This is a genomic window from Bifidobacterium aemilianum (genome assembly GCF_003315635.1).
Classification (GTDB): Bacteria; Actinomycetota; Actinomycetes; order Actinomycetales; family Bifidobacteriaceae; genus Bifidobacterium; species Bifidobacterium aemilianum.
This window is the reverse complement of sequence record NZ_PDCG01000006.1, coordinates 1-115,343: the sequence shown is the minus strand read 5'-3', so window position 1 is coordinate 115,343 and position 115,343 is coordinate 1. Positions and strand designations below refer to the sequence as shown.

Genomic DNA, 115,343 nt, shown 5'->3' with positions numbered 1-115,343 from the left:
GCCTGGCCTGGTGTAGGAGGCGAAGGAGTAGCGCATGCGCGGGGCGTCATAGGAGGGGTTGCCCCCACCTCCGAAGGAATAGAGATGCTCACCAGCCGAGGTAGGGCATGGCTGCGCATGGTCTGTCACACTATCAGCACTGCCAGCGCCATCCACCCTATCCACCCTGTCGGCACCGTCGGCACTGTTGGCGGCGGCCAATTCGCCTTGGTGGCCGGCATTGCCATCCGCATCCCCATCACCCTCGACCGGCACCAGCTCCTTGAAGGCCCAGGGGCGGCCAGCCGCAAAGTCCCGGGCGGCCTGATCCTTGGTCATCAAAGCCAGATGGGGCAGGCTGTCAGCCCGGTAGGAGAGGGTGACGAAGTGCCGATACATGGCCACCCCCTCGATGGCCAGCCCCCTGGCACCCTGCATGATGGCCGGATTGCGGGGATTCCAATAGGGGGTGTTGACCGGCTTGCCGCTGGCCCCGGCCTCGACCCTGTCTCCCTGCTCGCAGCCATAGGGTGACCCTTGGGCCAGGCACACACCCTCTCCCAGCCGATAGGGAGGCCGATGGTCGCGCAGGTCTATCAGGTCGATCTCGAAGTTGGGATTGCCGGCATTATGGTAGACGATGGCCAGAGGAATGTCCTGCCCGCCCGGCCCAGCCCCCTCGAAGGAGGCGAAGGAGGCGTCGTATTCGATGCCCTGCTGGCGGGGGATGAAGACCTGGAAGTCGCCCTCCGGCTGGTCGACCGGCAGCATGCGCATCTCGCTGGTGGTCTTGGAGCCTGTGGAGATGACCAGGTAGCGCTCGTCGAAGCTCAGCCCCAGACCGACCCAGAAGCGCTCGTCCTCCTCCCGGAAGACCTCACGATCCTGGCTGGTCGGGCTACCCACCCGGTGGCGCCTGACCGCACAAGGCCTCCAGGCATCGTCCAAGACCGTATAGAAGACCCACTGGGCATCAGGCGTCAGGCAGGCTCCGGCTATGCCGTCCAAACGGTCGGGCAGGTCCTGGCCGGTCGTCAGGTCACGCAGCCTGAAGTCATAGCGTTCCCTGCCCTGGCTGTCGCTGCCATAGAGCATCCAGCGGCCATCACGGCTCAGGTCCATGCCGCCCAGCTGGTAAAAGTCATGCCCCTCGGCCTCGGCGTTGGTGTCGAAGATGACCTCCTCCCCGGGGAGGGAACCGGGGGCGGCCTGGGCGTCGACCTGGGGTGGGTCCCAGTCATCGGGCCCGGTGATCGGCAAGCGGCATTGCACCGCGTACTGCTGACCTTCGACAACCCGGACGAAATACCAGTATCCGTCCATGCGGGTGGGGACCGACATGTCGGTCTCCTGGGTCCGCTCCTTGAGCTCCTGGAAGAGTTTGTGCTTGATGTCGTCAAGATGGGAGGTCCGCCGGCGGCAGTACTCGTTCTGCGCCGCCACGAATTGCTGGACCTCCGGCGAATCCTTCTGCCGCATCCACTCGTAAGGGTCGGCGAAGATGTCGCCGTGGACCTGACGCTCCTGGGGCTCGCGCCTGGCCTTGGGGGGCAAGGGCTCCCCCACGGGGTCGACGGAAGCGCTGGTTTGGCTCTGCTTGGCGGATTCCTGCCCTTGAAGCTCCAGATTGACTGATGCGGCTTGCTTGTTCATATCTGACATTCTACGTGCGGGCCGACCAGCGCTGTTCACCTCCGGCTGGAGCTCAGTGGAACTGCCGGAGGTAGGGCAGCATGGTCTTCATCAGGTTGGCGCCGGTCGTGCCGTTGAAGACCGGAACGTCTGTGACCGGCATGGGCTGGGTCGCCGCCAACCCCGACATGCGGCCCAGGGGCGAGGACTCGCGCGGGCTCAACTGGCGGATGCCGATGGCCAGAACCCTCCCCGGGTAACGCCGGGCGATGGTGGCGTAGGTGGTGGGGTCCTTCTGCCCATCGTCGCCGATGAGGATGAACTTCATATGCGGAAAGTCGGCCATGAGCTGCTCGGTGAATTCCAACTTGTGGTGGACCCCGGAGGTGATGGAGCTCTTGGGCCTGGGGTCCATGTCGCGCAGGAGCAGGGGGCCCATGGGGTAACCCTGGTCGCCGATGAACTGGCGGATTGACCCCTCCACGTTCCAGGGCGAGGTGGACAGGTAGACGAAGGGCGCCTGGGGGAACAGATCGGCGATCTTGTTGTAGAGCACGCTCATACCTGGTACGGAGACGCGCTTGCGGGGATTGAGCAGGAGGAGGTTGTAGGCGGCCTTCCAGAGGGTGGGGACCTGGGTGACCAGAATGGTGTCGTCCACATCCGAGATCAGGCCGACTTGGGTGTCAGAGGGGATGGCGAAGAGCTGGGAGCTGACCGGCGCCCTGCCTGCCACCTGGTAGGTGACCTCGTGCGGACCGGGTTCCAAACGACGCTCGACCACCAGGTCCAGATAGCCGGAGGCATCAGTCAAAGCCTCATCGGCCCTGCTCCCCTGGCCAGGGTCGACCTTGTCATAGACTTCCAGCTTTCCCACCTGCAGGGTCGAGACCGGAACGCCATCTATGGCCACGGACACATGAATACCAGGAGCCGGGATGGCCAACATACCGCGAATACCTCGTAGAACCCGCCCGGACTGGCTGTGCCTGGGGGCGTATACCGTCCGGCAGACCAGACGGGAGTATTCGTCATTGCCATAGCCTACATAAGGCTCAACCATGGGCCTCCAGTCAAGCTTGCCGGCCAGGGCCGAGGAGAGCCGGACCCAAACCCCGTAGACCAGCGAGAACAGACTATGGGCCAGGTTGTTCTTGGCTGAACGCTGGCCTAGCCTTCGGCGGCTATCGCGCAGACCGAAGCTGGAGACGACCTTGCGTGCGGGAATGGGGACGGTCTCCATATCATCGGCCTGAACCGGTTCCCGATCCGTCTCTTGAGCCATAACTCCACTTCCACCTGGGTTGTCGCCGCCCCATGCCGAGGCAGGCAGCTCTCAGCTGTTACGAACGACGGCCGCGTACTCTTCGGCAGTCAGCAGTTCAGGCTGATCATCATCAAGGTCTATCTTGAGCATCCAACCCTCACCATAGGGGTCACGGTTGATGATCTCAGGATCGTCGGCAGCGTCTCGGTTGACGTACCTGACAGTTCCGGCCACCGGGCAGACCAGGGGCTGAACCGCCTTGGCCGATTCCAATTCGACTACCTCATCTCCGGCCCGAACATCGGTCTCGACCTCCGGCAGATCCACAAAGACCAAGTCACCGAACTGGTCGGCCGCGTATTCGGTAATGCCTACCAGGGCAGGGCTTACGGTGCGGTCCACCCAAACATGCTCGGTAGAATACTCCAGGTGCTCAGGCACCTCAAGATTCTCGGCAGCCTGTTCGCTTGCGTGCTCATTCATAATCATTAGGGTACAACACATTCGGACCGCAGCTTCACCCAGAGGTGAGAAGTGCGGTCCGATGCGGTGGCTGGCCTTCGCGCCTAGCGCACAGGGCCATCCGGCCGAGTGCCGATCACCTGAACAATGGTGCCCTCAGGGCAGTGATCGTAGATCCACTGGGAATCCTGCTCATACATGTTGATGCAACCATGGGAACCCCGGTGGGTCGGGTCTCCGGTGGCTATGCCCACAGGGTTCCAACTGGCCGTGTGGAAGCTCTCACCGCCATTGTAGTAGCTGACCCACTTGACACCGGGAATCAGGTACTTGGACCCATCATTATTTAAGCCGCGCATATCCTGTATGGCATATTTCAGATAGATGGCGAAGGTGCCGGTGTCGGACTCATAGCTTCCCGCCATGCCGGTGCAGACCGGGAAGCTCTTGACCACATTGCCGTTCTGGTAGACGGTGGCGGTCTGGTTGCTCTTGTCCACCACTATGCGCCATTCGCTCTTCTTCTGCTTGACATCGTGCGGGGTCACATCGGCGTCGGCCTTGATATCCGCAGGCTGGTCGTTCTGGAGGGCCTTGAGGATCTGGTCGGCCACGGTGTTGGTGTTCTTGACATTGACTCCGTCGACACCCTTGGTGGTGGTCAGTAGGACGGTGCCCTTATCGTCGACGACGTCCTCCTGGCTGACCATGGCCTGGTTGAGCTGCTCAGGGATGGACTTCGCCGCGAATTCATCAATGGCCTGCTTCTTGTAGTCGATGCTGATGGTACCGGCCTTCAGGTCTCCCTTGGGCTCTATCCAGCTCGCCCGCTGGTCAGCCGGCAGGTCGATGGACTTGGCATTGCCATTGCCGATGGTCAGGTGGAGGGTCAAGCGTTTGTTGGCCTCGTCGGCAGCCTGCTGGGCCTTGTCGACGGCTATGGGCATGGGGACCTGCTCGTAGCTGACCTTGGCTGACTTGGCCTGGCCGGGGTGGTTGATCAGGTCATCAATCTCTTGGCTCACCGGCTTGCTGACCACGGAACGGCCGCCCTTGCCCTCCTTGGCCACGAAGCTGGAGGAGCCAGGGTCGTAGGCAATGCTCGATGGTAGGGCCCGGTCATCCTCACCCACGAAGCTCTTGACCAGGAAATCGTTCAAGGCCAGCTGGTTCACCGTGGCGTCCAGGCCCACATCCTGCCTGGCAAGGGGATTGACATGCGAGATGACCTTGGACTGCTTGGCCTCCAGGAGCTTGTCGGCGGTGTGGTCCACGTTGACCTTGACACCAAGATCCTCCAAGCTGGCCCTGACTACCTTGCCCTTGGCGTCCTTAAGGGTTATGGTCGAGTCCTTGACGGTCTGCTTGACAGTATTGCGGACCTCTTGGGGTGTCTGCCCAGTCACCTTGGCTGAGCCGAAGGACACCCCTGGTGCCACACGGTCCTTGAAGTACCAGTTGGCGCCAAAGAAGCTGGCGAGAACCAGCAGGATAAGCGCCAGCACGATGCCGATGATCACAGCCATCCTTAGCTTGTGCTGGTGGTTATCGACTCTAGGGTTCAGGGCCGCCATGGTTGCGGTTTCATCAGGATCGAAGCCCGCACCGGACCTTCCTTCTTGCGACACCGCCTCCAGGTCCTGTTCCAGCAAGGAATTGGCACCCATGGACGACGGGGCCTGTGCGGGGCCCGATCCCCGCCCTTCTTCCATGCCAAAGTCCTCAAAAGAACCGGTCATGCTGAAAATCCTTCCTGTGATACTCCGATAAGATTAACCCCAAGATATGACTATGCGAGGGAAGCAGATGAGCTGATCCCTCAGCGGGCGTATAGGCAGAGCCTTGTCCATGGCCGCCCGGCAGTAGCAGGGGCATGAGGGTGGCCTGTGATCAACTAACCCTCTGTACTAGGGCCAATAGGGCCTGGGCCAGCTGGTCCGGATGCTCCACAGCGCTGAAATGACCGCAATCCGCTATGCGGGTGAAGACTGGCTGAGTCCCTATCATGGCCTGGGCCAGGGGCTCCATTACTGAGGGCGGGCTGGAGGGGTCAAGATCACCGGAGACGAGAGCGGCGGGCGCGGTGATCCGGGCTAGCTGGTCCATCAGATCCGGGCGACCGGCAGCCATCCGCTGACGCCAGGCGATACCCTCGGGACTCTGGTCCTTGATCCATGCGGTCATGGTCTCTATGAAGGCAGGGGAGCGTTTGACGGTGGAATCACCGCTCTGGGGCTGGGCAAAATGCATGACCGGCTGGGTGGACTGCCCCTCCAGGGCCTGACTGGCAACCCGCAGACGGTTTGCCCTATGCTCATCGTCATCGGCCTTGGCTGTGGTGTCGCATAAGGCCAGACCCGCCACCGCTTCAGGGAAAAGCCGCTGCATATCCATGACCAGGTAGCCGCCCATGGACAGACCCACCCATATGGCCCGCTCCTGGCCTCCCTCATGCAGGAGATTCAGATAGGCCTTGGCCATGGCGTCCAAGGCCTGGGGGTAAGAGCCATCCGCAGCCACCGGTCCCGTGGCAGCTGAATCGGGGACTGGGCTGTGGCCGGAACCGGGCATGTCGGGAGCCCAGATGGGGAAGGGTGCCATGCCTGCCTCGTCAGTCAAGCGGGAGAGTTCCTGGGCACAGGCATCCCACATCCTATGGTCAACAGGAAAGGCATGGACCAGGACCAGCGGCAGGCCTGAACCTTCCCTATAGATGGTGTTGTGCAGGGTCATATTCGTAGTCATACGCTCAATCCTTTCTTTGCATGAAATGACCTTTGATGCGTCGGCATGTCACCCCTGGGCCGCTCCCCCACCTTGACGCCCAACAGCTTGCACGTGGAGCCAGGGCGGGGGCAGCCGCCTGGACACAGGCGTAGATGGCCAAGCTATCTGGCGCCGGTCCACAGCCGGCTGGCGGCCGTCAGATACCCGCCCAGGCCAGCGCCTTACGGACGATGGCTCCATGGCCATCGACCATCTGCTCGATGAAGGTCTCCATCTGCTCACCATGCGGATCACACCATTGGATGTCCAAAGTCTGGTCCTGGGGCTTGCAATCGCCAGCCAGGGGAACCACGTAGCACAGGGCTATGGCATGCTGCCGGGGGTCATAGTAGTCGCCCAGCCCTGGAGTCGGGAAGAATTCCGCGACGGTGAAGGGGGTCATGGACTGGGGCAGGGTCGGCAGAGCCAGCTCGCCAAAGTCCTTGGCGATGTTGCGGGCTATGGCCTCCCGCAGGTTTTCGTGGAAGAGCACCCGGCCGGCTATGAGCGTGCGTTCCAGGGAGCCATCGGCCCGGACCCGCAGGAGTGAGCCGATCTCGACCAGGCGGCCCAGCTCGTCGGTATGGACCGGGACAATCTCCACATAAGGTATGGGCACGCTGCCACGAATCCGGTCTATCTCCTCAGGACCAAGCCAACCAGGGGGATTGCCCTGGGAGGACCCACGCACAAAGTCCTCGGGCGTGATGGCATCAAACTCGCCGCGCTTGCGGCCGGCATCGAAATCACCCTCGTCGGGCACCTCATCATTCAAAACTGGCATGCCCCCATTATCCCTCTTGCATGGGGGGTGTTCGCAAGCCCCCTACCCTACAAGCGGTTCCGAAGCCTGCCCCTGGTGATAGGCCCCTCAAACCAGGGAGGACTCAAGGCTGGAGCGAGGATTGAGGGGAGCTGTGGGGCTTTGCCTGAGAGCTTAGATTGTTGAGAGCTTCTGGGAGACTGTTCATACGTCATACCGGCGCATCCTACGAAAGGAGCTGATCACATGGCAACCCAAGCTGTCAGTGCACAAGACTTTGAAGAGACCATCAACAAGAACAAGCTGGTCTTCGTGGATTTCTGGGCCACCTGGTGCGGCCCCTGCAAGGCCTTCGGCCCAGTCTACGAGAAGGCCAGCGAGGAGAACCCCGACATCGTCTTCGCCAAGGTCGACATCGACCAGAACCAGGAGCTGGCCACCGCGGCCGAGATCCAGGCCGTCCCCACCCTGATGATCGCCAAGGAAGGCCAGATCATCTTCAAGCAGGCCGGGGCCCTGCGCGCCTCCGACCTGGACGACCTGATCAAGCAGGCCAAGAACATCGACTTGAGCCAGGAACCCGAGACGGCCGACAGCAAGGCCTGATGCCTCTGCTGGCTACCGGGCAATGCCCACAGCTCTTCATGAGTGGGCATTGCCCTTCTATAACGTCTTGCGACTTAGGCAGATACATCCAAAGTGAAGACTTCCACCCTTGGTACTAAAATTGCAATAGCTTTCGTCCAGATATCGACAAGTCAGCCAGGTCAATGTGGTTGAATAGCCGTTGGACCAACGCCAGCTGTAGACGGACGATTGTGGAAGAACCACCATCAAGAAGGAGCACCATGTCCAGACACCGCAAGGAGATGCCCACCCTGAGCTCACTGAGCAAGCGTCAGTGGTTGCGGATCGTAGCGGTTGTCGCCACCATCGTCATGGTGGCCGGTGCCGGGGTTCTTTCCGCCGACTTCTACCAGTCTCATCAGAAAGGCTCTTACCTGACCTCTTACTCGGCAACGAGTAGCAGTGCAACTGAGGTTTCCCGCGGCACCAGCCGAGACGATTTACGGGCTGCCAACAGTGGCACTTCCTATGTGAAGGTCAAGATAAACGGCAAGTCCCGCATGGTCTTCGGCAACAACTTTACTGATGTCAAGTCAGTGCTGGACGCTGGTGACATCACCCTGGAACCTGATGATTCGATTAGTCCCTCTCTGAGCAGCAAGGTTAAGGAATCCACAGTAATCACTATTGAGCGTTCAGCAGCAGACTTAGATACCTCCGAGGCTGCCATCGCTTTCAACACCGTAAAGAAGGAGACCGCCGCCCTGCCGAAGGGTCAGGAGAAGGTCCAAACCGAAGGCCAGGAAGGCATCATGGAGACCACCAGCTTGGTCACCAGGTCTAAGGACAAGGTCACCTCATCCAACGTCTTCGCCTCCTATGTAAAGCAGGCCCCGGTCGACAAGGTCATTCTGGTCGGCACCGGGTCCACCAGCAGTGTCCAAGCTGCCGCTGCCAATATCGGCACCACCGTACCCGCCGGTGAAATGCAGCAGTGGGCACATGATTACATGTTGTCCAACGGCTACACTGAGGCCGATTTCACCGCCACCGTCTACATTATCTCCCATGAGTCAGGCTGGAGGGTCAACGCCCAGAATCCATCCGGAGCATATGGACTCCCCCAGGCTCTACCTGGCAGTAAGATGGCTAGTGCTGGTGCCGATTGGGCCAACAACTATCAGACCCAGCTCAAATGGTTCTGGGGCTACTGCGCCCAGCGCTACGGATCAGTACAAGGTGCCTACAACTACTGGTTAAGTCACCACAACTACTAAGTAATTAGTGACCAAATTCTAGGAACACGCTGCAGCTTGAATTGCTCCCAATCGATTGATTATCATCAATATGACCCAGTCCCCCTCAAGACAGCCACTACCGTCTTGAGTAATATTGCTATATCTCCTGTCAATGACCATTTTTGTATGTACGAAACATCGGCAAATTCGGATTGCTGCTGACTTAAGTCACTGCGGCCGGAAATTTGCCAGATGCCGGTTATACCTGGCTTGACCAGCAGTCTAGACGAATACAAGGTCCCATATTTTATTACTTCTTCAGGTAGAGCTGGGCGAGGTCCGACCAGGCTCATATCGCCCTTCAGAACGTTGAAGAACTGCGGAAACTCATCCAGAGAGAATTTTCGAATCAAGCGACCTATTGTGGTTACACGAGGATCTACCTTCAGCTTGAATAAAAGCCTGTCGCCAACACCATACTCGGCTATAAGCTGCTCTTTAATCTGCTCAGCATCTGTTCGCATGGATCGGAACTTATACATATTAAAAGGACGTCCGTAAAGCCCGATCCGCTTCTGTACAAAGAAAATAGGCCCACCATCTTCATGTTTTACCCGCACAGCCACCCATATCATGATGGGAGATGAGAGGACCAAGGCGCAGAAAGATAGTACAATGTCAATCAGTCGTTTCAACACACGTGTTGTAAGAGAATACTGCGATAGCCTCGCAGTCAGAACAGGCATGGTCGGATCATTACGTAACCTCAGGGAAGATCCTCCCAGATCAGCAACCGATACGGACAAGGCCAGTTCGATGCCCATCGCTTCTATGGCTAGAGACAAGGTTCGTGCCGTTTCAGAGTCCCGTGATATCACATCGGCAATCAGGACGGTTTGTGCCTTGAGATATTTAGCTGTTTCAGGTAAGTGGGAATTGAAAGGTAGGACTTGGAGTTTTGCCTCATCCTCGTCTTGGGGAACAAAAACCGCCGACTCGATCCTTTGCTCACCTTTGCCGGCGAAATCACCATCTGCGCATACGATAGGGCACACGGCAATCGGAGCATACCCAATGCTTTTATTGACACGCAACTGTTTAAGAACGGTATGAATACCCTCAGGTGATCCCGCAACGATAGTCGCATATGTGTATTCGTCATTCCTGCGATGCCGATGCAAACTGCGCCTCATCAACCAGCGTTCAACCAAAGTCAGCAAAGTTGTACATAAGGGAACAAATACAGTCATGCTCCTTGGAATGTCCAGCTTCAGAATGTAACTCGCCGTGCTTAAAATCAGAAAATCATAGAAAAGGGCAGTCAGCACCTTTTCATACATGTCGTACCCTCCCCCCATGCTATGCCGCGCATAGATGTGGGTTGCAGAAAGACTAATAATCCAAGCAGCCGCAATCAGCAATAGAAAAACGAATACGTTGTGATCGAATTTTTCATTGCGTAACAGAAATGTGTATGCTTCAGGCCTAATAAGAAAGATAAACGCGGCAGCCCATAGCGACATAAGAATGTCCAAAGCAACCAGTGTCGCATTGTAAAGGATGCTCCAGGTGGGGACCGCATAGTCGAAGATACGTAACTTGGCCCCTGACCTGTTTTGGTCGGCAAAGCGCTTAGTGGATGCTTGTGATAAATATGTGCCATCGAAGAAAGGAGCCTCGGATGAATCGCTTCCGCTTGATTTATCCGAATCACTGTCCAGGTTTATTTGTGTAGACGGCACCTGCACACACTCCTATCCCGCGATTCGCACTTCCAGCTCTGCTGTCGATTACCTACTACAGTGCAGAACGCCAGCAAAGACCTGACCCCCACAGTGTTTTGGCATGTCGTTCATCACATAAGCGAAGACCAAATCCAATTTAAACCCTGGATTGCATTTTGATGCTCTTGGTACTCCGCAACCACTAGTAATACAATGCCATATAGTACCACCACCCCCTATTGGAGATTGTTCGTGGGGTTCGAGAGAAAGGGGGTAGCTACTACCCTTGTGAATATCGGTTCATTCATGAGAAACGAGGCTTCCAATGGAAATAGGCAACAACAGCCTTCGACAGGTATGACTCTGGTCTTGTCCTGCAGGGTGCGAAGAGACATTGAAGGAAGGAGGCGCAATCAGGTTCAATGTCCGAACTAGTTGTTCATCCAACGTGACACCGCTAGTCAAAGTCCTTCAAGGGAGGCCCACAGAAGGCAATAAAGCACAAGCCTTATTGAAAAGTCGAAATGGACTGCAGCTTATCCTTCCATCTCGTGCGGGCAAGCAAATCCTCAACCCAAGCAGACAGGGGCCCTACAACCATAAGATTAAACACAAAGCTGATAACCATAAACCCTATAAAAAGCCCTATGTTCGCGAGTGATAAGAAAACGAATTTGTTTAAAAGCCCCAACGGCTCAGGCCACATATTAACGCTCCGCCACAAGATACCCCACACATTATGATTGCAATGAATCAGATAGACTCCCAAGACCGATGGAGAAAATGTCAACACAATTCTTGATATCAAAGTCTTCCTATGAGTCTCAGCCTTCTGTTTTGGAATATTTACGACCCAGAGGAATATAGTCAGGGCAATGATCAGTGAAGGCGTTGGGGCGCTATTCGCCATTTTAAGATTCCAAGTAAGCAGATTACCGGGATAGCCCATGTATTTAACGATACGTCCTCCGGCGGTGAGCCAGCGCGTGCCGAGAACACACAGAAGGAAGACGACACCCGAGACCATCATTACCATGGCAAAATTAGGTTTTGGTAAATGGTTATTATAACGGGCGATCAGATTGCCGAACAGGTACACGGCAAGAAGATAGCTCACTTCGTTGAAGTATCGAAGGTTCTGGTTGAGGAAAAACCAGAAGAATAACACCCAGACCACTATGCCAGCGAGTATCCATGCCTGACGCTCAGTGATATTATCAAGGAGAACATTGATGAAAGGCCCTATTGCCATAACTACAAAAAAGGCGCTAATAAACCAATAAGCCCGTTGGGTAACGGGGAAAATTGCCTCAAGAGCTGGGTGCCTCACCATTGATCGGGAAATAGGTTCAGGAAGGAGGGAGGCAACCCTACATATCTTCCATAGAATATATAGCGCCAGACTATATAAGAAGACCTGAACCCACAATTTTATCATGCGTGGTATGGGGCTGCTCTTGCTCCTAGCCAAGAAGTAAGCAGAGATGAGCACAAAAAGACAGACTCCTATCTGCCCCGTATTAGTCATAGTATCGAAGATGATGCGTGGCCATGTGTGGTAGGACGACGGACTTCGTTTGACTCGCCAATCCGATGTATTAAGAAAATGCGAAACGAGAATAAGGAACATTGCAAAGATTCGCAAAGCCTCAAAATGCCAATCCCGCGACTTGGCAGTCATGGTTACCTTTCTATACGGATTCACTTATCGCATCGAAAATATACACCAACTTCCCATGATAGTTTCAGATGCTTGATAGATTCTAGAAGTCCCCCCTCCCCCGGCCTCCAGCCGCAAGAGAGACGATGTCGGTGAGAGGGAGACATGCTTGTCTTTCATGAAACTATCTAGACGACAGCACAATATTGTTCCGCCTTATAATCAAGCGTCTACTAAACAGTATCCGATGCTATTATGAATATCGTTTTGATTCGTCTCACTTGTCCTAACGGATGTTCTTAAGGAAACAATCATGCCCACAGAAGCCGCTAGAGTTCGGACACGTAACAGTTCTTTCGAGCTGTTACGCATCATAGCCATGATCATGATCGTGTTCATGCACGACATTGCCAACGGAAACTTCTATACAGGCCGCAGCTTCCCTGTTGATGCGATTATCAGGATAATAAAAAACTTCGGTTCCGTGGGCGACTGTCTATTCTTCGGAATCACTGGCTGGTTCCTATGCATGGCACCTATGCCCAAATTCAAGAAATCGGCCCGCAAGGCCTGGTTGTTGGAACGGCAACTGCTTTTCTACACCTACCTGATTTACTTTGTCTTCCTGTGCTTCCAGCTGACTGGGTTCTACAGGCAGGACTCAGAACAGTTTTTCAGATATGGGGTTAAAACCATAATTCCAACGATATCGGCCATGTGGTGGTACCCTACCAGTTATATCCTTTTTCTTCTTCTCTACCCTTGGATTAATCGAGGCCTACGTGCTCTGGGACGAACATCCCACGGTAGATTGGCCTTGCTGGTATTCATTATCTGGGGTCTGATTCCATATTTTCATCTCAACCTTGGCGGATCGGTTTGGCTATTCCTCTATCTATATGTGCTCATTTCCTACTTACGTTGGTACCATGATGACCTGCTTTTATCAGCAGAACTCAGTCACTGGCTCTTTGGGATTGGCATGTCACTCATGGTAATCGGCAACATCATCGGCGCCAAATGGTTCCCCGGCAGACTGACCACCACTATGCTGGGTTCCGCACGTTTCTTTCCAACTCTCTTTGTCAGCCTAGCCATGTTGATGTGGGCATACCGCACCAGTCAAGACACGCCTAAGAGACGATCAGAATCCACAGACAGGTTCATCAATCTCGTAGCTTCATGCACCCTGGCACCATATCTGCTACTGGTCCATCCATGGATGGTACATTTCATCGAAAAGAAACTACATTTCGTTTTGGTCGGCAATCCGTGGAAAGTATTAGCCTTCCAATTCATTCTTCCCCCCATCTTCTTTACCATCGGAGTCTTCATTGACTTCGCCAGGCAGCTACTCTTCAAGCTCACGGTTGACAGACGCCCTGGACGCCTCTTTGACCGTTTATGGGCTGCTGTGCAAAGCAGCAAATACACATCAATCGTCCGGCAATTCCTCGATGGAGGCAAAGCACCTGTAAGTCGAGAGAAGCCTCCCCACACGGCTTCACAGACCGACGGTCTCTGCAATGTCAAGGAGCAAGGCTGAAACTAGCATTCCGGGCCCGCGCCTTTTTGGAAACTGTGTAGATATACGCAATTCGGAAATGGAATCTGAATGTTGGTGGAATGATGAACAGTTGGATTACTGAGGCTGTGACTACAGGATGGAGTCTTAAATGCGAACAACTAGGGCGTTGCATCAGCGAGAGTCACATGTGAAGAACCATAGCTCTTGGATATGGGCCATCGTGGGAATTCTAGGTCTGGCTACAATACTAGTAGGGATATACGCTTGGACTATGTATTCCCAAGCAAAAGTGGTCCGTAGCCATATGACTAAAGCTGCCAACAGCCTATCATCGGTGGCCTCCAGCAAAGACCTATCCTCTCTGAACAAGGCATCGCCCAAACTGTCATCTGCCCAACAAGAAGTCAACGAAGCCAAGGAAATCACAGATGGTGGTCTATGGAAATTCAGCACCCATCTACCCGCCATCGGCAACGACATTAAGACCTTATGCTCCATGGTCGATACAGTCGATTATCTCATTACCGATCCAATTCCAGCCCTCTTCGACAGTGTCAACACCATCAAGACGGCCCAGATCAGTCAGGGTAACGGGCAGCTCAACCTCACCCCAATTCTCAATGCCCAGAAATCCCTACAAGGTATCAATGACAAAGTCAAAACCACAGTCGCCGAGTACCAGGAATTCCCGCAGCCACGCTTTAGCGTGGTGAACAAGGCCTACCAACAAGGAAAAGAACAACTTACCAGAGCCTCCAAGACCATAGACACCGTGTCCAATGCCATGACCTTGCTTCCCGACTTCCTTGGATCTAACCAACCTCACACCTACGCCATTATGGCCATGACACCATCAGAATCCCGTTCCGCTGGCGGGCTGATAGGTTCTGTCGGCATAATGAATACCAATCAGGGGAAAATCAGCATCGGGGATTTCCGGTCCAACACTGAGTACATTCCTTTTGGCGCTGCCAGCACCACTGCGGATGAACAGCGTATCTTCAACGCTTCCGGACCCCTGAAGATGTCCTTCGATATTCGGGACCTGTCCGCCATGCCAGATACGAAGCGAACTGCAGAGAGTATGCAAAGCATCTGGGAGAAGACCCCATGGGGAGCCTCGAAGGCCCTTGATGGCGTTATCTTGACCGACCCCGTCTTCCTGCAGGAGCTCATCAATGCGTACGGCAATGTGACCTTACCAGATGGAAGGATCCTGACGGGGAAGAACACTGCTGAGTTTCTTCTCAATACCATATACGTAGATTACAGCCCTACAGTTCAGGATGAATACTTCGCAATGGTCGCTCAGGAATCACTGAGCCGTGTATTCTCGAACATGGATATCAACAAGCTCAACACCATGCTGAAACTTAGCAAGGAGATGTCCGAGCAGAGGCATCTATCCGCGTATATGTTCGACGACAAGCTGCAGACCGCCTTCACCAATACAGGACTTACCGCCAGTGCTCCTGACGATGAGACAAAGCCAGAGGTCGGAATCTATTTGAATGAGCAGAACTCCTCAAAAATGGACTGGTACGTGCATCGCACAGCCAAGATAAGTCCAACCAATTGCGTTCAGCACGGCGCACATACCTATCATATCGAGTACACCTTGTCCAATACCCTGACTTCCCAACAGACCTGGGAACTTCCTTCCTACATCTTAGGTTCTGTTAATTCAAACCTCCACAGAAGCTATGCCACGGAGAAAATCCTCTTCTTCCCACCGGCAGGTGGAAGTATCAGCAATATCAACACCTCCGGTAGCGTCCAGAAAGTGGACCAAGAGACTCTCAACGGCAAGCCAATTCATGTTGCTATAGCCAGTGTGGCCCCCGGCAAGTCTGTCGGCTTCTCCTTCGATGTGACTACGTCTGACAAGAGCATAGAATCTCTTTCCATCGACCAGACACCAATGGGCTGGACCGGGACTAAACCGACTGCGGACATGAGCTCCTGCCCAGCTGATGACAAATAGTAATCACCGACCGTCTCCATGCATGACGTGCGATTCCCAGCCAGCACTCTGCCCTTGTGCCGGCAGCTGCTGGCCACCAGCATCTGTTAACAAGGTGAATCCTGCTATCAGCGTATAGTGCTGGATACTTCAACTCGTAGGGAATCGTTGAGGCCTACTGTTGCTATGCAGTGAAATGTTGAGGAGCATGTATGAACAAGCGCTTTAGCCATATTTGGTTGGATAATCGAGGACCTTTCATCATGTTTATACTGCTGGCTTTGATACAGGCTGTCTTCTACCTCTTCTCTGTGGGACCGTTGACCATCCCTGACCCTGACTTGCATGCAAACACCTCCTACGCCCTGGCCACAGGGCAAATTCTTAATCTCCCTGAATCCGACCACGACCGTTATGGAAACAAGGTGAAAAACCAGTCTATCTCCGGCGACTCACGCTATCTCATGACCCAGGGGAGGAACAATGACTTCGTCTATAAGATCATTGGCAATGCCTTCACCCACGATAATCATAAGAACGATCAGAAAAGAAACGATAGGAGTTCAGGTGAATATGTCACAATACCCAATATAAAAGTCAAATCCAACCGTTCCAATCAGTACTTTCCCGTCCTCTACGTTCCCCAGGCCATAGGACTATGGTTAGCCATCCATCTGAACACCAGCCCTTACCACGCCTGGCAAGCTGCAAGAATCAGCAATTTTACTTTTTTCCTCGTCATGTTTTGTCTGTCTATAGCGCTTACCCCTAGGGACAAGTATTTTTTTGTTATCATCGGCACTTTGCCTGCCACGATCTTCTTGGCATCCAGCCTCATGTCTGACTCCTTCTTCTTAGCCGTTAGCGCCTGTTTCCTGTCCCTGGTCTTGTTTCTCGCCCAGAATGGAAAGCCTGTAGGCAAGAAAGCCTTTATCGGGTTGGTCACCCTCACAGCCCTCCTTTTCTTCTCTAAAATCGTCTATGTCGCCATGGCCATACTGGTGCTGGCCTTGCCCAACGCCATACTCAATTGGAAACGAAAGACCGCATATGTTGGGATTGCTGCAGCCTGTACCCTCCCCGTATATACCCTGTGGAGCCACTTATACGGCACTACCTGGGCGATAGCCTGCGTTGATAGCAATGCCCAAGCCCTGCTGCACAACCCAATAAAGGCCACGATCATGATCGTGTGGAACATCTTCTTCCTCTTCCAGAAAGGGCTTGGAATACCCGGTGCACTAACTATGGAGATGACCCTCCTACTTATCTTGGCCTTGCTGGTTCTATTGGCAGGCAAGCAACTACGCAGTCCCCATGGCATGACGTGGCACCAAGCAATCAGCACCAACCGCTATGCAATTCTGGCCTTCATTTCAGCACTCTTGGCCATCGGTGCCACATACGGATATGAGCTACTCATATGGAATCAACTTCCCTATATGGTGCTCACTTCCGAGATTCAAGGATTCCAGGGCAGGTATCTGCTCCCCTTGCTTCCCTTGCTCGCCTGCCTGCCACTTCAGGTCCAAAGAGAAGAAATCATGCCCCTCGCTAGACTCAAGGAAACAGGCACAGTTTCAACCCCTGCACACGATTAAAAACTTCACCCAAACCAGATAGGCCTACAACTACCTGCGTTTCTCACCCAAAAAGAATCACTTCCAACAATGTCAGTGGAAAGGTATGACATATGAATCTACGCAAACTCATGAGCAACCTTTCCACTGCTTTGATCTCCCAATGCGTCAGCCTTCTGCTCAGCATCACGACTTCGTTATTGGTACCCAAGATTCTGGGAATCGAAGAGTTCGGCTACTGGCAGCTCTTCATGTTCTACACCAGCTATGTCGGTTTCTTTCATCTGGGACTCAACGACGGCGTGTACCTCATCAACGGAGGTAAGAGCAGGTCTCAGATTGATAAGGCCAGCATTAACTCCCAGTTCACCGTAGGTATCCTGTACCAAACAATATTCGCCCTATGCTTGGTCTTATTCTCCATACTTGGCCCTTTTTCGGGGCAACGGCAATTCGTGGTCTGCAGCACATCGGCGTTTCTGCTCCTCAACAATTCAGCCATGTTCATAGGTTACATTTTCCAGGCCATGAACGAGACCAAGCTCTATTCGTATTCCGTCATCCTGGATAAGGCATCGTTCTTCATTCCACTAACCTTACTTCTGACCTTTAAAAACACTGATTTCAGACTCTACGTAGTGGCCTATGGGTGTGCCAAAACCTGTTGTCTGCTCTTCTGCTTGTGGAATTTCAAGGATTTTCTCACCTCCGGCCACAAGTGGCCTGCAGCTGCCCTTGGGGAGACCAGGAAAAGCATCGCAGTCGGAATCCGGCTGATGCTGGCCAATATCACAGGCTTCCTCATTCTTGGTGTCATCAGGTTCCTGGTCGACTTTGAATGGGGCATCAGTGAATTTGGCAAATTATCCTTTGCCATATCTCTAGTCAATTTCATCATGACAGCAGTATCCCAAGTCAGTATGGTCTTCTTTCCGGCCCTACGGCAATCTGACGAACATGAACAAACGTCCTTCTTTCAAACAATGCGTACCGTGCTCGCCCTAACGCTTCCCCTAAGCTATCTTGCCTTCTTCCCTCTGGTGGCTCTCCTGAGCCTTTGGCTACCTCAGTATCAGGCCGGTTTCAGATTCATTGCACTGCTACTACCATTGACCGTTTTCAATGGACGGATGGACCTTATTGGCACCACCTACCTAAAAGTGCTGCGCAAGGAGAACCTACTGCTGGTCATCAATACGGTCACCTTGGCATTCAGCGCTCTGGGAGCCTTGGTCGGTAGCTACTTCCACTCAATTACCTGCATGATCATCGCTTGTGTCGTTATAGTAATAGCTCGAAGTGTTTTCACAGAACATCTAGTAGCATCAAAACTCAACGTGGAGGGATCAGCCGTAGACCTGGGGCAGATTGCTCTCACTGTCATATTCTACGTCGCCATACTCCTCTGTCCATCGCTCCAGGCATTCCTCCTAATGACCTTCGCCTATGGAGGCTACCTATATATTTTCAACGAGGAGTTCAAACCGGCTTGGTCGAAAATACGCGAAGCTTTTCTTCGTTGCAGCACTAGGTCTTAGACAAGTAGCTTTATAGTATTCATAATAGATGTTGAATGAGAAAGATGAGCATGAAGAATACAGCAATAGAGCAAAAGATGGTGGATGACACCCGCTTCTACATTGATGATGCCAATATGCGTTATCTCGCCACTCTTCGCATCAAAGCATACGAACTGGGAACCATACGCTTGGGAGACATTCTCAGAGACTATGCGGATGGATTATACACCCTGGACCATACCGTGGTCTACAGGATTCTGGAAAATCCCGATAATGAAGAACTTCAGTCGGAATACCGACTGTATTGCAGCAAGAAACGCAATCAGCTTGGCACGGACGATAGGAATCTTGAAAGCCTGCTCGCCTTAGAGGCATCTTTATCGCAAATGCCTTATGACATCCATAAAGGAGCAATCGTAGTGGATCAACACCATATTATCCTGGAAGGTCAGCACCGTAGCTGTGTGCTGCTGAAACTGTATGGCCCTGATCACACTATTCCAGTAGTGAAGGTGCATAGATTTATCAGGAATCCCAGAACCCGCTTCCGGCTGCTATCCAGGAAGCCTATTGCGAAAAGCGCAATGGATGGACATGCTGAACATGAGTGAGATTAAGGTCGTATATAAAGAGCACGAAAGGCTACGATCAATCGAACGCCAATTGGGCGAACTCGTCAACAGGAGGACCATTCGAAGGAATTCCAAGGCAAGAATACTAGTCCTGTTGCATCTTTACTATGCAGAGGCATGGCCTGAGATTCGCGAGTACCTCCTCAACCTACGACCATATGATGTTGACCTGGTGGCGACCGTGACTGAGGGAAGAGTCACAGATGAGACGATAGCAGACATTGCAAGCTTTAACGGTCGGACAAACACCGTCATCACAGTTCCAAACAAAGGATTTGATTTGGGACCTTTTTTTGAGGCAGCCAGAGGAATAAACAAAGACTATGACTTGGTCTTCAAACTCCATTCCAAAGGAACCAAACGACCCTTCCAATATATATACAATCAGTGTTTCTTCCGCCGCTCCTGGTTCCTGAACCTATATGATGGCATCCTCTCACCCCGCAGGGTCCACAACATCGTCGAAGCCTTCATGGGGGAAAGACGGATAAGTTTGGCAGCCGCCGATAACCTCATCATCAAGGATCCGCTGGAAAAACAGGCCCTTCACCGCAGTATCGCCAACTCCATGGGCCTCTCGCTCAAGGCCGATTACAAATATGTGGCTGGCACTTGCTTCGCCCTTAGTATGGAACAGTTCACAGCAATCAAAAAACTGGGCTATTCAATCGACGATTTCGAGCCTACCTCGGCAACCTCAGTTGAAGATCTAGCTCATTTCCTGGAGCGCTACATATGCACTGTCAATCCCGGTAACGTTCATATGTTGGGCACCCGTACTGCAACCATTCATCGAGCCCTATGCACTCCTCTCTGCGCCATTCTCAAAGTCACCGCGCCTTTTCTCAAAGGAGTTCGGGCCCAACTCAGAGCAGGACACCGATTAGACCACAGCTCATCGGTCTAATCGGTGTCTCCAAGCCTGGAGACGAGCACTCCCCCGAAAGCGGGCGACCAACAGGTCAAACCAGTGCCCTTTTCGCCGGTCAAAGGTAATTTTGAACAGGACTTGCCGAATCATATCCAAGGCTGCACATGCAAGGAAAACCAACAAGCAGATACCTAGCGAGTAAAGTGGGGCGGCAGTGCTGGCGTAGAAGCGCCTGATATCGGCCAGCTGGGATAGCCACTGCCTCATCAGGGGGTATTCGTGAATCAAATATATACCAAAAGTCGTTGAGGCTAGGGTATTGATATAGGACGAGGTGAACTTCACACGGGCTGAGATGAGTATCATTCCAAAAGCAATCAACATAATCGGAAGCTTAAAAGGACCGTGCATCCACAGAAGATTGGCACGGTAGAAGGGGTCACCTGTCCACTTGTATAACTTGTGCATCACTATGATAGATCCCATAATGATCACCACACCCAGACCAACCGCGGCCCAACCCATTCGCGCTGACGCTTCCTTCATATACCAGCGGCAATAAGAGATCAGCACATACTCATAGATAAAACCAACGAAACTGAAGCCGTTGAAATCAAAAAGCCTGATTGGGGTAATACAAGTAGCAACACCCCATATCAGCAATAAGGACAGCACCAACAAGCCATGGCCCTGGCGACCAAGGCCATGCAACCCAGCACTGATGAGAGGGAAGAAAAGGAGGAAGACCACATAACTTGTAACGTACCACCATAGCCCTGTGGCTGTCGGGAATACGGACTTCCAGACCAAGCGAGAAGTCAGACGGGGGCTGTCATAGCACGCAAAGAACAAGGTAAGAATTAGGCTGTAGAAGAGTACTTCGCGTTCGAGTATCCATATACGTTTCCAAGAGCGCAGAATCCCTCCTCCGAAGTTCGTAGGAATTCCCTGCTTCTCGGAGCACAAGAACCAGCAGGATATGCCGAAGAAGACAGCAACTCCCACTGTTCCGGTCGACTCAAAGCAGAAATATATGAACTGGCGTTTAGAAAAGGGCATTGACGAAACCGGAAAGGTATTGTGCCCAACATGGTGATTGACTAGTATCAGAAACATAGCGATGATACGCAAAAGCTCGAAACTAGAGTTTCTTGCACTCGCTGGAGTGGAGACCGGTACCACCCTTACCAGTTCATTTTTGGGTGTGGAAGGCACCAGCAGCTCCTATCCTCAGTTTACTGAATCCATTTCTAGACTCCTACCAGCATAATATAGCGGACAACATACACGATTCGAGGATTAATCTACGGCTAGGAATTCAGTCCCAAAAGCAAGCAGGTGCTCTCAAACATGCTGCATACAACCCCAGTAGGGCTTGAATGAACTGTATGGGAATAGCCTCAGTATGCGTGCTCCTACAGACCACCTGTTAGCCTTTCTTAAGGGGGGGGGGGGAAACGATTGTTTTGACAGGAGCGAAGGTACAGCTGCATATGAGACATGTTTTCATTATTGGTTGCAAAGGCCTACCGGCTAATTACGGAGGGTTCGAGACTTTTGTTGAACAACTCACAGGGCATCGAGTCTCTCCCGACGTTCAATACCATGTAGCCTGCGCTGTGGAAAGCAAACCAAGTCAGCAGGATTTCATAAACAACAATGCTCATTGTCACCGTATTCAGTGGAGACCCTTGGGTTCCGCGCGAGCCATCTTCTATGATCTTGATGCTCTGTCCTGGGCTATAGGATATGCGCGAGATAACCATGTCAAGCAACCGATCTTCTATGTTCTGGCATGCCGTATAGGCCCTTTTATCCACCATTATCTCAAAAGGATACATAGGCTCGGAGGACTTCTCTTCGTCAATCCTGACGGACATGAGTGGAAGCGTGCCAAGTGGAATGCTCCCACCAGAAAATATTGGAAAATTTCCGAAAGACTCATGGTCAAACACGCAGACTTGCTGGTCTGCGACAGCACAACCATTGAGCAATACATACATCGGGAATACAAAGTCTACAAGCCGAAGACAATATTTATCGCTTATGGAGCTAACCTCCACGATGAAGAAACCGAACAAACACGCAAGACCCTTGAATCCTGGTTTAGCCGTCATCATGTGAGCGACCGGAACTATTACCTCATAGTCGGACGGTTTGTGCCTGAGAATAACTACGAAACCATGATCCGTGAGTTTATGGCCTCCCACACCCATAAGGACCTTGTCATCATCACCAAGGCCGAAGGAGCCTTCTTCGTAAGCCTGCAGAATACTACAGGGTTCAAGGCCGATTCCAGAATCAAGTTTGTAGGTACCGTATACGACCAATCCTTACTCCAATCCATCAGGGACCACGCCTTTGCGTATCTCCACGGTCACGAGGCCGGAGGAACAAATCCCAGTCTCCTCGAGGCCCTCGCTTCAACACAGCTCAATATGCTTCTCAATATCGGTTTCAATCGCGAAGTCGCGCAGGATGCTGCTTTATATTGGGACAAGACTATAGGGAGTCTCTCTCAACTGATTGATGCTGCTGAGTCCTATACAACCAAAGACCTCCAACGATATAATAAGGCGGCGAAAGATCGTATTCGCACAACTTACAGCTGGGATTCTATAGTGGCGAAGTACGAACACCTGTTCTTGGCTGCGGATGGGAAAGAATGCTGATTTTTCTACTGCTCGCAATTGAGGTAGCCTTACTGGTTCTTAGTTATCTCATACTCAAGCGTGATATCTTTCAACCCTTCACGGTCATGATGGCAGTCTTTGTTGTCAGCACAACCATTGCTTGTTTTAACTTCAAAAGCTGGCACATATATTTTGCCCCTAAGACCATAGTCATTATGTCTCTAGGGTTCCTGTGTGCACTGGCCGCCAATATTCTGGTCGTTCGTATTCCTGATATTGTAAGAGAGCCAATCTGCCGTCCAGTACCCAAAATTGAGGTCTCATACGTTGCCATTGCTGTTGTTGTTTGTCTTGAGCTCCTGACCCTCTACTTCTATTATCAAGACATCGTCAGAATCGCTGCCATAGATGGTTATACACCCGGTTCCAACTTGCTCTGGCACTACCGCAATGCCACGTCCTACCATGTCATAGCTTCGTTAAACCCTCTGATTGCCATACTAACCAAAATCGTGGCAGCCATCGGGTACGTTTTCACCTTCATCATCATCTGCAATGTACTCGACCGGCATACGCCAGTCTCCAAGATCTGCACTTTGTGCGTTCCTGTAGCACTATTCGCTATTCAGGTTCTCCTGGGCTCCGGAAGGCAAGAACTTCTGCGTCTTGGAAGTTTCGCCATCGTGGTTATATATATACTCATCAACAGCAGAAACGGGTGGAGAAATCAATATTCTAAGAAGTTCATCGCCGGCATCTTGGCATGCATCCCAATCGCTTTTCTGGGCTTCTACCTTGCCACCAATCTGATTGGCAGAAAGACCAGCCGGTCTTTCTTCGTATACATCTCCACCTATGCAGGGGGTTCCATACAGCATTTCAACGAATACATCATGGATCCGTCCCAAGCCAAACCCACCAGTCACTTTGGCGAGGAGACATTCCCTGGAGTTTATTCCTTGCTCTACAAACTCCATCTCACCGACTTTCACCGTCCGGTTCATCTGGAACTGAGACCTCTGGGCATTACCAAAGGCAACATCTATACTTTCTTCCGTCGCCCTTACCACGACTTCGGACTCTTTGGCATGTGCCTGATGGCCTTCCTCGTTCTGCTCGTTTTCTCATGGCTGTATGCCTCCATCAAGGTCAAAGGCGTGAACAACCATACAAATGTGGCGATCATCCGTTACGCTTACCTCTTCTACTGGATTATCCTTGCATCAATCGACCAATACTCCATTGGAATCTTCTCTGCGGGCACAGTGCTCACCCTCATATTGTTCTCCTGTGTCTACTATATGGTTGTTCAATTCCCGGCGAAACCTGACCTTGAATGGCGCTATTTCTTTGAGGAATTCACCAGTTTCACCCATCGAGTTCAGACCCAACTGAAATCGCCGGGGGAAAGCACTCAAGAGACTTGATCGAAAAGCACTCGGTAACACGACGATTAATCGGCCTTTTGATTACAATAGAGGCACAATGACGCAGTCGTAGCCGCCAGCTGTCCAAAATCACATGATTCAGGCGCATAGCTTCCAATCTATATTTTGACACCGGATGGTGTATGCTGGTCAGGTTGCATGAAGGCAAATCTGGGGAAGACTTCCGGCTGACGGATGGTGCCTTCCCAGCCACAGGCACACCATATCCCGCACAGGGAATCACACCAGCGAAGCAAAGAAAAGAAGTGGATCATGACTGGGCATCAGGTCAAGACTACCGGTAGCTGGCGGAACCTCTCCAAGGTCCTGCCAAGTGAGGAATCCTATGTCAACGGCCATCTGTCACGGCCGGCCTTCATCTCCATCGCCATCCTGACCTTCATCACCTTCGTGGGCAACTTCACCCAGCTGCAGCTGAGCGCCGCCCTACCCACCATTGTTGAGGAATTCCACATCTCGGTGACCACCGGCCAATGGCTCACCTCCATCATTCAGCTGGTCATGGGTGTCATGGTGCCACTCACCGCCTATCTGACACGGCGCTTTTCCACCAGGCAGATCGTCATCAGCTCCATGACCGTCTTCACCATAGGCTCCCTGCTGGCCTGGGTGGGGCCGACCTTCTCCCTGGTCCTGCTGGGCCGCACCCTGGAGGCCATCGGGTCGGGTGTCATGTGGCCGGTCCTGCAGATCACGGTCTTCTCCATCTTCCCCATGTCCCGCAGGGGCATGGCCATGGGCACCGTCGGCGTGGCCATGAGTGTGGCACCAGCTATAGGCCCCACCTTCGGTGGCTGGCAGACCGACGCCAACGGCTGGCGGTCCATCTTCCTCTCCCTGGCCATCGTCGGACTCCTGGCCCTGGTTCTGGCCATCTTCGGACTCCACAATTTCGTGGACAACGACAAGACCGTCAAGGCCGACTTCTTCTCGGTGGCCCTGTCCATCTTCGGGTTCGGCGGCGTGATGTTCGGCTTCACGAACATCCAGTCCTATTCCTTCACCAATCCCCTGGTCTGGCTGCCCTTGGTCATCGGCATCTGCGGCATCACCTGGTTTGTCCTGCGGCAGATAGCCAAGGCCCGCCGCTTCAAAAAAGCCGAGAGCAAACTCTGCCAGGGCATCTCAGCTGGCAAGGACCCCAACTCAGCTGAGGCCAACAAGCTCCGCCAGGTCCAGCCGCCCCTCTTGGATCTGGGTGTGCTGAAGAACCACAGCTTCACCATCGGCACCATCTGCGCCTCCCTGAGCTTCTTCGCCTTCAGTTCCGTAACGGTCATCCTCCCCCTCTTCATCCAGAACGACCGGGGCTTCGACGCCACCATGTCCGGTCTCATCATGCTGCCCGGCGCCCTGGGCCAATGTATCGCCCAGTTCATGGGCGGAAAGATGCTGGACCGCTTCGGTGCCCGCCCGGTGGCCCTGATCGGCTCCATCACCCTTTTCGCAGGGACCGTGGCCATGAGTTCCATCAATATCAACACCTGGATCTGGTGGATCTCCATCTTCCAGTTTGTCCGGCAGATTGGCATGGGCTTCGTCCTCATGCCCATCACCACTTGGTCGCTGAACTGCCTGGAGTCCAAGGCCGTCTCCGCCGGGTCAGCCGTCACCAATACGGCCAGGCAGATCGCCGGCGCCATCGGCTCCCCGGTCCTCATCGTCACCATGGAGATGACGGCAGCCGCACGCTTCCAGGCCATGGGCCCCGGTCACGCTAATGAGATTGCCTCCAACATCTTCGGTGTGCAGATGGCCCTGCATGCCTCCTCATTGATCGCCCTGATCATGGTCCTGCTGGTCATCTTCGGGGTCAAGGGGTCCGGGGCAGGATCCACCCATGACATGACCCACCGGGCCCTGGCCCGTATGCACCGGAGCATGGAGGCCAACAAGCGAATCAACGCCAGCTGGAAGAAGGTTCCCGGCAAGTAAGAACCTGCGGTGACATGCTGAAGGCTATGGGGTCTGTGCCGATTGCTTGGCACAGACCCCATAGTTATCTCCCACAGCTGCCTCCACAGGGATGCGAGCGCACCCGTCAAGTATGGATAACTGCTGGTGGTTCCGCTAGTCTTACGGCCGGCACATGCCATTCGTCGTCAGGCCCACAGGCTCAGACCTGGCCAATCACGATCTTCCAGCTCAGGCCTGGCCGGTCACCGTCAGGTAGACCAGCATGATGTTGAGGGCCACAATCAGCACAGCCACCAGAATGAAGATCAGATGCTTGACCATGCCGTCACGGTACTGGCCCATGAGTCCCTTGTCGCGCGTGTAGCGCATGAGGGGAATGATGGCAAAGGGTATGCCAATGGACAGGACCACCTGTCCCACAATCAGAGCGTAGGTCGGATTGGTGGAGAACCAGAGCACCACCAGTGCGGGCACCAGGGTCACCACCCGGCAGGCCCACATGGGAGCCTTGACATGGAGGAGCCCCCGCATGATCTCGGACCCGGCGTAGGTACCCACCGAGGTCGAGGACAGAGAGGATGCCAGCAGACCGACCGAAAAGATTACCCCCACAGTCGGCCCCAGCACTGTGGCGATAGCATGCTGGGCACCCTCGATGGAATCGGTGCCTTCCATGCCATAGAGGGAGTTGGCGGCCAGAACCAAGAGGGCCAGGTTGACGCTGCCGGCCAGAAGCAGGGCCCAGACCACGTCGATCTTGCTGCCCTTGAGCTGCCGCTTGATGGAGGGTTTGCGCTCCCCCTTGGCATAGTGGTCGTTGACCAGGGTGGAATGCAGGTAGATGGCATGGGGCATGACGGTCGCGCCCAGAATGGAGGTGGCCATCAGGACCGAACCTGTGTCCCTAAAGCGTGGTATCAGCCCCTGGACCACTGCCATACCGTCAGGAGGATCAACGAAAAGACCGGCTATGAAGCCAAAAGTGATGACCAACAGCAGAGCGATCACCACCATCTCGAACATCCTATGGGTCTTGCCCCCCTGGAACCACAGGAGGATGGTAGAGACCAGACCGATGATGCAGCCACCCAGAAAGAGTGGCAGATCGAACAGGAGCTTCAAGGCTATGGCACCGCCAATCACCTCGGCCAGGTCGGTTGCGATGGCGATGACCTCTGCCTGCATGAAGAACATATAGCGCCCCGCATCGCTGAGCCGCTCTCCTAGGATCTGAGGTAGCGATTTGCCGGTCACGATACCGAGTTTGGCACTCTGGTACTGGATGAGCACGCTCATAGCATTGGCAAGGACCAGGACCCAGACCAGCAGGTAGCCGTAGCGGGCACCCGATGTGATGTTGGCTGCGACATTGCCGGGGTCCACATAGGCGACAGCCGCCACGAAAGCCGGTCCTAGGATGGATACCAAGGCGTGGCCACCTGATGGGGACTTCTCCTCCTCCAAACCGTCAGCCAGCCGGCTGCTATCCAGGGTTACAGGCTTGGCCAGCGGTCTGACGGGCTGGCCGGGTTCAGACAATGTACCGGCTGGGGCCGATACACCATGTTCCTGGCTGCCGGCATCGCCCTGCCCCGACAAGTCACCCGTCCCCAGCCCAGCCTCTTCCCTGACCATTCCACCATTCACTTTCCAAGCAATTTGGCTCTTGCTTTCTGTGTCCTTCACAAGGGTATAGGTCTTTTATGTAACGCTTTCATGTACCGACACGCAAGACCACAAGCCTCAATTCACCATAGAAATCGACCATCCAAAGGCACCGCTTTCTCCTCCCCCTTTACGAGGAGGGAAGTTGCTGGGCCGGGCATTGATGAAGAACCTTCTGCATAGCAGCCTTCTCCTGGCTGGTTACAGTGAGCCGATACTTGCTTTTGACGCCAATCTGACGGGCCGCATACTCGCAGCGATAGGTAATGTTAGAGGGCAGCCAGTCTGAAGCTGAGGCAGATCCCTTCTCCTGGTTGGCTTGCCCGTCGACTGCCAGAAGATTGTACATGTCGTTGCCGTACCGGTAGCGTTGTACCTGGTCCCACCTGTTTGCCCCAGACTGCCAGGCATTCTCCAGGGCCACTACATGGTCTATCTGCACAGCAGTGCTAGTGTCTTTGCCGCGCACAAAGTTGATGTTTCTGCCGGTGTAGGGGTCGTGGAGAACCCCCGATGCCACCTTGCAATCGCCAGCCCAACGGTAACTGACATTGGTCAAGTCCCGTGCCAGCACATGCTCACGCACATCACAGTCATCGCCATAATTCCTGACCTGCCGGTATCCGAAGGAATCCCGCTTATACCCATACGTAGAAACCCTATCGTTGACCGTCAAGGCATTCAAAGCATCAGCGACCGGCCCATTCACCAATGATTGACCAGTGACACGGCCCACGGGCTCATTCACCCTCGGCAGAATAAGTCCCAGGCTGATACCTAGCACCATTGCCACGATCAGGAGTATCAGCAGCCGTTCGATAGGTGGGTCACCGGGCAGTAGCCTCGGACGAAAACCAGCACACTTGCGCCCATGGCCTTCTCTAGCCCACCGCCCCCTGAACAGGGCACTCCTATATCTCTTCATGGATCACCCACCCTCATTCCCACAACGCATGTCTTCTACGATAGAGCACATCTTGAAGGCCGAGTTGGACAGGTAGAGCGACAACCGGGTTATAGGCGAGCCAAATCAAGACTATGCAATGTGTATAAGCATGCGGTCAGCAGCAATTCGGCAACGCAGCATTAAAGGAAATTGCCTGCATTCAAGGAGGGATTTCCCTCCTTGAATGCAGGCAACTCTGATACAGGGCAACGCAATCAGACTGTTACTTACCGATGGGATTACTGGTCTCGTCGGAATCTATTTCTGAATTGTCCGATAGGTTAAAGAGCTTCACCACACCACCCACCGAACCGCTATCAGCAGTGACCTGAATCTTGTAGCGGACAACCAGAGTGGACATGGGATCCAACACAAAGTTTGGATCATTGGTGGTGAAACCAGTAGGCGATATATCAAATTTGGAAGTGACATCCCATTGCGGATCATCAGCCGCATTGACCTTATGGCTATTGGAAGTAGAGTATTGGGCCACGAAGGAGTCCTTAACCAAGGTCGCCTTGCTTCCCCACGTGTCTTCCACTCTAATCTTTGGATTCTGGAAGCCTGTCCTATCATTGGTCAGAATCTCGTTATACTCTACGATGTCACCCTTCTTTACCTCGGTGCCTTGGAAGGGATAGGCGTTCTTCACAACCTTTTGGTACTTACCGACATTCTGGATACCAGGCACAAAGACGGCTGGCCAAATCGTAATACCAGACTGGTCCCTCGGGCTACCGGTGTAGTAGATCTTGGGTGATACACAGCCGGGAACGCCATAAGCGCAGACCTCAAACTCCTTGGTTGAGCCATAGCCCCAACCACCCAAGGCCGCACCGCCACCATTCTCGCCCCAACTATAAATGGACCCGTCATCCAGATTAAAGTTTGCGGCATCCTTGTTACCGCCGACTCTGATTGCTTTGCGGTGCTGGGGATCAGTGGTCGGATCCCAGACGATGCCTGGTCTATGTTCACTATTCCAGGGTGTAACACCGTCCGGAGCCAGATTGGGTGTATTGGCACCGCCAATGTTGGCCTCGCCCCATCCATAAACGTAACCATCACCGGTGACGAACTGACCTGAATGGTATGTGGCATTCATATCAATCACGTTCGTGCCTTCAATCCGGCTGCCAGTGTCTGTCTTCGCACTGAAGATATGCGGGGTGGAATCCCAGATGGTGTCTCCACCTTGATTTGCGGCGTCAGGCATACCGACACGATAATTGGCTGAACCCCACACCCAAAGATTGTTTTTACTGTCAAGCAAGCTACCGAAGCCATAACCTTCTGCGAATTTGCTGGCACCATTTTCACGAACCACCTTCGTGAGGGAGGGTACCTGGACAGGCTGATAGCAGTATGCTTCATAATAGGTGGTGTTCAACAGCCAGCAAGGCTTACTCTGATCAGCGGAAGACAGGGCCTGAAGTTCGCTGTTTGACAGCCCCGCATTCCCCTGATAATTCCTACCCCAGTACCACACATTATCGTCAGAATCCACGGCGTGAAAACCCTCATAGGAGTTAAACAACTCTTTAATCTTGGTGCCGGCAGGAAACTTCACCTTGGTGGGAACCTGTGCCACACCAGCCTGCTGGTCAACCGGGTAGCCCGATAAGGATCCAGCTGCCCCCGGAGAAGTCCAGCCCCCGGCCGGGCCAACCTTACCGACACCACGTCTTCCGAATGACGGATCTCCTGTCGTCCATACGGTGCCATCCTCCTTGAGGTAGGCGAAGCCATACTCATTGGAAGAGACGCTGATCACCTTGCTGGTGTTCAAGCCGTCCGGATAGGCCGTAGCCAGGGCTCCCTTTGGCAACGGAGCATCGGGGCCGTCTATAGGTTTCCATGTCTTGGGAGAGGCGTTGGGATTGGCCTGATTCACATCATTGGGTATGCCCTCTGGGGGTGCGGTTCCATCCTTATACAGTCCGAACACGCCACCAGTGGTCACCATGGGTGCCGTGAATCCATTTGCAGGATATGCCGCACTTACTGGAACATTGGTTCCTCTCTGGGTGTTGTCTCCCCACCCGTAGAGGTTCCCCCGCTTGTCCACCGCCATTACGGCATAGGCTGAGGCTGCGATGGACGTGAAACCGTTGACTCCTTTGATGATCTGAGGACGATTGTTCAGCTCCCAGGTCTGGCATGCCGGACCCTCCGGGGTGCTCTTGGGGGTATAGGAGGCACCGTTCTTCGAGTTTGGCGAGCTCGCGCCACCCTGTCCAGCATTATCTATGGAACAGTAATTGTAGTAGCCCCAGATCCAAATATTACCGCCCTTGTCGAGCGCAATCTGGGAATCAAGGGCATAAGTGCCCTTGACGCCAGCACCGTCAGCAAAATCCTCCTCTGGAGAGGCAATCTCCACCTGCTTGTGCTGAATATAGGCCGCATCTGCGTTAGTGGCGGACAACGGCAGCAGCATGGCCACAGCCAGAGCGGCTGACAGTGCCAGCGCACCGTATCCGCGTCGTATAATCTTCATCGGGTCTCTCCCTTCACCAAGATGTTCAGACCAGTGGTGGTCCCGTTGTAAACAAACAGCTCGTCCTTGGACAGAGTCGTGTCGATAAATTGTTTGACAATGAAGGTCTTGGTCTGCCCCTTCTGCAAGGAGACGGGAATCTTGGTCTCCAGCCATCCCGGGGCTGCAGGATTGTTCGCCGCGGGATTGCTGGGATCCTCTGCCCCATCTGTCCCCAACTTCCCAGTCCACAACTGCTGCCCACCGTCATATATGGTGAACCGCATTTGAGTGAATAGATCTGGATAGTACGAATAATTTGGTAAGGTCCCAGCAGCTACGGCCGAGGTCGGTACAAACTTGCCCTTGACCTTCAGGTTGGGGTCTGGATCCATGAACTTGAAAGCAATGCGACCAACCTGGTTTTGGGAGGCCGTTACCTTAATATTCCACTGCTGTTGGCCAGAGGAGAAAGGGTCCACCAGCTGGACCTTCACAGGGTCATCAGCGCTTCCCGTACCAGTCGGTTTGGAATTTGGGCCATTCCCGGTCGCCGCCTCCACCTTGATAACGAAGTCGTTGTCAGTCGCTCCCTCCTCACCGGTGGCCCTGCCAAACGGTGTAACGACCAGCGCCAGCAGCGCCCCTACGAGCACAGCTGCCAATCCGAAGACCAGGTATGTTCGTCTTCCACTAAGCCTTAGCATGGCTTTCCCCCTTAACTTGGCATGATTCGTATGCTGATGAAATTTCACTTGTTGCCCCTCTTGGCGGCGTGCCTTACCGCCCACACTTTCCGGTTGTCGATGATGAACAGACTGACCAATAAGGTCAAGACCAAAAATGCCATGGTTAAGACAGCCACCAGGGTCAGATCCTTTTTGGCATCCTGTGGATAGGGAATGGGCTCTGGCATACGTGCCCTGATCCCGGACACCAGGAGCCGATGAGTATTAACACCGTAAGGGGTGCAGGTCATCAGAGTGACTCTGTCCTCCCCCTTCTGAATCCTGAGACTACTGGTGTCGTCAGGTTCTATAACTTTGATACGATCGACTTCGTACGCATTGGTCTTCCCCATGGATGTGATGTAGAAGGGGTCCCCGACCTTCATCTCATCCAAGCGAGTGAACATGAGTGCGTTCACCAGACCACGATGTCCTGTTATGACTGAATGGGTTGATGGACCGCCCACCGGCAAGGATGTTCCATAGAGATGACCAGCTCCAGATGCCAATGCGGCTTCGGACGTGCCATGGTAGATGGACAGGTTCACGGATATCTTCGGAATACGCACCGAACCCATCTGTCCTTCCCCCTGATCGAGTAACTGCTGGTATTGCTTATCCTTTTCAGATTCTGTCTGACTATGTGTCTTCTCAGAGCCAAAAGGGTCCACGACCTCTCCCATGACAGGCTGCCCTGACTGGGCCAACCTAGCATTGTAGGACTTCGCTGCCTTGATAGACTCCTCAGCCTGCGGATAAGGCCAGGCTTGCACCTTCTTGGTGGATTCATCGGAGAGGCGACTCTGCTCAACACCGGATAGGTACTGCCTGACGAACGGATATGATATGACCAACAAGCCGAGAATCAAGATGAGTAGTGACAGCAGCTTCAGCGAGTTTTCGGACAGCAATCTCCTCTTTTTACCGTGCGCATGGGCAGAAGGACGCTCCCCGTCGCCTTCAACGACGACGGGTTCAACCAATGATTCACCCATTGCTTGTGAGCGTCCTTCCATGATGCAACCTACCTAGTTAATCTCAGAGACTCGCAGGAGCGTCGGCAGCGGAAAGCTGACCCTTCTTACGAGCAACCAGGTAGAGGGAACCACCGGCCAACACCAGAATGGCACCGAGCGAAACCAGGAAGGTAACTCCATAGGCACCAGTGAGGGGCAGTTGCGCCAAGCTGGTGACATGCGCCACCTGGAAGATACCGTTCTGGGCATCGATCAGTGTTGCCAAGCCCGGAAGATCCTGACGCGCCATGGAGTAGTCCAGGGTGTCCAGAGTCTTGTCGGCTTTGTAGGTAGCGGCGATCTTGCCATCGAAGTCCTCGGTAGACAGCAGCTTGTACTTGCTGGTCGGGTTACCGTCGATATCCTTGGTGGGGGCCCCAGTCTCCTTGACGGTGAAGGTGCCTTCGCGAAGACCATCAATATGCATCTCACCATTGGCGGGAGAGACAATCTCGGAGACCTTGGTGACACTGGGATCGGACAGCTCAGCAGGCAGAGGCGTGCGATAGGCGATGACAGCACCAGAGTTGTCCTTGATCTCAACGAAGGACAATTGAGCACCATTCAGGGACTTCACCGTGAACTTGGCGCCTTCCAAGGGCCTGGAGGTGATCTTGTCTACAGCGTTGACCTGCAGCTTGAAGGTGTAGACAGGAGTGCTGCCTTCAGGTGTCTTACCGGTGTTGCCACCGTTGCCGTCGCTAGGATCGTTGGAGAATTCGACATTTGCGTCGTTGTGGACGGAACCGGTGGGAGTCGTGGAACCGTTGGGGTAGATGACGGAGATGGCCTCATCATTCAGAATGGCCTTGTAGGTGATGACGATCTGCTTTCCGGCCAGGCTGAAGTCCTTGCTGGTGATCTTGCCACGCATGAAGTTATCGAAGTTGAAGGTCATGGAGACGGGACCCGCGGTCGGATCCTGGGTCGCGGTGGTGGCGATCGTATAATCGGTACCCAACACGAGATCCGTGCCGTCAATCGACACCTTGGGATCCATCAGCGATTCGCTGTAGCTAAGACCCTTGGACAGCTTATCGTTAACGTGCAGCACGTAGGTAGCCGGGTCGTAATTGGTGTAGGTGGGAACAGTGCTCTTAATGGTGAAGTCAACCAAATCACCAACATTGTAGCTGGGCTGAGAGGTGGTCTTCTCAGGCTTTCCAGGATAGTTGGCCTTGATCTTCACCTCATCAGTGACGAAAGGAGGCTGATTGGCATCAGCCACACCACCAATCTTGGTGCTGACCAGGATGGGGAGGGTCGTCTGGGCATCGGATGCTGCAGGTGCGGCATCCTCAATCAGGTAGATGCCATCATCAAAGGTGAATTTGGGTGTTTGGGTGTTGACATCAGGTACAGAGCTAATGGTGCTGTTTGTTACCTGAGTCTTAATGTCAGCGTTCTTTGACAGTGCAGTGACAAAATCACGCAGCTGGCCCGCATAAGCTTCGGGGTCCTTGGAAGTGTCTCCACTCATGTGCTCAGCCACGTAGGCCATGGGATCATCATTCGTCACGGTTGGTGCCAGCACGGCATCCAGAGTGCTCTTGGCAGCAGTCTGGATCGTGGGGTCGGCAACAGTGGCCACCGACACGGCGAAGGGGGTGCTGGATTCATCAACATCAGTGTAATCTGCAAGCTTCACAGCCTTGTAGGTTCGTCCCTTGGCAGCGTCACCAGTGATGGCGACAGAGACCGCCGGACGGTTGGCTGCACTAGCAGTGATCGCACCACCAGCAGCCATGGCGAGTCCTGCCACCACGGTTGTGAGAGAAGCGAGCAGCTTCATACTCCTCGTATTTTTCATTTGCCCTTGTTCCTTTCAACAATGGCGGTATGACCATCGACAAGTCATACTTCCTTCACTTCCGGTGGCCCACTATGTGAATGGGCCACCGCACCTTCCGGTATCCCGGAAGAAGTCTTAGATTTCCTGCCTGCTACGGCGGATATAGATGGCTATGACCACCAGCCCGAAACCTGTGAGCACGAGCATGACCATGGCCATGAGCCGTCCTCCGGTAAGTGGCAGCGTAGACAGGGGATGGGAGAACTTCACCTCAGTACTCGGATTATCGGTTGTTTGCTTAGAAGTCGCCGAGTTCTTCAGGGAAGCCCCCTTGGGGACGTTCGGATGAGCCGTCACATCATAGCTGATGGTTACCACCTCACCGGGCTTGATGCCCGATCTATCCTCCCATTGCAGATGAGGACTGGTAAACGTTGGCTGCGCTAGAACGTGAGTGGCATCAGAGGATGTGGCATTCAGGTGTTCAGGAACCGATGCGTTGGCGAGCACTTGGGTCAGGTCATCAGAGATCTCGGCCCTGTATACGGTCACGCCAGTGGTATTGGTGTAGACGATTTGGTAATGGACCTGTTGACCATTCCCGACTGAGCCAATGCTCACACCGCTTGCATTCTGTGCCTTCTTATCCAGCGAGACGCCGACCAAGGGGTTTGACACCGTGTTTGAATCGGGACCACGATCACCGGTCATGAAGTTCTCCAGGACCAGGTTCGCCCCAGCTGACTGAGCGTCATGGGTATGGATAGGCAAGTTCAACTTCACCGTGGAATGTGCTGCCAGAGGTCCCGTCCAAGTTAGTATCTTATTCGCTTGGTCGTATGAAGTCACTCCAGCAGCTGCCGGATCAGAGGTGACTGCTGATGAGTCGAAATCGACCTTATCCATCAGCTTGCCGAGGTCGTCGGTCATGGTGACCGAGTCCACATCAGTGTCTGTGTGGTTCGAGATGCTCAGCAGGTAGCTGTAATCCTGATCATAAGCCACCGAATTGGCCGTAGCAACCTCGTCTCCATGAGCGTCAAGCAATGTCTTCTTCATATCGACCTTGCCTAGTTTCTGCTCCGTGGAAGGCTGGTCGGTTGACCGGTCACTACTGAAAACATTCTTAATCGTTCCTTGGTAATACAGGGGATCTTGGCTCTTCTTGACCTTGATCTTGTAGGTGATGCTTGCGGTCTTGCGACCAGGGACATCACCGGTCCAGGTGATCTTCTTACCGGCTTGGTCGAATACTGGCGCGGGCCCTGCGGTGGAAGGATCGACTGCCAGGGATGACACCTGCCCACCCTCGGCATAGTCGAGTACCCCCGAAAGGTCATCACTGACAGTGGTGTGTACGGAACTGCTGACCGGATTAGGATTCTCTATCTTCAAGGTATAGGTGATGTCCTGCCCAGGGAATACCCGAGTGCCCGTAGGGGGATCAGATTCCTTAGCCAGATTCAGGTTCAGTTGGTCCTCGAAGTTGTAGACATAATCCCCACCGGTTACCAAAAGGCGCTGATGGTATTCATCATCGGGGTTGCTCGCACCAGTGTTACTGGTATAGGAGTAAGGAACAATGGCCCCACCGAGCAGACCCATGGATCCGAATCTCGCATCCACACCGTTGAATCGCTTCAAGGTCTGACGCAATTCCGGACCGTTCTTGGTGACTGCATATCCTGCGACGAAACCTTCTGGATTCGCGGGCTGGCTGCCATCCTGTCCCTGATAGGAAACATATAAGGTGTCATTGCCCGCCGCTGACTTGCCGACAGCTACGGAGCCTCCCACATATGAAGCCCCAGCGGGATCAGTGATCTCGATGTCCTTGCCGGCAGCCCCAGAAGTGGTATCAAAGACTAAGACACGCCCGACCTGATTATCTCCATCAGTCCCCCTATCCCAAGACGGGTCGCCTGCGTAGATGGTCTTCCCATCTCCGCTGAAGGCCAGGGACCGGCCCAGTCCGGCACGGCTGCTTCCTTCCGCACGTGGGTATGAACCGACACCCGTATCAACCGTCAGGTCATGGGACAGACTTCCAGCCTGGTCGAACAACTGGACCAGACCGGTTATACGAGGGGTGCCCGCAATTTCGGTGATGTACCCAGGAGCTCCAATAGCATAAGCGGTTTTGCTCACCGCAAGAGCCTGACCTGCCAAGGCTCCTGCCTTGATTGAGGGGTCCTGCTTGGGAGCCAGCAGCGGTTGGGGAAGGGAGGAGGGATCAGAGAGGTCAAGGGAAAACGCCATACCCGCGTCTTCAAGGTCATCGACCTTAGAGTTCGGGGCACCGATCAGCAGTGTGTCGCCATCGGCGGCAATCGACTCGGCAAAATTGCCAATGTGGTACCTGGCTGTATCCACCGGCTTGCTGATGGTACGCAGCAGGCTACCAGTCATGTCGTAGACGAAAATTTGCTGAGACCATTTCGCCGACACGATAAGACGGCCATGGCTCAGGGCTACCCCGTAACCGAACCCAGAGGCATCAGATGGAGCGGGTATGACAATCGTGCCGGGTAGAGTCATCCCCGACCCATCGTATTCGGTATTGCCAGTCCACTTGCCAATATCAATACTTCCTGGCATGTAGGAGCCTTGGAACGTCTCCAAGGCCACTGAACCATCGCCTTGTTGGCCTGAAACACCCTGCTGCTGAACATAGGCCAGGTACTGGCCTTCAGCCGCGGCTCCATAACCCTGCCTGTCGGCATTGGCAACACCGAAACGAGCCGTCTGACCCAAGGTCGGGAAATCCTCACCAGCACGCTTAACGCTGGCCTCACGCGTGAGTTTGCCACCAGACTGTGGCTGTGTCACGCCAAGACCAGCGCTGAACCCGTAGGCCACCAACGAAAGGCACAAGACCACCACCAAAGCGATCAGACCAATCACCGCCGGATGAAGCTTGCTCCGCAATTCTGCGTGTTTTACCATTGCCTACTATTCCCCCAGTACCAACAGATGTGTCGAACAAGGCACATCCGATTACAACTCGGATATGCCAACTTATGTGAGACAGTGGGTAACAATCAGTACCCTGCCAGAGCTTGCGCGAACAGGCATCATAACATTGCCCAAGAGGTCGTCAACGAATGACCAACCCGGAGTGGATACGCGCACGCCTAAGAAAGAGAAGAAAGTTGTATCAAGGATGCGGAATGTGCCATTCTCCTGCCAGTGACCTCAGTGTCGTTGTGGAAATGGCAAGAGTTGGAAATGCGATATGCATCCGTGTATGAAGTGCCGAAAGCACATACGTGCGCGGCTCAAGATTAGTAATCATCGAATGAATCCCCCAATTCATCCACTTTGAGATAGAATGCTATCTCAAAAATTGTTCCTCATGAAGCCCAAAGCTGCACTTCCAAGAAACTCACAGTTTAACTCTCACAATAAGAGCGATTAATATCACTATAACATATTCTGTGACTTTTGTTAAATTGGCGTGTTTCACTGAGTCAGAAGTCTCTAGGTTCCTGCTCAGGCATAGGAAAAACTAAGCGGATCATGCCCGGCTCGGGTATCTGAATCCAGTGCCGTAAGGGCCTGATGCTCGTCAGGACTCAAGGAGAAGCAGAAGAGATCCAGATTCTCTGCCTGCCGACTGGCATGGACTGATTTGGGGATGATGATGGTCCCGTTCTCAACATGCCAGCGAAGAATCACCTGGGCTGGGGAGACTCCGTGCCGCCGGGCCAGCTTCTCGATGAGCCCTCCCCCTGCCTCGAGATCGGCTCCGCGCGCCATGGGGGAGTACGCCTCCACCGCGATGCCCACCCCCTTGCAGAAGTCCACCAGCTCTCGCTGCTGCCAACTGGGGTGCAATTCTATCTGGTTGACCGCCGGCCATTCACCAGTCTCAGCATGCAGACGCTCCAGATGCTCAGGCAAAAAGTTACAGACGCCCAGGGACCGCACCCGACCCTCAGCACGGAGCTGGTCGAAGGCCTTCCATACCTGGTTGGCCCGCCAGTTGAAGGGCGTGGGCCAATGAATCATATACATGTCCACATAGTCAAGCCCAAGCAAGGACTGCTGCCTGTCAAAAGCCCTCAGAGCACTCTCGTAGCCTTGCTCCGAGTCCCTCAGCTTGGTGGTTACCCACAGATCACGCCGCTTGTACCCCCGGTCATAGCCAGTGGAGGCTAGGGCCCTGCCCAGGCCACCCTCGTTCTGGTATCCGGCAGCGCCGTCCAGATGCCTGTAGCCCAATTCCAAGGCGCTGGTGACCACCTGGCTGGTGTCCTCGTCATCAATCCGCAGGAGGCCAAGGCCCACCTGGGGAATACGATTGCCATCGTTGAGCCGAACGGTCGGCATCGACGTGCAGGGGCTGCCTGAATGGTTCGTCTTGGGGGCATCGCCCTGGTCGATAGCGGTCATGAGCCAATTCCTTCCGTACGGCGCTCCCGCTCAGTGTAGCAAGCTCAGAGGGTCAGGACCTGGTCAGCGATCCGCATGGCGGAGGGCCGGTGGGAGACCATGACGATATCGGTGTTGCCACCGTCAGCCAGCCGCTTGATGGATTGGAGGATCACCGCCTCGTTGAGGGCATCCAGGCGACTGGTCGGCTCGTCAAAGAGGACCAGCTGGGCTTCGCGCAGGAAGATTCTGGCCAGGCCGATTCGCTGGCGTTCCCCCTCGGACATACGGCCACCCAACTCTCCCACATTGGTCTGGAGACCATGGGGCAGGGAATCAATGAGGTCAAGGACCGAGGCTTGGCCCAGGGCCCGACGTAGGTCCTGGTCGCCGGCGCCCGGGCTGGCCAACAGCAGGTTGTCGCGGATGCTGCCGTCAAAGAGATAGGTCTCCTGGCTCATCAGGGTCTGGACCTTGCGGCGGTAATGAGCATCAATCTGCGGCAGGGGCTGGTTGGAGAAGCTGACCCTTCCCTGCTGGGGGTCCCAGTAGCGCATGAGCAGCTTGAGGACCGTCGACTTGCCTCGGCCCGATGGACCCTGAATGCCCAGGATCGCCTGGCGGGGCACGGTCAGATCGAAGTGGTCCAAGACCTGATGGCCGGAAGAGGGCATGGTGGAGTCTGTGGAATTGGCGGGCCTGGCGGAATCATAGGAGAAGCTGACCGCCTCCAGTGCCATGCCGGTGTATGCCGGCTTGCCGCTGCCACGCTCCTCAACAGCGGGCACCTCATCCAGGAGGGCGAACATGCGCCGGGCGGAGGCGAAGGTCTGCGTCAGGCTGGCCGGCAGGGCGCTCAGGGCGCTGGTGGGGCCGAAGGAGCTGGCTATGAGGACTATGGCGACCAGACTGCCGGCAGCAGAAAGACCCTCCTGCCCAATGAGGACAAGCCCCAGCCAGGCTGCGGCCACGGTGGAGACCATGACAACCAGGGCGGAGATACCCTCGAAGTTGCCGTTCTTTCGGCTGAGTCTGGCCCGTCGGGCCCAGAGCACACGAGTCCTATCCAGAACCTGGGAGAGACGGTTCTTGCCCTGGCCAAAGCGGATGATCTCACCCAGACCCCGCATATCGTCGAGGACGCGGGCATCCAAAGCCGCGGAAACACGGCGAATCTGCTTGCCGATACCCTGGAGGTTGCTAGCGAATAGACGGGGAACCACCAGGCCCATGACCAGGTGGGCCAGCACGAGCAACGGCACGTACCAGGGACTGATGAAGGCCAGGGCCAGGACACAGAGGACCGTGGTCAGCAGGGCGATCAGCACCGGGGAGATGGTGTGGGCGAAGAAGATCTCCAGCAGCTCGACATCCGTGGTGATCAGGGCGACCAGGTCACCCTTGCCCGCCCCGGAGAGCTTGGCCGGGGCCAGGCGACGCAGGGCCGTGAAGGCCTTCTGGCGGAAGAGGGCCAGCAGGCGGAAGGCCATGTTGTGGTTCATGTACTGCTCACCGTAACGCATGAGCCCACGGACCAGGGCGCAGGCGGCCAGGGCAAGGAGGGCACTACCTGTGCCCATGCCCCAGACAGGTCGCCCCAGTTGGGCCAGGAAGGCGAAGAGCCCGAAGACCGGCAGGAAGATGGCCGACATGTGCCCGATGACACCGAAGATGCAGGCGGCCAGCATGATGGGGGTCAGGCTACCAACCTCCTTGAGGAGCCTCTTGACCAAGGCCAAGTTGCCCAGGTCAGCCGCCGGGGACTGCCCGGCAGGCCCGGATTGATCCAGTGACTCGGGATCACCAGCATCCTCCGGCTGCCCTGCCTCCTCGTCCCGGCCATCCATAGCCTCGGCCTTCTGACTGAGTGGCTGCGGGGCCTGCCGTCCTTCGCCCAGGTCCTCTACGGCCTCCTGGGCCCTGTAGAGCTCCCAGTAGCGGCCATTGGCCGCCATGAGTTCCTGGTGACTGCCGGCCTCGATGGCCCTGCCCTGGTCGAAGACAACGATTCGGTCGGCATCGACCGCGTTGGCCAGGCGGTGGGTGATCATGAGCACCGTCTTATGGCGGGCCAGCTCATGGATGGATTCGAGGATCAGGGCCTCGCTGCTGGGGTCAACGCTGCTGGTCGCCTCATCGAAGATGTAGATGGAGCCATCGTGCAGGAGGGCCCGCGCTATGGCTATGCGCTGGCGCTGGCCGCCGGAGAGATTGGAGGCCCCCTCCGCGATGGGCATGTCAAGCCCCGCCTGCTGCCGGTAGACGAAACCGTCGATGTGGGCCAGGGCCAGGGCCTCCCAGAGCTGGGTGTCAGTGGCACTTGGCCTGGCCATGAGCAGGTTCTCCCGCAGGGTCCCGGCAAAGAGGTGGCTGTGGGCGCAGACCAGGGTGACCGTTCTGATCAGGGAGTCCGCCTTGAAGTCACGCAGCTCGCAGGATTTGGCCATGCCCAGTTGGTCGTAGTGGAGGGTCAGGGAACCCGAATAGCCGGTCAGGGTGCCGGCCAGAATGGCCGCTGCGGTGGACTTGCCCGAACCGCTGGAACCGACTAAGGCCGTCAAGTGGCCGGGCTCCATCCTGAAGGAGACTCCCTGCAGGGCCACCGGGGCCTTGCCTGCCGGCGACTGGCCCTGCCGAACTTGCTCGCCCGACTGACCCGTTTGGTCTGACTGCCCGGCCAGGCCCGGTCTCATCTTGCCATCGGCCTTGATTGGCTGCGGGTAGACGTAACCGACCTGGTCAAAGACTACCGAGAGGCTATCATCATCGGCGTCGATCTCCTCCCGGCCCTGTTGGGCCTCCGGCGCGTCCAAGAGGGCGAAGATACGACGGGTGGAGGTCATCCCGTTCATAGCCACATGGAAGTAGGTGCCCAGCTGGCGCAGGGGCAGGAAGAAGGAGGCGGACAGGAGGATGATGACCAGACCGGCGGGCAGTCCGATATGACCGGCGGCGAACTGCCAGAAGGCCACAGCGATGCCCGCCGCGGTACCGCCGTATGCCACCAGGTCCATGGCTGACAGGGATTGGAGTTGAATCTGCAGGACCTTCATGGTCATGACACGGAAGGATTCAGCCTTGTAGTTCATGGTCCTGGCCGCACGTTCGTCCGCGTCGAAGGCCTTGAGGGTCTCCAGGCCCTGCAGGTCGTCGAGGAAGCTGGCCCCCATGTCCGTGTACTTGCCCCAGTAGCGCATGAAGATCTTGGAGGTCCTCTTGCCGATCAGACCCACGATGGCCACAATCAGCGGTGCGCAGACCAGCAGAACCAAAGCGGCGGGCACATTGATGGGCAGCAGGACGACAAAGAGTGTCAACGGAGCCAGGATGGAGAAGAAGAGCTGGGGCAGGAAGCGGTCGAAGAAGCTCTGGATCTGCTCGATCCCCTCCCCCGCCGATTGGACCACGTCGGAGGTACGCACCAATTGGGAGTATGCGGGACCCAAGGCCAACATCTTGCGGTAAAGCCGCTCACGCAGGGCGAACTTGACCCGTTCGGCGGCTTCGGTTCCAAAGTGAGCCGCAGCACGGATGGCCAGGTATTTGATCAGGGCGATGAATAGGAGCAGGATGGTGAGGTAACCGTAATCACTGGGCTGCCACTGCATGGATGCGGGAGGGTCCACCGTCTGACTCGTGCCACGCAGCAGGGTCAGTGGCAGCAACAGCTGGCCCAACAGACCCACCAGGGTGAAGACAAAGGCGATGTCCACCAGGAGCGAGACCCACAGGCAGACGACCTTGGCTGCGACCAGCCGCCCAACGCCCGGTGCCAGTGTGAACAAACGCTTATCTACCATTACTCATCTCCGACCTTTTCACAAAACAGATACCAGCCTAACGGAATATGCCCCAATAGAACAGTGTGTCTTTGACCACCAACGTCATTCTTGACAGGTCCGGCGCAGCGGGCCGGGGTTCGCGGAGGGACTCAACGATCTGTGGAGCTTTGGCCTCAGCTGGGGGCCGGGTACCGGCAGCTATGCAACAGTGCCGACCTGCCTTGCAGCAGATCGGCACCTGCCTGAATCCTTGACCACTATGGCCACAACCTGGGCGACCAGGCGCATCAGTCCACCGGACCTTGCGCCACTAGGTCACTCAGCCACTCGGTGACTCAGTGGCGGTTGTCCAACCTGTGGACCATATCGGAGAGCTCCAGTTCTCGCTCGAACTGGCGGAGCTTGGTGTCCTGGTCGATGACGGCCAGCTCGACCCCAGCCATGCGGGCGAAGTCCTCCCAGGCCTCACGACCCACAGAGGTGGTCATGCAGGTGTGGTGGGCGGCGCCGGAACGCAGCCAGCACTCGGCCGAGACCTTGAGGGAGGGCTGGGGCTTCCAGAGGGCGCGTGCAGTCGGCAGGACCTTCAGGGAGCCGCCGGGCTCGACCACGTCGACCACGTTCATGACCAGGCGGAAGCGCTCACGCATGTCAGCCATGGAGACCACCACGGCGTCCTTGTGGGGGGCCACCGAGAAGACCAGACGGACCGGGTCGGCCTTGCCGCCGATGCCCAGGGGGTGAATCTCCAGCCTGGGCTTGGCCATGGATCCAACGGAGGGCGAGACCTCCAGCATGTGGGAGCCCATGATCTCCTCCTGGCCGGGCACGAAGTTGTAGGAGTAATCCTCCATCAGGGAGGCGCCACCCTCAAGGCCGGCACCCATGACGGCGCCGACGCGCACCAGCATGGAGGTCTTCCAGTCACCCTCTGCCGAGAAGCCGAAGCCGTACTCGGAGGGCAGCCGCTGGGCACCCACGCCGGGAAGCTGGGACAGGGTGCCCAGGTCCTCGAAATTGTCGACGGCGGCGGTGGCACCGTAATCCTGCATCATGTTCACCATGCCGCACTCCTCTTTGGCGGCGGTGTAGAGGGAGTCGTAGCGGGCGTCCAGGAGCTCGGGGGCCACATCATACTTGTCCTTGTAGTCCCCGATCACGGCCTTGACCTGGTCTTCGCTGACCTTGTCCACATAGGAGACCAGCTCGTTGACGGCCCAGGTGTTGACCTGGGTGCCGAAGACACGCTCGGCCTCGGTCTTGTCGCCCTCGGTGACGGCCACATTGCGCATGTTGTCGCCCCAACGCATGACCCGCATGTTCTGTGCGGCGTCCCAGCCGGCACAGGCGCGGGCCCAGGTGGCGACCTTCTCGGCGACCTCCGGATCGGTGTAGTGGCCGACCACTATCTTGCGGGCAATGCCCAGCCGGGTAAGGATGTATCCGAACTCACGGTCGCCGTGGGCGGCCTGGTTGAGGTTCATGAAGTCCATGTCGATGGTGTCCCAGGGGATCTCGAAATGGTGCTGGGTGTTGAGCTGGAGGAGGGGCTTGGTCAGGACCTCCAGGCCCCGAATCCACATCTTGGCCGGAGAGAAGGTGTGCATCCAGGCGATCACCCCGATGCAGGCCTGGTTGGAGGAGGCCTCGGTCATGAAGGCCTTGATGCCGTCCGAGGACTTGAGGGTGGGCTTGAGGACCAGCTTGACCGGGATATTGCCGCTGGCGTTCAGGGCTTCGACGATTTCGGCGGACTGCTGGGCCACCTGCCGGAGGGCCTCCTCACCGTAGAGGTCCTGGGAGCCGACCCCGAACCAGATTTCCTTGCCTTCAAAAGGATGTGCGAATGTCATGATGCTTCCTTTGCTGTCTGCTGTGACTCTTGTTGGATGCTTGGGTGTTGCCGGTCTGGGGCGACCATTGCGCCAGACCGGCAACACTACTTGTTACTGCCGTTTGGACCCGCTCCGCTCAGTGTTGGCCGTAGACGTTCTGGTAGCGCTCGTTGAGCTTGTCGACATCGGCCTGGTCGATCTCGATGATCTTCCCCAGCTGTCTGGCCGCCCACATGGTGTGGGCCACCTCCTCGGTCATGGCGGCGGCCTTGACCGCAGCCTCCGCGTCCTTGCCGATGGTGAAGGGCCCGTGGTTCTGCATGAGCACGGCAGGCGAGCGCGGGTAGTCCTTGAGGGTCTCGACCACGCCCTTGCCGATGGCCTCGGAGCCGATCAGGCGGAAGGGGCCCACGGGCACGGGTCCGCCGAACTCGTCGCCCATCATGGTCAGGCCGCAGGGGATGTTCTGGCCGGTGGCGGCCCAGGCGGTGGCGTAGGTCGAGTGGGTGTGGACCACGCCGTACACGCCGGGCATGTTGCGGTAGATGTAGGCGTGGGAGGCCGTGTCCGAGCTGGGGGCCTCGGAGCCGTCGACGAGGTTGCCCTCCAGGTCGGTGACCACCATGGAGGCGGGGGTCAGGTACTCGTAGCGCACGCCCGATGGCTTGATCACCATCAGGTCGGCGGTGCGCAGCCGCTGGGAGACATTGCCCGCCGTCCACACCACCAGGTTCCACTTGAGCAACTGCCCGTGCAGGGAGGCCACCAGCTCCCGCACCTGCTTGACCTCAGCCCGGGTCCGCTCCGAATAATCCGCCAATGTAACCATTGCATTACCTTCTTTCCGCTCTAGGCCGGCCCTGCGGCGGGTCGGGATGCATACTTTTACTTACCATGTGTCCTGGCTTTCATTACAGACGGTATCAGCCCGCCTGCTCCGGTCCCCGGACCTTGCGCCCGGCGGCCGCCACCGCCGCCCACCGGCCACAGCCCTGCCGGCCCTTCAGCCTTCCAGAGGGATGGCCTTGATGGCCGCCTCCTCGATGGGCAGCCCCGTGTTGAAGCGCCCGAAGAAGTCCTCAAAGCCCTCCACGTCCCGGGGGTCCGGCATCTCGACCGTCGATTCCGATCCGGCGAAGACCCTCTGGTCCAGGTAGTCGTCCAGGGGCATGTCGGCATGCCCCAGGTAGTCGGCCAGCACCGCCATGCCCCAGGCGCCGCCCTCGGCTGCGGTGGACATGACTTTGATGGGGGTATCGAAGGCCGCAGCCAGGATCTTCTGGGCCACCTTGGGGGTGGTGAAGATGCCCCCGTGACCCACCAAGCTGTCGACCTTGACGTGCTCCTGCTTGGTCATCACGTCCATACCGATCTTGACCGGCGAGAAGGCGCCGAAGAGTTGGGCCCGCATGAAATTGGCCAGGCTCATCCTGGCCTCGGGGCCGCGTGCGAACACGGGCCGGCCCTCCTCCAGTTCTGCCAGGAACTCGCCGGAGTAGAAGCAGTAATTGAGCAGGCCACCGGCATCGGGGTCGGCATCGGGGCTGATGGCCGCCCGAAAGAGGAGCCCATAGAGCTCGTCGGCGGGCAGGTCCAGACCGGCCGCCTTGGCGAACTGGCCGAAGATCCTGACCCAGGCGTTCAGGTCGGAGGTGAAGTTGTTGGCGTGGCTCATGCCGGCCAGGTCGCCGGCAGGCGTGGTCACCAGGTCCACCTCGGGGTGGAGGGCGGCGGGCTTGTGATCCAGGATGACCGTGGCGAAGATCGAGGTCCCGGCCGACACATTGCCGGTCCTCACGCGCACGGCATTGGTGGCGACCATGCCCGTGCCCGCATCGCCCTCGGGCGGGGCCATTGGGCTGCCGGCCTGCAGGCTGCCGGTCGGGTCCAACAGGCGAACCCCGGCCTCGGTCAACTTGCCGGCCTCCTGGCCAGCCACCAGGGGTTCAGGCAGGATGTCAGCGATGGACCAGGGCTGGGCCACCACGTTGGGCAGGGCCGAGAACCGGTCCAGGAGACCCTTCTCCCAGCTATGGGTCCGGGGGTCGATGGGGAACATGCCGGAGGCGTCCCCCACACCCAGGACCTTGCGCCCGGTCAGCTGCCAGTGGACATAACCGGCCAGGGTGGTGAAGAAGTCCACCTGGCCCACATGGGCCTCCTGGTCGAGGATGCACTGGTAGAGGTGGGCGATGGACCAGCGCTCGGGAATGTTGTATTGGAAGAGCTCAGAGAGCTGCTCGTGGGCCTGGTGGGTATTGGTGTTGCGCCAGGTGCGGAAGGGGACCAGGAGCTTGCCGGAGGCATCGAAGGCCAGGTAGCCGTGCATCATGGCGGAAAAGCCAATGGAGCCGATGCGGGTCAGGGGTTCGCCGTAGAGCTCCTGGACCTGCCGGGCCAGCTTGGCGTAGGCGTCCTGCAGGCCGGACCAGACCTCCTCCAGGGGGTAGGTCCACAGGCTGTCCTCCAGGTGGTTCTCCCACTCATGGTCACCCAAGGCGATGGTCTGGTAGTCCCTGTCGATGAGGACGGCCTTGATACGGGTGGAGCCGAACTCGATGCCCAGGGCCGTCTGCCCCTGGCTGATCGCCTGCGCACCGGCGGACCGGCTCGACCCGTCGATTGTTGCTACCATGGTCATGCTCCTTCACCTAGAATCAACCCAAGCCGAAAGCTCTTGACTGCTTGCCGCGGGCGTTACACAACCTCGTTGTTGATGATGGCTCCTCATATGATAGTGGCTCCACGAGTGTTAGCGCTCACATAACTAACTCATAGTCTAGCTCCCCAGGAAGGAGATTTCAAATCGCCACGCCCCTCAGCGAGCCGGTTGGGACCAGGCCGCAGACAGGCGCCGACAAGGCCGGAAAGCTCCTACTGCCTGTGGGCAGGACCCAGGGAGCTGCGGCGGATCACGATGGCTGGCACCAGCCCCACCCCGTGGGAGGAGGCTGGATAGCTGGGCTCCTCACCCTCGCCCAGGAGCCGCAGGGTCTCCTTCATAGCGGAGATGCCCAGTTGCTCGAAGTCCGGGCGGACGGTGGTCAAGGGAGGGTACATGTTGTCCGTGGCCGGCATATCGTCGAAGCCGACCAGGCTGATGTCCTGGGGAATGCGCATGCCATGCTCGTGCAGGGCCCTGGCCACGCCCACGGCCTGGGCGTCGTTGGCCGTGACCACCACTGTGGGCAGGCTGGAACCCGACGCCCCCAATCGTTCCATGACATGGTTCATACGGGCGTAGGCCTCCGAGGCGTCCCAGGTCTTGGAGGAGACGATCAGCGAACGCATGGAGAGTGCCACAGAGGCCTTCTGCCAGGCCAGCAGCCGTGTAGCCGCGTCCCTCCATTCGTGGGGGCCGGCCAGGTAGAGGGCCGACCGGTGCCCGTAGTGGGCGACCAGCTTGGCCATATCGGCCATGGCCCCCCACTGGTTGATGCCCACAAAGGCCGTGCGCTTCTGGGCGTCCACCCGCAGGAGGCTGATGCCCTCCCGCATGCTCATACCGCCGTGGGTGGAACCGATGATCACCCGGGGCCGGTCCACCCGCACCCGGCAGGCGTGGGAGAACATGACATCGGTGGGGGTCAGGAAGAGGTAGGCATCGACGTTCTGCTCGTCGAGGGTCAGGCACATGGACTCAAAGTCAGCCTCGGAACACTGGGCCTCATGGACCATGGAGACCGTCAGGTAGAGGCCGTGCTTGCGGGCCATGGACTCGATGGCGGAGATGGTCGATATGGGGCCATAGAAGTTACGCCCCCCCGCGATCAGCCCGATGGTCCGCGACCTGCGTGAGGCCAGGGACCGGGCCGAATTGCTGGGGTGGTAGTCCAGGGTCCTGATGGCCTTGAGCACCTTGGCCCGCGTGGCATCAGAGACGTCCGGCGACTTATTGATGACCCGGGAGACGGTCTGGTGGCTGACACCGGCCAGCTCGGCCACCTCGAACATGGAGGGTCTCTTGGTGCTCCGCCGCCTGCCTGCCATGGTCCGACTCCCTCCTGGTGAATGTGCCCATAGCGGCCGAAAGCCGCCGCCGGGCGCTTACCGTCAGTCTACCCTTGCCTGGGCCAAACTCATGAACGCTCACAGCCCGCCCAGGCCGCGGGCAGATGCCAGCAGCGCCTCAGTGGTCAACAGCGCCCCAAGGCCAGCCCAGCCCACACGCGGTCAGGTCAGGTGCCAACTCGTCCGGTGAAGGGGGGTCGGGCCATACTCCATGATGGCCTCCCGGTGGTCCTTGGTCCCGTAACCCTTGTTGCGGACCCACTGGTAGGGCCGGTAGGCATCATTGCCCTGGGCTATGGAGACCATGAGCCGGTCTCGCGTCACCTTGGCGATGACCGATGCCACCGAGACCAAGGCGCAGGACCGGTCGGCCTTGACCCTGGTCCTCACCACCAGGGGCTGGCTGAGGCTTGGGGCGTCAAAGGTGTCGCAGGCCTTGGATATGTAGTCGTAGGGACCGTCCAGAATACCGCAGATACGGCCGGGACCGGCGGCAGAGACCGGGCTGCCGAGACTGCCGGGCCCCTCCCCCAGACCCAGCTGGGCTTCCAGGTCCTTGATGGCGCGTAGGGCCGCGATGCCCAGGGCGTAGGTCATACCCCACTCGTCAATCTCGACATTGCTGGCTTGCCCCACGGCATGGGCGGCCGGCCAGGCGCAGAGTTCCTGAAACATGGCTTCTCGCCGATGCTCGGTCAGCAGTTTGGAATCAGCGACCCCGGCCGGCACCATGACCTGCGGCAGATCCTTGGCCCAGAGAGCCGCGACACCCACCATCACCGGGCCGGCCAGGGCTCCCCGGCCCACCTCATCGAAACCGAGGATCAACTCATGGCCCTGGGAGGCCAGCTCCCGTTCGAAGTCCAGGTTGGGCACACTGAGACTGTGGGCGGCCACGCCTCCTAGGGGTTCGCGCCCCAGCTCCTGACCATGTCCCTGTTCCGGCACCAAGCCACCGTCACTTGGCCGACTGGGCACCGGGCACATCCTTGAAGACCTCGTGGTTGGAGTCAACCATATGGATATGGTTGAGGGGCCAGATGATGGCCAGGCCGGTCGAGGCCACATTCTTGATGGGAACCAGCCCATGGTGGCTGTCGCCGGTGTGGAAGCGTGAGTCCGACGAGTTGGAACGATTATCGCCCATGACGAAGATGTGGCCAGGGGTCACCTTGACCTTGAAGGGCACAGAGCTGGGTTGCACGCCAGGCCGAATATAGGGTGTCTCATCGACGGGCACCCCATTGATGGTCACGGGGGCACCCGATCCATGGCACTCAACGACGTCTCCCGGCAGGCCAATCAGGCGCTTGACCAGGTAGTCACTGGTCAGCCCTTTCACACCGGCCAACCAGTTGTCGGGGTCGTGGAAGATGACCACATCGCCGCGCTTAAGGCCCGAAATCTTTGGGGTGACCATGCTGCCGGCCACATGGTCACCAATTTGCAGGGTCTCCAACATCGACCCCGATGGAATCTCGTAGATGCCCAGAACGAAGAGACGGATCACAGCCACCGTCAGGACCACGCAGACAGACCAGATGGCCCACTCCTTAACGCCCATCTCCCCACGTTCACGGGCACGGGCCTGGGCAAAGGGCTCCGGATCTAAGGCATGCTGGGCCACAGCGAAGGTATGGTAGTCCTGGTCCGACTGCTGGTAGCCTGCGCAGGCCCCATCCTGGCCCAGAGCAGGTTCGTCATACTTGCGCCTGCCGTGTCGACTCACCGCATCACCACCAACTTCGCTTTCCTCACCATCAGTCATCATTCACCAACCTGCCGCCAGCTGGAACTGGCCTGTTACCGCCATATACGAAGATAGCCCGGCAACCCCGCAGGATACCAGGCCATCCTCAACGCATGAAACCGACCGCGTCTCAGTCCTTGTCGCTGTTGTCACGACGCTCGACAATACGAGCGGCCTTGCCGCGCAGCGAACGCAGATAGTAGAGCTTAGCCCGGCGCACACGGCCCTTGCGAACCAGCTTGATGGAATCAATGACCGGGGAATGCAGGGGGAAACGACGCTCCACACCGCAGCCGAAGCTGACCTTGCGGACCACGAAGGTCTCGCGCAGGCCCTTGCCCTGGCGGGCGATCACCACGCCGGTGAAGGCCTGGAGACGGGAGTTGTTGCCCTCTTGAATCTTAACGTTGACCTCGACGGTATCTCCCGGGCGGAACTCGGGGATGCTGTCGGACGGCTTGATGTGCCTGGCTTCAAAAGCCTCAATAGCATTAACCATTGCTATCTCCTGCCGCTGCCGCATACCAGCGTACTGTCAGGGGCTGGGGATGCGAACCTTGCGGCCCATCCAGCCCATAACCAAATTCCCAGGAGTCTGCCCCTGGAAAGCCTGCCGATTCGCCGATTTATGGGCAGTTACCCAGCCCTCGACTGAACCTGGTGGAAGAGCGGCCTATGCGGCGGCCAGTCTCCCGACATAGCAAGACCTCACTATAGCATCCGCCCTAGTCGACAGTTAGCCCCACCCTCCGCTCCTATCCCATCGGCATCATCCGAGATAGCCCTCCACCCTCCACCCCGAATCCAACCATCCAGTATCCCCAGTGTCGCGCCCCTGATTTGGATACACCCTAACCAGAACCGTCCGGCATCCATAGGGTCGTCCCCTGAATTGGATACCCCCTCCACCCCGTCACAACCATCCAGTGTTCCTAGTGCCATCCCGTGAATTGGATACCCCCCCCCCACCTGACTACAGCCACCAGCAGCACCCCGACTCATCAGTTTTGTCCGAAATCCCTTAATATCAGGATCCACCTAAGGAAATTCGGACAGAATATCGTGTTTTCTGTCCAAAATCCCTTATTAGCAGGAAACTGGTGAGGGATATCGGACACAGGGGTGGCCGACTCGAATCCGGTTGACCTCTGCCGCACTGGCGGGGGCTCGTGGGGGATGTGGTGCAAGACCGGGGAGGAACCCGGCGTTCACGGCCGGCGAGGAGACAGGAGGATGGTCCCGCCAAATCCCTTTGCATGGAGCTGGCAACCAGCGGCGGGTACGATTCCAGCGGTCCTGGGATGGTGGTGAGCCGGACGGGGATGTGCCGCCAGCCGAATCGAAAGCAACCACCCGACACTGAACCCACTTGGCATGCAGGGGCATGTCAGCAGTCACCAGGTCCGCCGGCAGGTTCCAAGGGCCACAACCCACAGCTACTCGACTCAGTTCGAGGGATTTGACCGCCGCCAGCTTCCAGGAAGACACAGCACCCGTGCCAGGATCGACCTTTGGTGGCTTTCGGGTTGACAAAGGGCTGGCATGTCCCTAGGCTGTGAGGCGTCGGTAGGCGAGGCTACCGCATGGATACGGATTACTGCCGCAAAGCAGTGGAGACACTGCACGCTGGTTAACAGTCCTTGTCGGATCAAGGCAGGGACTAACGTAAGGCCAAGCCATGCGAAGCTGAAGCTTGAACAATGACTCGAACTGGCGTATCGAATAATCCGCCCCTTCTACAGGTCAGCACTCAAGCAAGCCATCGACGGCGGAGCTGACAGACTTCCAAGCATGCGGATTAGAACCGGCATCAGTCCCAGGCGAGTGAAGCGACCAAGCGTGCGTGAGAGCACCTGGCTTAAGGAGGTGGGTTATGGACAGCGGACCTGTATCTTGTATGGCGCGGACTTCGGCGAATATCGCCGGTAGCATCTTCGGCCAGGCCGATGACGACTACCACTCTCCCCTCCTCCCCACCGACCTGCCCGGCTGGGGTCAGCAGTAACCGACCTCTGGCTTGGCCAGTCAGCTGATCATTCCTCAAGTTGCTCAGATGGTGGCGAGGATCGAGGCTTTGCCCATCACCCCGCCCTCAAGGCTGCCAATGTTGGGGGACTCTGCCTACCAGCCTACGAGGCCCGGAACCGCGGCCGCGAGCGCCGACCGCATACAGTAACTGTCGTCGCGCTCAGGCATCGTGCTATGCCTTCCAGCCAGTATGAGCACAGCCAGCAGCGCTAGTGCAGGACCAGCAGCACGGATGCGGGGACGGGCCAGCGGCACAGACAACAGTCCAGCGGCAGGGCACAATGAGGGCAGCGTGAGGATCACCAATTGCTGAGCCGGTGGCGAAGAGAGCTATCACGGCCTACGGGCGCTTAAAACAGAGGCTTAAGCTGGAAGTGGCTTGCCTCATGTCAATTGCAAGAAGGTTCATTATGACCTCAATGTTCACCAGCGCGGTCAGCCGCCCGGGTCCAGGTGGAGGCAACCAGCCCCGACTGCGCGTACGTATTCTCTCGGACCTGGTCGTGGCCGCAGGGGTCCTGGCCGTGTTCGGCTTCGTGGCCTACCTGTTACCCGGTGTCGACGCGCCCATAGGCCCCCAGGGCATACCCTCCCATGTCACCACGGACGTCTGGGACCTGCCCTACTACGCCATGCGATCGGTCTTCCGTATGTTCATCGCCCTCTTCTTCTCCCTGGCATTCACCTTCCTCTATGGGCTGGCGGCCGCGCGCTCCCGGCTCATGGGCAAGGTGCTGGTGCCGCTCCTGGACATCCTCCAGTCAGTGCCGATCCTGGGCTTCCTGTCGGCCACCATCACCATCTGGCTGGTCATCTTTCCCCACTCCATGTTGGGGGTGGAGGCGGCCTCCATCTTCGCCATCTTCACCAGCCAGGCTTGGAACATGGCCTTCTCCTTCTACCGCTCGCTCCTGAGCGAGCCCAAGGAGTTGGACGAGGCGGCGCGCTCCCTGCGGCTGACCCGCTGGCAGCGCTTCTGGAAGCTGGACGTGCCCTCCTCCATGACCCCCCTGCTCTGGAACTGCATGATGAGCGTGGGCGGCGGTTGGTTCTTCCTGACCGCCTCCGAGATGATCTCGGTCAACAACAAGACCTACGCCCTGCCTGGCCTGGGGTCCTTCGTGGCGCAGGCCTCATCCAATGAGGAGTTGGGCAAGGTCGGTCTGGCCATCGTGACCATGGTGATAGTGGTGCTGCTGATCGACTTCCTGCTGTGGAAGCCGCTGACCGCCTGGGCGGAGAAGTTCCGGATCACCCAGAGCGAGTCTGCCGAGCCCAAGAAGAGCCTGGTGCTGACGGTTATCCGTCAGTCCCACCTCGACGATCTGCTGGGGAGGGCCTTCAGCCCCCTGGGTGAGCTCCTTGACCGGGCTGGTCGGGTCTTCGGACGGACCGGAGCCCGTTGGGAATCCACGGGCACCCGCCGCAAGCTTGGCGACTGGATCTTCGACATCGTGCTGGGCATTCTTCTGGTCCTGGGGCTTGCGGAACTGGTCCTGTCCATCAAACGCAGCGTGGGCTTCGCTGAGATGGGCCAGGTCTTCGGCCTGGGTGGTCTGACCTTCCTGCGGGTGGCACTCCTGACCGCTGTATGCTCCATCGTCTGGGTGCCCATCGGGGCCCTGATTGGCATGAACCCCAAGGTCTCGCGCTTCATGCAGCCCATCGTGCAGGTTCTGGCCAGCTTCCCCGCCAACTTCATCTTCCCCTTCGTCACCCTCTGGTTTGTGGCCTGGGGCATTGACATCAACTGGGGGTCGATTCTGCTCATGGCCCTGGGCACCCAGTGGTACATCCTCTTCAACGTGATCGCCGGGGCCAGCGCCATCCCCGACGACCTGCGGGAGATGGGCTCCAGCTTCCAACTGACCGGCTGGCTCAAGTGGAAGCGGCTGATTCTGCCGGCAGTCTTCGGATCCTGGTGCACAGGCGGCATCACGGCGGCGGGCGGGGCCTGGAACGCTTCCATCGTGGCCGAAATCGTCTCATACGGTAGGACCGAACTGGTCGGCAAGGGCCTGGGCGCATACATCACCCAGGTGACCGAGAGGGGTGACGGCCCGCGAATCATTCTGGGCGTGGCCATCATGAGCTTCTTCGTGGTCGTGGCCAACCGGGTCTTCTGGGCCCCCCTTCAGAATCTGGCCAACCGCCGCTACTCGCTGAACTGACCACCATGGTCCACCCTGACCAGCCAAGCCGAGTCCTACTGGGAATCAGAAGGAGCCGGCCAGGACTGCGGCAGCCACCAGCACATCATCGGCAGACAAGAGCACATCGCAGAAACCTCAGGGCACAGGCCCACACAGGTTATACACATCTAAGGAAAAGCATCATGACCATGGCAAACGAGAACAGCATGAACCTGTCCACGGCGGCAGCCCTCAAGGGGCAGGGGGCCAACCAGCGCAAGAGCCAGGCCTACGGCCCAGGCCAGGCCAGCAAGAACCTGGGAGACAAGGGGCTCACCCCCATCATCGAGGCCTCCCACGTCAGCCAGAGCTTCACCTCCGACAAGGGAGTGGAGCTGGACGTCCTCAAGGACATCTCCTTCACCCTCTACAAGGGCGAGATCGTCGCCATCCTGGGCCGGTCGGGGGCCGGCAAGTCCACCTTCCTACGGAACCTGGCCGGACTTGCCAAACCCACCGAAGGCTCCGTCTCCTACCTTGGCAAGGAACTCACCGGCCCCAACCCGGGCGTGGGCATGGTCTTCCAGACCTTCGCCCTCATGCCATGGCTGAGCGTGCAAGACAATGTGGAGCTGGGCCTGGAAGCCCGTGGCGTGCCCAAGAAGCGTCGTGCCCGCCAGGCCCTGGAGGCCATCGACTCCATCGGGCTTGACGGCTTCGAGTCGGCCTATCCCAAGGAACTGTCCGGCGGTATGCGCCAGCGGGTGGGCATCGCCCGGGCCCTGGTCCTCAAGCCCTCGGCCCTCTTCATGGACGAGCCATTCTCCGCCCTTGACGTGCTGACTGCGGAGAACCTGCGCCAGGAGGTCCTCAAGCTCTGGTCCAAGCAGGAGAGGGACATCGAGTCGGTGCTGATCGTGACCCACAACATTGAGGAGGCCGTGCAGATGGCCGACCGGGTGGTGGTGCTGGGATCCCATCCCGGCCACCTCATCGCCCAGGTGTTAGTGGACCTGCCCCGGCCGCGAGACAAGCACAGCGCCGAATTCGAGGCCATGGTCGACAAGCTCTACTCCACCCTGACCGGGCACAGCCAGGCCCAGGAGCATGAGCTGGAGATGAGGGAGCTTGCGGGGGCCCAGGCGGGCGCGGCAGGAGAGCGCATCCAAGCCGATGGGGCCGGGCTGTCGTCTCAGGCCTCCAACGGGCTGGCGCAGGCTCCGACCGGTGGGGCTGCAGGCAATGGCCAGACCAGGCAGCCGGGCGAGGTGGCCAGCGGGGCAGTCGGAATGAGCGGCCAGGCCGGCAACATCGACGCCAGCAACGCCATCAACAACACCGCTGAGACTGGAAACGCCGGCAACTTCACCACCATCAACACCGCCAACACTGGCGACACCGTCAATCCCGGCAACACCGAGTGGCCAAACAGCGAGGAGCAGCTGCTCCCCAACGCCACCCCTGGCGGACTGGCCGGCCTGCTGGACGCCATCCTCCAGTACCAGGGGGCTGTCGATCTGGCGGATCTGGCTTCGGACCTCTCCTTCGAGGTTGATGACCTCTTCCCCCTGGTCGATGCCGGCGCCCTCCTGGGCATCCTCACGGTCGACGACGGCAGGGTGCAGATCACCGACACCGGCAAGGCCTGGCAGCAAAGCGACATCCTGGAGGCCAAGCAGATCTTCGCCAGACTGGCCATGGACCACGCTCCCCTTGTCCGAGCCATCGACCAGGCCCTGCGCCGTAACGATGACGGCAAACTGCGCGGCAAACTGGTCCGCGACCGTCTGCGCTCCAGACTCACCGATGACCAAGCCGACCAGCAGTTCGAGACCGCCGTCAACTGGGGCCGTTACGGCGAGCTCTTCGACTACGACGCTGACGACGACACCTTCACCCTCGACGAGGCCAACGCCTGAACCCAAGCGACCAGACCTTGCCTCGCCCCCTGTACGGCCCCCGTGGGCCCGCTGGACACATGAGGCGCATTCCCAGCCCTATCGGCCAACTGTCGCGCGGTATTGGTCGTCAGGATAGAAGCCGACGAACGGATGCCTCAGGGGGCGCTGTGAGAGGAAACCATGCACATATACAGAAGGCTCTGGACCAACCATTGGCTGGTCCAGAGCCTTCCTGATTTTGCCGTTAACGACCTGCACAGGCCGGCGGCTCGCTCACACTAGAACTCGCGCTTGGCCCGGTAGAACCTAATCAGGGCCTGGGTGGAGGCATCCTGCTCGGCAAGGGCGTTGTCGTCCTGGGAGATGGCGGGAGTGATCTCCTTGGCCAGCTGCTTGCCCAGCTCAACACCCCACTGGTCGAAGGAGTCGATGCCCCAGACGGTGCCCTCAACGAAGGTGATCTGCTCATACAGGGCAATCAGCTCACCGACGGCGAAGGGGGTCAGGGAGACGCCAAAGATGGAGGTTGTCGGGCGGTTGCCGGAGAAGACGCGGGCGGGCACGATCTCCTCGGGGGTGCCCTCAGCGCGCACCTCGTCGGCGGTCTTGCCGAAGGCCAGGGCCTTGGTCTGAGCCAGGAAGTTGCCTAGGAAGAGCTCGTGGACGTCCTGATCCCCGTCCTTGTAGGGGTTGGGGGTGTTGGCGAAGGCGATGAAGTCGGCCGGAATCAGCTGGGTGCCCTGGTGAATCAGCTGGTAGAAGGCGTGCTGGCCGTTGGTGCCAGGCTCGCCCCAGAAGATCTCGCCGGTCTCGGTGGTGACGGGGGTGCCGTCCCAGCGCACGGACTTGCCGTTGGACTCCATGGTCAACTGCTGCAGGTAGGCCGGGAAGCGGTGCAGGTACTGGTCGTAGGGCAGGACCGCGTGGGAGGCGGCCTTGAAGAAGTTCCGGTACCAGACGTTCATCATGCCCATGAGGACGACCACGTTCTTCTCGTAGTCGGTCTCGGCGAAGTACTTGTCGACGGCATGGAAGCCGGAGAGGAACTCCTCGAAGCGGCCAGGGCCGTAGACGATGGCCAGGGAGGTGCCGACGGCGGAATCGACCGAGTAGCGGCCGCCGACCCAGTTCCAGAAGCCGAAGGCGTTGTCGGGATCGATGCCGAACTCGGCCACCTTCTCCAGGTTGGTGGAGACAGCGATGAAGTGCTTACGAACAGCCTCGGCCTTCTGGTCGGCGGAGTCGTCGTTGATGGCGCCCTTGGCGTTGAGCTCGTTCAGCAGCCAGGTGCGGGCCTCGCGGGCGTTGGTCAGGGTCTCCAGGGTCGTGAAGGTCTTGGAGACGACAATGAAGAGCGTGGTCTCCGGGTCCAGGCCCTTGGTCTTCTCGGCCAGGTCGTTGGGGTCGATGTTGGAGATGTAACGGGCGGCGATGCCGGCGTCCGCATAGGGCTTCAGGGCCTCATAGACCATGACGGGGCCCAGGTCGGAGCCACCGATGCCAATGTTGACCACGGTCTCGATCTTCTTGCCGGTCACGCCGGTCCACTCGCCGGAGCGGACCTTGTCGGCGAAATCGTAGATGCGCTTGAGGGTGTCGCGTACATCCTTGACCACGTCCTGACCGTCAACAATCAAGCTGCCAGCCTCCTCGGCCGGGCGGCGCAGGGCTGTATGGAGGACAGCACGGTCCTCGGTGTTGTTGATGTGAACGCCGGAGTACATGTCCTTGGTGCGCTCGGGCAGGTGCACGGCCTTGGCCAGGTCGGCGAACAGCTTAAGGGTCTCGGGCTTGATCAGGTCCTTGGACAGGTCGATATGGAGGTCGCCCAACTCGAAGCTGAGCTTCTCGGCGCGCTCAGGATCATCCGCAAACCACTGCTTGAGGTTGATGCACTCATCCTGAAGCTGGTCGAAGTGCTGCTGCAAGGCCGCCCATTCAGGGGTCTTGGTGGCATCCACGGGAGGATTGATGGCCATGTGCTAGTCCTTTCGTTCAAATTCCAGTATCTCTGTGTTCCACTCGTCATTGTCTCATTACTCATTATCGACCTAGGGCCATACTGGCTGCTTGAACCCCGGGGCTGTTCACCTTCGGCTCAGTGCCAGGCAAGGGCCCGCCATTCGTGGAGCCGATCACCTGACGGTAAACCAAACGCGCCACGCAGACATATGGCGGGCCTATCAAGGGCCGCAAGATGACTTGCCCCCATGATCCACCCAAGTGGTGAAGGATACCTCTGCTCACAAACTACTCACAAAAGAGGACAGAACCACACACCACACCCAGCCAGCCAGACCAGCCCACCCCCACACTCCGACTCACCCCAAACCCAAGTGCATGGAAGCCAGGCCTGATGCATAGCTAGGGGTTAGTGGTTACTAGCCGTTGGGGTGTGAGGGTGTAAGGAGAATGGATTTCGGGCCAAGGCTTATTGGGGGCATTCTCCTTTGGGGTGAGTCGGGTGGTGGGCTCGGAGCGCCGGAGCGGCTGACGGCGGGAGGCAGCAGCCATATTCGGCAAGGGGTTTTGGCGCCTGGAGGTGTGCCGAGGGGCGGCTACGGAGAGGGGAAAGGTCCACCAGGCAGTGTCGGATTTGGAGAAACGGCCCTTTGCCGGTAAAATCTAATATTTGTGCGCGAGTGGTGCATACCACTCGGGCAACTTGCCGCTTTAGCTCAGTTGGCAGAGCGTCTCACTCGTAATGAGAAGGTCGACAGTTCGATTCTGTCAAGCGGCTCCCTTTCTCGAATGATTTTAACTCTTTATACCCGCCCTCTTGAACTTTCCATCACATTTGCCGATAGGAAAATCGCCCCGTCGCGCCCTGTCACAAGGTAGGCTTGCAGCAACACGCTTTGTCAGCTCCACGCTGGGTCTCACCTTCCCTTGGAGCCCTTCATGCCATAGACGGTTGCGGACACTACCGCCCATGAGACAGATCAGCCCGCAGATGGCAGGCATAGGCCTGGCAAGACACACAGCGACAAGACACACAGACACAGACGGGGACCACCAATGACCAAAGCCCGAATCACCCTAGCCGCAGCCCTGCTACCAGTGATCATGGTCATGTCCGCCTGCGGCCCGGCCACCCCAAGCAGCCAGGCACCGGACCCCAAGGCCATCATCAGTGTCAACACGGTGGAACCGGCCTCCCCGCTCATACCCAGCGGCACCGACGACACCGCCGGCTGGAAGGTGGTCACCCAACTCTTTGAGGGCCTGGTCAACTTTGACAAGAAGGGCAACCTGGTCTACGCCAACGCCCAGTCGATCACCCCCAATGCGGACGCCAGCCAGTACACCATCAAGCTCAAGCCCGGCCTGATCTTCAGCAACGGCGAGAAGATCACGGCCGCGACCTACGCCACGAGTTGGTCCTTCGCAGCAAACGCGGCCAACGGCCAGCTGGGTGCCTCCATATTCTCGACGATCACCGGCTATGACCAGATCCAGGACCACCATGGCGACCCCAAGGCCGGCCTGTCTGGACTTACGGTTGTCGACGACCTGACCCTTAGAGTCGATCTCAAGGCCCCAGACTCCTCATTCCCCTACAAGGTCGGGGACGTGGCCTTCCTGCCCCTGCCCTCGGTGGCCTACAAGAACCTGGGGGAATTCGGCAAGCATCCCGTGGGCGACGGACCCTACCGGTTTAAGTCCTGGGTACCCAACCAGGGCATCGTCATCGAACGGAACCCGGACTATCAGGGGCCCCGCAAGGCCAAGAATGGCGGCATCGAATTTCGCGACTACCAGAGCCTGGACGCGGCCTACGCTGATGTGGACTCCGGCCATCTTGACATCCTTGACTCCGTGCCGGTCTCCAAGCTACGGACCTTCCGGGAGGACAGTGATGTGCAGGCCCTCATTGACGCTGGCCCCTCCTTCCGCTCGCTGACCATCCCCCAGGACCTGGCCCACTTTGGCGGTCAGGAGGGGGCCCTGCGCCGGCAGGCCATCTCGCAGGCCATGGACCGCAAGCAGGTGACCGAGAAGATTTTCCAAGGCTCCGTGACCCCAGCCACCGATTTCACCGCGCCCATGATCAAGGGCCACACGGACAAGCTCACCGGATCGAAGGTACTCAGCCGCAATGACGACCAGGCACGCAGGCTCTGGAAGGCCGCCGACGCCATCTCGCCATGGTCAGGAACCTTCCGCATCGGCTACAGCGCCGACGGGACCGACAAGGACTGGGTGGATGCCGTCTCCCACAGCATCTCCTCGGCACTGGGCATCAAGGTCGAGAGCGACATTTTCCCCACGGCCAAGGAGTTCAGCACCGCCATCAACAAACGGCAGATCCATTCGGCCTTCAGCTCGGGCATCCAGTCCGACTACCCCCACCCCGAGGGTTACCTGGTCCAGGGATACAGCTCCTCGGCGGCGGACGGCAAGGGCCTCAACCATGGCGATTATAAGAGCCCCGACTTCGACGCGCTCATGGCCCAGGCCGCAGCAGAGACCAGGCTGAAGGAATCCATCCGCCACTATCAGGCCGCCGAGGACCTGCTCCTGAAGGACCTCCCGGTCATTCCGCTCTGGTACCGCAATGTCAACGCCGTGGCCGCCAAGCAGGTCAAGGCCGCCCCATTCGGCTACATGGGCCTGCCCATCTACAACGAGCTAGCCAAGTAGCGAGCAAGCCGCCGAATGACCATGGCCCGGACCCTCCACTAGCTGGAGCAGGTCCGGGCCATACTGTCGGAGCAAAGACCGCGATGGGCTCTATTCCTCAGCGCCTACATGTCCTCAACAACCAGATAGGTCATGTCCAAGGGGCCGTGGACACCGACCACCAGGACCATCTCGATATCTCCGGTGTTGGATGGGCCAGTGACGAAGTTGATGTTGGATGTCTTGATCTCACCCGAGGCCAGTGCCGGGGCATAGTAGTCCATGGCCTGGCGGGTGCGGGGCAGGATATTCGACTTGCGGATGATACTCAGATAGTGGACCGGCAGGAAGTGGAAGGCCCTCCCCTGGCCCGGGGTGGTGGTGATGGTGATGGTGCCCGACTCGGCCAGCAGAAAGTCGGCGAAGGCGATGGCCGCACCGGCACGCTCGGCTGTGTCAATGTTGGCATCGCGTCCGGCTCCCGGCATCCAATAGGTGGGTTTGGGGTCCGTCAGGCCATCTCGCCAACCCTCAAGGTCGAAGTCCTTGTACAGGTCCGAGCTTGGCAGGAGCAGGTGGTCATGGCCGTTGGCCTGGTAGGGGTCGTCCTTGTTATCGGTCAGTTTGGCCTTGATGAAGGCGTTGAGGGCCTGGGGCAGATCAGCCTTGGAGGTGGTCTGGAAGGTCACGTTGACCTTCTCGCTGTTCTCCTTGGCGATGGCCAGCAGCTCGTCCTGGGTCTTGCCCGACAGGGTGGATTCCGGCAGGTCGTTGATGGGGACCAGGGGGTTGTCCTTGAGCTGGTGGCGGGGGCGACCGCTCTGCTCGGCCAGGTGGTTCAGAAAGGTTTCGCGATCAGTCATGGTTCCGGGTTCCTTCCTGCTGGGCGGCGGCCTTGGCGATGTCGTCACCATCAATGTGACTGCCGGCGGGTACGTTCTCTCCAGCCAGCGAGGCGGCATGGTGCCCAACACGACTTGGCGCCTTGGTCTGAGACTTGGCGTGGGCATGGGCCTCAGTGATGGGGTGGCCGTTCTGGTGGTAGCCATCGGCCCTGAGCACAGGTTCGCCGGTGGGCCTGAAGGCATTGGAGTTCTTGGGTGCCTGGGGCACGGCGGCCTCCAGCCCTCCCTGCTTGGCCTGCTCCTTCTTGTGCTTGGCAAACCAGGAGCGGAAGTTCTTGGAATGGGCCGGCGGATCGGGCAGGTCACGGACCTTGGTCCAACCGCCGAAGACGAAGGGCATCCATTCTAGGTGCTTGCCGTTGGAGTAGAGGTTCTCAGCCACATCGGGATTCTTCCTGGCCAGGGGCGCCAGGGCCATGTGGTCCATGCCCAGGGCCGTGCGGAAGAGTGAGGAATGGCCGGTGCCAAGTCCAACAACCTTCATGACGGTGTCGTCGATGATGTTGGCCATATGCTTGTCGTCCATCTCGATCTCGCGGTGCTTGATCAGCAGCTTGTGCAGGGGGATCTTGACCGGACAGGTGGCTGTGCAGGCCGAACAGAGGCTGCAGGCATAGGGCAGTTCTGAGAAGTCGTCATAGTTGCCCTGCAGGACCGGCGAGAGGATTGAACCGACCGGGCCCGGATAGATGGACCCGTAGCCGTGGCCGCCGATGTGCCGATAGATGGGGCAGACGTTGAGGCAGGAAGCGCAGCGGATGCACTGGAGGATGGGCTCGAAGTCCGTGCCCAGGGCGTTCGAGCGGCCATTGTCGATGATGACCACGTAGAACTCCTCGGGACCATCTGTCTCGCCATCGACCTGCTTGGAGGTGAAGGTGCAGTAGGTGGTGATCTTCTGGCCGACGGCGGACCGGGCCAACATGCCGTCCAGAACCTCAGCCTCCTTGAGGGAGGGAACGATGCGTTCCATACCCATGCAGACCACCTGGATCTTGGGGATGGCCATGCACAGATCGGCGTTGCCCTCGTTGGTGTCCAAGTTGATCATGCCGTTGTCGGCGATGGCGAAGTTGCAGCCGGTGATCGACATCTCGTTCTTGAGGAAGCGTTCGCGCATGACCTTGCGGGCGAAGCGGGCCAGGTGCTGGGGGTCGTTGTCTCCCTCATAACCCAACTTCTTGATGAATACCTCACGGACCTGGTCACGGTTCTTGTGGAGGGCGGGGAAGACCAAGTGGGTTGGCTCATCCCAGTCGTCCTCCTGGAGGATGAACTCAGCCAGGTCGGTCTCGAGCAGGTCCAGACCGGGAATCTCCAGTAGGGCCTTGTCCAGGCCGATCTCGGAGGTGACCATGGACTTGGACTTGACCACCTGCTTGACCTGCTTCTCGATCGCCAGGTTCTTGATGAACTGCTGGGCCTCCACGTCGGTTTGGGCGAAGAAGACGTGACCGCCGTTCTTCTCGACGTTGTCGGAGAACTCCTCCAGGTAGTCGGGCAGGTAGCGGACCACATGCTGGCGAATCTGCTCGCCCAGGTTCCGCCAATCCTCCCAGTTGCCCAGGTCCCTGCGGGCGCTCTCACGCTTGATCCACTGGGCGTCCTGGGCCTTGGCCACGGCCCGCTGGGCGAAGGTGTCCTGCTCGGACTCCTTGACCCGGGTCAGAAAATCATGGTCGCTGTTGCGAATCATGGTTGCGGTTTTCAGGCCGCCGTTCTTGGCCTTGCTCATGCCATGACCTCCTCTTGGGATTCGACGTACTTGACCCGGGCCAGGTCCACATTTGTATTGAGGACCTCGGCCAGGTGCATGATCTTCATGGGCTTGCCCAAGCGGTTGAAGCGGCCGCCAATGTTCATGAGACAGCCCGGGTCGCAGGAGATCAGAACGCTGGCATCGGTGGAGATGATGTCGTTGACCTTCTCGTTGACCATCTGCTTGGAGATCTCCGGCTCCTTCATGGAGAACATGCCGCCGAAACCGCAGCAGTTCTCGATGTGGGGCAGGGGGATCATCTTCAGACCCTTGACGTGGTCCAGGAGCACAAAGGGGCTGGTGCGCTCGCCCAGGAGTCGGGTCATATGGCAGGAGCGATGGTAGGTGGCCACGGCATCCAGCTCGGCTCCGGCATCCAGCACACCCAGAATCCGGTACATGAACTGGGAGAACTCGTAGGTCTTGTCGGCCACCTGCTGGGCCTTGGCCGCATATTCGGGGTCGTCCTTGAGGTCGTGGGGCAGCTCCTTGAGCATGTTCACGCAGGAACCGGCGGGACCGACGATATAGTCGGCGTCAACGCTCAGGAGGGCGTCGACCTCATTACGCATGACATGCTTGGTTTCCTTGATATAGCCACTGTTGTAGGTAGGCTGGCCACAGCAGATCTGCTGCAGGGGCATGAAGGTCTCGCAACCGAAACGCTCCAGCACCTCGACCATGGCCTTCCCCACATTGGGAAACATCAGGTCGACCACACAGGTGGAAAAGATGACCACTCTCATGTCTTTTCGCTCCTTCTCAGCAATAGGCGGCCAGCAAGAGCAAGGGAAACCGATGCCCAGCCAGCCTCACAGTGGGTTCTTGGCCCGGTCGGAATCGACCATGTCCGCTTACAGCACTGAGCGGCATTCGTCAAGAGTTTCCTATATAAATCTTCTCACCAAATTCCCCCTGACACCCCAGAAAGAGCAAATCTCCATAATTATTATCGCCGGCTCCAGTTTTGCCCAGCGCGGCAGGCAGACACAGGAATGAGCTAAGGCCGGAAAATATCCTCAATGGTCAGACCGAAGGCATCGGACAACCTGAAAGCCAGGGGCAGGGACGGGTCGAAGCGGCCTTTCTCAATGGAGATGACGGTCTGCCTACTGACACCGAGCATGTCAGCAAGCTGCTCTTGGGACCAGCCACGGGACTTACGGAGCTCGGCCAAACGGTTATCCACGAGAGCCAAACCTCACGACCACATAGACCAGTCCGAAGATCAGAACCATTCCCACAGCCACAAGGAAGAGGGCCAGGGCAAGCTGACCCTCACCCAAGACATCGCTCACCAAGGCAGCGAGCGAAACCAAGATGAGGCAGACCAGGTAAGAGACCTGGGCCGCCTGCCGCACCCAGCGGTTCTCCACATTCTCTTCAGCGTACTGGTCCGCGCCCTCCACGGTGGACCTGTCCACGCACAGCACCCAGGCCAGCGCGCTGACAGTCGGGAACAGCGCGACAGCCGCCAGGAACGCCTTCAGCCCCCAGGCCATTGGCTGCGGCATGAGGGAGGCCGCAATCATGCCCAGCACCAGGGAAATCACCAGCCCTGCAGCCAGTCCAACTGGCAGCGCAGGAACACTGCGGCCAGCTAAGCGGACTCTGCCAAAGGAACTCTTGCCAACCTTTTTCTCCAGGGTCTCGGACTGATTGGACTCAGCAGTCGCCAGTCGCCGCTTTCGGTCTTCAAGCTTGGCCATGACAATTCTCCATTCCCTCCGACGATGATTATCACAGCATAAAGTAAAGTTAGTTTTACGTCAAGTTTGCTTTACATAAATACAGAAGCCGACAAGATGACCAACACATCGAAAGACCCGAAAACGGGCGGGCAGCGGCAGTCACTGGTCCCCTTACGGCAGCATCAGCACTTACCTCCAGACGTAGAGTCAAAGAGGGACGCGATATAGGACCATCGCCTGAATCAGCAGCATGGCATGAACTTTCGCCCCGAAAGCCACATGAGGCAACAGAGTAAGCCCGGCCTTGCCGTCGGCATACCCGGCAGGAAGACCAGAGGGATCCAACCAACCTTGCCAGCCACCTCTCTCAACATGCTCAAAACCGGAATTACCATCAGCTAGCTCGACCAACCAATTCCCCGCAAGCCCGCGTTTTGCGCGGCGACTCAGCCAGTCCACGGCAATCGTGACAAGTGCCTTGGATAGAGTGAGAGCATGAAGATTGATATTGTGTCCGTGTTCCCCGAGTACTTCGATGTGATGAATCTGTCGCTGCTGGGCAAGGCTCAGGAGAAGGGCTTGGTGGAGGTCAAGGCCCACAACCTGCGCGACTGGACCCACGACGTGCACCACTCAGTGGATGATACGCCCGTGGGCGGCGGGGCTGGCATGGTCATGAAGCCGGAGGTCTGGGCGGAGTGCCTGGACCAGCTGCTGGGACTGGAGGCACGCGACCTCCAAGCGGGAGAAGTCGGGGGGGCGATCCACAGCTCTCGAGAATCACGACAGGCAAAAGGACTGACGAACGCGGCACCGAGATTAGCCTCACGTTCAGCGGACCCAAGCGAGGCCGCTGACCACGAAAACCCCGATCCGCAATCAGACCAAGGCCCAATCCTCATCTTCCCCAACCCCTCGGCCCAACTCTTCACCCAAAAGGACGCCACCGAACTGTCCCACAGCAGCCACCTGCTCTTTGGCTGCGGCCGCTATGAGGGTTACGATGCCCGCATCCCCGACTACTACCGGGCCCAGGGCGTGCAGGTGCGCGAGTACTCCATAGGCGACTACGTGCTCAACGGCGGCGAGGTGGCGGTCTCGGTCATGTTGGAGGCCATCACCCGCCTGATTCCCGGCTTCGTGGGCAACCCCGACTCCATCGTGACCGAATCCTATACCGGCGAGGAACCCCTGCTCGAATACAGCCAGTACACCCGCCCGACCAGTTGGCGGGGCTTGGAAGTGCCGGCCATCCTCACCTCGGGCGACCACGCCAAGGTCGACCGTTACCGCCGCGACGAGGCCTTGGAACGGACAGCCAGCATCCGCCCCGACCTGGTCCAGGCCCTGGATTGCAAGCGCCTGGACAAGAAGGACAAGGCAAAGCTCCACGACCTGGGTTGGAACGTGGACGGCCAGCACCCTGTTCCCGATCCCATTCCTACAAAGGCCGGACCATTGGAATACCGGCTATACGACCACCTGCCCCAGGGCGCACGGGATATCCGCACAGCGGTCTTCATGGAGGAGCAAGGCTTCCGGGTCGAATTCGACCAAACCGATGACAGCTGCTGGCACCTGCTGGCCTTCGACAAGAACCAAGCAGTCGGCACCTGCCGCTTCTACCCGACCAGCCATGATCAGGCCAAGGACTTCACCATAGGGCGGGTCGCAATCGTCAAAGACCATCGCGGGCAGGGGATCGGCGCCAGCATCATCAACCATGCAGAGCAGGCAATCGCCAACCTGGGCGGAAGGGTAATACGCCTTCACGCCCAGGAGCAGGCCATGGGCTTTTACCACAAACTCGGCTACCTGGCCCAGGGCCCCCGCGACTACGACGAGGACTGCCCCCACCGTTGGATGGTCAAGGAACTTACGCCCGCCAGCCACCCGCAAGCAAACGTGAACCTGACCCACACGGGCGCAAGGGCCCTGACCGCCAAGGACTAAACTGCACCCAACCCTGACAGTTTCAAGTACATGCTGCTGCCCGGAATGGGCCTAAAGCCATAGTGGCCGTAAAACGGCAAGCCGTATCGTCATATGGTTCAACCACCAGGGCCCGCGCCCCAAGGGTTGGCTCACCAACAAGGACCTGCGTATTGCATCCTGAAGGAGACGTCAGCCCAGCCCCTGACCCTGGAAGCTTCGGCCGACCCCCAGCATCCCCAGGAGCACCGCAGGAATATGCTCGGCAACATTCCTTTTCGGCCAACCAACGGTTAAGGATTCCCACACCAGACCAAAGGCGCTCAGGGTATAGAAACCGGCGCACCGCCCCTCGGCCCAGAGGGACACATAGGGCACAGCGGTTCCCTGTTGCCCACAGTTGATGGCCCTATCATGAAACCAGGAATCAATGGGTTTATGACCGCATGTAAAGTCCGTGAAATCTATATCGGATTCATGCAAGTCCCTAGGATGGCCGCCCACCAACGTCTCCTGGACATCATCTCTCTGTCCGCCCTCTAGCGGGTTGGCTTTCACGAATAGGCGAGGACGTGCGAACGTGCCTGCCGCCTGCTGATTCCCAACGCTGGCAGCCGGTTTCGATTGACCCGAAGCAGCAACATCCTCTATGACCACTGCTGATCTCTAGCCATGAGTTCCACACCATCACGGGGCTGAGGCTCTTCCGGAGCGGCAAGGAAGTCATCAAAAGCAGCGTTGGATAGGCGAAGGGTGGCCGCCTCCTCAATATCCTGACGGGCGGCATCAAGCCAGATGGCTGGCGGTCCATTGGGTGAGCGTGGACCCCTTGGGGGATGCTGCCCACTCAATGAGCTGGCGCTCCTCACGGTTCAGCCGTATATCCAGCCTGGCTGGTTTTGTTGATGCGTGGTTGCCATGACCCACCTGTACGACAAAACTCCGTACAGAGCTACCGTCTATTGAACGCATGTCAGACCGCGGGCTGCCAGCCGCCGAAAACCAAGGACGAACAGCTAGACCTTCTGGTGGGAGCGTATGGAGGCGACAGCAAGGACGACTGCCAGAAGGAGGGGGCAGGAGAGCAGAATTATAAAGAGGGTCGATTCTCCCGCTCCAATGGAGCTGAGGAACCCTAAGACATCGCCCGGTCGCAGGTCCATGTCGACGCCTTGCAAGACCTCCTTGCCATCGAAGGTCTGCGCGATATTCCCATCACTAAGCGTGACTGTCATAACTGCCTTTCTAACATACTCTCGGTATGTTTAGGGGATGCTGAATGATCTCTACGGTGTTTGGTTGGTTTGCTGGTTGGTTGTTAGTTGTTTGCTGGACTGCCTGGCTGATCAGCCTGGCTTGCTTGGCTCCCAGCTCTCGTCCCTACGCCTTGCCAGCCGCGCGGTTACTGCCTTGCAGGCCGCCGTAAAGGTCGACCGCAGCCTGGATGACTCCTTCATCAATGACGGGAACACCGATGCCATCGAAGATGGTCTTGAGCAGCCGGAACTTACGAGCGACCTCCTCCTTGGCCATGGCCGTCAGACGAAGGCCGATCCACATGTTCAGGAGCAGGAAGAGCACCTCGGCCACATCGTCAGGGTCACAAGGCTCGATGGAACCGTCCTCAATACCCTCCTGAATGTAGGGGCCGATCACTTTGGCAATCCGGTCCATGCTGTTGAGGTACATCTCCCCCACCATACGCGGGCTTTTGAGCATGGCCTGGGCCGAATAGACGACCTCATGGCGGCTGTAGGAACGTAAGGATATGACCAGTTCGTTGCGCAACTTCTCCAGGCCACTGTTGCCAGGCCAGTCGGCCCGCCAATCCTGACCCAGGAAGTCATCGTCGGCCATCCGCTCGGTCACGGCCTCAAAGATGGAGGACTTGGAGGGGAAGTGATAGTAGATGGCACCCTTGGTCATACCGCCCAGGCCGTCGACGATGTCACCGATGCTGGTGCCGTCGTAGCCCTTCTCCAGGAAGAGCCGTTGAGCCACATCCAGAATCCTCTTGCGGTGACCCTCAGGGTCCTTCTGCGTGCCCATCCACTACCTCCATGCCTGGCAGCAGCCACGATTGCCCAAGGGCTGCCACTTGAGGTGGAGGGCCCTTGCCTTCATACAACATACCATTGGTATGTTCGTCTTGATCAGGCTAGCACTGATACCCTTCTGCTCAAAACTATCGAGTGCCTGCTGCCATCAGGAATAGTTCGATGAGGAAACCAAGGACCCAGCACACAGCCGACAGCAGGTTCCCCTTACCAGACAGGACAAAGGCTCCTCGCTGGTCACCGTGTGCGAGCCTGCGGCAGATAAGCCAGTACAGTACAGCCAGGAAGGCCAGCAGCGCAATGCCCGCCACCGCCATATACCTGTAGGCCCCTGGCCCCCAACCCGCTTCAAGGAACTGAACGACAGCCACGGCAAAGGCCGCCAGATAGACCATATAGACGGAAATCCGCGCGCCCTGCTGCCCCACCATGGTGGCATAGGTGCGCTTACCGGAACGCCTGTCGGCATCAATGTCACGGTAGTTGTTGAGCATGAGCAGACCGACGGCGTTCAGGCCCGCGCTGACGGCCCCCAGCACCCCAGCCATGGTCACGCTGCCAATCATGAGGTACTCGGTGCCCAAAGTCGCAACCAGGCCAAAGAAAATAAAGACGCTGACCTCACCCAAACCCATATAGCCGTACGGATGCTTGCCTCCGGTATAGAACCAGCCAGCCAAGAGGCAGGCAAGCCCGACGAGCACCATCCACCAGGCTCCGCTCAAGGCGAGGGCCAGCAGACCAAAGACGCAGGCAGCCACAGCGCTGACAGCAGCAGCCATCAGTACCTTGCGGGGGGCGACGCCAGAGGCGACCAAGCGCTGGGGCTTACCGGAAACAAGCTCCTGGTCGCCCCGCTGGTCATCCGTGCCCCTGATGCCATCCGAATAATCATTGGCGAAGTTTGCGGCTATCTGAATGCAGAGGGCAAGCAGAATGCAGCAAGCAAGGATTATCCACATACGCGGCCCCACAGCCCGCTGCAGCAGCATCCTGGACCCTTCCGCATCACCGACAGAGCCGCCGGCCCGACCATGGTCCTGCAGGGCCTGCCCTATCGGCAGCAACGCCGCCGCACCACCAATCAACACGGGTGCCACCGACGCCGGCAGGGTCTTGGGCCGCAATCCGTTGATCCACAGTCTCACATTCATGTCGGCAGCCTCCATCGCACGCTTTCATCCATTAGCCTGGCCGGAACCCCGACCAGCAGCCCAGCCAGCATCTCACCAGCCCCAGGCCGTCTCAATACTAAAACCGGCCGCCAACAGCCCCCTCCTGGCACCCATCGGATCACTCTCAATGCTCAGCGGCAGCCCGCATGGACTTCCGGTAGATCGCAATCTTCGTATCCAGGAACGCCTGCTGCTCCGCAAGCATGTGCTGGCGCCCTTCCAACAGCCCACGCTGCTCCTCAAGCATTTCCAGCCGCTGGCGCATAGTGCCATCACCCTCCTCACGCAGCCGGGAGTACTCATCCACCTGCGCCAATGGCATGACGACTTGCGGGATCCGATGCATGAAGGATATCCACGCCACATCACCATCGCCATAGTCCCGGTAGCCCTCCGGCGAGTGCTTGGGTTTGAGGATGCAGCGCCGCTCGTAGTACCGCAAGGTGGATATGGGCATGCCCGTTCGCTACGACACCTCATGAATCCGCATGGAACCCCTCCGTTTTGCCCTGAGCCTTGGTTCAGACCATACACTGTGGAGCGTTTGGCATATCCACACTTAAGACAGAACAGGAAAGAAACATCAGCATGGAACAGTCACGCTTTGAGGAAGGGTTGGCAGCGCTCGCCACCCTCGACGGTGCAGGCGGGCAGAAGGTCATTGATTCCCTACAGGACATTGCTCCGGATCTGGGACGGCGGATTGTTGAGTTTGTCTTCGGGGACATCTACAGCAGGCCAGGGCTCAGCCCGCAGCAACGCGAATTGGCGACCTTGGGCAGTCTTGTCACGCAAGGTGACACAAGCCGCAGCACAAGGTGCACATCCAGGGGGCCTTGGATGTAGGCCTGCGCAAGGACTCAGTCGTGGAGACCATTCTCCAATGTGTCTCCTACGTCGGCTTCCCCCGCGCCATCAACGCCATCACCACCGCCCGCGAGGTCTTCAGCGAGAACTCAGCCCTCATCAAGACCGGTCGGATGCATTCCCGAACGATACAAGTCCACAGGCGCAATTGTTAGTTTGAGCACATTGGAGGGGTGCTGACAGCGGTATGAAGGCGGGACTGGGATTCCCACACGAAAGGTTGGTATATTGGTGGGGATTACTTGAAATTGTGGACTAGGGATCGGAATCGGTATGGGTGACGGGCAACGGCAGATGTTGCGCAGGGGCATGCAACGGGTCGTCGAACGGCTTGAAGCGGAGGAGACCTCCGTGGAACCCTACAAGGATGTCTACCGCCAGCTGCTCGGCAATCACGGCAAAATGATTCGCGCGTCCCTGGTCCTGCTCTTCGCCAGGGCCCAGGACGAGGAAGGTGGCGGTTCCGCTGCCAGACCGGCCACAGACCAGGCCCTCCACGCCTCAATCATCAGCGGCGCCGCAGCCATTGAGATGCTCCACCTGGCAACCCTGGTTCATGACGATGTGCTGGACGACGCCGCCATCCGCCGCAACCAGCCCACAGCCCACACCGTCGTAGGCAACAAGGCGGCCATCTATCTTGGCGACTTGATTCTCTCCCGCTACATGGAGATCATGGCCACCATCGCCCCCAGCACCGAATTCGTCAGGCAGCAGGCCTCTACCGTCTGCGAGATCGTCGGCGGCGAGCTCCTCCAGGAATCAGCCCGGCACAACACTTCCATCAGGACCGACTACTATGGTCGGGCCATTCGCGGCAAGACCGCAGCCCTCTTCCGCCTGGCCTCCCAGACCGGCGTCGAGCTGGCTGCTGGTGTATCCGGCGCGAATCCTGCCTTGCTGGATACCGCCGCCCGCTTCGGTGAGCACTTGGGCATGGCCTTCCAGATCATGGACGACATCAGCGACTTCGACCTGGCCCACGATTCCGGCAAGCCCAAACTGGAGGACATCAGCGAGGGCATCTACACCCTGCCGGTCCTGCTGGGCCTCGAGGCCGAGCCGGCCTTCGCAAAGACCCTGGAACGGAACGACCCTCAGCTGGTCGTCGACTACCTCCAGGCCCACCCCGATTTGATCGCCTCCAGCAAGGACGCGGCCCGCGGCCACCTGACCGATGCCAAAGACCTCCTGTCCAAGACCGCCATCAACCCCGGCACCGCCCAGCTCCTCACCAGCTTGGTCGACAAACTCACCAAGCAGCTCTGAGACCTCCCGGCGTCATACGCGCTCCGCTATCATCAGCGTCCCATCCCACCCCCGCATGGGCTACATGTAACAACATACGTGTCAAGCCCCCACTAGCGTACGTTTTGGCACAGTAAGGTGGGCGGAAATCGCTCTTCGTCAGCATTACCTCAACAGCGCATTTCCAGTGTGACTTTCAACGTATTACACATGGGCGTTTCTTATCATCAAAGTTCGACACACCGTAAAGCATAAGGGAAATGCGACAATCACCGGCTTCGGTAGGTCCAGATACCAGCATTGACAGAATATGCAAAGTGTGATTCTCTGAGTACCTACGTTCACTGAAACGAACGCAATCAGCATCACAGCAATGACACAAATAATAATAATTCAACGGCGCATTGGCACCCGAGAGGAAGATACCATGACTGGTATTCAACGTTCTGAACCAGGAGAACAGGTACTGACCACACCCCCTTTGGATGCTACGGCCAGTGCGAACCTAGCTCCCGACACCGGCAAGCCCTTAAGTAAGATTGCGAGTATTCGCTTTGCCTCGGGCTTCGCCCTCGTTTCCATTCTGTGGGCGCTCCCGTTCTTCATGGGTTCAAGCGTGTTGCTCCCACACATCTTCGACGGCATGGCCGGCATTTCAGCAGAAGGGGCTATCGGCACAGTCAACTCGGTCAGCGCCATCTTCTCCCTGCTGGCCAACATAATATTCGGCGCACTTTCCGATATGTCTCGCTTCAAGATAGGCAAGCGCACGCCTTGGATTATAGTGGGTGGCATCATCTCCGCAGCAGGCTACGCCATCGCCTTCAACAGCCAGAGTTTCATGATTATAGTAGCAGGCTGGTGCGTGGTCCAGGTTGGTTTGAACTGCATCATCGCCCCCGCCGTCGCCGTGCTCTCTGACCGCATACCCGAGCTTACTCGTGGCACATTCTCCGCCCTATACGGAGCGGGGATGATGGTCGGCCAACAGATGGGTACTTTCGTAGGGTCCTTCTTCCTGTCGAATCCGAACGCTGGCGCAATCGTGGGCACGACAATCTTCTTCTTCTCAGGCATCATCGTCGTGTTGGTCTGGCCGCGCGAGACCTCAGCAGCCTCCAACGCCACACAGGTGTCTACCGGCAAGATCATCCATTCCTTCGTGCCACCCACCAAAAGCTGCCGAGACTTCTACCTGGCTCTGGGTGGCCGTCTTGTATTCATCATCGGCACATTCATGATCTCCGGCTACATGCTCTTCATCCTGCAGAAGTACACTCACTTGAGTTTGGAAGACTCACAGACCGCCCTGCAGATTATTGCCGTCATCACGCTTATCACGACAATCGCAGCCGCGGCAGTATCAGGCCCACTCTCAGACTTCCTCCAGCGCCGCAAAATCATCGTCGCAGCAAGCACCGTGCTATTCGCCATCGGCATGGCTTTCCCCATCTTCATGCCCACCGCCACCGGTATGTATATTTACGCCGCCCTGGCAGGCATCGCCAATGGCTGCTACATGTCGGTGGACCAGGCCCTCAACGTGGACGTGCTGCCAAACCCTGAAGAGGCCGGTAAGGACCTGGGCATTTTGAACCTGGCGAACACGATAGGCCAGGTGCTTGCACCGGTCTTCACCACCAAGGTCATCGCCATAACTGGCGGATACCAGATGGTCTTCCCAGTAGCCATCGTCTTCCTACTGATAGGCACCTTCTTCATCATGGCTATCCGCAAGGTGAAGTAGGGAAAACCCGCAGCCATCGAGGAATGCGCCTACACTATATCCCAGTATTCTTTAAAGAATCGTATTTTAGCAGCACTCCCCCGGATCCTGAGAGCAATACAGCTCGTAGCAGCCAGGGGGCAGAAAGGAACATCATGACTGAACAGACACACGTGAATGTGACTGACCTGAGCCTGCAGGATGAGGCATCACTGACGTCCGGCTCGGATTCCTGGCATGTCCAAGGCCTGCCCGAACAGGGCTTGGAAGGCTACATGATCACTGACGGCCCTTACGGCCTGCGTAAGGCTAAAGACTCAAAGTCCAATGACGTGTACGGCTCTGTGCCAGCTACATGCTTCCCACCAACCGCAGGCCTGGCCTCCTCCTGGAATCCTGAGCTGACCGAGCAGGTTGGTCAGGCCATGGGAGAGGAATGCGTGCAGGAGAAGGTGGCCGTCATTCTTGGGCCCGGCGTGAACATCAAGCGCAGCCCCTTGGGTGGACGCAACTTCGAATACTGGTCGGAAGACCCGGTGCTCACCGGCCACCAGGCCGCCGAACTCGTCAAGGGCGTGCAAGCCCAGGGCATCGGCACCTCGGTAAAGCACTTCGCTGCCAACAACCAGGAAACCGAGCGTCTGCGCTCCAGCTCCGACATGGACGAACGCACCCTGCGCGAAATCTACCTGCCAGCCTTTGAATACATCGTGAAGCATGCCAAGCCCTGGACTCTCATGTGCGCCTACAACCGGCTCAACGGAGTATTTGGCTCGGAGAACCGCCGACTACTGACCGACATACTGCGCGATGAATGGGGCTTTGATGGCATCGTGATGTCTGACTGGGGGGCCGTCCACAACCGTGCCGCAGCGCTTGCGGCAGGCCTGAATCTTGAGATGCCCCCCTCCAGCAGCGATGATGAGGTGGTAGCAGCTGTGCAGGCCGGCACACTGGGCAAGGACCAGCTGGACGCAATGGCCCAGGGCATGATTGACCTGCTGGAAAAGGCCAAGCCCGCCATGTCTCGAGAGGGCTACCGCTACGATGTTCAGGCCCACAATCAGGTTGCCCGCCAGGCTGCCTGCGAATCCGTGGTCATGTTGAAAAACGATGACGGTATTCTACCCCTGCACAAGGGCGAGAAAGTGGCGGTTATCGGCGAGTTTGCCCGCACACCCCGCTACCAGGGCGGCGGTTCCTCCCACATCACACCCACCGTCGTGACCAATGCCTTAGACGCATTCAAGAGCGCAGGCTGGAATGTTGACTTTGCTCCCGGCTTCACCCTGGACGATGCGCCCCAGAGTGAAGATTTGACCCAGGAAGCCCTGTGCGTGGCACAGTCGGCGCAGAAGGTCGTGCTCTTCCTGGGCTTGCCTGAAGATGCCGAGTCTGAGGGCTTTGACCGCACCAGTTTGGATATGCCGGCCAAGCAGCTAGAGCTCCTGGCCAAGATCAGCGAGGTCAATCCCAACACTGTGGTGGTGCTCTCCAACGGTTCCGTGGTCAGCCTGACCGAGTGGCTGCCCCAGGCCAAGGCTGTGCTCGAAGCATGGCTCCTGGGCCAGGCCGGCGGTCAGGCCATAGTGGACTTGCTCACCGGCGAGGCCAACCCATCGGGCAAGCTGCCACAGACCATTCCGGTCCAGCTCAGCGATGACCCCACCGTCATGAACTTCCCCGGCGAAGAGGGGCACGTGCGCTATGGCGAAGGGGTTTTCGTGGGCTACCGCTACTACGACAGCTTCAAGAAGCCGGTGCTCTTCCCCTTCGGCTTCGGTCTGTCTTACTCCAGCTTTGAGCTCAGCGACATTACTGTTGAGCACACTGGCAAGAATGCTGTGCAGGTGCGGGCTAGGGTTACGAACACGTCGGCGGTGGATGGTGCACAGACCGTGCAGGTCTACGTGGCGCCCGGAGCCTCCCGCGTTCAGCGCCCCTCTCACGAGCTCAAAGCCTTCCAGAAGGTGTTCCTGAGGGCCGGTGAGTCCAAGACTGTGTCTATGGACTTGAGCGAACGCGACTTTGCATACTGGTCGCGGACCATGAACGACTGGCATACCGAGGCCGGTAGTTATGGCATTGAGCTGGCCACCTCTTCTCGTGCAATCGTCAAGCGTGTAGATGTGACCATTGAAGGCGACGATAAGGTCTTCCGCTTGAACGAGGAATCCAGCATGTTGGAGTGGGAGGAGGATCCGATTGGGGCTCCCATTCTGAGCAAGAAAATGGAGGAATTGGCAGCGGATGGCGTTCACCTTCCAGACGATCCCAACACCATGATTCTCTTCCGCACGATGCCCATGGGCACGGTCGTCACCTTCAGCGGCGCTGACGGTCGCCAGGTTACACGCGACTTGATAGCCTCCTACAAGGCAGCAATGTCTAAGTAACCAGTGACTCACTCAGCGGGTGAGTCCAAGCAGTAAATAAGGTGAGGCCTGTTGCAGCACATGCAACAGGCCTCACCTATACGATGGAACCACCTTGCTCCTCACCACCCATTAGGCAAACTCACCAAGCAACTCTGACTGTTGCCGTATACAGCCAGCAGATTCAAGGGTTTGCCGTATTTCTAAGATCAGCGAAATGTGTTTTGCTAATTGAATTCGACCCAACACGCCAGGATTCTTCCACCTGTCTTATAAACTTGGTACGGTAATCGTCATCGTTCGGCCCGGCTTTCTTTACGGAAGCTGCGGGCCGGATCTCTTTCGTGGCCAAGAGGACCGCTGAAACTTGACAGCAAGCCCTATGCCAGTCTCGAGGAGCAATTGGTCATTCTCGAACGACACGGTCTCAATATTGATACAGACCCTTTGCCGAGCAATGGCTGTCGGCCGTTGGATACTATCGCTCAGCGGATATTCGTACCCTTTCAGGAAAACCAACCCTAAGCATGCAAACGTCAGGGAAGAACCAGAACGGCTTGAGGCATTCGAACCGGGAACATGTTGTATGGATATTGCATCCTTGTATGAGTTTGACAGAAAACCCCGCACACTTATACACGACGGGATAGAGCGCGTCTAAATTGGTATGCCTGCCCATTTATCGGACGTCCTAGGGAGCCACGATCCACTAGCTCACGAATCTGCCCGCTTCCTAAGACCTGGATTCAACTACATTGATTGGAAGCAAAGCGTCATTTCTAAACTTAGTCGCAGCGCCAAAAGCGACGAGGCGGTTAAGCATCATATACAGCACTATGATTCGGCCATTTCTGTCTGGCTGCTGCTCGAGGTGGTCGATTTCCGTGATTCATCAGTGCTCTTTACTGGTTTGACTGACGATGACCAACAGGCCGTCACCACTTCCCTTGGCTTGTGTATCCATTACAACGACCCAAGGCGCAACCCATTCTCCTCATGGCTCAAACAGCTCACCATCGTCCGCAATACGGCCATGCATCATGCTCGCCTTTGGAATCGCGGTTTCATCCCCGTCAGCTCAGCAGCATTCTCATCGACCCCAGGCTTTTACGTCTTGCCAACCGGCCAAAGCGAACATATCCTCGGCGCTTTGACAATGATTTCACACCTGCTGGCAATCTTATCACCACAAAGCAGTTGGCCCGCAAGGATAAAAGATCTCATCACCAACGATTTATCACATATTCCCCATAGGTATGATACTGAATTAGGATGCACCAGCAACGGGGCTACCAGTCAGTTATGGCAGTAGTTCATTACCGTGACACCTGGGAAGGCTTTGGATAAACACAGCACTCTTAATGGCCTCATGTAGCCGATGAATGTTGCAATTCCTCATCCGACAGACTCGAAAGCTGTTCAGATTCAAAATCCACAGCTTGTACAGCATACGTTTGAGACATGTTTCTACTGGCTGTTATGAGCAAAGTGACTAGACCCGCTAAAGTACAATTTCCTTCTGTCTCAAGCGTATGTTCTGTTGTCATTCAGCCTTTCGTTTATGCGTATTTTGCGACGTTTAGGTGCAAGACCAGCCGAGACGGGCTGGGGCTGGACGAACTGTTTGGGCTCGGCTTAGCGACTCAGGTCGCCTACGTCCAGACGGTAGAGTTCGCGGAAGCGGGGGTTGGTCCGGTAGAGGTCGGCGGGACGGCCCTGCATGGCAATGGCTCCGTCCTCCAAGAAGATGACCTGGTCGGCTGATTCCAGGCCTTGCAGGTGGTGGGTGACCCAGACCAGGGTGCGGTCCTGGCAAGCCTTGAAGACCATGGACATGAGCTGGCGCTCAGTGATGGGGTCCAGGCCGATGGTGGGCTCATCAAGGAGAATGACCGGATTCTCCTTGAGCACGATTCGGGCCAGGGCCAGGCGCTGACGCTGACCGCCTGAGAGACGCTGACCGGATTCCTCGACCGGGGTGTCGATGCCCAGGGGCATGGCGGCCACCAGCTGACCAAGCCGGACTGCCTTCAGGGCAGCCCAGACCTGCTCGTCACTGGCCTCAGGGGCACCCAGGCGCACATTGGCGGCGATGGTGGTGTTAAAGAGGAAGGGCTGCTGGTTGAGGTAGCCGAAGATGTCCGGTCTTTGCTCTTGCAAGGCGGCAACTGACACCCCGTTGACCAGTATCTGGCCACTTTGGGGCTGCAAATCACCCAAGAGCAGCTGCAGAATCGTCGTCTTACCCTCTCCGCTGGGTCCCAACAGAGCCACTTTCTCCCCCGCCTTGATATGCAGGGAGAAGTCTTCGAGCAGGGCCGGCTGACCAGGGCCGTAAGAGAAGGTCACATGGTCGAAGTCCACGGTCTGGACGGGGCCGGACAGCTGCTGCTGGACCACAGGCTCCAGCTGCCTGGATTCGACCCGGTCGCTCAGGTCATTCAAGTGGCTGAGGGAGTCTGTATAAAGCGGCACCTCGGCCACGGCCTGGGCGACCACAATGAAGCAGTCGATCAAGGGGAAGAGGGCCAGAACCACGGCGGCCGAGTAATCAGCCAGGGACTTGGAGGAGGTCATGGTCAGGTCAGACCCAACCAGCAACCCCACGGCCATAACCGCAAAGATCATCTGAATGACACAGTTGCGCCAACGCTCGAAGCGCTTCTGCCGGGCCTGGGAGGCCAGGGCTGCGGCGAACTCCCCGGCGCCGGTCTCCATGAATTCCTGCTGCCGGTGGGTGATGACCCAGTCGGACAGGCCCAGGTAGGACTCGGTCACCTTGGTGTATTGGCTCTGCTGCAGGGCCTTCTCGCGGGCGTAGAGCCCATCGGAAAAGGCCAGGGACACCAGCGGAATCAGTATCAGTACCAGGGCGAAGAGCACAAAGAGCAGCAGCGAAGCCGTCCACGAGAAGACACCGACCGATATGGTGACCACAATCCAAACCAGGTAGGCCACGATGGTGGGGAAGATGGTCCGCAGGTAGAAGTTCTCCAGATGGTCCAGGTCATCGGCCAGCATGCCCAGTATGGAACCGGTCCGCTCGTGCTCAGTCAGGAAGGCGGCATCTTTGGAGAGGGTCCGGTAGAGCTGGACCCGCAGCTTGGAGACCACTTGCAGCACCCAGTTGTGGCTCTTGATACGCTCCAAATACTTGAAACTGGGGCGACCGATGCCGAAGGCTCGGGTCAGCACGACCGGCACGTAGACGGCGAAGATATTGAAAGGCTGGCGGGCCGACCGGTTAATCAGGAAGCCTGACGTGAACATGAGTCCTGCCGCGCACACGAAGGTGATGGTGCCCAGAAAGAAGATGAGGGCCAGCAAACCCTTGTTCTGCTTGAGATAGGGCCAGAACCAGTGGTCCTTGTGCCAGATGCGCAGGTAGTTGGTCCGGCCTTGGGACTGCTCTTCCCCGGACGATGTGTCTGGGGGAGTAGGTGCGGCCATGGGGTCCTTAGATATTGCGGTATCCGTCAATCTGGTTCCCTCCCATCTCGTCGATCAGCTGGTCCAGGGGGCCGCCCTGCCCAATCAGTTCACTGGGTTTGCCTTGGGCCACAATCCGCCCCCGGTCCAGCATGATGACCTGATCCACGTCGGCGAGCCAGTGGAGCCGATGGGTGGCGAAGATGACCAGGTGGTCCTCCATAATGGGCAGGAGGGTCTGTTTGAGTTCGTATTCGGTCTCGATATCCAGGTGGGCCGTGGGTTCGTCGAAGAGCAGGATGCGGCGGGACTTGTCCAGGATGACCCTGGCCAGGGCGATTCGCTGGGCTTGGCCACCGGAGATGCCACGGTTTCCTTCCCCGATATGGGTCTCAAGCCCCTCAGACAGGCTTGCCAGCCAGTCGCCCAGCCCTGCCTGGTCGGCAGCCTGCATGACCGCCTGGTCGTCGGCATTCTGCACATAGAAGCGAATGTTGTCGGCGATGGAACCGTTGAAAATGTATGGGGCCTGGGGAATATAGGAGATGTGCTCCTGCCAGGCCTGGGCGTTGAAACTCTCCAGCCTCTTCCCATCTAGCCGGATGCTGCCGGACTGGGGTATGTTGAAGCCCGCGAGCAGATTGACCAGGGTCGATTTGCCGGCGCCTGACCTGCCGATCACAGCCAGCTTGGTATAGCCGTGCAGACTTAGGTTCAAGCCTTCCAGGGCCCCGGTCTGTATGGGAGCCGCGGCCTGCGCCCCGTCACGATCACTGAAGATGACCGGCGTTGGAGCCGCCTGGGCTTGCTGTTCAGCAGCCTTGCCACCGGTAGCCGCGATGACCTTGTCGGCGATGGTCTCCTGGGCAGACTCGTGCCCGGTCATGCCTGTGTCGGCTGCCCTACCTGTCTTGCCGGTCACTGGCTTCTGGTCGTTGCCAGGATGAACATCCGCTTGGGCGCCGACGTCTTGGCCACGTTCGCCACTTGCCTCAGTTACTAGGCTGTGGCCGTCAGTGGATTGCTGTGGCCCACCGGACACCTGCGGCTCATCAGCCGCATGGGTCCCACCAACTGCGGGTACCGCATCCGCGTCTCCAGCCGTTCCCTGGGCAGCGGCAATCGCCCGACCGGCGGCATCCCGGCTGACGCCGGCACCCTCACCCACCCCTGCGGATTCGACCTCGTCTCGGACAGGGTAGGCGAACGACAGGTCTTGAATCTCCAGGTTGCTATCAGCCTGCCAACCATCCCAATCCAGATTCCTACGCTCCGGTTCAGGCTGATCGAGCAGGGCCATCATGTCACCCAAGGCGTTCTTGCCGTCGAGAGTGGCGTGGTAGTCGTCGCCGAACTGTCGGATGGGCAGGAAGTAGTCGGGAGCCAGAATCAGCGAGAGCATGGCGGGGAAAAGGGCAATGCTGCCATTGATCAGGTCATTGCCCAGAAAGACGGCCACAATGGCGATGGCCAGGGTGGTGAAGAAGTCCAGGGCAAAGGTCGATGTCAGGGCCACACGGATGACGGACATGGTCCGCTTGCGGAAACGCTCACTGACATTGAAGATCTCGTCCTCATAATCCTGGTTCACACCCAGCATCTTGAGGGTGGGCAGGCCAAGGATGGTATCGACGAAGCGGGTGTTGAGCTCTTGGAACTGGGCGTATTGCTTGTTGGATCGGTCCCTGGCGGCCAGCCCCAGGATGGCCATGAAGAAGAAGAGGAGGGGCAGCATGAGGAAGAGGACCAGTGCGCTCAAGGGGCTCTGGGTGAGCACCACAAGGAGCACCATCACCGGTATGAAGGTCATGTCCATCATCTTGGGCAGAACCGTAAAGATATAGGTCTTGACCTCGTCAAGACCGTCAATGAGCATGGTGACCGTGGACCCGGTCCCCCGCTGGCTCAATCCAGCAGGTCCAAGGGCGAACACCTTGCGTTGGACCCTTGGCCGCAGCTCAGCCACGATCTGATCGGCATAGCGGGTGGCCACATGCTGCTTGGCCACCTCAATCAACTGCCGCAGACCAAAGGAAAGGAAGAATACAAGAACCGGCCAAAGCAGTGAGTTCAGTCCCCTCAGGTTCCAAATCTGCACCAGGACCCAGGTCAATCCGCTTGCCTGCCCGCCGATGCTGAGCCCTTGCCCTATGGAGAGCAGGGCCAGCAACGACAGGGTGCGACGGATGCCGGCGAACTGGAACAGACTTTTATCAATCACTGAAGCTTCCTTCAATCACACTGATTCAGCCGGTTCTATCGCAACGGCCTTATGCCGTTATGCCCGACCACTACCGTACAGCGGCAGCCTTGCGTACAACTTCGACCTTCTCCTGCTTGGATGCGTCATCGGGGACCAGGCGCTTGCGCTGGATGTAGTAGCTCCAGACAATGTAGGCCAGGACGATGGGCAGCAGGCAGCACAGGACGACGGTCATGATCTTCATGGTGTAGGGCGAGGCCGAGGCATCCTTGATGAGCATGCTCATGGAGTCGTCCTTGGCCACCATCACCCGCGGGAAGATCCCGTTGAAGATGAAGGCGATGATGGACATGAGGGTCAGCCCGGAGCAGGTGAAGGCCCAGCCGCCACGCTTCTTGAAGGCCGCCACATGGCCACCAATGGTGAAGGCCAGGATCAGGACCGTGATCAGCCAAGTGGACAGGGGCCGCTTGCTATAGAAGTCGGTGAAGACCATGGACAGGATCACGAAGACCACCAGGGCGGGGTAGGCGATCCAGTAGGCCTTCTCGGTCACGTTCAGCATTCGGCGGGAGTCGTCACGACCGAGCTTGAGGCTCAGGAAGTGCAGACCATGCACGAAGCAGAAGAAGACCACGGCGATGCCGCCCACCACAGAGAGCCAGTTGACAACACCAAAGAAACCAATCCAGGCGTTGCCTTCCTTGTCCATGGTGACCCCCTGGATCATGGAGGTCAGCATCATGCCCAGGAAGAGGGGGGCACACAGGGAGCCGATGAAGTTGGCCATCTGCCAGACCCCACGCTCCCTATCGGTCACGGCATGCCCGGCGAACTCGAAGGAGACACCACGCAGGATCAGGGCGACCAGCACCAGGAAGAGGAGGATGTAGTAGCCCGAGAACAGGCTTGCGTACCAGAGGGGGAAGGCAGCGAACATGGCTCCGCCTGCGGTGATCAGCCAGACCTCGTTGCCGTCCCAGTGGGGGCCGATGGCCCTCATGTACAGGGCGCGCTCGTCGCCGTCCTTGGCCACCACACGGGTTGCCATGCCGACACCGAAATCGAAGCCCTCAAGCAGGAGGAAACCCGCGAACAGGAGCCCGATGACAAAGAACCATAAACCTTGCAGGATGGTCATGCTAGTGCCACCTTCCTTTCAGAGACGGAGGCAGGAGTCTTGACACTGATGCTTCCATAGGCGTCCCCGCTTTCGTCATAATCCGGCCCCTGATGCAGGGTGCGACGGGTGTAGAAGATCATCACCGCGCCCAGAACCAGGAAGAGCAGGAAGTAGACGATGCAGGTAAAGAGCAGGCCCGGGACCGTGGAGGTCGGCGAGACCGCATCAGCGATGGTTTGGTAGCCATAGACGATCCAGGGGTAACGACCAAGCTCGGTGACCAGCCAGCCCGAGGTTGTTGCCACGAAGGGAGAGAAGGTCAGGATACCCATGACCCAGAGCTTCCAACGACTGGTCCAAAGCGTGTTCTTCTTCTTTCGGGTAAACCAGAGCACCAGAATGGAGACGAGGGCGAATCCGAAGCCGATGCCGACCATGAAGCGGAAGACCCAGAAGAGCACGGTAACAGGAACGTAGTAGTTCATGTCCTTGCCGAACTTGGCATCGTACTTCTCGTGCAATTCCTTGTTGACGGTCTCCATGCCCTTGACGGCGCCACTGTTGGTGCCGTAGGCCAACTTGCTCATGGCGCCGGGCACCTCAATACCCTTGACCGTGTGGTCCTTCTCGTTAATCAGACCAACGAAGGTCCAGGCGGCGGGATCGCCGGTGTCCTTGTAGATGGCCTCGGTGGCCGCCAGCTTCATGGGCTGGTCGTGGACGATGTACTTACCTTGCAGATCGCCGTAGGTGATGACGCAGATGGATCCAATCAGACCAAGGATGGCGCCAATGCGCAGGGACTTGGTGAAGAGGTCGACCTTGGCTGCCTGGCTGCTGTCGGCTTCGACGGCTGCGACATCCTTCTTGGACTTGACATGCATGCGCAGGAGGCTCCAGGCGGCGCAGCCCATAAGGACGAACGCACCGGTGCAGACCGCCGCGAAGAAGACGTGGGGGAACTCAATCCACAGCTGCGGGTTGGCCAGGACCGCCCAGAAGTCGGTCAGGCGCACGTGGCCTGTGGCCTGGTTGATCTCAAAACCAACGGGGTGCTGCATGAAGCTGTTCGCAGCCAGAATCCAGATGGCGGAGCAGGATGACCCCAGGAAGGTCAGCCACATGAACGTCACGTGGACGGCCGGCTTGAACCGGTCCCAGGTGAACATCCACACACCGATGAAGGTGGACTCCAGGAAAAAGGCCAGCAAGGCCTCGATGGCCAGGGGGGCACCAAAGATGTCACCCATGAACCGGGAGTAATTCGACCAGTTCATACCGAACTGGAACTCCTGGATGATGCCGGTGACGACGCCGACGGCAAAGGACAAAAGGAAAACCTTCGACCAGAACTTCGCCATCTTCTTATAGACTTCATCCTTCTTCACTACGTAGATGGTCTCCATGATGGCCACAGCCAGAGCCAGACCGATGGTCATAGGTACGTAGAAGAAGTGGAAGATCGTCGTCATCGCAAATTGAACTCGCGATAACCCTAGAACTGTCATTTCTTACTTCTCTCTGTTATTACTTGATGTCACATCACCGCAGTGAATGATGCGAGTGTGACGATACTCTGTCACCGTTACTCCAGGCCCCCCACTCAATGCGCGGAAACCATAATATCGTGGGCCGGTCTACCTAACGAACAGCACAGACCGGCGAGGTTGGCCCTAGTTGCTCTCCAGCATATTACTGACCTTGGCCAGCTCCAAGACAGAGCGATCGTTGACGATCTTCTTGACGACACCGACAATCGCGCCTTTGAGCTTCCAATGCCCCATCATATGGATGTCGGCGATGCCGGCCTGGGGGCCCAGTGAGCAGACGGTGCCCACGGATTTGAAGTCGAACTTTGAGGTCTTGCGACCTTCGAGCAACGCCGCGAGATTGGCCGCTGCAGTGTCGGCCTGGGCGATGGAAATCTGCGCCGTGGTCGGGTAGAACCTACCAGTGGATGGGTCGGGGACTGCACTGACGTCACCGATCAGGAACTCCTCAGGGTGGCCCTCGACGGAGAGGTCATCCTTGACCACCACGCGGTTGCGCTTCTGGTCGTAGCCGGAATCGGCGATAACATGGCTGCCACGCACACCGGTGGTCCAGATGATGGTGTTGGCCTTGAATTCCAGACCATTGCTGACCACAGAACCAGCCTTGACCTCAGTGATGGGTGTGGAGGTATGGAACTCGACCCCGCGCTTCTTCAAGTAGTCGACAGCCCAGGCCACCATCTTGTCATCAAACATGGGCAGCACCTTGGGGGCCGCCTCGATGCAGTAGATCTTTATCTTGTCGGCGGGCAGGCCATAACGCTTGACCAACTCGGGCATCCGGTACACCAACTCACCCAGGTACTCGATACTGGTGAATCCAGCGCCGCACACGGCAATATGCAAATCGTTCTCGTCATGGCTGTGACGGTAGGAGGCCAGGGTGTGTTCCAAATGCTCTCGTGCCGCAAGGGCCGTGTCGATGTCGATCAGGGGCCAGCCGTTCTCCTCGGCACCCTTGATGCCGAAGGTCTCGGACTCGAAGCCCAGGGCGTTGACCAGGTAGTCATAGACCAGGGACTCGTGCTTCTTGAACGTGACGACCCTCTTGGCCTCGTCGATGCTCACGACCTCGTCAAGGATGAATTCGACTCCAGCCGGAAGGGACTTCTTGATGTCGAAGCTGACGTCAGCCGGTTCCTTGGTTCCCGCAGCCACCTGATGGAGCTGAGTTGACTCATAGTGGTAGGGATTCTTGTTCACCAAGACTATACGCGTGTTAACATTCGAGTGTGCCAATCGTTTGACCGTGCGCAGACCCGCATAGCCAGCGCCTAATACTGCAATCGTCTTCATATAATTCACCTTTTGATAAACACCGTTGTCATGGCGAATTCGCGGACCTTCAGTGCAACCGATACCAATACTGCACATAACAATCCACACCGTCATGACCTAGCTTACAGTATATAGGCTCGGCCATTGGAGTATTCGAGACAGGCCCCAGGTTCATGGCAATATAAGCTTGTTTGTGATATATGACACATTGGCCGGCAGATGATGCGCTGCATCTGACGCATAACTGCACACTCACCCTTACGGTACATGCAAGCGGTGCGCACAGGGGGGCTCGAACCCCCACGACCGAAGTCACAGGAACCTAAATCCTGCGCGTCTACCAATTCCGCCATGCGCGCCTCAGCCAACAATCTACCATGCCGGACGGATTGCAGCGTCATCTGCAGCGACGACGGCAGTGCCGACTGCCCTGAAGGCACCAGCCAACATCCGGCCATGCGCTGGACCTGGCAGCCACTGGCGGCATACAATGGCCAGCCTTCGCCCCAAGTACAGGGTGGAGGTCAGGGCACGACCCCAATTTTGCATACAGTTCCGAGGTCACCAACCACATTGGGCGGAGATCAGACTTGCACAAGTAAGGAGACAGGGTGGAAGCAATCATCCAGCCAGCCGTCATGCTTCTGATCGTCGCCGCCGGCTATGTCCTCAAGAGGATGGGGCTCTTCAGACCGGACGATTACCGGGTATTGCAGACCGCTGAGTTCAACCTGGTCCTGCCGGGCACCATCATCTACTCCTTCGCCACCAACGAGCACGCGGTCAATCTCCTGTGGATCTCGGCCTTCGCCCTCCTGGCCGCCCTGACCCCGACCCTACTTATCTACCTGGCCACGGTGAGGCGGCCGGTGTCCGACCGGGCCTTCCTCATGCTCAACGGGTCAGGCTTCAATGTTGGCTGCTTCTGCTTTCCCATGCTCCAGTCCCTAGTGGGGCCGGCGGCCCTGGTGCCCGCAGCCATGTTCGACATCGGCAACAACATCATGGTTGCGGCCGGCACCAATGTCATGACACAGACCTTCCTGCATATCAAGCCCGGCAAACCCCTGAGCGAGCAGAGTCCTGGCAGCGCGCCAACCCTGCCCCACAGTAAGCCCAAAGACAGGGATGTCCGAAGGCTCCAAAGAAGGGCCTTGGTAGGCAACATCGCCAAAGGGTTCCTTGGTTCGCCATCCTTTGACGTGTACCTGGTCATGATCCTGTGCATGGTCCTTGACCTGCATCTTCCCCACTGGATGGCCCTGGTCACCCAGCCATTCTCTGCAGCCAATGCCCTGTGCGCCATGCTCATGGTCGGTATGCTCATGGAGTTGCCCGACAGCAAAGGGGACCTGTTGTCCGTTCTGGAGGTCCTCGCGTGGAGGCTGCCCTGCGGTATAGTCTTCGCTGCCTCGGCCTGGTTCCTCCTCCCCTTCGACCCCATGACCAGGCAGGCCGTGGCCCTGTGCTGCCTGGCCCCGACCGCGGTCTTCTCGACCATGTTCACCGACAAGGTGCTCGGCAACGCCAAACTGGCCGGGTTCACCCTTGCCCTGACCGCAACCATCGGCATCGTGACCATGACCCTGGCACACCTGCTCATGGGTTGACCCTTTCAATCACACGTTTTCATCCACAAGGCAATTCCCTGCTTGCGTGCGAACACTGATGTTCGCCATACCGCCGCTTTGCGATCCGACTAGATATTGCAACCGCCTTATCGTCATAACCAGCATGTCGCTAATACTCATACCACAACGGGCGATGTCGTTTCCGATGGATACATGATTCATCCTTGGCAAATGTCTCAACAAAGTCTTTAAACCATTTGCTAAATCACTGTGGCCACCAAGGTGGCCCACTTGAACACGAATCTACTTAGACACCAGCGTGACAGGAAATACGTACAGCCGTATACAAACCGGCGGACGCATAGCGTCCTTGTCGTCTCCACAAAAGGAGATGATAATGAATAACATAATCGAATTCTGTGAATTGGTCTTCAATGTTTTCTGTGAGCTAAATGGTCTCGACACCCAAGACAGCTGGCAGCAGAATATCATACTAATGATCATGGCGTTAGTCAGTGATTTCATCCATGACCTCATCCGAAGCTTTGTTCGCCGCATACACTCGTACCTGCACACTCTTCTGAGACAGCGCAGGAGGAATTCCATTCGGGCTCATCACGCAACTCGGAATAACTGAATTGGCGGTGAGCGGGGTTGGTAACGACCCTGCTCACCGGCACAATCATGCTCCAACTATCAGGTTCTTGATGGCTGGCGCCAAGGCCTTAACGGCTTTGCCACGGTGGGAGATGGCGTTCTTCTCGGCCGGGGTCAGTTCGGCGGAGGTCAGGGACTCGTCGGCATCCTTGGCCCGTGCTGGCTGGTCGTCAGGCACGAAGATGGGGTCATAGCCGAAGCCTTGGTCTCCTCGCATCTCCCTGATGATGAAGCCGGTCATGCGGCCCTCCTCAACCGTTTGGCTGGCCACGGCGTATACGGTGCCGCCATCTGCGGAGCCCTCCTCGGCCTTGGGGACCACCAGGGCCGCCGCACAGCTGAAGTGGGCCTGGCGCCGGCCGTCGGGAATGTCTTCGATCTGGGCGAGTAGTAGGGCCATGTTGGCACGATCATGGCCGTGGGCACCGGCCCAGCGGGCCGAAAGGATGCCCGGAGCGGCACCCAAGACATCAACGACCAGGCCGGAGTCGTCGGCCACAGCCGGCAGACCGGTCCGCAGGGCCACATCCTGGGCCTTGATCAGAGCGTTTTCCTCGAAGCTGACACCGGTCTCCACCGGATCAGGCAAACCAAGGGAACCAGCCGAAACCAGTTCGATATCAGCTGCCGTATCTCCCAATTCATCCTGGAGGATATTGCGCATCTCCACCAGCTTGCCCTCGTTATGTGTCGCCACAACAATCTTCATGACCGCTTCCTTCCTTATTAATGCCAGTATCTATGTGCTTACCCGACATTCGCCTTGCCAACAGTCAACTGCACCATCCCGGTCAGAATCTGATCAGCCAATGACGGCCAAACCACCGGATCGCAGCACCGCGCGTATGCCGAGCCACCGACTGCCGATTGGTGAATCGTCAAACTTCCGGGCCACCGAACCATCGACCCCCACAAACCAGCGACCTCCGCACCGCCGGCCACAGACCAGAGGGCTGATTACCGGGCATAAGGCCACTGGCTTCCAAACCCCTAACCACCGGACCAGCGACCGCTGCAATGCAGGTCCAGACCAAATCGCCAGATCACCAGGCCGCCGGGATTCTGAACCACCAGGCCAGCGACCACCAAACCAGTGGACTACCAAACAGCGGACCACGAACTGCCGGACCACCGATCATCGAACCACTGAATGCCAACCGGCGAACGATACATCGCCAACCGGTGAGCAGCAAGGCCGTAAAACCTCCATCATCCCACCAGAACCGGCAGGCTCAGTCCTTGGCGAGCGCAGCCCTTTGGGCCGCCTGAAGTTCCTTGTTACCCTTCTCCGCCAGGTCAAGTAGGGTCCCCAGCTCCTGACGGTTGAAGGGACGATGCTCGGCGGTCCCTTGAATCTCAATGAAGTCGCCGGAACCGGTCATGGCCACGTTCATGTCCGTCATGGCCTGACTGTCCTCAATATATGGCAGGTCCAGCATTGGTGTGCCGTTGATGACACCGACCGACACAGCCGACACAGCATCCTTGAGCACCTTGTCGGCGGAGTGGATCAGCCGCTTGGATTCGGCCCAGCGAAGGGCGTCGACCAGGGCAACGTAGGCTCCAGTGATGGAAGCGGTGCGGGTGCCACCGTCGGCCTGAAGAACATCGCAGTCCATCTGGATCTGGTTCTCACCCAAGGCCTTGGTGTCGATGACGCCGCGCAGGCAGCGACCAATCAGCCGGCTGATCTCATGGGTGCGACCACCGATCTTGCCCCTGACGGCCTCACGGTCCGTCCGCTCCGAAGTGGCCCGGGGCAGCATGGCGTATTCAGCCGTGACCCAGCCCAGGCCGGAATCCCGGCGCCAACGGGGCACGCCGGCCGTGAAGGTGGCGGTGCACATAACGCGGGTGCTCCCGCACTCGATCAGGACCGAACCTTCCGGGGCGTCGGTGAAGTGGCGGGTGATCCGTACCGCGCGCAGCTCGTCAACCGCCCGCCCATCGGGGCGGATCACCTGCGAAGTCTGCAACATATCTTTGATTTCAGCCATACTCCCAACCTATCACCAAGCTCAGCCCGGGACTCGGACCAGTATCGGCCCCAAGACCGCAGAAAAGCAATACGAAGTCGAGGGTCAGCGAACCCTTCCCAACAAGGGTTTGGCCGGCAGGATATGGTCAATGAGGAAGGCCACCAACCCCAGACCCGCACAGACCGCAAGCAGCTCAAAGACGTTGATGCCGAACTGGATCCACCCCAGGGCCGGAAGATCAATGAATGCGTAGGGATAAGGGCTGCCACCGGCCGCTGGTCCAGAATGTGGCCACAGCTGGGCGCGAATGACGACGAAGGCCAGGTAGGCCGGAAGGTAGACCAGCCAGCTGAAGGTGTAGTGCCACTTGAAACGGCGGTGGGGGTCGCACAGGAGGAAATCAGTGAGAGTCATGATGGGCACAACATAACAGAGGACGGTGGTGGCCATGATGCCCCAGACCAGAGGTAGGCTTTGCTGCTTGTCCGCCGGCATGAGGAGCAACGACGCCAGCAGGGTAAGGATGGCATAGACCGTTAGGCAGCCCTTGAGCCAGGCCGGGGGTTGGATTCCTTTGAGCAGGCTGGCGGCACCGGCCCACAGCATGACCAACCCCAGCAAGAATCCGGCTTGGAAAGAGAAATAGGTCCAGCGCGATGGCGTCTGCCAGGCCTGGTAGGTCCCCACAAAGCACAGGGCCGCGATGGCCAGCCTCCATAGTCCCGCAAGAAATCTCATGCAATCCAGCATAGGGCAGGGGCCACGTAGGCCGGCACAATCCACCCCGCTCCTAACCGACTCACCATAACTCCCTATATTCATCCCTAGCCCGCACCCGCGCAGGCATACCTCACCCCCCTCCAACGACTCACCCCAACCAGGCCACGTCCCAGCCGACACGTCCCAACCGAGCACCTCCCAGCCGACTCACCCCAAGGCCAAGTACCCAGGGCCAGTTGGCTTAAACGCTAGGAGTCAGTGCTGGTACTTGAGATTGGGGTGAGCCTACGACCGCGAAGAGAGGGCCTGCCACAGGATCAGACCCGTCAGGACTCAAGCCGGCTCGAGACAAGAGACGCCTCAGTGCTGCAGACTCGGCTGCCACAGCAGGCACGCTAGCGCTGCAAACCCACCAGATATAACGAACACCTGAGCGTTGGGAACACACTTGCCACAGTAAACACGGTGCCCCTGTAAACATTTCACAAGCACAGGCACGACAGAGGTGCCCCCATTCGACTCACCCCAGGGACGAGTGGCTTGGGCCGGATGGCCCAAGCCATGAAGGCCGGTGGGGATACTTGGAGTTGGGGTGAGGCTGGCGCCGGCAGGTGGCAGCTGCCGCTCAGCTCCTACCGGAAATCACCTGAGGCAACTAGACTCCAGATATAAGGAGAGTTCAATCCGGTTCAGGGGTTGGCAAGGGAAGGCATTGGAATGGTCGACTATTCACCGGCGTTCATGACCGATATGTATGAATACACCATGTTGGACGCGGCCTTGCAGGACGGCACCGCCGACCGCAAGTGCGTCTTCGAGGTCTTCACCAGGCACCTGCCGGAAGGCCGCCGCTACGGGGTGGTCGCTGGAACCGGCCGAATCCTCGACGCCCTGGAGCGCTTCCATCTGGATGACGAGGACCTCCGCTTCCTATCGGACCGGAAGATCGTCAGCCGCAAGACCATCAAGTGGCTGGAGAGCTTCCACTTCGACGGGTCCATCAAGGGCTACCGGGAAGGCGAGATGTTCTTCCCCAACTCGCCCATCCTCCAAGTGGAGGGGACCTTCGGCCAGTGCACCCTACTGGAGACCCTAATCCTATCGGTCCTCAATTACGATTCGGCCGTGGCCTCGGCCGCTTCCCGCATGGTCTCGGCCGCCAAAGATCGCCCCTGCATGGACATGGGAGCCCGGCGCACCAACGAGTGGTCGGCAGTCGCGGCCTCAAGAGCCGCTGTGATCGGAGGATTCCAGGGCACAGCCAACCTCCTGGCCGCCCAGTTGTACGGCCTCAAGGCCATCGGCACGGCGGCCCACTGCTTCACCCTGGTGCACGACAACGAGGAGGAGGCCTTCCGCTCCCAGGTTCAGGCCCTGGGCAAGGACACCGCCCTCCTGGTCGACACCTACAACATTGAGGAGGCCGTCAAGACCGCAGTCAAGGTGGCCGGCCCGGACCTGGGCGGTGTGCGGATTGATTCGGGAGACTTGGCCTCCTTGGCCCAACGGGTCCGCAACCAGCTGGACGCCCTGGGAGCCTCCAAGACCAGGATCACGGTCACCAATGACTTGGATGAGTACGCCATCGCGGCCTTGCAGACCGCCCCGGTCGACTCCTATGGTGTGGGCACCCAGCTGGTCACCGGCTCCGGCGCCCCCACCTGCGCCATGGTCTACAAACTGACCGAGCGCGAGAACTCCCAAGGGGTCATGGAACCCGTGGCCAAGAAATCGAAGAACAAGGCCACCGTGCCAGGCCGCAAATTGGCCTACCGCTCCTACGAGTATTACCTGGCCGAGACCGAGCACATCATCTCCGGGTCCGAGGAGAAGCTGGCCGCCTTCCAACCGGACGAGGATTGGAAGGACCTGTTGGTTCCCTACGTGGACCATGGCCGGATCGACAGCAGCCGCCAAGGCCACCAAGCCATCATGGAAGCACACGACTACCGGGCCCAAGCCTTGAAGGAACTACCCATCACCGCCCAATCACTGATGAGAGGCGAAGCGGTAATCCCCACCGAAACCCAGGTGTTGTAAAACCGCCCAGACTCAGCGGGCCTTGGTCATCTCCTCGTAGATGCGACGGCAGTCCGGGCAGACGGGGTACTGGGAGGGGTCGTGCTTGGGAACCCAGATCTTGCCGCAGAGGGCGACCACTGGGCGTCCGGTGAGCCGGGATTCGTTGATCCGATCCTTGGAGACGTAGTGGGCGTAGCGGTCGGCATCACCGTTGTCGGAGCGTTCGGTCTGCTCCTCGGCCTGGGGCCGTTCCAGAACCGCAGTGCCCGCGGCGGAATCGGGGTCCGACGACAGCGGCGACACGGGGTCGGCCTGGTTGTGAATAAGAGTCATTCCAGTAAACATCACAGCGTCCTCAAGCATCCCAACCTCCGTATCTCCCGACCACATCTGGTGGTCAATCTTTCCGTATGTTCACCTGGTCTCCATCATAGGTACTGGCCACAACTTCCGCTGTCGCACCCCGGCAGACCAATCCGACCCGGCAGACCGCCGGCCCATTCGCCAGGCTCCCCGCATCAGGGCGGCGACTTGACCCGACTGGGCGCTACCCTAGACCTATGACTATTGCAGTATGCCCCGGCTCCTATGACCCCGTGACGGCCGGTCATCTGGACGTGATCGAGCGCAGCGCCGGATTCTTTGAGGAAGTGCACGTGGTCGTGGCCGTCAATGCCGCCAAGACACCGCTGTTCTCCGAACAGACCAGGGTCGGTGTGATTCGCAGGGCCCTGGACAAGGACGGTTTCAGCAGGGTCAAGGTCACTTCCACCGACGGGCTGATTACCGATTACTGCAAGAAGGTAGGGGCCACCGTGATCGTCAAGGGCCTGCGGCAGAACGGCGATTATGAGGCCGAGTTGGGCATGGCCCTGGTCAACCGCAAGCTGGCTGGCGTCGAGACCCTCTTCCTGCCAGCCGACCCGGTGCTGGAGCATATCTCCAGTTCAATCGTCAAGGATGTGGCCCGGCATGGAGGCGATGTGACCGGCATGGTGCCCGATTGCGTGCCGGCCATGCTTCAGGAGGCCTTGGGACTGCAAGCCACAACAAACCAGTAAGCTGGAGCCAAGCGTCAACAGCGAGGCCCGGCGGTATGCAAGGCCATAGGGTCGTACAGCGTACGGGGAAAGGACGAGTCATGAGTTTTGAGCAGGATGCCGAGCACAGGGGCGACCAGGGGGATGACCTGATGATCCCTTCGGACCAGATGGACCCGGCGGAGGACCAGGACATGGATGACGTCCATGCCGACCAGCCCCAACCGCTCTTCGCCATGGAAGGGCTGCCAGACTTGCGCGAGAGCGCCGAGGACGGGGACCCGCTCGACCCCGAGGATGAGAAGAGCAGGCAGGAATTCACCACGGTCTACGACATCATCGACCACCTCGAAGAACTGCTGGACCAGGCCAAGGGCAGCCTATTCGCACCCTCCAGCGTCAAGGTCGACCGCCGGGAGTTCGCCGACCAGTTGACTGAGCTCAAGAGCATGCTGCCGGTGCAGCTGGAGCGCGCCTCATCGCTCATGCGCGAGTCAGAGCGGCGTCTGGAGAACGCCCAGAGCCAGGCCAACGCCATCATCAGCTCGGCCAAAAGCCAGGCGACCGATACGGTCAATGAGGCCCAGGAACAGGCCCAGTTCCTGGTCAGCCAGGAGAACGTGACCGCCCTGGCCCAGCAGAAGGCCCGGTCCATGCTCGACCAGGCCCAGGCCAAAGCCACCCACCTTACGCAGGGAGCTGATCGCTATTGCCAAAAGGTCATGGGTGAGCTAGAAGAGCAGTTGGGCAAACTCAGCACGGATGTCAAGGCCGGACTGAAGGTGCTCGAGGAACGTCAGGAAACAGAAGCCGTCCAGGTCCCGCACCTGGAAGCCAGCGATTACCCGGAGGTTTGATTAGTGCCACGTCCAGAAGATTCAGCATGGGCCATACCCGTCGCCCAGGTTTCGTCGCGCCCGGGGCAGAGCAAGGCCGTAGACATGGTCTTCCCCGCTCCCAGCGGCATTGGGGACAAGATTGTAGGCATTCAAGAGGGGGCGGACGTAAGGCTGGTCGGCTCGATTGATTCCATTGTGGACGGCCTGCTGCTCACCGGGCACATCACAGCGCCCCTCCATGCCGAATGCACCCGCTGCCTCAAACCGATCAACAGGGATTGGAAGGTCGATGTCACCGTCTTCTTCCCCTATGAGGCCGAACAGCCCAAGGACTCGTCCCATAGCCGCAGCCAAGGCGGGGGGCGGGCCTCCAAGGAGGAGGAGATCGACATCATCGCCGGCGAGGAGGAAGGGGGCGACAGCTACCCCCTGAGCCAGGATGGCGGTTTTGCCGATGTCGAAGCGCTCCTGCGCGATAACCTGGTCGAGTCCTTGCCCCTCAAGCTGCTCTGCAAGCCAGATTGCCAGGGTCTGTGCCCCCAGTGCGGCATCAACCTCAACGAGAACCCCGGCCACCAGCACGAGGTCATCGACAACCGCTTCAGCCAATTGGAGGCCCTCAAGGCCGAACTTGAGGCCGAGGAGGCTACAGGGCACTCAGGGAACTGAGGGCTCTGGGCGGCACCAGGCAACACTGCACGACAACAGGGACCCTGAGGATACTGAGAGCACCAAGGGCCTGAGTTCCACCGAGCGAAACTCAATCGGGCAAGCCTGAAGACGTACTGCCCTGGCGAGTACGCCAAGGACCCTTGCCGGGGTGTGCTCCCGGAGCAAGGCCTCGTTCCCGCATGCCGACAGGGCCGACGAATGGCAAATGTACGACCGATGCGCTAATATACAGAACGCTTAAGCTGAATCGTTCGAACGAAACAGAGGAATCATCATGGCATTGCCAAAGTACAAGACTTCGCGCGCCAATACCCACTCGCGTCGCGCCAACTGGAAGGCCTCGGCCGTGCAGACCGTCGCTTGCCCCAACTGCGGCGCCCCCAGCCTGCCCCACATGGCATGCCCCAGCTGCGGCAATTTCCGCGGCCGCACCTACCGTGAGGCCATCCGTCCGGGTCACAGCATCTGATTGACGGACCGCTGAGTCTTAAGCCCTGCCATCGACGGATGGTGGGGCTTTTTTCATATTCTCACGCTGGCGGGGGGTGTGGGTCTTGCGGCATGGCCGACCGGGTCAGGAGGAACTGATCCGTATTGCCTGCTGGCCGGAAGCTGAGCGGAGTCTCAGCGATAGCAAAAAGGTTGACATTATATAGCAAAAAGTTAGCACCCAAGTTTTCGCATGTAATTCCAACATTTTAACCGCGAGTTGCTAAGCTAAGACCTCGTTATAGAAGTGGGCATGGTTTGTTGCACCCAAGCCCGGTTGCCCAGAGTCATGCACAAGAGTCTGGGCAACCGTGTTCATGACGCTTCGTCATGTGCAGCAAGCAGAACAAGGAGTATGACTTCAGATGACAGACAAGAAGACTTCCGCAGCGAAAGCGGCTACGGCAGCAACAGCCAAGACCGAAGCAACCCCATCCACTGACTCTGCCGCACTTGCCAACGCTGCTCCAGGAGACCCCACCAAGCAGCTTCTGGAAGCCCTGGGAGCAGATCTTGAGCCCAACCTGCTGATTCAGGCCCTGACCCACCGATCCTTCTCCAATGAGCACCAGGGAGCCCTCAACTATGAGCGCTTGGAATTCCTGGGAGACGCTGTGCTGGAACTGGTCACCACCGAGACCCTCTACAAGAGCCACCCCGATATGAGCGAGGGCCAGCTGGCCAAGATCCGAGCCAAGGCGGTTTCGGAGGAATCCCTGGCCGGAGTGGCAAAATCAAAGCTCCACGTGGGCCCCTACATCTTGCTGGGCAAAGGCGAACGCAAGACCGGGGGTTCACAGAAGGACTCCATCCTGTGCGACATCTTCGAGTCGCTGTTGGGTGCCGTGTTCGTGCAGCATGGCATCACCAAGGCACGCGCCGTGGTCCATAAGCTCCTTGATGAGACCTTGGAGGAGGTTGCCAGCGAGGGGCCGGAACTGGACTGGAAGACCGCTCTGGTGGTCAAGGCCCGCGAGATGGGCCTAGGTGAGGTTGAATACCGCATGTCCGTCTCCGGACCCGAATTCGCCCAGGTCTTTACCGCCGAGGTGCTCCTGGGGGGCAAGACCGAGGCCATCGCCAAGGGCGAGGGCAGCAGCAAGCGCAAGGCACAACTGAACGCGGCGGCCTACTGCTGGAAGAAAATCAAGTCCTTTGAGGACAAGTCGCCCAAGCCTATCAAGAAGACGCGCAAGGCCCCCAAGAACACCACTATCAGCGCTGATCAACTGCAAGCGGCCGCCGCCGGTTGGAAGTCGATTGACTGGGAGAACTCCTATAAGCCGGAGGAGCCAGGGGAGGAATCGGCGGTCACTGCCGCCGTTGAAGACAAGCCGGCCAAAGAGGTCAGGGAGGAAACCGAGGAGGAGAAGGCACTGACCAAGCAGCGTCTTGCTGAGATCCAAGAGAAGAGCAAAAAGAACCTGCAAGCCCAAATGGCCGTTGCCGCAGCAGCCCGCAAGCGGTCTGAGGAACGAAAGAAGCAGACGGCCACGGCCGGGCCCGCAGCGAAGACCGATGACGCAGCAGCGAGCGCAGGGGAAGCCGGTACCATAAGCGCGGTTGGGTCCCCTACGGAGTCCACTGCTGCCAGCGAGACCGACCAAGCCAACCAGGCCTAGCTATCGGCGCTCAGCCGACGAGGACGACGAAGTCCATTCCCATCCTGTCCATATGCCAGCATGTGAACAGGATGGGATATTCATACCCGGCAATCAGTAGCATGACGGATACGCTGCCATCGTTTCCCATGGTCACAAGCCCAAGGAGCGGTGGTGCCGGTACGCATGTGGAAGCCAGACCAGGAAATCCACAGGGCTGCATCAGCTTCACCGGTTGTCAGCCAGCCGCATATGATCACCATATGGCGCTGTGACACAGACGAGAAGTAGAGGGAACCATGGTTTCACCAACACCCTTGCAGGCCTTCAGCAGCCTGCCCAAGACCGCCGGACGCAATGAGACGCAGTCCATTGCCGGAGAGCGCATCAGCGGGGCTCAGGCCCTGATCCGCTCCCTGGAGGACCTGGGTGTTCGGGATGTCTTCGGCATTCCCGGCGGCGCCATCCTGCCGGTTTACGACGCCATCAACGACAGCACCGCCTTCCGCTTCATCCTCACCCGGCACGAGCAGGCCGCAGGCCATGCCGCCGAGGGGTACGCCGTGGCGACCGGCAGGGTGGGCGTGTGCCTGGTCACCTCCGGACCTGGAGCCACCAATGTGGTCACGGCCATCGCCGACGCCAACATGGACTCGGTGCCCCTGGTGGTCATCACCGGCCAGGTGGGGGTCGAGTCCATCGGCACCGACGCCTTCCAGGAAGCTGACATGGTGGGCATCACCTACCCGGTCGTCAAGCATTCCTACCTGGTCACCAAGGCCCAGGACATTCCCCGGATCATGACCGAGGCCGTCTACATCGCCCAATCGGGTCGGCCCGGCCCGGTGGTGGTCGACCTGACCAAGACCGCCCAGGTCGAGAAGATGACCTACTCCTGGCCCCAGCAGATGATTCTGCCCGGCTACAATCCGGTCGAGAAGGCCCATGGGAAGGTCATCTCCGACGCCGCCAAACTCCTGGTCCAGTCCTACCGGCCCGTGCTCTACGTGGGCGGCGGGGCGGTGAGGTCCAAGGCCGGGGCTCAGATCAAGACCCTGGCCGACCTGACCGACGCACCCATCGTGACCACCCTGCCAGCCCGGGGCATCGTGCCCGACAGCGACCCCAAGGTCTTGGGCATGCTGGGCATGCACGGCACCGTCGCAGCCAACGGGGCGGTCCAACGTTCCGACCTTCTGGTGGCCATCGGCGCCCGCTTCGACGACCGCGTGACCGGCAAGCTTGACGCCTTCGCCCCCACGGCCCGCGTGATCCATATCGACATCGACCCGGCGGAGATCGGCAAGAACCGGCAACCCGACGTGCCTATCGTCGGCGATGTGTCCACAGTGCTGGATGACCTGATTCCCGCCGTCCGAGCGGCCCAGGCCTCCCATGGCAAGCCGGTGCTCAAGCCCTGGTGGGAGCAGATCAACCAGTGGACCGAGCAGTATCCGACTTCCTATGATGAATCGACCGATGGCAGCCTGGCCCCCCAGTGGGTGGTCGAGCAGTTGTCGGCCAAGGCCCCGGACGACACCATTTGGGTGGCTGGCGTGGGCCAGCACCAGATGTGGGCCTCCCAGCTGGTGGACTTCAAGGGCCCCCATTCCTGGATCTCGTCATCCGGCTTGGGAACCATGGGCTTCGGCCTGCCGGCGGCCATAGGCGCCAGCGTAGGCTCGGCCCGCGACTTCGAGGGTCGCAAGCCGGTTTGGCTGATTGATGGCGACGGCAGCTTCCAGATGACCTCCGAGGAGCTGGCGACCGCCTTCATGGACCACACACCCATCAAGATCGCGATTCTCAACAACTCGGTCTATGGGATGGTCCGCCAGTGGCAGACGCTCTTCTACGAGAAGCACTATTCACAGACCAACCTCCATGACGGTGACCAGGGGAAGGGCGGAGATCCGGCCGGAAGTGCGGAAACGACAGGCTCAGCGCTTCCGCGAGCGACCGACACGGCCATGCCGGTCGACGTGCCTGATTTCGTAAAGCTGGCCGAGGCATACGGCTGCGTGGGTCTGCGGGCCTTCAGCCAGGAGGAGGCCCTGGCCGCCATCGACAAGGCCAACGCCATCAACGACCGGCCCGTGCTCATAGACTTCAGGGTCTGGAAGGACGCCATGGTCTGGCCCATGGTCGCCGCCGGCCAATCCAACGACGAGACCACCTACCGGCCCGGCATCAAGCCGCTCTCCTCCACAGCCGACCAGGCCAAGGAAGCTGTGGGGAAACAGGCTGCCGGCAATCAGGCCAACCAGACCAACCAGGCCAAGGCCTAGGAAGGGGAGGGACACCATGGCAAACTATCCTGCGTCAAAACCCGGCTCCCAGCGGCACACCCTGTCGGTCCTGGTCGAGAACCGCCCGGGCGTGCTGGCTCGGATCTCCGGCCTGTTCGCCAGGCGGGCCTTCAACATCAACTCCCTGTCGGTCTCCCCCACCGAACGGCGCGACATCTCGCGGCTCACCGTGACGGCGGACGTTGACGACGTCCCCCTGGAGCAAATCATCAAGCAGCTCAACAAGTTGCTGCACGTACTGAAAATCGTTGATCTGAATGCGGAGACGACCGTTGAACGCGAGCTGGTGCTGATCAAGGTCGCGGCCGATGAATCCAGCCGTTCCGACGTGCTGGAGATTGTGCGGCTCTTCCGGGTGCGGGTGGTCGATGTCAACCCTGATTCCCTGACCATCGAGGCGACCGGTGCCGAGGGCAAAATCGACGCGCTGCTGGGGCTGCTGGAGCATTACGGGGTCATTGAGCTCGTGCGCTCCGGAGCCGTCGCCATGTCGCGGGGCCCCCATGCTTTGAGCGAGAAGGTCATCGGCTCCACCATCAGCGAACGCTGAGGCTTTCTGCCGTACGGTCTGGCTACTCGACCTGCTCGGATAGCTCCATCCACTCGGCTTCCAGCTCGCCGGATTCATCAGCGATGGCGGCCAGGTCCTCATTGAGCTTGTTGAGACCAACATAGTCATTGGGGTCGTGGGCGGCCATCTGCCCCTCGATGCCGGTCTTCTGCTCCTCCAGCTTGGCCAGTTTTCGCTCGATGGCGGCGATACGGCGCTGGGCGTCATGGAAGGCCTTACCGGTCAGCTTGCCGCCCTCCTTGGCTGTGGACCCTTCACCAGCTGCCGCCGCCGAGCCGACGGAAGCTTGGGAGGCCTTGGGATTGGCGTCGCTGCCGGATTCACCTCCAGCGCCAGCATTGCCAACACCGTCACCCCGCCAATCCTGGCCGGCCTTTATGCGCTCGATCATCTGCAGATAGTCGTCCACGCCGCCGGGCAGGTGCCGAATCTGGCCGCCAATCAGGGCATACTGCTGATCGGTGACCCGCTCCAGGAGGTAACGGTCGTGGGAGACCACAATGAGGGTGCCTGGCCAAGTGTCCAGCAGGTCCTCCATAACGGCCAGCATGTCGGTGTCCAGGTCGTTGCCGGGCTCATCCATGATCAGCACATTGGGCTCGTCCAGCAACACCAGGAGCAGCTGCATACGGCGCTTCTGCCCGCCGGACAAGTCACGGATGGGGGTCATGAGCTGGGCGGGTTCAAAGCCCAGGCGCTCCATGAGCTGGCCGGGCGTGACCTCCTTGCCCTCAATCTCGTAGCTGGGCTTGTAGCGGCTCAACACCTCCTTGATCTTGTACTGGCCCAGTTCCTCCAGCTCATCCAGGCGCTGGGAAAGGACCGCGAACTTGACGGTCTTGCCAATATTTACCCGGCCCACGGTTGGGGTGAGGCTGCCGTCGATGATCTTGAGGAGGGTGGACTTGCCGGCCCCGTTGGCACCCACGATGCCGAAGCGGTCACCGGGGCCGATCAGCCAGGTGACGTCGTTCAGGACCTTGCGGCCGTTGATGGTGACCTCTTGCGCAGAGGAGATCTGCGGCTCAATCTGCCCGTCGCTGGGCTCTGCGGTGCCACTGGCACCAGCTGGGCCAGCAGCACCAAGAGCCTCAATCACGCCGGCAGCGCCAACAGCACCAGGAGCCGCCTCGGTCCTGACACCACCTGCAGATCCGCCCTCTCCCCCGGCATGATCTGAGCCAGCCTTGCGGCTGGAGAGGGAAGCCGAGGCCTGAGCGTCTCCCAGCCTCACGCCCGCATCAACCAGACGTTGGTCATCAGGGGAATCCACGGCAATGGTAACGGACCCGTAGGCCTTGGGTTCCTGGTAGAGGGCCGGCACCACATCAACACCTCCGGCACTGGCACCACCGCCACCACCGCTCTCCTGCGAGGCCCCGTCAATCCCGGCAGCTTCGCCCGGCTCGAGGCCCTGCTCGTGCGGGAAGACCTGGGTCACGTCAATCAGGTCCACCACTTGCTTGCCCAGGCGCGAGGTGGCCATCTGCTTGAGTTCCAGGCTGTTGCGTACGGGTGGCACGTCAGCGATCAGGGTGTTGGCCGCCTTTACATGGAATTTCTGCTTGGTGGACCGGGCCCGGGCGCCGCGGGAGAGCCAAGCCAGCTCCTTGCGGGCCAGGTTCCGGCGGCGTTCCTCGCGCACATCGGCCTGGCGGTCTCGCTCCACCCGCTGGAGCATGTAGGCGCTGTAGCCACCCTCGAAGGGGTCAATAAGACCGTCGTGGACCTCCCACATGGACTGACAGACCTCATCGAGGAACCAGCGGTCGTGGGTGATCAGGAGCAGGGCGCCCTGGCTGTCTGACCAGCGCTTCTTCAGGTGCTCGGCCAGCCAGTGGATGGTCACGATGTCCAGATGATTGGTCGGCTCGTCCAGGGCCAGGATGTCCCAGTCTTGGAGGAGGAGCCTGGCCAGGTCGGCCCGCCGGCGCTGGCCGCCGGACAGAGAACCGATCCGGGCGTCAAGACTGAGGCCGCCCAGCAGGGCCTCGACAATCTCTCGGGAACGGGAGTCCGCCGCCCACTGGTAGTCTTCACGGTTCTCCAGGGCGGCCTGGCGGACTGTCGCGGTGTCGTCCAGGGGGTCGCGCTGGTCCAGCACCCCCATGGTCAGACCCGAGCGCCGGGTCACCCGGCCGGAATCCGGTTCCAGAGCACCGGACAAGAGCCGGAGCAGAGTGGACTTGCCGTCGCCGTTGCGGCCAACGATGCCGATGCGGTCACCCTCGAAGACCCCCTGGGTCACGTCGGTGAAGATGGTCTTGGTGGCAAAGGCGAGCGAAAGGTGTTCAACACCCAAATCATAAGTCGGCATAATGTTTCCAGCTTAGCCGAGACCCCAGAAGGCCGGGCGGCACTTGGCCGCAGGCGTCTAGGGATGGCCAGACGCAATCACAATCACCATCGCGGCGAAGGTGTCATATTCTGACATCTTTGGATACGAACAGTTTTGCGCCTGAACGTAAGAGAAACGCCTCACTCGGTGCAGGTCCGGGACTGTCCATAGGTCTTGCAGCGAGCCGCAAAGGCCGAGAAGACCTGCTCCGCCAAGGGCTGGACTTGGGGATTGTAGGTCTCGAAGTCGTCACGAATCCTGGCGGCCTGGCTCTTGCCGATGGCCTTGACCATGGATTTCTCACTCAACCACTCGTCCAATAGCGTCGCCGTGACCTCCAAATGGAAAAGGAGCCCCAAGGCGGTGCCGATGCGGAAGGCCTGGTTCTCAATATGCTGGGATTTGGCCAGCAGCTGCGCGCCCTTGGGCAGGGAGACCGAGTCCTGATGCCATTGGAGGACCGGTTGCTGCTTGCTCCAGCCGGCGAAGTAGTCGTTCTTCTCTGTGCTCTTGACTGGCCGAAAGCCAACCTTTAGCTCCTTGCCGTGGATGACTTTGCCGCCCAGGGCGGTGGAGATCAGCTGCTGCCCCAGGCAGACGCCCAGAACCGGCATCTCCGCCTTGATAACCGAGCGGATCAGCTTCTTCTCAGCCTGGAGACCTGGGAAGGCATCAATATCCTCCGGCCCCATCGGCCCGCCCATGACCACCAGGCCGGAGATTTGGGACAGGTCCGGCAGGTCGGGCTTCTTGCACTTGGCCACGTTCAAGGTCAGGGTAGGCAGGTCCAAATCCTCCAGATTCTCCAGAATTCGGCCAGGCTTTTCCCAAGGGGCATGTTGCATGATGAGCACTTGCGCTGACGACATGGCACCATTGTCTCACAACGACAGGGATGGGGAGAACGGGCGTCGGCCCGGAAAGGACAGGAAACATTCAGGATTGGATGGTATAGTCACACTCAATTAGTCCTGAAGGACCGGTGGGTCTGAAACCAAGGGGGATGTTTCAGACGAGTCCGTGCTGGAATCATGGCCATGCCCGCCACACGAAGGTAGGAGCCCGCCATGCGCGCGGGCCGGTCCACTGAGAATCATGTAGTATTGCAAAAGGAATCCGGACACCAATGTTGAACACTGTCATGCGCATCATTACAGCGGGCCTGCTCTGCCTGGGCATCGCCGCGCCCAATGGAGCAAATATCACCCCCCCCCCCCCTAGAGGAATCTGAATCCCACAGAGGCGTTTCCCCAACAGACACATATTCCGTCAAACCCGAGCGGCAGAACACCTCAACGACGAGCAGGGCCACAGGCCGAACCCACCAGACCGCCACAAACACGACCACAGCAGGTAGGACCACCGGGCCCCGGTCACTTCAAGATCATGCGGAACGAATCCGTCCCATCTCAAACACACAAACCACACCGGACCACAACCCGGGGCGCCAAGCGCAAGCCTCCCCCTCCGCCCGGACACCCGCCGACAACAGCGACCCTGGCACACCAAGCACTGCACCCCCATCCCCAGACAGTTCAGACGGCCCAACCGGTAAGAGCGCTGACTCCAATAGCGACACGGACAGGAATCCCCAGTCCTCCCAGGACGAAGACACCGGCAACAAGCACACCCCCGCCACACCCCCCACACCCCAGGACAGCCAGCCGGGCCCGGCCCCCAGCAACAGGCTCGGCCTGGCACCCGAGCGGAAGCTGGGCCTGGCCCAGAACGGCCTGGGCCTGGCACCCCGGGACGCCCCCCTAGTGCGCGGCGGCACAGGCTGCACGGCCGGTTCCAACACCTACAGCGAATGCTTCCCAAGCCCCAAGATGGCCAAGGCCATGGCAGAGAACCGACACGGCGGGCCAGGTGCCGACCCGGACACCACCATCATCACCGCTGCCGACCTGTCCTCTACCATCATCAACCTCAGATACCAGCACATCGACAACATACAGGGCATCCAGGCCTTCACCGAACTCACTGAACTCGACCTCGGCGACAACGACATCACCGACGTCAGCCCCCTTGCAAGCCTCACCAAACTCCAGAAACTCTGGCTCAACAACAATCACATTGAAAATCTGCGCACATTGGGCAACATGTCAAGCGAAGCAGGCGCTAGCCCATTGTTACCAGCATTGTCCTATCTGGATGCCTCAGGACAGAGTATCTATCTAGCTGATGCCCCCTTGTCCAGCGGGATGACCGTCACTTTCCCCTCATACTGGGCAGGAGAAGGCATGCAGGCGGGCGCCAGCAGCGCTGCGAACAACATACCGAACACCGCACGAGGATTTATACCAACAACGCAAGGCTCTTTCAAACTAAGGGGGTCTGGATCGTGGGCTTGTTACTCTCTTTCAGAACATCATGCAGGTATCGACCCACTCTACGGACCGGAGAATATCGACGGCTGCTTTCAAACATCAGGCTTTAGACGACGAACCATCGTTCCTCCTTTTACAGCAAATCTGCTTGCACCTATTTCTCCCGGTACATACCGGTACGGCTTTCGTTCACAGGGAGTACAACATAGAGGTAACTCCTTCTTGATGAGTCCAAACCAGTACTGGTCCGCTGTTACAACCCCAGCTGGTGGCCCGGGCACGTTCATCTTCTCCGGTATAATCGAGCAAACACTCTATGGGTATAAGGTGACCTATTACCCGGGGAATGGGGATCCCACCTGGGAGGAGCACCTCACCAGCGACTACGCCACCCTGCCCTCGCCCGACCCGGTCAGGCCCGGCTACCAGTTCATGGGCTGGTACACCAGCGGCGGCAGCCAGTGGAACTTCGGCACCAAAGTCACCGCCGACATGACCCTGTACGGCCACTGGCAGAAACTGCCAGTGGTGACCTTCCATCCGGGCAACGGGGATCCCGACACCACCGCCACGGTCCCCAGCATCGGAGGCGACATCAGCACCATCGCCCCCACGCCCACCAGGCAGTATCATGACTTCACCGGCTGGTGGACCGCACCCACCGGTGGCACCCAGTGGAGCACCGGCACACCCGTGAACACGGACATGGACCTGTACGGCCAGTGGAAACACCGAACCCACACCGTGACCATCGACCCCAACGGAGGATCCGGGGGACCTCCCTCACCCATCACGGTCAACGAAGGCGACCCGGCCGGCCCCATCAGCCCGACGCCCACATGGGCCGGGCACTCGATCAGCGGATGGACCACCGGTGGCGGAGCCACCTGGAACCCGGCGAGCGACCCGGTCCTGGCCGACATGACCATCAAGGCGAAATGGGAGGCCGACCAATACACCGTGCGCTTCCTCGCGCCGGGACTGACACCCAACCCCACCATCACCGACCAGACCGGCATCAACTACGGCACCGGCCTGATAACCGACCCGGGCACCCCAACAGGCACCTTCCCCAACGAGGCCACACCCACCTTCAACGGATGGTGGACCACACCAACCACCGGCGGCCGCAAGTGGGACTTCACCACCAGCCACATCGGACCCGACGAGATCAACGACACCAGCCACACCATGACCCTATACGCCCGATACACCCACCGCGTCACCATCACCTACGACCTGGGAGACGCCACCGGACAGGTACCCCCCATCACGTCCCAGACCATCGACAAGAACGACACCCTGCTCGTGAACAGCCTGCCCACACCAGGCGTCTGGACCGGGCACACGTTCCAAGGCTGGCACACCGACACCAACCTCACCCAACCCTGGAGGACAGGACCCGTGACCAGCAACACGACCCTGCACGCCAAATGGGCCACCACCCACACCGTCACCGCCCACGCCAACTACCCAGGAGCCAACCCAGCCACCTGGACCCTGCACGTAGGCGACGGCGACAGCGCCATGAGCGCCCTGTACGGTGAGATAACCATACCCACCAGGACCGGATGGTGGTTCGACGACTGGTACACCGACCCAGCGGCCACCACCCACTACAACAGCCAGCCCATCACCGCCGACACCGACCTATACATGGGATGGACCCGAGCCGCCTACACCCTCACCCTGGACCCCAACGGCGGCACCTGGCCCGACGGCACCACCGGGAGCAAAAACCAGACCGTCACCGAAGGCGACCCGGCCACCATGCCCGACCCACCAACCAAACCCGGATGGATCCTGACCGGATGGACCAACAACGGAGCCGACTTCGACCCCACCACCACACCCATCACCGACTGGACCTACCTCAAAGCCAAATGGGCACCAGCCATCACCCAACTCCCCCTCACCGGAGGACCACTGGGAGCCTGGACCCTACCCACCCTCGGCACCCTCCTACCCCTGACCACCCTGACCGCCATCGGACTCACACACCGCCGAAAACAAACAGGACACAACCTCAGACACTAAACCAACAACACACCGGCCCCCATCCCGCCAACACGAGACGGGGGCCGACACACACCCAACAACACACACCACAAGCAAGAAGGAACGCTTGCGTACCAAGACGCCGATTCACGCTGAGCCTAAGGTGGAGAACGTGAACTGTTACATCCTTCAAGCAACCGTGTGAACAGGATCACTGCTTCCTGACAGCTCTGCGTGATCCACGGACAACACCACTGCCGCCCTTCTGACAACCGGAGCTGTCGATACTGGAGGGACCATGTCTGACAAACCCCATAAGCTGGGACTATGACCACTGCTCCAAAAGCCCCTGATTCCAACAGTCTGAGTGCGCCTCGCCTGGCCCGGGCGGCCAGCGGACTGAAGCTCTATGACACGGCGACCCATGAGGTCTCGGCCTTCAAGCCGATTGTACCGGGTCAGGTGGGGATCTACGTGTGTGGGGCCACGGTCCAGAGCTCACCACACATCGGGCATATCCGCACGGGCGTGGCTTTCGACGTGGTCCGTCGCTGGCTCCTACGGCTGGGTTACCGGGTCACCTTTATTCGTAATGTGACCGACATTGACGATAAGATACTCGACAAGGCCAAGTCTGCCGGCCAGTGGTGGTGGGAACGGGCCTATATCTACGAGCGTGAGTTCAGCAAGGCCTATGAGAGTCTGGGTGTTCTGCCTCCGACCTACGAGCCGCGGGCCACCGGGCATATCACCGACATGGTGGAGATTATCCAGCGCATCATCGACCGGGGCCACGCCTATGTGATCAAGGCCGAGCAGGGGCGGCCGACCGGCAACGTCTACTTCGATGTGGCCTCCTGGCCCAAGTATGGGCAGCTGACCCACCAGAAGCAGAGCCTGGATGCCGCTGACCCGGCCAGCCAGGTTGACCATGCCGCTCTTGAGGCCGACCGGATGGGCCCCAGCGTGGATGCTGCCGGAGCCGACAAGTACAATCCAATCGACCCTGCCGACGCCTCACCAGACAAGCATGATCCGCGCGACTTCGCCCTCTGGAAGGCCTCCAAGTCCTCCGACCCTGCCACGGCTTGCTGGCAGACACCCTTCGGCACCGGTCGACCCGGCTGGCATATCGAATGCTCGGCCATGAGCCACCGCTACCTGGGAGACATGTTCGACATTCACGGGGGTGGACTTGACCTGCGCTTCCCCCATCATGAGAACGAGATGGCCCAGACCCTGGCCGCCGGCTGGCCTACAGCCAACCGTTGGATGCACTCGGCCTGGGTGACCGCCAAGGGCGAGAAGATGTCCAAGTCCCTGGGCAATGGGCTGTCCGTGCCGGCAGTGCTGGCCGAAAACCCGGCCTGGGTGGTCCGCTATGCCTTGGGGTCGGCCCAGTACCGGTCCATGCTGGAGTGGTCGGACCAGAGCCTGGCCGAGGCCAAGGCCGCCAATGAGCGGATCAGCAACTTCATTGAGCGGGCCGGCGAGGCTGCGGGCGGCCAGCCCAGCCGCGAAGAGGTAGAGGGACTGAGCGCCGACCAGCTGCCGGAGGAGTTCGTGGCCGCCATGAACGACGACATCAATGTCTCCGGTGCCCTGGCCGCCATCTTCACAGCCGTGCGCGAGGGCAACAGTCTCATGGCCCCAGGGTCCGGGGCCGGAACCGAAGCCTCCCAGCCCGCGGTCCGCGAGCGCCTCCTGCAGGTCCGCGCCATGCTGGACACCCTGGGCCTCGACCCCCTCTCCCCCGTCTGGTCCGCCGCCGGCTCCGCCACCCAGGACCAGGCCTCAACCCGCGAGCGCGAGACTCTGGACGCACTGATTCAGAGCCAACTCCTCGCCCGCACCCAGGCCCGCTCCAACAAGGACTTCGCCCAGGCCGACGCCATCCGAGACGCCCTCAACGCAGCCGGCGTCGAAATCGCCGACGGCCCCGATGGCTCCACCTGGTCCCTGCGCTAAGCAGACCGGTACCCCAGCCGCGCCGCAAGCCACGCCAGTAATCCGACCCAAATCACAAGATATGGGACATTTTCAGGCCCCAAAAATATCCCATATCTCGCGATTTCGCGTAAGCGGCGCCGGTATCAGGCGGGACTAGGCCCAGAGCGGGGAGACAAGAGCACCGGCTGGGGCTGGAGGAGGTGTTCGCCCACTTCTCCCTACGAACCGCTAAACTTGGGTGCATTATGGCAGCATTTTCTTCTTTGACAGACAGGCTCTCCAACGCCTTCAAGCACCTCAAGGGCAAGGGCAAGCTCTCCGAGGCCGATATTGACGGGACCATCCGCGAGATTCGCCGGGCCCTGCTCGACGCCGACGTGTCCCTGGAGGTGGTTCGCTCCTTCACCGGGCGCATCCGCGAGCGCGCCCTGGGCCAGGAGGTCTCCGAGGCCCTGAACCCGGCCCAGCAGGTCGTCAAGATCGTCAACGAGGAGCTGACCGGCATTCTCGGCGCCGGTGTTGACCGTCCGCTCAACTTCGCCAAGAACCCGCCCACCATCATCATGCTGGCTGGTCTGCAGGGTGCTGGTAAGACCACTCTGGCCGGCAAGCTGGGCTACTGGCTCAAGGACGCTGGTCACACACCGCTGCTGGTGGCCGCAGACTTGCAGCGCCCCAACGCCGTCACCCAGTTGCAGGTGGTCGGTGAGCGGGCCGGTGTGCCCGTCTACGCGCCCGAGAAGGGCGTTCAGGCCGATGGCGGCGAGGCAGTGGCCTCTCCCGGCCTGACATCCGGGGACCCGGTCCAGGTGGCCCGCGACTCCATCGAGCTGGCCAAGTCCAAGCTCTACGACACGGTCATCATTGATACCGCAGGCCGTCTGGGCGTGGACCAGGAGCTCATGCAGCAGGCCCGCGACATCCGAGACGCCGTCCAGCCCAACGAGATCCTCTTCGTCATCGACGCCATGATCGGCCAGGACGCGGTGCAGACCGCCAAGGCCTTCGACGAGGGCGTGGACTTCACCGGCGTGGTCCTCTCCAAGCTTGATGGCGACGCCCGTGGTGGTGCGGCCTTGTCCGTGGCCTCCGTGACCGGCAAGCCAATCCTCTTCGCCTCCAATGGCGAGGGACTCAAGGACTTCGAGGTCTTCCACCCCGACCGTATGGCCTCCCGCATTCTGGACATGGGCGACATTCTGACCCTGATCGAGCAGGCCCAGAAGCAGTTCGATGAGGAGCAGGCCCGGCAGGCCGCCGCCAAGATGTCCGAAGGCACCTTCGGCCTGGATGACTTCATGGCCCAGCTCCAGCAGGTCCGCAAGCTCGGTTCCATGAAGAGCCTCCTGGGCATGATTCCCGGCATGGCCCAGCACCGCAAGGAGCTGGAACAGTTCGACGAGAAGGAGATCGACCGCACCGAGGCCATCATAAACTCCATGACCCCTGAGGAACGCCGCAACCCCAAGATCATCGACGGCTCCCGCCGCGCCCGCATCGCCTACGGTTCCGGCTCCACGGTCTCGGCCGTCAACGGCCTCCTGCAACGCTTCGAGCAGGCCTCCAAGATGATGAAGCGCATGTCCAACAAGGCCGGCCTGGGCGGAATTCCCGGCATGGGCGGCCCGGCCATGGGCGGCGGCAAGAAAGCCAAGGGTAAGGGCAAAAAGAACAAGAAGGGCAAGTCCGGCAACCCCATGAAGAGGGAGGCCGAGGAGAGGGCCCTGCGCGAGCGCCTGTCCGGCAAGGGTTCCGGCGGTTCTTCCGGCGGCTCCGCCTTCGTCAAGCAGCCTCAGAATCCGGCCTTGCCTGCTGGTCTGCAGGACATACTGGCTCAGAACGATGGCGAGCTGCCCCCCAACCTGGGTGGTGGACTCTCCGGACTGCTGGGCTGACGGCTCCCGCCTCCTGGCGGACCTATTACTCATACGAGTGCAGCCGTATTAACACCCCAACTCATGCCATAACCGACAGCTCTGTTTTCAGATTGAAAGTCTGGTATCGTATGCCTTCGTTCATGGTCTGGCTTCTGGCAGTGCCGCTGGTCTGCATTGCTGGCTGGTGGAGCCTGCGCTTCCTGCCGGTGGCGCTGGCGTGGCACAAGCCCCTGCCCTATGCGATTGCCCTGGTTCGTTTTCTCTGGCTACCAGCCCTGCTGCTGGCCCTGCTTGCTGGTCTGACTGGCCACTGGGTTCTCGCGGGGCTGGCCCTGATGGAATGCCTGGTGGTCATTGCTGGTTTGAGTCCCTATTTTCGGCGCATCCTCACGCCTCAAGGCCATCTTGACGCCTCCTATGAGACTGCCGACGACCTGACCGTCATGACTCTCAACTGCCGGTTTGGCCAGGCCCGAGCCAGAGACATTATAGATGCCCTTCTCCACTACGATGTGGACGTGCTCGCCCTGCAGGAGTTGAGCTCTGACCTGGTGAAAAGCCTGGAATCGGAAGGCCTGGGCAAGCTACTGCCTTACCGACAGTTGGGACAGGAACTACCCGGCGACAACGGCGGATTCAATGGTATCTGGACCCGTCTCGAGACCATCTCCAGCACACCAAAGATACTTGACATTCCAGCTGCCCAGTCACCAGCCATCACTGTCCACCTCAACCGGGTTGATCAGAGCGCACAGGTCGGTAGGGCCGCAAACCTTGCAGCCACCGGAGCGACTTCGGTTCAAGTCCTGAAACCCCAGAACGACACCGAAATCACATTGGTCTCCACTCACCCCAAATCCCCCATGCGCGGGTTGAGGCATTGGTCCGATGGCATCACAGGTCTAGCCAGCCTGGTCCACGGACCTAGCGGCACCCGCAGCAGCACCCAAGCCACCTCCCTCATCGTCATGGGAGACCTCAACTCAGGGCTGGACCACAGCAGCTTCCGCTCACTATTAGCAGCCGGCTTCACCGATGCCAGCCTGGCTCAAGCACAAGGTTTCACCCGGTCCTTTCCTTCCTGGATCCCCTGGCCGCGACTGGAACTCGACCATGTTCTCACCACCGGACCCCTGTCCACCGAATCCATCAGGCCCCTCACCATCCCCGGCAGCGACCACCTGGCCCTCATCGCCCGCCTTCGGTTCGGCTGAAATACCCACACGCGTGACTGTTGCTCAGCCGCATAAGCTTGTTGAAAGAAAACTTGATGTACAGGGTATACTTATAAGTACAGGTCGGCGAAAAGAATACCGTGGGTCTTCTTCGCCTCATCGGAGTTAGTCGACCTATACTTTTCCCCACGGCAACCATATTTCATGCCCCATGAGGTCTTTGACATACCGAGTGAAATGCCCGCTTTTCTCTCCGTCGGAAACAGCATGTCTCTGAATAGCCCATAGGCCATAGGCCATAGGCCATAGGCCATAATCAACCACCTGTAGTCCAAAGCTTGATATCGAATACCAGATACTCGGTATCACTTGAATCATTGGGTTGTTCATCTGTGCACAAACATCTTCAACTGCCTGCCGAACAGCCTCAGCCCCACCGTTGAGGTCTATACGAGCAACGACAATATGAATATTCAGTCGTTCCCCTTTGCTCTGCTCAGACAAAAGACTGACGACGCTGCGGACCAAATCGTATAAGGTCCATTTGTAGAGCCGAAGCTTTCCCTTGGCTTTGCAGGTGTATATGCATTTAAAGAACTCTTGTTTTGTATCGTTATTCCTTCAAGTAACGCCTCCTGTCCCAAACTGTCCATTGCGCCATTACAACATGCATTACTCATGGAGCAATGCGTATCTTCTGCCAAGCCAAGGATTGGTCAACTCGACCATCCCTTACAAACCGCTAAATGCAGCTATTGAAGTTGCGACTGGGCGGCGGGTTTGAGCGTCCATACCTATGGGCTATAATTGTGCTGTTATTCACGCGGGTGGGCCCTCTCATACCACTCGACGCGAGGAACAGGTGGTCTTCGGTCTCCACGCCCCACGTAGAGGTCGGAAATCACACCCTAAAGTAACAAGGAGAGCCATTTTGGCAACCAAGATTCGTCTGAAGCGTATGGGCAAGAAGTTCTATGCCTTCTACCGTGTGGTCATCACCGATTCTCGCAACAAGCGCGACGGCAAGTCCATCGAGGAGATCGGCATCTACGATCCCAACAAGCAGCCTTCACTGATTCAGATTGATTCCGAACGCGCTCAGTACTGGCTCGGTGTCGGCGCACAGCCGTCCGAACCCGTGCTCAACCTGCTGAAGATTACCGGTGACTGGCAGAAGTTCAAGGGCCTGCCCGGTGCTGAAGGCACCCTGAAGACCCCGGAGATCGGTCCCGACGCCGCCGCCCGTGTGGAGGCAGCTGAGGCTCAGGCACAGAAGCTCAAGGCCGCCCAGTCCGAAGCCAAGGCCAAGGAAGCCGCCGCTCAGGCTGCTGAGAAGGCTGCCGCTGAGGATAAGGCCGAGGTCAAGGCCGATGCTGAGGCCGAGAACCGCGAGCAGGCTGATGCCGCCCAGTCCGAGGCCGACAAGGCCGCAGAGCAGGAAAAGGCTGACTGATCATGTTGGTCCAGGCTGTTGAACATCTGGTTACGAACATTGTCGATTTCCCTGACGATGTGTCGGTCAAGTCCCATGAGAGTCCGCGCGGCGAACTCATTCGCGTGCGGGTAAACCCAGAAGATATCGGCCGAGTCATCGGTCGCGGCGGTCGTACGGCCAATGCCCTGCGCACAGTGGTTCAGGCCCTGTCTGACCACAAGGTGCGCGTCGATATCATGGACGTTCGCAAGTGAACACAGGTGGTCAACTAGCATGATGCAGCAGACAGAGCATCACGAAGACCCTCAACAGGTAGAACTGTTGAGGGTCTGTCGTATAGGCAAGGCTCAGGGTCTCAAGGGGGAGGTCAATGTCATGGCCTTCACCGACGAGCCGGAGCGTCGTTTCGCGCCCGGTGCGGTCCTCTACAGCAAGGACGGAAGCCATGAGTTCACGGTCCTGGGCTCACGCTCCTTCAAGAACCGGTGGATCGTGCTCTTCGAGGGCGTGAACAACCGAGACAAGTCCGAGGCCCTGCGCGGCGTGGAACTGTACGGTCCGGCAGACGACCCGGAGGAGATGGCCGAAGAGGACGCCTGGTACCCCAAGGACCTGATTGGTCTGAGAGTCGAATTGGCCGAAGACAACGGTTTGGGTCTCCCAGTCGGCCAACTGGTCGGCACAGTGGTGGATGTAATTGACGGACCAGCCCAGTCCCTCCTGAAGCTGCGGAGAAAGACCAAGGCAACGGAGACACAGGCCACGGCGTCGCCGGCCACCGAAGCGGCGGAAAGTAAAGAAACGTCTGAGACCCCCACTCCTGTCGAGACAACGGCCCTGGTGCCCTTCGTGGACCAGCTGGTACCTGACATCGACCTGTCCGAGGGCTATCTGACCCTCGATCCACCCGGCGGCCTGATTCCCTGGCTGTAGCCCCGCACATCAAGCGGCACCGCAGAAGCACCAAGAAACGCAAGTGGCGGCTGACAAGAGCAATCTCCTGTCAGCCGCCACTTGCGTTAGTAAACCGCACCATCGTATGCGGCCACCCCGGGCGCTTCAGGTCCCTGGCAGCTGCCTCCAGCCCCTACCAGCCCGAGCGGCCCATCAATCTCAGAGTCCCAGCACCTTGACTCGGTCAGCGGCCGCCTTTCGCTCGGTGTTGCCGGTGTCGCTGACGATATCGCCAAAGGGCATCTCAGCCAGGAGCTGCCAGCTTTCGGGAATGCTGAAAGTC

81 protein-coding genes, 2 tRNA genes, 5 pseudogenes and 1 riboswitch (1 of these 89 running past the window's edge) are annotated in these 115,343 nt (G+C 58.6%); of the genes and pseudogenes, 39 read left to right on the top strand and 49 right to left on the bottom strand.

Annotated elements, in window-relative coordinates:
• The 6 genes from CRD60_RS06885 to CRD60_RS06860 form a co-directional block, all read right to left on the bottom strand.
• Positions 1–1,632 carry the 5' portion of a S9 family peptidase gene (locus CRD60_RS06885; RefSeq protein WP_113860547.1) on the bottom strand. Its footprint begins 1,008 nt before the window's first position, so 1,632 of the gene's 2,640 nt are visible here — the first part of the coding sequence; the start codon lies at positions 1,630–1,632; the stop codon falls past the left edge of the window.
• A 52-nt stretch (positions 1,633–1,684) separates the two neighbouring features.
• Positions 1,685–2,896, bottom strand: coding sequence for an App1 family protein (locus tag CRD60_RS06880; RefSeq protein WP_236630893.1), 1,212 nt, complete (start codon positions 2,894–2,896; stop codon positions 1,685–1,687).
• 51 nt (positions 2,897–2,947) lie between these two features.
• Positions 2,948–3,361 (bottom strand): glycine cleavage system protein GcvH, encoded by a 414-nt coding sequence (gcvH, locus tag CRD60_RS06875; RefSeq protein WP_113860546.1) that lies wholly within the window; start codon positions 3,359–3,361, stop codon positions 2,948–2,950.
• Between the two features lie 83 nt (positions 3,362–3,444).
• Positions 3,445–5,079 (bottom strand): L,D-transpeptidase, encoded by a 1,635-nt coding sequence (locus CRD60_RS06870; RefSeq protein ID WP_236630892.1) that lies wholly within the window; start codon positions 5,077–5,079, stop codon positions 3,445–3,447.
• A 151-nt stretch (positions 5,080–5,230) separates the two neighbouring features.
• A complete protein-coding gene (locus tag CRD60_RS06865; protein ID WP_236630891.1) occupies positions 5,231–6,085 on the bottom strand; it encodes an alpha/beta fold hydrolase in 855 nt (284 codons plus the stop codon).
• A 178-nt stretch (positions 6,086–6,263) separates the two neighbouring features.
• Complete coding sequence (locus tag CRD60_RS06860) at positions 6,264–6,890, bottom strand: DUF4916 domain-containing protein (RefSeq protein WP_113860544.1); 627 nt, start codon at positions 6,888–6,890, stop codon at positions 6,264–6,266.
• A 225-nt stretch (positions 6,891–7,115) separates the two neighbouring features.
• Between CRD60_RS06860 and trxA the strand changes: the two genes are divergently transcribed.
• Positions 7,116–7,475: a thioredoxin gene (gene trxA / locus CRD60_RS06855; RefSeq protein ID WP_113860543.1), complete on the top strand. Its 360-nt coding sequence runs from the start codon at positions 7,116–7,118 to the stop codon at positions 7,473–7,475.
• Between the two features lie 242 nt (positions 7,476–7,717).
• Positions 7,718–8,713 (top strand): aggregation-promoting factor C-terminal-like domain-containing protein, encoded by a 996-nt coding sequence (locus CRD60_RS06850; protein WP_113860542.1) that lies wholly within the window; start codon positions 7,718–7,720, stop codon positions 8,711–8,713.
• Positions 8,714–8,778: 65 nt separating this feature from the next.
• On the opposite strand, the gene CRD60_RS06845 is transcribed toward CRD60_RS06850, so the two are convergent.
• Both CRD60_RS06845 and CRD60_RS06840 read right to left on the bottom strand, forming a co-directional pair.
• Complete coding sequence (locus CRD60_RS06845) at positions 8,779–10,416, bottom strand: sugar transferase (RefSeq protein WP_236630890.1); 1,638 nt, start codon at positions 10,414–10,416, stop codon at positions 8,779–8,781.
• Positions 10,417–10,906: 490 nt separating this feature from the next.
• Positions 10,907–12,079, bottom strand: coding sequence for an acyltransferase family protein (locus CRD60_RS06840; RefSeq protein WP_113860540.1), 1,173 nt, complete (start codon positions 12,077–12,079; stop codon positions 10,907–10,909).
• Positions 12,080–12,371: 292 nt separating this feature from the next.
• Here CRD60_RS06840 and CRD60_RS06835 point away from each other — a divergent pair, with 292 nt between their 5' ends.
• The 6 genes from CRD60_RS06835 (at position 12,372) to CRD60_RS06810 (ending at position 20,188) form a co-directional block, all read left to right on the top strand.
• A complete protein-coding gene (locus CRD60_RS06835) occupies positions 12,372–13,604 on the top strand; it encodes an acyltransferase family protein (protein WP_113860539.1) in 1,233 nt (410 codons plus the stop codon).
• Positions 13,605–13,890: 286 nt separating this feature from the next.
• Entirely contained in the window at positions 13,891–15,570 is a 1,680-nt protein-coding gene (locus tag CRD60_RS06830) for a DUF4012 domain-containing protein (RefSeq protein WP_113860538.1), read from the top strand.
• 191 nt (positions 15,571–15,761) lie between these two features.
• A complete protein-coding gene (locus CRD60_RS06825; protein ID WP_113860537.1) occupies positions 15,762–17,150 on the top strand; it encodes a DUF2142 domain-containing protein in 1,389 nt (462 codons plus the stop codon).
• 92 nt (positions 17,151–17,242) lie between these two features.
• The gene (locus CRD60_RS06820; RefSeq protein WP_113860536.1) at positions 17,243–18,667 is read left to right on the top strand and encodes a lipopolysaccharide biosynthesis protein; all 1,425 of its coding nucleotides are present in this window, start codon (positions 17,243–17,245) and stop codon (positions 18,665–18,667) included.
• A gap of 44 nt (positions 18,668–18,711) precedes the next feature.
• Positions 18,712–19,260 (top strand): hypothetical protein, encoded by a 549-nt coding sequence (locus CRD60_RS06815; protein WP_113860535.1) that lies wholly within the window; start codon positions 18,712–18,714, stop codon positions 19,258–19,260.
• Complete coding sequence (locus tag CRD60_RS06810; protein WP_161522206.1) at positions 19,253–20,188, top strand: rhamnan synthesis F family protein; 936 nt, start codon at positions 19,253–19,255, stop codon at positions 20,186–20,188. Before CRD60_RS06815 ends, CRD60_RS06810 begins: the two co-directional genes overlap by 8 nt.
• Here CRD60_RS06810 and CRD60_RS06805 read toward each other — a convergent pair.
• The gene (locus CRD60_RS06805) at positions 20,177–21,367 is read right to left on the bottom strand and encodes an acyltransferase family protein (RefSeq protein ID WP_127975663.1); all 1,191 of its coding nucleotides are present in this window, start codon (positions 21,365–21,367) and stop codon (positions 20,177–20,179) included. The two genes, CRD60_RS06810 and CRD60_RS06805, sit on opposite strands and share 12 nt — an antisense overlap.
• Before the next feature lie 278 nt (positions 21,368–21,645).
• On the opposite strand from CRD60_RS06805, the gene cps2T reads away from it, so the two are divergent.
• From cps2T to CRD60_RS06790, 3 genes are all read left to right on the top strand, one after another.
• Entirely contained in the window at positions 21,646–22,824 is a 1,179-nt protein-coding gene (gene cps2T, locus CRD60_RS06800) for a beta 1-4 rhamnosyltransferase Cps2T (protein WP_113860532.1), read from the top strand.
• A complete protein-coding gene (locus CRD60_RS06795; protein WP_113860531.1) occupies positions 22,818–24,212 on the top strand; it encodes an O-antigen polymerase in 1,395 nt (464 codons plus the stop codon). The genes cps2T and CRD60_RS06795 overlap by 7 nt, the downstream gene beginning before the upstream one ends.
• 273 nt (positions 24,213–24,485) lie before the next feature.
• A complete protein-coding gene (locus tag CRD60_RS06790) occupies positions 24,486–26,168 on the top strand; it encodes an MDR family MFS transporter (protein ID WP_113860530.1) in 1,683 nt (560 codons plus the stop codon).
• Between the two features lie 210 nt (positions 26,169–26,378).
• On the opposite strand, the gene CRD60_RS06785 is transcribed toward CRD60_RS06790, so the two are convergent.
• The 16 genes from CRD60_RS06785 to rplS all read right to left on the bottom strand — a co-directional run bounded on the left by CRD60_RS06785 (position 26,379) and on the right by rplS (position 51,027).
• Positions 26,379–27,785: an Nramp family divalent metal transporter gene (locus CRD60_RS06785; protein WP_236630889.1), complete on the bottom strand. Its 1,407-nt coding sequence runs from the start codon at positions 27,783–27,785 to the stop codon at positions 26,379–26,381.
• Positions 27,786–27,945: 160 nt separating this feature from the next.
• On the bottom strand, positions 27,946–28,740 hold the full coding sequence (locus CRD60_RS06780; protein WP_113860529.1) for an HNH endonuclease family protein: 795 nt from the start codon (positions 28,738–28,740) through the stop codon (positions 27,946–27,948).
• Positions 28,741–28,984: 244 nt separating this feature from the next.
• Positions 28,985–31,261 (bottom strand): RCC1 domain-containing protein, encoded by a 2,277-nt coding sequence (locus CRD60_RS06775; RefSeq protein ID WP_113860528.1) that lies wholly within the window; start codon positions 31,259–31,261, stop codon positions 28,985–28,987.
• The gene (locus tag CRD60_RS06770) at positions 31,258–31,995 is read right to left on the bottom strand and encodes a hypothetical protein (RefSeq protein WP_127975662.1); all 738 of its coding nucleotides are present in this window, start codon (positions 31,993–31,995) and stop codon (positions 31,258–31,260) included. The genes CRD60_RS06775 and CRD60_RS06770 overlap by 4 nt, the downstream gene beginning before the upstream one ends.
• On the bottom strand, positions 31,992–32,963 hold the full coding sequence (locus CRD60_RS06765; protein WP_113860526.1) for a class C sortase: 972 nt from the start codon (positions 32,961–32,963) through the stop codon (positions 31,992–31,994). The genes CRD60_RS06770 and CRD60_RS06765 overlap by 4 nt, the downstream gene beginning before the upstream one ends.
• Positions 32,964–33,006: 43 nt before the next feature.
• Complete coding sequence (locus CRD60_RS06760; RefSeq protein WP_161522205.1) at positions 33,007–34,731, bottom strand: isopeptide-forming domain-containing fimbrial protein; 1,725 nt, start codon at positions 34,729–34,731, stop codon at positions 33,007–33,009.
• Positions 34,732–34,911: 180 nt separating this feature from the next.
• Complete coding sequence (locus CRD60_RS06755; protein WP_127975661.1) at positions 34,912–37,722, bottom strand: isopeptide-forming domain-containing fimbrial protein; 2,811 nt, start codon at positions 37,720–37,722, stop codon at positions 34,912–34,914.
• A 546-nt stretch (positions 37,723–38,268) separates the two neighbouring features.
• Positions 38,269–39,108, bottom strand: coding sequence for an aldo/keto reductase (locus tag CRD60_RS06750; RefSeq protein ID WP_236630897.1), 840 nt, complete (start codon positions 39,106–39,108; stop codon positions 38,269–38,271).
• A 107-nt stretch (positions 39,109–39,215) separates the two neighbouring features.
• A complete protein-coding gene (locus CRD60_RS06745) occupies positions 39,216–42,950 on the bottom strand; it encodes an ABC transporter ATP-binding protein/permease (RefSeq protein WP_113860522.1) in 3,735 nt (1,244 codons plus the stop codon).
• Positions 42,951–43,267: 317 nt separating this feature from the next.
• The gene (gene araA, locus CRD60_RS06740; protein ID WP_113860521.1) at positions 43,268–44,785 is read right to left on the bottom strand and encodes an L-arabinose isomerase; all 1,518 of its coding nucleotides are present in this window, start codon (positions 44,783–44,785) and stop codon (positions 43,268–43,270) included.
• Between the two features lie 118 nt (positions 44,786–44,903).
• Positions 44,904–45,596: an L-ribulose-5-phosphate 4-epimerase gene (locus tag CRD60_RS06735; RefSeq protein WP_113860520.1), complete on the bottom strand. Its 693-nt coding sequence runs from the start codon at positions 45,594–45,596 to the stop codon at positions 44,904–44,906.
• A 174-nt stretch (positions 45,597–45,770) separates the two neighbouring features.
• Positions 45,771–47,402, bottom strand: coding sequence for a xylulokinase (locus tag CRD60_RS06730; RefSeq protein WP_113860560.1), 1,632 nt, complete (start codon positions 47,400–47,402; stop codon positions 45,771–45,773).
• 239 nt (positions 47,403–47,641) lie between these two features.
• Positions 47,642–48,757 (bottom strand): LacI family DNA-binding transcriptional regulator, encoded by a 1,116-nt coding sequence (locus CRD60_RS06725; RefSeq protein WP_113860519.1) that lies wholly within the window; start codon positions 48,755–48,757, stop codon positions 47,642–47,644.
• Positions 48,758–48,940: 183 nt separating this feature from the next.
• The gene (locus CRD60_RS06720; protein ID WP_407923182.1) at positions 48,941–49,654 is read right to left on the bottom strand and encodes a ribonuclease HII; all 714 of its coding nucleotides are present in this window, start codon (positions 49,652–49,654) and stop codon (positions 48,941–48,943) included.
• 82 nt (positions 49,655–49,736) lie between these two features.
• The gene (gene lepB, locus CRD60_RS06715; RefSeq protein ID WP_236630888.1) at positions 49,737–50,549 is read right to left on the bottom strand and encodes a signal peptidase I; all 813 of its coding nucleotides are present in this window, start codon (positions 50,547–50,549) and stop codon (positions 49,737–49,739) included.
• A gap of 109 nt (positions 50,550–50,658) precedes the next feature.
• Positions 50,659–51,027 carry a 50S ribosomal protein L19 gene (gene rplS, locus CRD60_RS06710; protein WP_113860517.1) on the bottom strand — a complete coding sequence of 123 codons (369 nt, stop codon included), beginning with the start codon at positions 51,025–51,027 and terminating at the stop codon, positions 50,659–50,661.
• A 1,056-nt stretch (positions 51,028–52,083) separates the two neighbouring features.
• Positions 52,084–52,240, top strand: a riboswitch (M-box (ykoK) riboswitch).
• A gap of 726 nt (positions 52,241–52,966) precedes the next feature.
• Here rplS and CRD60_RS06705 point away from each other — a divergent pair.
• Positions 52,967–54,727 carry an ABC transporter permease gene (locus CRD60_RS06705; RefSeq protein ID WP_113860516.1) on the top strand — a complete coding sequence of 587 codons (1,761 nt, stop codon included), beginning with the start codon at positions 52,967–52,969 and terminating at the stop codon, positions 54,725–54,727.
• A 164-nt stretch (positions 54,728–54,891) separates the two neighbouring features.
• Positions 54,892–56,607 carry an ABC transporter ATP-binding protein gene (locus CRD60_RS09170; RefSeq protein ID WP_236630887.1) on the top strand — a complete coding sequence of 572 codons (1,716 nt, stop codon included), beginning with the start codon at positions 54,892–54,894 and terminating at the stop codon, positions 56,605–56,607.
• Positions 56,608–56,867: 260 nt separating this feature from the next.
• Here the strand turns inward: CRD60_RS09170 and pgi are convergent, their stop codons facing one another.
• The gene (gene pgi / locus CRD60_RS06690) at positions 56,868–58,568 is read right to left on the bottom strand and encodes a glucose-6-phosphate isomerase (RefSeq protein WP_113860515.1); all 1,701 of its coding nucleotides are present in this window, start codon (positions 58,566–58,568) and stop codon (positions 56,868–56,870) included.
• Between the two features lie 688 nt (positions 58,569–59,256).
• On the opposite strand from pgi, the gene CRD60_RS06685 reads away from it, so the two are divergent.
• Positions 59,257–59,329: transfer RNA gene (locus tag CRD60_RS06685), tRNA-Thr, on the top strand.
• A 278-nt stretch (positions 59,330–59,607) separates the two neighbouring features.
• Positions 59,608–61,233: a peptide ABC transporter substrate-binding protein gene (locus CRD60_RS06680; protein ID WP_113860514.1), complete on the top strand. Its 1,626-nt coding sequence runs from the start codon at positions 59,608–59,610 to the stop codon at positions 61,231–61,233.
• 104 nt (positions 61,234–61,337) lie between these two features.
• Here CRD60_RS06680 and CRD60_RS06675 read toward each other — a convergent pair whose 3' ends face one another.
• From CRD60_RS06675 to CRD60_RS06650, 5 genes are all read right to left on the bottom strand, one after another.
• Positions 61,338–62,075 carry a LutC/YkgG family protein gene (locus CRD60_RS06675; protein ID WP_113860513.1) on the bottom strand — a complete coding sequence of 246 codons (738 nt, stop codon included), beginning with the start codon at positions 62,073–62,075 and terminating at the stop codon, positions 61,338–61,340.
• Positions 62,068–63,852: a LutB/LldF family L-lactate oxidation iron-sulfur protein gene (locus tag CRD60_RS06670; protein WP_236630886.1), complete on the bottom strand. Its 1,785-nt coding sequence runs from the start codon at positions 63,850–63,852 to the stop codon at positions 62,068–62,070. Before CRD60_RS06670 ends, CRD60_RS06675 begins: the two co-directional genes overlap by 8 nt.
• Complete coding sequence (locus CRD60_RS06665) at positions 63,849–64,622, bottom strand: (Fe-S)-binding protein (protein WP_113860512.1); 774 nt, start codon at positions 64,620–64,622, stop codon at positions 63,849–63,851. Before CRD60_RS06665 ends, CRD60_RS06670 begins: the two co-directional genes overlap by 4 nt.
• Positions 64,623–64,876: 254 nt before the next feature.
• Positions 64,877–65,065 (bottom strand): helix-turn-helix transcriptional regulator, encoded by a 189-nt coding sequence (locus CRD60_RS06655; RefSeq protein WP_113860510.1) that lies wholly within the window; start codon positions 65,063–65,065, stop codon positions 64,877–64,879.
• Positions 65,058–65,585 carry a hypothetical protein gene (locus CRD60_RS06650; RefSeq protein ID WP_113860509.1) on the bottom strand — a complete coding sequence of 176 codons (528 nt, stop codon included), beginning with the start codon at positions 65,583–65,585 and terminating at the stop codon, positions 65,058–65,060. The genes CRD60_RS06655 and CRD60_RS06650 overlap by 8 nt, the downstream gene beginning before the upstream one ends.
• Before the next feature lie 477 nt (positions 65,586–66,062).
• Here CRD60_RS06650 and trmD point away from each other — a divergent pair.
• Positions 66,063–66,992: pseudogene (trmD, locus tag CRD60_RS09165) on the top strand (tRNA (guanosine(37)-N1)-methyltransferase TrmD); the annotation flags it as partial.
• Positions 66,975–67,520 (top strand): GNAT family N-acetyltransferase, encoded by a 546-nt coding sequence (locus tag CRD60_RS09160; protein ID WP_269088611.1) that lies wholly within the window; start codon positions 66,975–66,977, stop codon positions 67,518–67,520. The pseudogene trmD and the gene CRD60_RS09160, both read left to right, overlap by 18 nt.
• A gap of 995 nt (positions 67,521–68,515) precedes the next feature.
• Here CRD60_RS09160 and CRD60_RS06625 read toward each other — a convergent pair.
• From CRD60_RS06625 to CRD60_RS06610, 4 genes are all read right to left on the bottom strand, one after another.
• On the bottom strand, positions 68,516–68,734 hold the full coding sequence (locus CRD60_RS06625) for a hypothetical protein (RefSeq protein ID WP_113860505.1): 219 nt from the start codon (positions 68,732–68,734) through the stop codon (positions 68,516–68,518).
• Positions 68,735–68,879: 145 nt separating this feature from the next.
• Positions 68,880–69,548: a TetR/AcrR family transcriptional regulator gene (locus tag CRD60_RS06620; RefSeq protein WP_113860504.1), complete on the bottom strand. Its 669-nt coding sequence runs from the start codon at positions 69,546–69,548 to the stop codon at positions 68,880–68,882.
• Between the two features lie 136 nt (positions 69,549–69,684).
• A complete protein-coding gene (menA, locus tag CRD60_RS06615; RefSeq protein WP_161522204.1) occupies positions 69,685–70,710 on the bottom strand; it encodes a 1,4-dihydroxy-2-naphthoate octaprenyltransferase in 1,026 nt (341 codons plus the stop codon).
• A gap of 145 nt (positions 70,711–70,855) precedes the next feature.
• Positions 70,856–71,188: a MerR family transcriptional regulator gene (locus tag CRD60_RS06610; protein ID WP_113860502.1), complete on the bottom strand. Its 333-nt coding sequence runs from the start codon at positions 71,186–71,188 to the stop codon at positions 70,856–70,858.
• 131 nt (positions 71,189–71,319) lie between these two features.
• Here CRD60_RS06610 and CRD60_RS09460 point away from each other — a divergent pair, with 131 nt between their 5' ends.
• The 6 genes and pseudogenes from CRD60_RS09460 to CRD60_RS06580 all read left to right on the top strand — a co-directional run bounded on the left by CRD60_RS09460 (position 71,320) and on the right by CRD60_RS06580 (position 78,259).
• A complete protein-coding gene (locus CRD60_RS09460; protein WP_201737234.1) occupies positions 71,320–71,577 on the top strand; it encodes a carboxymuconolactone decarboxylase family protein in 258 nt (85 codons plus the stop codon).
• The gene (locus CRD60_RS09305) at positions 71,550–71,753 is read left to right on the top strand and encodes a carboxymuconolactone decarboxylase family protein (protein WP_269088609.1); all 204 of its coding nucleotides are present in this window, start codon (positions 71,550–71,552) and stop codon (positions 71,751–71,753) included. The genes CRD60_RS09460 and CRD60_RS09305 overlap by 28 nt, the downstream gene beginning before the upstream one ends.
• Before the next feature lie 118 nt (positions 71,754–71,871).
• The gene (locus tag CRD60_RS06600; protein ID WP_113860501.1) at positions 71,872–72,867 is read left to right on the top strand and encodes a polyprenyl synthetase family protein; all 996 of its coding nucleotides are present in this window, start codon (positions 71,872–71,874) and stop codon (positions 72,865–72,867) included.
• A 595-nt stretch (positions 72,868–73,462) separates the two neighbouring features.
• Entirely contained in the window at positions 73,463–74,593 is a 1,131-nt protein-coding gene (locus CRD60_RS06595; protein ID WP_236630885.1) for an MFS transporter, read from the top strand.
• A 134-nt stretch (positions 74,594–74,727) separates the two neighbouring features.
• The gene (locus CRD60_RS06590; RefSeq protein ID WP_113860499.1) at positions 74,728–76,968 is read left to right on the top strand and encodes a glycoside hydrolase family 3 C-terminal domain-containing protein; all 2,241 of its coding nucleotides are present in this window, start codon (positions 74,728–74,730) and stop codon (positions 76,966–76,968) included.
• 361 nt (positions 76,969–77,329) lie between these two features.
• Positions 77,330–78,259: pseudogene (locus CRD60_RS06580) on the top strand (Abi family protein).
• 323 nt (positions 78,260–78,582) lie between these two features.
• Here the strand turns inward: CRD60_RS06580 and cydC are convergent.
• From cydC to CRD60_RS06550, 6 genes are all read right to left on the bottom strand, one after another.
• Entirely contained in the window at positions 78,583–80,397 is a 1,815-nt protein-coding gene (cydC, locus tag CRD60_RS06575; RefSeq protein ID WP_113860496.1) for a thiol reductant ABC exporter subunit CydC, read from the bottom strand.
• 7 nt (positions 80,398–80,404) lie between these two features.
• Positions 80,405–82,597: an ABC transporter ATP-binding protein/permease gene (locus CRD60_RS09150; protein WP_236630884.1), complete on the bottom strand. Its 2,193-nt coding sequence runs from the start codon at positions 82,595–82,597 to the stop codon at positions 80,405–80,407.
• 70 nt (positions 82,598–82,667) lie between these two features.
• Positions 82,668–83,720, bottom strand: a complete 1,053-nt coding sequence (gene cydB / locus CRD60_RS06565) for a cytochrome d ubiquinol oxidase subunit II (protein ID WP_113860495.1) — start codon at positions 83,718–83,720, stop codon at positions 82,668–82,670.
• Positions 83,717–85,210 carry a cytochrome ubiquinol oxidase subunit I gene (locus CRD60_RS06560; protein WP_113860494.1) on the bottom strand — a complete coding sequence of 498 codons (1,494 nt, stop codon included), beginning with the start codon at positions 85,208–85,210 and terminating at the stop codon, positions 83,717–83,719. Before CRD60_RS06560 ends, cydB begins: the two co-directional genes overlap by 4 nt.
• 165 nt (positions 85,211–85,375) lie before the next feature.
• Positions 85,376–86,551, bottom strand: coding sequence for an NAD(P)/FAD-dependent oxidoreductase (locus tag CRD60_RS06555; RefSeq protein ID WP_113860493.1), 1,176 nt, complete (start codon positions 86,549–86,551; stop codon positions 85,376–85,378).
• Between the two features lie 259 nt (positions 86,552–86,810).
• Positions 86,811–86,892, bottom strand: a tRNA-Leu gene (locus tag CRD60_RS06550).
• Between the two features lie 252 nt (positions 86,893–87,144).
• Between CRD60_RS06550 and CRD60_RS06545 the strand changes: the two genes are divergently transcribed.
• Complete coding sequence (locus CRD60_RS06545) at positions 87,145–88,143, top strand: AEC family transporter (protein WP_113860492.1); 999 nt, start codon at positions 87,145–87,147, stop codon at positions 88,141–88,143.
• A gap of 643 nt (positions 88,144–88,786) precedes the next feature.
• On the opposite strand, the gene CRD60_RS06535 is transcribed toward CRD60_RS06545, so the two are convergent.
• The 3 genes from CRD60_RS06535 to CRD60_RS06525 all read right to left on the bottom strand — a co-directional run bounded on the left by CRD60_RS06535 (position 88,787) and on the right by CRD60_RS06525 (position 91,478).
• Positions 88,787–89,470, bottom strand: coding sequence for a non-canonical purine NTP pyrophosphatase (locus CRD60_RS06535; protein WP_113860490.1), 684 nt, complete (start codon positions 89,468–89,470; stop codon positions 88,787–88,789).
• A gap of 523 nt (positions 89,471–89,993) precedes the next feature.
• Complete coding sequence (gene rph / locus CRD60_RS06530) at positions 89,994–90,758, bottom strand: ribonuclease PH (RefSeq protein WP_113860489.1); 765 nt, start codon at positions 90,756–90,758, stop codon at positions 89,994–89,996.
• Positions 90,759–90,842: 84 nt separating this feature from the next.
• Positions 90,843–91,478 carry a Pr6Pr family membrane protein gene (locus CRD60_RS06525; RefSeq protein WP_113860555.1) on the bottom strand — a complete coding sequence of 212 codons (636 nt, stop codon included), beginning with the start codon at positions 91,476–91,478 and terminating at the stop codon, positions 90,843–90,845.
• A 699-nt stretch (positions 91,479–92,177) separates the two neighbouring features.
• Between CRD60_RS06525 and CRD60_RS06520 the strand changes: the two genes are divergently transcribed.
• Complete coding sequence (locus tag CRD60_RS06520) at positions 92,178–93,500, top strand: nicotinate phosphoribosyltransferase (RefSeq protein WP_113860488.1); 1,323 nt, start codon at positions 92,178–92,180, stop codon at positions 93,498–93,500.
• A 12-nt stretch (positions 93,501–93,512) separates the two neighbouring features.
• On the opposite strand, the gene CRD60_RS06515 is transcribed toward CRD60_RS06520, so the two are convergent.
• Complete coding sequence (locus CRD60_RS06515) at positions 93,513–93,815, bottom strand: DUF3039 domain-containing protein (RefSeq protein ID WP_201737236.1); 303 nt, start codon at positions 93,813–93,815, stop codon at positions 93,513–93,515.
• 227 nt (positions 93,816–94,042) lie between these two features.
• On the opposite strand from CRD60_RS06515, the gene coaD reads away from it, so the two are divergent.
• From coaD to ilvN, 7 genes and pseudogenes are all read left to right on the top strand, one after another.
• Complete coding sequence (gene coaD, locus CRD60_RS06510; RefSeq protein WP_113860487.1) at positions 94,043–94,543, top strand: pantetheine-phosphate adenylyltransferase; 501 nt, start codon at positions 94,043–94,045, stop codon at positions 94,541–94,543.
• Between the two features lie 173 nt (positions 94,544–94,716).
• A complete protein-coding gene (locus CRD60_RS06505) occupies positions 94,717–95,379 on the top strand; it encodes an ATP synthase subunit B family protein (RefSeq protein ID WP_236630894.1) in 663 nt (220 codons plus the stop codon).
• Positions 95,380–95,382: 3 nt separating this feature from the next.
• A complete protein-coding gene (locus tag CRD60_RS06500) occupies positions 95,383–96,030 on the top strand; it encodes a YceD family protein (RefSeq protein ID WP_113860485.1) in 648 nt (215 codons plus the stop codon).
• A 277-nt stretch (positions 96,031–96,307) separates the two neighbouring features.
• Complete coding sequence (gene rpmF / locus CRD60_RS06495) at positions 96,308–96,502, top strand: 50S ribosomal protein L32 (RefSeq protein WP_113860484.1); 195 nt, start codon at positions 96,308–96,310, stop codon at positions 96,500–96,502.
• Positions 96,503–96,887: 385 nt separating this feature from the next.
• Positions 96,888–97,718, top strand: a pseudogene (gene rnc / locus CRD60_RS09145) (ribonuclease III); the annotation flags it as partial.
• A gap of 704 nt (positions 97,719–98,422) precedes the next feature.
• Positions 98,423–100,411 carry an acetolactate synthase large subunit gene (locus CRD60_RS06485; protein WP_113860482.1) on the top strand — a complete coding sequence of 663 codons (1,989 nt, stop codon included), beginning with the start codon at positions 98,423–98,425 and terminating at the stop codon, positions 100,409–100,411.
• 16 nt (positions 100,412–100,427) lie between these two features.
• The gene (ilvN, locus tag CRD60_RS06480) at positions 100,428–100,982 is read left to right on the top strand and encodes an acetolactate synthase small subunit (RefSeq protein ID WP_113860481.1); all 555 of its coding nucleotides are present in this window, start codon (positions 100,428–100,430) and stop codon (positions 100,980–100,982) included.
• Between the two features lie 22 nt (positions 100,983–101,004).
• Here ilvN and CRD60_RS09455 read toward each other — a convergent pair.
• From CRD60_RS09455 to CRD60_RS09140, 4 genes and pseudogenes are all read right to left on the bottom strand, one after another.
• Positions 101,005–102,012: pseudogene (locus CRD60_RS09455) on the bottom strand (ATP-binding cassette domain-containing protein); the annotation flags it as partial.
• A 174-nt stretch (positions 102,013–102,186) separates the two neighbouring features.
• Positions 102,187–103,320, bottom strand: a pseudogene (locus tag CRD60_RS09450) (ABC-F family ATP-binding cassette domain-containing protein); the annotation flags it as partial.
• Between the two features lie 161 nt (positions 103,321–103,481).
• The gene (locus CRD60_RS06470; RefSeq protein WP_113860479.1) at positions 103,482–104,210 is read right to left on the bottom strand and encodes a type 1 glutamine amidotransferase; all 729 of its coding nucleotides are present in this window, start codon (positions 104,208–104,210) and stop codon (positions 103,482–103,484) included.
• A gap of 891 nt (positions 104,211–105,101) precedes the next feature.
• The gene (locus CRD60_RS09140) at positions 105,102–105,416 is read right to left on the bottom strand and encodes a hypothetical protein (protein ID WP_236630881.1); all 315 of its coding nucleotides are present in this window, start codon (positions 105,414–105,416) and stop codon (positions 105,102–105,104) included.
• Between CRD60_RS09140 and CRD60_RS06465 the strand changes: the two genes are divergently transcribed.
• The 7 genes from CRD60_RS06465 (at position 105,303) to rimM (ending at position 115,039) form a co-directional block, all read left to right on the top strand.
• A complete protein-coding gene (locus tag CRD60_RS06465) occupies positions 105,303–107,708 on the top strand; it encodes an InlB B-repeat-containing protein (RefSeq protein WP_407923181.1) in 2,406 nt (801 codons plus the stop codon). The genes CRD60_RS09140 and CRD60_RS06465 overlap by 114 nt on opposite strands.
• 288 nt (positions 107,709–107,996) lie before the next feature.
• The gene (gene cysS, locus CRD60_RS06460) at positions 107,997–109,637 is read left to right on the top strand and encodes a cysteine--tRNA ligase (RefSeq protein ID WP_113860477.1); all 1,641 of its coding nucleotides are present in this window, start codon (positions 107,997–107,999) and stop codon (positions 109,635–109,637) included.
• A 227-nt stretch (positions 109,638–109,864) separates the two neighbouring features.
• A complete protein-coding gene (gene ffh, locus CRD60_RS06455) occupies positions 109,865–111,514 on the top strand; it encodes a signal recognition particle protein (RefSeq protein ID WP_113860476.1) in 1,650 nt (549 codons plus the stop codon).
• A 110-nt stretch (positions 111,515–111,624) separates the two neighbouring features.
• Positions 111,625–112,710: an endonuclease/exonuclease/phosphatase family protein gene (locus CRD60_RS06450; protein WP_113860475.1), complete on the top strand. Its 1,086-nt coding sequence runs from the start codon at positions 111,625–111,627 to the stop codon at positions 112,708–112,710.
• Positions 112,711–113,602: 892 nt separating this feature from the next.
• Entirely contained in the window at positions 113,603–114,124 is a 522-nt protein-coding gene (rpsP, locus tag CRD60_RS06440; RefSeq protein ID WP_113860473.1) for a 30S ribosomal protein S16, read from the top strand.
• A 2-nt stretch (positions 114,125–114,126) separates the two neighbouring features.
• On the top strand, positions 114,127–114,360 hold the full coding sequence (locus CRD60_RS06435) for an RNA-binding protein (RefSeq protein WP_113860472.1): 234 nt from the start codon (positions 114,127–114,129) through the stop codon (positions 114,358–114,360).
• Positions 114,361–114,382: 22 nt separating this feature from the next.
• The gene (gene rimM, locus CRD60_RS06430) at positions 114,383–115,039 is read left to right on the top strand and encodes a ribosome maturation factor RimM (protein ID WP_113860553.1); all 657 of its coding nucleotides are present in this window, start codon (positions 114,383–114,385) and stop codon (positions 115,037–115,039) included.
• Positions 115,040–115,343: the final 304 nt, after the last annotated feature.

Bases quoted from the DNA above. Each gene is read 5' to 3' on its own strand.
- CRD60_RS06515 (WP_201737236.1), bottom strand. From the start codon at position 93,815: ATGACTCTTATTCACAACCAGGCCGACCCCGTGTCGCCGCTGTCGTCG.
- menA (WP_161522204.1), bottom strand. From the start codon at position 70,710: ATGAATGTGAGACTGTGGATCAACGGATTGCGGCCCAAGACCCTGCCG.
- CRD60_RS06725 (WP_113860519.1), bottom strand. From the start codon at position 48,757: ATGGCAGGCAGGCGGCGGAGCACCAAGAGACCCTCCATGTTCGAGGTG.
- CRD60_RS06840 (WP_113860540.1), bottom strand. From the start codon at position 12,079: ATGACTGCCAAGTCGCGGGATTGGCATTTTGAGGCTTTGCGAATCTTT.
- CRD60_RS06785 (WP_236630889.1), bottom strand. From the start codon at position 27,785: ATGGTCAGGGAAGAGGCTGGGCTGGGGACGGGTGACTTGTCGGGGCAG.
- CRD60_RS06600 (WP_113860501.1), top strand. From the start codon at position 71,872: ATGGGTGACGGGCAACGGCAGATGTTGCGCAGGGGCATGCAACGGGTC.
- CRD60_RS06730 (WP_113860560.1), bottom strand. From the start codon at position 47,402: ATGGTAGCAACAATCGACGGGTCGAGCCGGTCCGCCGGTGCGCAGGCG.
- CRD60_RS06505 (WP_236630894.1), top strand. From the start codon at position 94,717: ATGGATGACGTCCATGCCGACCAGCCCCAACCGCTCTTCGCCATGGAA.
- CRD60_RS06625 (WP_113860505.1), bottom strand. From the start codon at position 68,734: ATGACAGTCACGCTTAGTGATGGGAATATCGCGCAGACCTTCGATGGC.
- ffh (WP_113860476.1), top strand. From the start codon at position 109,865: ATGGCAGCATTTTCTTCTTTGACAGACAGGCTCTCCAACGCCTTCAAG.
- CRD60_RS06775 (WP_113860528.1), bottom strand. From the start codon at position 31,261: ATGAAGATTATACGACGCGGATACGGTGCGCTGGCACTGTCAGCCGCT.
- CRD60_RS06760 (WP_161522205.1), bottom strand. From the start codon at position 34,731: ATGGCTGCTGGTGGTGCGATCACTGCTAGTGCAGCCAACCGTCCGGCG.
- araA (WP_113860521.1), bottom strand. From the start codon at position 44,785: ATGACATTCGCACATCCTTTTGAAGGCAAGGAAATCTGGTTCGGGGTC.
- CRD60_RS06825 (WP_113860537.1), top strand. From the start codon at position 15,762: ATGAACAAGCGCTTTAGCCATATTTGGTTGGATAATCGAGGACCTTTC.
- rplS (WP_113860517.1), bottom strand. From the start codon at position 51,027: ATGGTTAATGCTATTGAGGCTTTTGAAGCCAGGCACATCAAGCCGTCC.
- CRD60_RS06765 (WP_113860526.1), bottom strand. From the start codon at position 32,963: ATGGGTGAATCATTGGTTGAACCCGTCGTCGTTGAAGGCGACGGGGAG.
- CRD60_RS06750 (WP_236630897.1), bottom strand. From the start codon at position 39,108: ATGCCGACCGTTCGGCTCAACGATGGCAATCGTATTCCCCAGGTGGGC.
- CRD60_RS09460 (WP_201737234.1), top strand. From the start codon at position 71,320: ATGGAACAGTCACGCTTTGAGGAAGGGTTGGCAGCGCTCGCCACCCTC.
- CRD60_RS06810 (WP_161522206.1), top strand. From the start codon at position 19,253: ATGAGTGAGATTAAGGTCGTATATAAAGAGCACGAAAGGCTACGATCA.
- CRD60_RS06520 (WP_113860488.1), top strand. From the start codon at position 92,178: ATGGTCGACTATTCACCGGCGTTCATGACCGATATGTATGAATACACC.
- CRD60_RS06860 (WP_113860544.1), bottom strand. From the start codon at position 6,890: ATGCCAGTTTTGAATGATGAGGTGCCCGACGAGGGTGATTTCGATGCC.
- CRD60_RS06590 (WP_113860499.1), top strand. From the start codon at position 74,728: ATGACTGAACAGACACACGTGAATGTGACTGACCTGAGCCTGCAGGAT.
- cps2T (WP_113860532.1), top strand. From the start codon at position 21,646: ATGAGACATGTTTTCATTATTGGTTGCAAAGGCCTACCGGCTAATTAC.
- pgi (WP_113860515.1), bottom strand. From the start codon at position 58,568: ATGGCCATCAATCCTCCCGTGGATGCCACCAAGACCCCTGAATGGGCG.
- CRD60_RS06535 (WP_113860490.1), bottom strand. From the start codon at position 89,470: ATGAAGATTGTTGTGGCGACACATAACGAGGGCAAGCTGGTGGAGATG.
- CRD60_RS06675 (WP_113860513.1), bottom strand. From the start codon at position 62,075: ATGACTGATCGCGAAACCTTTCTGAACCACCTGGCCGAGCAGAGCGGT.
- CRD60_RS06790 (WP_113860530.1), top strand. From the start codon at position 24,486: ATGACTGGGCATCAGGTCAAGACTACCGGTAGCTGGCGGAACCTCTCC.
- CRD60_RS06745 (WP_113860522.1), bottom strand. From the start codon at position 42,950: ATGGTAGATAAGCGTTTGTTCACACTGGCACCGGGCGTTGGGCGGCTG.
- CRD60_RS06755 (WP_127975661.1), bottom strand. From the start codon at position 37,722: ATGGTAAAACACGCAGAATTGCGGAGCAAGCTTCATCCGGCGGTGATT.
- CRD60_RS06470 (WP_113860479.1), bottom strand. From the start codon at position 104,210: ATGTCGTCAGCGCAAGTGCTCATCATGCAACATGCCCCTTGGGAAAAG.
- cydB (WP_113860495.1), bottom strand. From the start codon at position 83,720: ATGACCATCCTGCAAGGTTTATGGTTCTTTGTCATCGGGCTCCTGTTC.
- CRD60_RS06835 (WP_113860539.1), top strand. From the start codon at position 12,372: ATGCCCACAGAAGCCGCTAGAGTTCGGACACGTAACAGTTCTTTCGAG.
- CRD60_RS06665 (WP_113860512.1), bottom strand. From the start codon at position 64,622: ATGAGAGTGGTCATCTTTTCCACCTGTGTGGTCGACCTGATGTTTCCC.
- CRD60_RS06560 (WP_113860494.1), bottom strand. From the start codon at position 85,210: ATGACAGTTCTAGGGTTATCGCGAGTTCAATTTGCGATGACGACGATC.
- CRD60_RS06610 (WP_113860502.1), bottom strand. From the start codon at position 71,188: ATGCCCATATCCACCTTGCGGTACTACGAGCGGCGCTGCATCCTCAAA.
- CRD60_RS06880 (WP_236630893.1), bottom strand. From the start codon at position 2,896: ATGGCTCAAGAGACGGATCGGGAACCGGTTCAGGCCGATGATATGGAG.
- CRD60_RS06450 (WP_113860475.1), top strand. From the start codon at position 111,625: ATGCCTTCGTTCATGGTCTGGCTTCTGGCAGTGCCGCTGGTCTGCATT.
- CRD60_RS06865 (WP_236630891.1), bottom strand. From the start codon at position 6,085: ATGACTACGAATATGACCCTGCACAACACCATCTATAGGGAAGGTTCA.
- CRD60_RS06830 (WP_113860538.1), top strand. From the start codon at position 13,891: ATGACTAAAGCTGCCAACAGCCTATCATCGGTGGCCTCCAGCAAAGAC.
- CRD60_RS06650 (WP_113860509.1), bottom strand. From the start codon at position 65,585: ATGGCCAAGCTTGAAGACCGAAAGCGGCGACTGGCGACTGCTGAGTCC.
- rph (WP_113860489.1), bottom strand. From the start codon at position 90,758: ATGGCTGAAATCAAAGATATGTTGCAGACTTCGCAGGTGATCCGCCCC.
- lepB (WP_236630888.1), bottom strand. From the start codon at position 50,549: ATGATGACTGATGGTGAGGAAAGCGAAGTTGGTGGTGATGCGGTGAGT.
- CRD60_RS06555 (WP_113860493.1), bottom strand. From the start codon at position 86,551: ATGAAGACGATTGCAGTATTAGGCGCTGGCTATGCGGGTCTGCGCACG.
- CRD60_RS06735 (WP_113860520.1), bottom strand. From the start codon at position 45,596: ATGGTTACATTGGCGGATTATTCGGAGCGGACCCGGGCTGAGGTCAAG.
- CRD60_RS06870 (WP_236630892.1), bottom strand. From the start codon at position 5,079: ATGACCGGTTCTTTTGAGGACTTTGGCATGGAAGAAGGGCGGGGATCG.
- CRD60_RS06705 (WP_113860516.1), top strand. From the start codon at position 52,967: ATGACCTCAATGTTCACCAGCGCGGTCAGCCGCCCGGGTCCAGGTGGA.
- rpmF (WP_113860484.1), top strand. From the start codon at position 96,308: ATGGCATTGCCAAAGTACAAGACTTCGCGCGCCAATACCCACTCGCGT.
- cysS (WP_113860477.1), top strand. From the start codon at position 107,997: ATGACCACTGCTCCAAAAGCCCCTGATTCCAACAGTCTGAGTGCGCCT.
- trxA (WP_113860543.1), top strand. From the start codon at position 7,116: ATGGCAACCCAAGCTGTCAGTGCACAAGACTTTGAAGAGACCATCAAC.
- CRD60_RS09170 (WP_236630887.1), top strand. From the start codon at position 54,892: ATGACCATGGCAAACGAGAACAGCATGAACCTGTCCACGGCGGCAGCC.
- rimM (WP_113860553.1), top strand. From the start codon at position 114,383: ATGCAGCAGACAGAGCATCACGAAGACCCTCAACAGGTAGAACTGTTG.
- CRD60_RS06525 (WP_113860555.1), bottom strand. From the start codon at position 91,478: ATGAGATTTCTTGCGGGACTATGGAGGCTGGCCATCGCGGCCCTGTGC.
- gcvH (WP_113860546.1), bottom strand. From the start codon at position 3,361: ATGAATGAGCACGCAAGCGAACAGGCTGCCGAGAATCTTGAGGTGCCT.
- CRD60_RS06485 (WP_113860482.1), top strand. From the start codon at position 98,423: ATGGTTTCACCAACACCCTTGCAGGCCTTCAGCAGCCTGCCCAAGACC.
- CRD60_RS06780 (WP_113860529.1), bottom strand. From the start codon at position 28,740: ATGAAGAGATATAGGAGTGCCCTGTTCAGGGGGCGGTGGGCTAGAGAA.
- cydC (WP_113860496.1), bottom strand. From the start codon at position 80,397: ATGGCCGCACCTACTCCCCCAGACACATCGTCCGGGGAAGAGCAGTCC.
- coaD (WP_113860487.1), top strand. From the start codon at position 94,043: ATGACTATTGCAGTATGCCCCGGCTCCTATGACCCCGTGACGGCCGGT.
- CRD60_RS06795 (WP_113860531.1), top strand. From the start codon at position 22,818: ATGCTGATTTTTCTACTGCTCGCAATTGAGGTAGCCTTACTGGTTCTT.
- CRD60_RS06680 (WP_113860514.1), top strand. From the start codon at position 59,608: ATGACCAAAGCCCGAATCACCCTAGCCGCAGCCCTGCTACCAGTGATC.
- CRD60_RS06670 (WP_236630886.1), bottom strand. From the start codon at position 63,852: ATGAGCAAGGCCAAGAACGGCGGCCTGAAAACCGCAACCATGATTCGC.
- CRD60_RS06820 (WP_113860536.1), top strand. From the start codon at position 17,243: ATGAATCTACGCAAACTCATGAGCAACCTTTCCACTGCTTTGATCTCC.
- CRD60_RS06815 (WP_113860535.1), top strand. From the start codon at position 18,712: ATGAGCATGAAGAATACAGCAATAGAGCAAAAGATGGTGGATGACACC.
- CRD60_RS06620 (WP_113860504.1), bottom strand. From the start codon at position 69,548: ATGGGCACGCAGAAGGACCCTGAGGGTCACCGCAAGAGGATTCTGGAT.
- CRD60_RS06850 (WP_113860542.1), top strand. From the start codon at position 7,718: ATGTCCAGACACCGCAAGGAGATGCCCACCCTGAGCTCACTGAGCAAG.
- ilvN (WP_113860481.1), top strand. From the start codon at position 100,428: ATGGCAAACTATCCTGCGTCAAAACCCGGCTCCCAGCGGCACACCCTG.
- CRD60_RS06435 (WP_113860472.1), top strand. From the start codon at position 114,127: ATGTTGGTCCAGGCTGTTGAACATCTGGTTACGAACATTGTCGATTTC.